A 114,334-nucleotide genomic window follows, 5' to 3' on the forward strand; every position below is an offset into this window, starting at 1 on the left:
CCCTCATCCCCTCCCCACCCCGCCCCAGCCCCCCGGCACCGCCAGTTCCGTCTCCAGTTGGCGGAGATGGGCGCGGACCGCCGGGGTCGGGCGCAGCGCGGCCAGCGCGCGCCAGATCTCCAGGTCGTCCTCGCCCCACGCGGCGTGGGCCCAGCCCGCGAGCAGGTCCGGGTCGCGCCGGGCCAGCAGCGCCGTGCGCAGCCCGTCGGCGAGCCGGCGCCGCAGCCGGACCACCGCCGGTGCCTGCGAGGCGGGCAGCAACGGGCCGACGTAGGCCGGCACCGCACCGGCCACCGCCCCCGTCTCCAGCCGACGCTCCACGACGGTGACGTCGGACTCGACTGCCGCCGTCAGCCGGTACGGGCGCGAGGCCAGCAGCCCCGGCCCCAGGATCCGGCGCAGCCGGGCCAGTTCGGCGCGCAGTGTCACCGGTGTCACCGACTCGTCCTCGTACAGCGCGCACAGCAGCTCGTCACCGCTCAGCCCCTCCGGATGCCGGGCCAGCAGCACCACGATCTCGCTGTGCCGCCGGCTGAGCCGCAGCGTCCGCCCGCGTACCCGCAACCGCGCCTCGTCCCGGCCCAGCGCCGACAACTCGGCCGTCCCGGCGGCCGGCCCCGGCGGCTGGAGCAGGGACAACTGGGACTCCGCCGCCCGGGCCACCGCCTGCACGAAGCCCAGACTGTGCGGATGCGCCAGGCCGTCCCCGCCGGTGATGTCGACCGCGCCGAGCACCCGCCCCGTCCGCGGATCGTGCACCGGTGCCGCCGCGCACGTCCACGGCTGCACCCGCCGGCTGAAGTGCTCGGCGGCGAACACCTGCACCGGCCGGTCGACGGCCACCGCCGTCCCCGGTGCGTTGGTGCCGACCGCGCTCTCCGCCCAGCGCGCGCCCGGGACGAAGTTCATCCGGTCCGCCCGCCGCCGCGTCACCGGGTGCCCCTCGACCCACAGCAGTCTGCCCTGCGCGTCGCACACCGCCAGCAGGTGTTCGCCGTCCGCCGCGAACGACCCCAGCAGTTCCCGGAACAGTGGCATCACCGCCGCCAGCGGATGCTCCGCGCGGTACGCACCGAGGTCCGTCCCGGACAGTTCCACGTCCGCCGTGCCGTCCGGCCCCACCCCGGCCCGCGCCGATCGCCGCCACGAGTCGGCCACCACGGACCGCACCGGCCGCGGCACCGTGCCGGCCTGCGTGAACGTCTCATGGGCCCGGCGCAGCGCCCGTACCCGCTCGACGGGGTCGGCACCCGGTTCCAGGGCCACCCAGGGATCGGTCAACTCGGCCTCCCGGAAGGCGATGCGCGGCGGTACGGCGTGGTGCGGGGAGACAACGGGACGGTGCGGCTGGGCACATCGTCACTCCCCGACCGGACGCCGACAACCGTTTCGACGCGCATCCCTTCGAACGGGCGGGATCCGGCCCCGCCGGGTGGACGCCGGGTGTCAGGCGTTGTTGACGAGTCTTATGTAGCGCCTCCAGTCCCAGTCGGGTCCGGGATCGGTGTGGTCGGTGCCGGGCACCTCGTAGTGCCCGATGATGTGCGAGCGGTCCTTCGGGATGCCGTACGCGTCGCACAGCGCGGCCGTGAGGCGGGCCGACTCCTCGTACAGCGCGTCGGTGAAGTACGCCGGCTGGTCCACCCAGCCCTCGTGCTCGATGCCGATGCTGCGTGTGTTGTAGTCCCAGTTCCCCGCGTGCCAGGCGATGTCGTGCTCCCGTACGCACTGCGCCACATGTCCGTCGGCGGACCGCACGACATAGTGCGCGGACACCTGCTTCTTCGGGTTCTGGAAGATCTTCAGTGTGTCGGCGTAGGTCTCCTGGGTCACATGGATGACGACGTGGTCGACCGGGTAACTCGTCGGGCGGCCGGACGCGGTGTAGTTGGAGGTGCTCGCGGGGGCCCATTCGGCGCCCGGGTAGTCGACCGCCCGGACGCGTGCGCCCGCCGGCGGCGCGGGGAGCAGCGGTTGGGCGACGGCGGCGAGCGCGGCGCTCTTCAGTAAGAGCCGCCTGCCCACGAGCGGAAGGCCTCGTTCCATGGTCGGGTCCCTTTCCGTGAGGGGCGAAGGATGCGGGAGCGAGACCCGCCCGACGGTTCCCTGCCGGGCCCGGGCGCCTCGCGTGGAATCACGGTACGGCGCTTCCCGGGAGGACGGAGGAACGGCACGGGAATCGGTGGACAACCCGCGAGTTGTGGATAACTCCGCCACTCACACGAGTGAACGAGACACCCGGCCGGCGCCTTTGGCGCGTGCCTACGCGCGTTCCGCCACCGCCGCGGGGTCGTCGAGGACCGCCCGGGCCACCGAGTGCGCCGCCCCCAGCAGGGGGCCTTGCGGGCCGAGCCGCGAGACGGTCACCGGGCACGCGGATCCCGCCGTGCGGCGGTTCAGTTCCCGCTCCAGCGAGGGCAGCAGCCAGGGCGCGAGATGGGACAGCGCACCGCCGAGCACGACCGTCCGCGGGTCGAGCAGATTGACCGCGCCGGTCAGCGCGATGCCGAGCGCGGTGCCCGCCCCGCGCAGCGCCCGCCGTACGGCGGCGTCCCCCGCGGCCGCACGCTCGCCCAGCAGCCCGACCCGGTCCTCCCGCGGCTCCAGTCCGGCCGCCCGCAGCACCGCCTCCTCACCCGCGTACTGCTCCAGACAGCCGCGCCCGCCGCACACACAGGCGGGGCCCTCCGGACGCACCGGCACATGCCCCAGCTCCCCGGCGAACCCGCGCGTCCCCCGCAGCAGCCGCCCGTCCACGACCACCGCGCCACCGATACCGATCTCGGCGGACACGTGCAGGAAGTCGCGGGGCGTGCCGTCCCCGAGCCAGAGTTCCGCGAGGCTGCCGAAGTTGGCCTCGTTGTCCACGGTCAGCGGCAGCCCGGCGGGCAGCAGCGGGCCGAGGTCGAGTTCCCGCCAGCCCAGGTTGGGGGCCCGCACGACGGTACGGGCATCGGGGGCGACCAGGCCCGGCACGGCGACCGCGAGTCCCGCCGCCCACAGCCCCTCCGTCTCGGCCTGCGCCACGACCTGCCGCACCAGCGCGGTCAGTTCGCCGAGCACCGGCTCCGCGGGACGGCCGCGGTTGGTGCCGTGACGTATCGCCCGGGCCCGTACCTCGCCGCGCAGGTCCACCGCGCACACCGCGAGGTGGTCGACACCTATCTCCGCGCCGATGCCGGCCGGACCGCGTCCGCTGACCGCCAGGGCGGAGCCCGGACGGCCCACCCGGCCGGGGCGTTCGGGCCCCAGCTCCTCCAGGAGCCCGGTCCTGATGAGCTCGTCGACGAGCGTGGACACGGCCGCGCGGGTCAGACCGATGCGCGAGGCGACGGCGGCGCGCGACAGCGGCCCCTCCGCGCCCACGGTGTGCATCACGCGCGCCAGATTGCGCCGGCGCATGCCCGCCTGCGTGTCCGGCAGCCGACGGCCGGGACTGCTCGGGTGGGCCTCGTGCAGCGGTGCGGTCATGCCTCCCTCGTCACTTCGTCGGTCTGCCGGTCACGCCCGGCCCCTCCTGCGCGCACCGCCGGTCCGACGGCGGGCGCCGCACGGCACGGCTGCCCGCCCGGACCGTACGGCGCCGGACGGGTCCGCGCCCCGGTCGCTCAGCGCGACTCCGTCTCCAGCAGCGGAGCCGCGTCGGAGAGTACCCCGGTGATCCGTTCCATCGTCGCCTCGTCCCGCTCCACGGACTCCAGCACGGGCCCCCGGGCGGTGTCCCAGCGCCGGGCTACGGCCGCCGGGTCCTCGCCGGTCAGCAGCCCGGCCGCCTGGGCGGCGGCACCGAGCGCCACCAGCTCCCTGGCCTCGGGCACCTGCACCGGACGGCCCGACAGCCGGCGTACCGTCTGCTGCCAGGCCGCGCCCCGGGCGCCGCCGCCGATGAGGAGCAGCGGTGCGTCGCGGTCCGCGTCGTCGTCCAGGACCAGGTCCAGCGCGCCGAGCAGCGCGTGGACGGCGCCGTCGTAGGCCGCCTGGAGCAGCTGCCCGGGTGTCGTGTCGTGCCGCAGCCCGTGCAGCAGCCCGGAGGCGTGGGGGAGCGCGGGGGTGCGCTCGCCGTCCAGGTAGGGCAGCAGGGTGACGCCGGTGCCGGGTTCGACGGCTTCGCGGTCCAGGCCGAGCAGGGCCGCGATCCGGTCCACGGCGAGGGTGCAGTTCAGCGTGCAGGCCAGCGGCAGCCAGTCGCCGCGGGCGTCGGCGAACCCCGCCACCGTGCCGGTGGGGTCGGCCGGGCGGCGCGTCGAGACGGCGTACACGGTCCCGGAGGTGCCCAGGCTCAGCACCGGGGTGCCGGGCCGCAGGCCGAGGCCCAGTGCGGCCGCCGCGTTGTCGCCGGTGCCGCAGGCCACCAGGGTGCCCTTGGCGAACGGCAGGTCATGGCCGTCGCGCACGGTGCCGGCCACCTCTCCGGGACGCACCACGCGGGGCAGCAGCGCCGGATCGAGCCCCACGCGCGCGAGGATCTCCTCGTCGTAGCCCTCCGTCGCCGACGCCCACCAGCCCGTTCCCGAGGCGTCACCGCGGTCGGTGGTGCCCTCGCCCGTGAGGCGCTCGGTGAGGTAGTCGTGCGGCAGCCGCACGGCCGCGGTGGCGGCGGCCGCCTCCGGCTCGTGTTCCGCGAGCCAGGCCCACTTGGTGACGGTGAACGAGGCGCCGGGCACGCTGCCCGTGCGCTCGGCCCAGGCCTTGGGGCCGCCGAGCTCCTCCACCAGGCGGCGTGCCTGGGCCGCCGAGCGCACGTCGTTCCACAGCAGCGCCGGACGCACCGGCTCGCCCTGGGCGTCCAGCGTCACCAGGCCGTGCTGCTGCCCGCCGATCGACACGGCGGCGGCCTCGCGGGCCGCGTCCCCGCACTGGCGCAGCGCCTCGCCCAGCGCCTCCCACCACTGGCGCGGGTCGCTCTCACGGCCCGCACCGGAGGAGACGGTGTGCGGCGCCTGGCCGCTCGCCACCACCCGTCCGGTCGACGCGTCGACGACCAGCGCCTTGGTGGACTGGGTGGATGTGTCCACACCGACGACGAGCGGTCCCTCGGCTGCTGACATCGGGCTCTCCCTCTTCCCGCGGCTCGCGGGATCCGACCTGACCTGACCTGGCTGTCAAGGTGCCCCGGACCGGTGTCGGCCCGGGGGATGTCCGGCGTCTCCGGACCCCTGTACCGGAGACGGCACCCCCGGGTGTCTTCCCAGAGCTGCGATCGCATACTAATTTGTAAAGCGCCATGACGAATAGTCCCAGCAAGCAAGGAGCCGTGGCATGAACTACCAGCCCACCCCCGAGGACAGGTTCACCTTCGGCCTGTGGACCGTCGGCTGGCAGGGACGGGACCCCTTCGGGGACGCGACCCGCCGCGCCCTGGACCCGGTCGAGTCCGTGCAGCGCCTCGCCGAGCTCGGGGCCCACGGAGTCACCTTCCACGACGACGACCTCATCCCCTTCGGATCGAGCGACACCGAGCGCGAGTCCCACATCAAGCGCTTCCGGCAGGCTCTGGACGCCACCGGCATGAAGGTGCCGATGGCCACCACCAACCTCTTCACGCACCCCGTCTTCAAGGACGGCGCGTTCACCGCCAACGACCGGGACGTGCGCCGCTACGCCCTGCGCAAGACGATCCGCAACATCGACCTGGCGGCCGAACTGGGCGCGAAGACCTACGTGGCCTGGGGCGGCCGCGAGGGCGCCGAGTCGGGCGCCGCCAAGGACGTGCGCGCCGCACTCGACCGCATGAAGGAGGCGTTCGACCTCCTCGGTGAGTACGTCGTCTCCCAGGGCTACGACCTCCGCTTCGCCATCGAGCCCAAGCCGAACGAGCCCCGCGGCGACATCCTGCTGCCCACGGTCGGCCACGCCCTGGCGTTCATCGAGCGCCTGGAGCGCCCGGAGATGTACGGCGTCAACCCCGAGGTCGGCCACGAGCAGATGGCCGGCCTGAACTTCCCGCACGGCATTGCCCAGGCCCTGTGGGCGGGCAAGCTCTTCCACATCGACCTCAACGGCCAGTCCGGCATCAAGTACGACCAGGACCTGCGTTTCGGCGCCGGTGACCTGCGTGCCGCCTTCTGGCTCGTCGACCTCCTGGAGAGCGCCGGTTACGACGGCCCGCGGCACTTCGACTTCAAGCCGCCGCGGACCGAGGACCTCGACGGGGTGTGGGCGTCCGCCGCCGGCTGCATGCGCAACTACCTGATCCTCAAGGACCGCGCGGCCGCCTTCCGCGCCGACCCGGAGGTCCAGGAGGCCCTGCGCGCCTCGCGTCTCGACGAGCTGACGCAGCAGACCGCGGCCGACGGCCTCCAGGCGCTGCTCGCCGACCGGACCGCCTTCGAGGAGTTCGACGTGGAGGCGGCCGCCGCACGCGGCATGGCCTTCGAGCGTCTCGACCAGCTGGCCATGGACCACCTGCTGGGTGCGCGCGGCTGACCGCGCACGCCCGGGGAGCGGGGCGGGCCGACGCACGGGGTGCGTCGGACCGCCCCGGCCCGTGTCCGGACCGGCGCACGACGGGGTGAGCGGCGTGCGTATCAGGGGAGACTGAGGGATGCGGCTCAGGGATGTCTCAGGGGTGCGATCAGGGACGTGTCAGGGTCGCGGAAGGAACCGGACGAGGCCCGCGCCCGTTCTTCGGACAGAGAGCTGGAGCAGACATCCGAAGGCAGCTCCGGACAGGAAGTCCGGACGCGGTCCTCAAGGACAGGAAGCGGCGGCTGCCGTGCAGGAGGCGACACATGTCGAGAAACGCGAAGATCGCCGTGGGCGGGGTGCTCGTCGGCCTCATCCTGTGGATCTGGCTGCCCTGGTGGGCCGCCCTGCTGATCGTCCTGGGCATACCGGCGGCCGCGTACCTGGCCCTGGACCCCTCGCAGCGCCGCCGGCTGCGCCGCGTGACGCGCAAGGAACTCGGACGCTGACGGACATCCGGTGACGGCCGGCACGGGACCCGTGCCGGCGCCCGGCGTCCCGGGGCGGTTGTGGGCCGGGGCCCCGGTGTGGGGACCGTGACCGCGCGCCCGGCGTTCAGACCGGGCGGACAGCCATCTTGTCCAAAGCCTCCAGCAGGTGCGGCAGTTCGGGGCCGCGTCCCACGGGGAGCACCTCTCCGGGCTCGTCGTCCAGCAGCAGGAACGCCATGTCGTCCGTGCGGGCGACCAGGGACCATCCCGGACCGTCGGCGCGCAGGGTACGCGCGTCGTCGGACGCGAAGGAGGACCGGACCCGGCCCAGCGGCGGGGGAGTGTCCACATAGGCACGCGCCTCGGCGAGGACACGGCGGATCTCACGGGACCTGCTCCCCGGGGCCGCCCGCTCCTCGCTCCCGGCGGAGGCTTCGGCGCCGGCGTCACCGTGCACGCTCTCGGCCTCGGTCACGGCTGTACCGGGAGGCGTGGCCTCTTCGGCGCCGGGTGTTTCCCCGGTCGTCCCGGAGTCGTCCGCCGCGGCGTGCGCGTCCGGCTGTGCGGAGAAGGTCTCGTCGATCTGCGCGCGCCAGGCCGCCCACTGCAACGCGATCTCGTCGGCCCCGAGCCGGCGCTGCGCGGGACCCCAGGTGGTGGTGTCCGGCGGGACCAGCGGTGCCCGGTCCGTGAGCTCGGGCGGCGGATCGTGCGGCGCTGGCACGCCCGGTGCGGCCACGGCGACCGCGAGGGGCCAGCCGGGCAGCGCGGTGACGACCGACCGCTCGTCGGGCGACAGGTCGTACTCCATCCCGCAGTCCCAGGAGGAGATGGCGACAGCGACCAGCGACACGTCGTCGACGACGACCGTCCACCGTGCGCCCTCACTGTCCTGACCGAGCACGAGACCGTACCCGTCGACGAGGGGCGCCAGTTCCAGCGCCGCGCAGGCCGCCGGATAGTCGTCGCCCAGCACACTGGGAAAGTTCGCAGGCGTCAACAGGATCGCTGTGAGCACATACAGCGCATCGTCCTCGACAGTCACGACGTCCTCTTCCGTCCCGGCCATTGCCCTCCTCCTCTCCGCTCGCCCCTCGGCGCACCGCGCACCCTAATGCGCCCCTGACCCGGTTGTCACGACTGCGAAGCGCGCCCGGACTCGCGCGGGCACCGCCGTCCCGGTCCTGGTCAGTCCTCGCGCACGGCCAGCGCCAGGAATCGCGCGTCCTCGTCGACGTACGACGTCATGCGCCAGCCGGAACCCCGGAGAAGGGGCCCCAGATTGGCCTCGGCACGCAGATCCCCGGGCGTGATCCGGCGGCCCTGCCGCGCGGCGAGGGCCGCCCGGCCGATCGGATGGAAGAGCGCGAGGACGCCACCGGACCGCACCACACGCGCCAACTCCCGAAGGTTTCCAGCCGGATCCGGCAGATGTGCGACAAGGCCCGCGGCGAACACGGCGTCGAACGAGGCGTCACGCAACGGCAGCCGTGCCACGTCGGCGAGCAACAGCCTCCCCGCCCGGTCCCGCCCCGCCCGTACGGCGGCCTCGAGCATGGCCGGGGTCAGGTCGGCGCCCACCACCGTCCCCGTCTCACCCACCGCCGCCCTCAGCGGTGGCAGGGCCCGCCCCGTGCCGCATCCGGCGTCCAGCACCCGGTCACCGGCCCGCAGACCCAGGCCGGCCACGGCGGCGGCGTACGCGGGACCGTCGTCCGGGAACCGGAGGTCCCAGTCGGCGGCCCGAGCGGTGAAGAACTCCCTTACACGTGTGTGGTCGTCACTCATGCACGGCATGATTCCGCACGGAGGAGCGGCCCGCCGCTCGTGCCCGCCCCGCCCGCGGCCCCGCCGCCCTCCACGGCCCGGCCACCCGCCGCCGTCGGTCCTCGGTCATCTTCCGCGCCGTGCCCCGCATCCGCTTGCCCGCGCGCCACCCGTGGGGAAGGCTGACCGAACGGACCCCGGAGAGGGGGAGCCCGACGGGGGGAGCGTTCCATGGCGTACGACAAGAGGCTCGGCTGGCTGCTCGACGACCTGACCCAACGCGTCGAACACGTGCGCCACGCACTGGTGCTGTCCAACGACGGGCTGGTGACCAGCACGAGCACGGGGTTACGACGGGAGGACGCCGAGCACTTGGCGGCGGTCTCCTCGGGGTTGCACAGTCTGGCCAAGGGATCCGGCCGGCACTTCGGTGCGGGCGGTGTCCGGCAGACCGTGATCGAGTTCGACGACGCCGTCCTGTTCGTGACCTCGGCCGGCGAAAGCAGCTGCCTGTGCGTCCTGAGCGCCGCCGAGGCCGACGTCGGCCGCCTCGCCTACGAGGTGGCGCTGCTCGTCAACCGCGTCGGCGAACACCTCGGCGTCGACACCCGAGGGCCCGAGCGCCCGCCCGGCACCGGCTACTGAGCGCGCCCCGACGTCGTCTGACGGCCGCCACCGCTACGCCTCTGACCTGCGGAAACAATGCGCATGGCCGAGTTATCCACAGGCTCGCTCGGCGATCCGCGAACCCGGATACGGTTTTTCCCGAAGCGAGCGCACACCGGCGCGAGCAACGGCTCCACGGGGGAGAACCACCATGTCCGGCAAGACCATGACGCTCAACGACCCGCCCGCGTCCGTCTCACACGTGCACCCGGAACAGGCACATCCCGCACCACTGGGCAGCACCGTGACGTTCGCCCGGGCCGCGCGGGAACTGCAGCTGCGGCGCGGCGAGTTCGACCTGGCCGTACAGCTCGGACGCATCCGCACCGCGCCCGACGAGGGCAACGGGGGCGAGGACCGCCGGGTGCCCCGGGAGGAGATCGAGAGGCTGCGCGTCGAACCGGGCTTTCCCGAGGCGCTGCGGGAACGCGTACGCACCGTCGGCACCCGTGAGGGCGCCGAAATGATGGGAGTGACGGCGACGCGGTTCACCCGGTTCGCCCGGCTGGGCCTGTTCGTCCCGGTGACGTTCTACCTCAACCGCTACCGGGCCGTGGTCTGGCTGTACCTGGCCGAGGAGATCCGGCGGTTCGCCGCGGACGAGGCCCACGCCCGGCTGCTGACCGGCCGCACCCCGGAAGGACTGCGCGACCAGCTGGCGGCCGGCCTGGACCTGCGGCCCCGCAACTGGCGCGGCAGGCACCTCGGATTCCTGCTGCGCCGGACCGGGAACCCGTGGACGCGGGCGGGCGCGATGGCCTCCCTGCTCGATCCCCTTCTCGTGGCGGAGCTGGTGCCGGACCCCTACGAACGGGCGCACCTCAATCGCCACCGGCCCGACCGGTCCGCCCCCGTCGTCGCGGAGTCGCCGGCGGCCCGCATCACCGCGGACGTCATGACCGCCGGAGACCCCGACGAGATCGACTGGCTCCGGGCCTGCCTGGAACAGGAGCTCGCCGCGGCGCGGCGCCACCGGCCCGCCCCGCGTCCCACACCGCCACTGCCGCCCGGCGCGCCACCGGGAGCCCGGCACGGGCGGCGTCCGGACGACCCGGAGCGGGCGCGACGGCGGCTGCTGCGCTGGCCGGGGCGCGGCCGCGCCCGTCCCGGCGGGACGGTGCCCCGGGGGAGGGAACAGAGCGGCACACCGGCTACAACGCCCTGAAGAGACCCTCCTGGACCACCGACACCAGCATCCGCCCCTGACGGTCGTAGATGCGCCCGCGGGCCAGTCCCCGACCGCCCACCGCGATCGGCGACTCCTGGTCGTAGAGGAACCACTCGTCCGCGCGGAAGGGACGGTGGAACCACATGGCGTGGTCCAGCGACGCCATGTCGAAGCCGCGTGGCCCCCACAGCGGTTCGACGGGCAGGCGGACGGCGTCCAGCAGCGTCATGTCGCTCGCGTACGTCAGCGCGCAGGTGTGCACGAGGGGGTCCTCACCCAGCGGTCCGACGGCCCGCATCCACACCGCGCTACGCGGTTCGGCGTCCTTGACCTCCTCGGACGTCCAGCGCAGCCGGTCCACGTAGCGGATGTCGAACGGCTGCCGCCGGGCCATGCGCTCCAGCGTCTCGGGCACCGCGCCGAGGTGCTCCCTGACCTCCTGCGACACCGTCGGCAGCGACTCGGGGTCCGGGACCTCGCGCGCCGGAGGCAGCTGGTGCTCGAAACTCCCCTGTTCCGGCTTGTGGAAGGAGGCGGTCAGCGTGAAGATCGTGCGGCCCTGCTGCACGGCCGTGACCCGGCGGGTCGTGAAGGACCGCCCGTCACGGGAACGTTCGACCTGGTACACGATCGGCACCCCGGGAATCCCAGGGCGCAGGAAGTACGCATGCAGCGAATGCACCGGGCGCTCGCCGTCGGTGGTGCGGCCCGCCGCGACCAGCGCCTGGCCGGCCACCTGGCCGCCGAACACCCGCTGCAAGGACTCCTGGGGGCTGCGACCGCGGAAGATGTTGACCTCGATCTGCTCCAGATCGAGCAGGTCGACGAGTCGTTCCGCCGGGTTCGTGGTCATGGAACGCGCCTTTCCGTGCTCACAGCTGGCCGACGTCGGTGACCCGGATGACGGCGCGGCCCTCGGCGTCCGAGGCCGTCAGGTCGACCTCCGCGCTGATGCCCCAGTCGTGGTCGCCGTTGGGGTCGGCGAAGGCCTGGCGGACCCGCCAGATCCCGGCACCCGGGTCCTCCTCGATCATCAGCAGACGGGGGCCGCGGGCATCGGGACCGGTGCCCAGCTCCTCGTACTCGTCCCAGTACTTGTCCATCGCCTCGCCCCAGGCGTCCGCGTCCCAGCCGGCCTCGGCGTCCATCTCGCCCAGTTCCTCGACCTGGTCCAGCGCGGCCAGTTCGACCCGGCGGAACATGGCGTTGCGGACGAGCACCCGGAAGGCGCGGGCGTTGGCGGTGACCGGCTTGACCTGGTCCGCCTTCTCCTGGGCCTGCTCGGCGGTCATCTCCTCGGGGTTGGCGAGCTGCTCCCACTCGTCCAGCAGACTGGAGTCGACCTGACGCACCATCTCGCCCAGCCAGGCGATCAGATCCTCGAGGTCGTCGGACTTCAGATCGTCGGGGACGGTGTGGTCGAGGGCCTTGAAGGCGCTGGCCAGATAGCGCAGCACGATGCCCTCGGTGCGGGCGAGTTCGTACAACGACACGAACTCCGTGAAGGAGAGGGCCCGCTCGAACATGTCCCGGACGACGGACTTCGGCGACAGCGGATGGTCGCCCACCCACGGGTGGCTCTTGCGGTACGTGTGGTAGGCGTGGAAGAGCAGCTCCTCCAACGGCTTGGGGTACGTCACGTCCTGGAGCCGCTCCATCCGCTCCTCGTACTCGACGCCGTCCGCCTTCATCGCCGCCACGGCCTCGCCGCGCGCCTTGTTCTGCTGGGCGGCGAGGATCTGCCGCGGGTCGTCCAGGGTGGACTCCACGACGGAGACCATGTCGAGCGCGTAGGACGGCGACTCGGGGTCCAGCAGTTCGAAGGCGGCGAGCGCGAACGTCGACAGCGGCTGGTTGAGCGCGAAATCCTGCTGGAGGTCGACCGTCAGCCGCACGATCCGTCCGGTGGGGTCCGGCTCGTCGAGCTTCTCGACGATGCCGCCGTCCAGCAGCGACCGGTAGATGGCGATGGCCCGCCGGATGTGCCGCAACTGCTGCTTGCGCGGCTCGTGGTTGTCCTCCAGCAGATGACGCATCGCCTCGAACGCGTTACCGGGACGGGCGATCACCGACAGCAGCATCGTGTGCGTCACCCGGAAGCGGGAGGTGAGCGGCTCCGGCTGCGAGTCGATGAGCTTCTCGAAGGTCTGCTCGGTCCAGCTGACAAACCCCTCGGGCGCCTTCTTGCGCACCACCTTGCGGCGCTTCTTCGGATCGTCACCGGCCTTGGCGAGCGCCTTCTCGTTCTCGATGACGTGCTCGGGCGCCTGCGCGACGACGAAGCCGGCCGTGTCGTACCCCGCCCGCCCCGCGCGGCCCGCGATCTGGTGGAACTCACGTGCGCGCAGGGTCCGCACCCGGCTGCCGTCGTACTTCGTCAGCGCCGTGAACAGCACGGTACGGATGGGCACGTTGACGCCCACGCCCAGGGTGTCGGTGCCGCAGATGACCTTCAGCAGACCGGCCTGGGCGAGCTTCTCCACGAGCCGCCGGTACTTGGGCAGCATGCCGGCGTGGTGCACACCGATGCCGTGGCGTACATAGCGGGAGAGGTTGCGGCCGAACTTGGTGGTGAAGCGGAAGCTGCCGATCAGCTCGGCGATCTGCTCCTTCTCCTCCCGGGTGCACATGTTGATGCTCATCAGCGCCTGCGCCCGCTCCACGGCCTGCGCCTGGGTGAAGTGGACGATGTACACCGGCGCCTGGCGGCCGGCCAGCAGATCGGTGAGCGTCTCGGTCAGCGGGGTGTAGCGGTACTCGTACGACAGCGGCACCGGGCGGGTCGCCGAACGGACCACTGCGGTGGGGCGGCCGGTGCGGCGGGTGAGGTCCTTCTCGAAGAAGGAGACGTCGCCGAGCGTCGCCGACATCAGGACGAACTGGGCCTGCGGCAGCTCCAGGATCGGGATCTGCCAGGCCCAGCCGCGGTCGCCCTCCGCGTAGAAGTGGAACTCGTCCATCACCACCTGACCGACGTCCGCCTGCCGGCCGTCGCGCAGCGCGATGGACGCCAGCACCTCGGCCGTGCAGCAGATGACGGGGGCGTCGGCGTTGACGGAGGCGTCGCCGGTGAGCATGCCGACGTTCTCGGTGCCGAACAGCTTGCACAGCTCGAAGAACTTCTCCGACACCAGCGCCTTGATCGGCGCGGTGTAGAACGTGACCTGGTCCTTGGCGAGCGCCGCGAAGTGCGCCCCCGCTGCGATCATGCTCTTGCCCGAGCCCGTCGGGGTGGAGACGATCACGTTCGCACCCGAGACCACCTCGATCAGCGCCTCCTCCTGGTGCGGGTAGAGGGTCAGACCCCGTTCCCCGACCCACGACTCGAAGGCTTCGTAGAGGGCATCGGGGTCGGCGGTCCGCGGGAGCTGATCGATAAGGGTCACGCCCTCCATCTTGCCTGCCGACGGCGCCGTAGGGGGAATCGGCTGCGGGCTCGAAGATCGCAAACGCTACGCTGTGGCGCCGGCAGGTGTCGGCGCACACGCACAACTGGGCAACGGCGAACGAGAAATGGGGCGGGACGCGGCCATGATGGGACCAGCGCACTCACTGTCGGGGGCGGCGGCCTGGCTCGGCGTCGGCGCGGCGACGGCCGCCACCGGGCATCCGATGCCCTGGCCGGTGTTGCTGGTCGGTGCCCTGATCTGCGCGGGTGCCGCACTGGCCCCCGATCTGGACCACAAGGCGGCCACCATCTCGAGGGCCTTCGGCCCTCTGTCCCGCTGGCTGTGCGAAATCGTCGACACGCTGTCCCACACCGTCTACCAGGGCACGAGGAAGAAGGGCGACCCGAGGCGCTCGGGCGGTCACCGCACGTTGACGCACACCTGGCTCTGGGCCGTGCTGATCGGCGGCGGCACCTCCGTCCTCGCCATCACGGGCGGCCGCTGGGCCGTGCTGGGCATCCTCTTTGTGCACATGGTGCTGGCCATCGAGGGCCTGCTGTGGCGGGCGGCGCGCGGGTCCAGCAGCGATGTCCTGGTGTGGCTGCTGGCCGCGACGAGCGCGTGGATCCTCGCGGGGATCCTCGACGAGCCGGGCAAGGGCTCGGACTGGCTGTTCACGGCGCCGGGCCAGGAGTACCTGTGGCTGGGACTGCCGATCGTGCTCGGCGCGCTGGTCCATGACATCGGGGACGCCCTGACGGTCTCCGGCTGCCCGATCCTGTGGCCGATACCGGTGGGCCGCAAGCGCTGGTACCCGGTGGGTCCGCCGAAGGCGATGCGGTTCCGTGCGGGCAGCTGGGTGGAGCTGAAGGTGCTCATGCCGGCGTTCATGGTGCTCGGCGGGGTCGGCGGCGCGGCGGCACTCAACTACATCTGACCCCTGGCCCGCATCTGCCCCCGGCCACGGGCCACCGTCAGGCATACGGGGCGGAGTCCTCGTCGACGACGTGCACCGCCGCCTCCTCCGCGGACGCCGCGGCACCGTCGATGCCGACGTCCGTGGCGATCAGCCCGCTCTCCCCGTCCTCGTGCGCGCCTTCGTCGGGCGCCACCAGGCGGCCGGAACGGGATGTGCCCACCTCGTGGTCGACGGGCTCGCCGTCGCTGTCCGGTGCGTCACCGATACCGTCGCCGTCCACCGGCACCGGGTCGGGCAGCTCCTCGGCCAGCCGCTGCTCCAGCGTCTCGCCCCGTCGGCGCTCCGCCGCTGTCACTCCTGGGTGCTCCACCGCCCAGGGACGCTCCGGGGGCGACCAGCCCCGGTCCAGCGGATCGTCCACTCCGTCGGTCTCCAGGGTGTCCTCGACGTCGAGGAGTCCCGAGTCCTCCTGGATCTCGGATCCGTCGGGCTGGTAGACGTCGTCCCCCCATCCGTCGGCGCTGGACACGGGTACCTCCAAGGGGAGGGCAGCACGCCCGGGCCGCCCGGTGCGGCCGGAGGAGCGCACGTGCCCGGCACGGGCCAGGACGCCGGTGACCGTACGGCTGCGGCGCCCCCGCGACCCGTGACACCTTCCAGCGTTCCACCCCGGCTCGACCCGGCGCAAACGGCCGGTTCGGCGGAGCTGCCGCGAGCCCCGGCGGCGTCACGTGGCGCCGAGTGACACCACATGGCGCCATCTGGCACCGCATGATGCCATCCGGTGCCAGATGGTGCCATGTCGTGGTGTCGCCGGTGCGCGGCGGTCGATGGTGTCAGCCTGGCTCAGGCTGAATTTTTCCATGTATCCGCAGGTCGGGGCCGTCGATGGGGAGGGTGTGGCGCATCGGGTGCCACTCGGGCTTGCGTATGGCGCCAAAGTGGTGCCATCATGGCGTCATGGACCTCACTCCCTACGTCGACACTCTCCGCCGTGAACTCGCGGTGGCCGCCGAGGCCGGCGGCGAAGACGCCCGCGAGCTGGCCGAGCGGCTCACCGCTCCTCTGGAGTCGGCGACCCGTCTGACCATGCTCAACGTACTCTCGGCCGCGATGGACGAGATCACGCGGGAGCTCGCCCCCGGCTCGGTCGACGTACGGCTGCGCGGACTGGACCCCGACTTCGTGGTCACGCCACCGCCCGTCGACATCATCGCCGCGGAGTCGGCCGTCACCCACGCCGAACCGCTCAAGGCGCCGACGCCCGTGGAAGGGGACGAGGGCGGCACCGCCCGCGTCAACCTGCGCCTGCCGGCCCACCTCAAGGCGCGTGCCGAGGAGGCCGCGACCCGCGAGGGGCTGTCGGTCAACGCCTGGCTGGTCCGGGCCGTGTCGGCGGCGGTCGACGGTGGCGCGCGGCCGCGTACGACGGAGGGGACCCACATCGTCGGACAGAGCTTCACGGGCTGGGTGCGCTAGCCGCAGCCGCTCGCACCACAGGAAAAGCGCGACACCCACATCACGTCCCACCAGCGGGACGACCCGAGGAACCAAGAGGACGGAACAGCCATGCCTTCTTTCGACACCCCCGAGCCCGTCGCCGTCACCGCCCACGTGGGCGCCGGATCCATCCGGTTCGCCGCGGGCGACCGTTCCGAGACGGTCGTCGAGGTACTGCCCCGCGACCCGAAGCGGGAGAAGGACGCGAAGGCCGCCGAGCAGACCGAGGTCACCTACACGAACGGCACGCTGACCGTCAGGACGAAGGAGCGCCGCGTGATCGGGCCTTCCGGCCTCGTGGACGTGACGGTCGAACTGCCCGCGGGCTCCCGCGTCGACGCCACCGGCTCCTGGACCCAGGTGATCGGCGAGGGCCGGCTCGGCGAGGTTCGGGTGAAGACCTCGGGCGGCGACGTACGGCTCGACACGACGGGGCCCCTGCGGCTGACCGTTGCCCACGGATCGATCACCGTGGAACGGGCCGTGGGTGCGGTCGAGATCACCGCCAGCCACGGCAGCGTACGCGTCGGCACCCTCGAGGGTTCCGCCGTCCTGAAGAACTCGCACGGCAGCACCGCCGTCGGTGCGGCCCTCGGTGACCTGCGGGTGAGTGGCGCCAACGGCGACATCGACATCGCGCGGGCCGAGGGCTCGGTCATCGCGACCACCGCGCACGGCACCCTGCGCGTCGCCGATGTCGCCCGCGGCACCGTCCAGATGGAGACCTCCTACGGTGCCATAGAGGTCGGCATCCGTGAGGGCACGGCCGCCTGGATCGACGCGAGCTCCGGTTCCGGCCAGGTGCGCAACACGCTCACCGCCTCCGACGCTCCGGCGGAGACCGAGGACACCGTCAAGGTCCGCGCCCGGACCCGGCACGGCAACATCAACGTGCTGCGTGCCCGGGCCTGAGCGCCTGTTCCGCAGCCCCGCCTCGCACCTCCACCTGGCGCACGCGACCGCTCACCGCCCGACCGTTACCGCTCGCCCGCCACCCCGCCCGCCAGTTGCCCCAGCCTTCGAAAGGGAGGACTCCATGGCTTCTTCTGTCATGCCCACGTCCAATCGACCGGACGGTCCCCAGCCGGCCGCCGCCGTCTCCACCGTCGGTCTGCGGAAGTCGTACGGCGACAAGACCGTGCTCGACGGAATCGATCTGCGCATCCCGGCCGGGTCCGTCTTCGCTCTGCTCGGCCCCAACGGCGCCGGCAAGACGACCACCGTGCAGATCCTCTCCACGCTGATCGCCGCGGATGGAGGACAGGCCCAGGTCGCGGGGCACGACGTCGCCACGTCACCGGACGGGGTGCGCGCCGCGATAGGTGTCACGGGGCAGTTCGCCGCGCTCGACGACCTGCTCACCGCCGAGGAGAACCTGCTCCTGATGGCCGACCTGCTGCGCCTCGGCAGGCGTGAAGGGCGCACCCGCGTGGGGGAGTTGCTCCAGCGGTTCGGCATCGCGGACGTCGCGCACAAGCGGGCCGCGACCTTCTCCGGCGGTATGCGGCGCCGCCTCGACCTGGCGATGACGCTGGTCGGGGACCCGCAGGTGATCTTCCTGGACGAGCCGACGACCGGGCTCGATCCGCGCAGCCGGCGCACCATGTGGGACACGGTGCGCTCGCTGGTCGCGGGCGGTACCACGGTCTTCCTCACCACTCAGTACCTGGAAGAGGCCGACCAGTTGGCCGACCGGATCGCCGTGCTGGACGGCGGCCGGATCGTCGCCGAGGGCACCGCCGACGAACTCAAGGCACAGATCCCCGGCAGCCATGTACGGCTGCGGTTCAACGACCTCGCTGAGTACGAGCGCGCCACCGCCGTCTTCCCCGGCGCGGCCCGCGACGACGAGAACCTCGCCCTGCGCGTGGCCGGCGACAGCGGGCTCGACGCGCTGCGCGCCCTCCTCGACCGGCTCGACGCCGCCGGAGTACGCGCCGCCGACTTCTCCGTGCACACCCCCGACCTCGACGACGTGTTCCTCGCCCTCACCGGTGACGGCACCACCGGGACGGGCACCGATGCCACCACTCCGACTTCCGCGAAGGAGACCTCGCGATGAGCACCCTCGGCCACGCCGCGCACGACTCGATGACGATGCTGCGGCGCAACCTGAAGCACGCGATCCGCTACCCGGCCGTCGGATTCGGCAGCGCCATGACACCCATCCTGATGCTGCTGCTGTTCGTGTACGCCTTCGGCGACTCCCTCGGCGCGGGAATGGGCGGCGGCAGGGGCGCGTATCTCGACTATCTGACGCCCGGCATCATCGTGATGGGCGTGGCCGCCGGCTCGATGTCGACCTCGATCGCGGTCTGCTCCGACATGACCGAGGGCATCATCAACCGCTTCCGCACCATGAACATCACACGCTCGTCGTTCATGACAGGACACGTCCTCGGCAGTGTGCTGCAGACGATGATGTGCCTCGTCCTGGTCGTGGGCGTCGCACTCGCCGTCGGCTTCCGGTCCGACGCGAGCCTGCTCGAGTGGCTGGCCGCCGCCGGCCTCCTCGCGGCCATCGCGTTCGCGGTGACGTGGCTGTCGGCGGCGCTCGGCCTGATCTCCAAGACCGTCGAGTCGGCGAGCAACAAGCCGCTGCTGGTCCAGTTCCTCCCGTTCCTCGGCTCAGCGTTCGTGCCGGCCGACTCGATGTCGCCGGGGCTGCGCTGGTTCGCCGAGAACCAGCCCTTCACGCCGATGACCGAGACGCTGCGCGGGCTGCTCTCCGGCACGGCGATCGGCGACAACGGCTGGATATCCCTCGCCTGGTGCGCCGGCATCGCCCTGGTCGGCTACGTGTGGTGCCGCTCCCTGTTCAACAGCACCACCACGCGTTGAGAGGTCCGTGCCGTCGCTCCGGACCGCCGCGCACCGCCCCGGACCTCCCCTCCGATCCCGTCCCACCGGCGAAAGGCGGCCCTCCGTGTCATCCGTGCCAGGAACGCCACAGGGCCGCGTACGCCCCGTCGGCGGCCACCAGCTCCTCATGGCTGCCGAGCTCACTGATCCGGCCGTCCTCGACCACGGCGATGACATCCGCGTCGTGCGCCGTGTGCAGCCGGTGGGCGATGGCGACGACGGTGCGGCCGTCCAGCACCCGGGCGAGCGAACGCTCCAGATGGCGGGCGGCGCGTGGATCGAGCAGCGAGGTCGCCTCGTCCAGGACCAGGGTGTGCGGATCGGCGAGGACCAGCCGGGCAAGGGCGATCTGCTGGGCCTGGGCGGGCGTGAGGGCGAAACCGCCGGAGCCCACCTCGGTGTCCAGTTCGTCGGCGAGCGCCCGCGCCCAGCGGTCCGCGTCGACGGCTGCCAGTGCCGCCCACAGTTCCGCGTCCTGGGCGTCGGTGCGGGCGAGCAGCAGGTTGTCGCGCAGGGAGCCGACGAAGACGTGGTGCTCCTGGTTGACGAGGGCGACATGGGAACGGATCCGCTCGGCGGGCATCCGGGACAGTTCGGCGCCGCCGAGGGTGATCGCTCCCTCGCGGGGGGCGTAGATCCCGGCGAGCAGCCGGCCCAGCGTGGACTTGCCCGCGCCGGACGGTCCGACCAGGGCCAGCCGGGTTCCGGGTGCGACCGCCAGCGAGACCTGGTGCAGCACGTCGACGCCCTCCCGGTAGCCGAAGCGCACCCGGTCGGCCTGGATGTCCCGGCCCTCGGGCGACAGCGAACCGTCGCCCGCAGCCGGCTCGATGTCGCGGACACCGACCAGACGGGCCAGGGAGACCTGGGCCACCTGCAACTCGTCGTACCAGCGCAGGATCAGCCCCACCGGTTCGACCAGCATCTGCGCGATGAGTGCTCCGGTGGTCAGCTGCCCGACGTCGATCCAGCCTTTGAGTGCGAAGACGCCGCCGACCATCAGCACCGAGCAGAGGACCGTCGTATGGGTGACGTTGACGACCGGGAAGAGCACCGACCGCAGCCAGAGCGTGTACCGCTCCCACGCGGTCCACTGCCTGACACGCAGCTCCGACAGCGCGATCCGGCGTCCGCCCAGGCGGTGTGCCTCGACGGTCCGCCCGGAGTCCACGGTCTCGGCGAGCGCGGCGGCGACGGCGGCGTAACCGGCGGCCTCGGAGCGGTAGGCGGACGGCGCCCGCCGGAAGTACCAGCGGCAGCCGACCACCAGCAGCGGCACGGCGAGCAGCACGGCCGGCGCGAGCGGCGGTGCCGTCACGGCGAGGCCGCCGATCAGCAGCGCCGCCCACACCACGCCGATCGCGAGCTGGGGGACGGCCTCGCGCATCGCGTTGGCCAGCCGGTCGATGTCGGTGGTGATCCGGGAGAGCAGGTCACCGGTCCCGGCCCGCTCCAGGACCCCGGGCGGCAACCCGACGGAGCGCACGAGGAAGTCCTCGCGCAGATCCGCCAGCATCCGCTCGCCGAGCACCGCGCCGCGCAGACGCAGCTCCCGCACGAACACGGCCTGGACGGCCAGCGCCACCACGAACAGCGCGACGGTACGCGTCAGATGGATGTCACCGGCGTGCCCCGAGACCCGTTCGACCAGCCCGCCCAGCAGGTACGGGCCCACCATCGAGGCGACCACGGCGACCGTGTTCACCGTGATGAGCAGGAAGAAGGCCCGGCGGTGCCGCCGGAACAGTTCCAAGACGTACGCGCGCACGGTGGCCGGGGCGCCGACGGGCAGGGTGTGCGCCGTGGTCGGGGCCGCCGGGTCGTACGCCGGGGGCGCCACGCCGATCATGCGTTCTCCTCGATCTCTTCGCGTACGCCGTCCGCCCGCAGGGAGGCGTCTCCCGTGTCCGGCCCGGTTCCGTCCGGGGCACCGGCGTCCGCCTGGGCGGCGGCTTCCTCATCGGTCTCGCGGGTCACGACCGCCCGGTACCGGGGGTCGGTGGACACCAGCTCACGGTGCACACCGACCGCCGCGACCTCGCCCCGGTGCACCAGGACCACCCGGTCAGCCCGGTCCAGGAGCAGGGGGGAGGAGGTGAACACGACGGTGGTACGGCCGGCCCGCAGGGAGCGCAGACCCTCGGCGACCCGCGCCTCGGTGTGCGCGTCGACGGCGGAGGTCGGCTCGTCCAGTACCAGTACCTCCGGGTCGGTGAGCAGTGACCGGGCCAGGGCGAGGCGCTGGCGCTGCCCGCCCGACAGGGAGCGCCCGCGCTCGGTGATCCGCGTCTCCATCGGTTCCCGCGCGGACGGCGAGGCCTGCGCCAGGGCGTCCAGCACATCACCGCACTGGGCGGCGGCGAGCGCCTCCTCGCTGCCCACGAGACCGGAGGCGGGCACGTCGAGCAGTTCGCGCAGCGTGCCGGAGAGCAGCACCGGGTCCTTGTCCTGCACCAGGACGGCGGTGCGCGCGACGTCGAGCGGCAGTTCGTCCAGCGCCACGCCGCCGAGCAGCACCGACGTGCTCTTCTCGGCGGGGTGCCCGCCCAGCCGTTCGGCCAGCAGGCCCGCCGCGTCCGGATCCCCGCACACCACGGCGGTCAGCCGGCCGGAGGGGGCGAGCAGTCCGGTCGCGGGGTCGTACAGATCGCCGGAGGGCACGACGGCCCCGCCCTTTCCCTCGGCGTCGGTGGCCCGTTCCAGGGCCAGCACCCGGGCGGCCCGTTGCGCGGAGGGCCGGGAGAAGGAGTACGCCATCGCGAACTCCTCGAAGTGTTGCAGCGGATACGTCAGCAGCAGCACCGAGCTGTACACGGTGACCAGCTCGCCGACCTCGATCCGGCCCTCCCGCGCCAGGGCCACGCCCCGCCAGACCACCGCGATCAGCAGCAGTCCGGGCAGCAGTACCTGGATGGCGGAGATCAGCGACCACATACGAGCGTTGTGCACCGCCGCCCTGCGCACTTCCTGGGAGGCCCGGCGGTAGCGGTCCAGGAAGAGCTCCTCGCCGCCGATGCCGCGCAGCACCCGCAGCCCGGCGACGGTGTCGGAGGCCAGTTCGGTGGCGCGGCCGGCCTTCTCGCGCTGGACGTCGGCGCGCCGGGTGGCGCGCGGCAGCAGCGGCAGCACCGCGAGCGCCAGTACGGGTACGCCGAGGGCGACGATCAGGCCGAGCGCCGGCTGGTAGACGACGAGGGCCACGCACACCGCGGCCACGGTGACCGCCGCGGCGGTGAACCGGGAGACGGACTCGACCAGCCAGCCGATCTTCTCGACGTCGCCGGTGGAGACCGCGACGACCTCGCCGGCGGCCACCCGCCGGGTGAGCGCCGAGCCGATCAGGGCGGCCTTGCGGGCCAGTAGCTGCTGGACGCGGGCGGCCGCGGTGATCCAGTTGGTCACCGCGGTGCGGTGCAGCATCGTGTCGCCCAGGGCGATGGCCGCGCCGCACAGCGCCAGCAGACCGCCCGTCCAGGCCAGCCGGGTCCCCGAACGGTCGACGACGGCCTGCACGGCCAGGCCGACACAGAAGGACAGCCCGGAGACGGAGAGGAAATGCAGCAGGCCCCACAGCAGGCTCCGCACCTGCCCGCCGAGCTGGTTCCGGAAGAGCCACCACAGGAAGCGGGGACCCGAACGTGCGTCCGGCACGCCCGGATCGGAATACGGAAGGTCTTGGATCTGCATGACGTCCCAGCGGTTCGGGTGCGGCTCGGGCGGGGCGGGTGGTGCTCGGGATGCGGTTGCGGCTCCGGTCCGCCGCGGTGGACGGGCCGGGGCGGGCCGGTGGCCGGGTCCGCAGCAAACCGTGTCAGGTTCGCCGCGCGGAGTGCCGGAAAGCAAGGGGTTTTTCCGCGTCCCCGGCCCCGCTGTTTCCCGAAGCTGTCACAAGGCATCCCCAATCGGCCGACAAACGAGGGGCCGTGCGCAATCGTCCGGAAGACGGTGGGACGATGGACGGCATGCGAATAGGCGGTGTGAAGGATGCGGTACGGGCCGGGGTCGCGGCCGCGGCCTGTGGTGTCCTGCTGATGTCCCTGTCGGCGTGCGGCGGTTCGGACGGCGGGGGCAAGGCGAAGGCCGACGGTGCGGCGGCCGCCCGCACCGATCGGGCCAAGGCGCGTACGACTGACCTGAAGGCCATTCCGGACGTCGGCGACCGGCTGCAAAGCCGGATCCCGGCCACCTCCCGTCAGGTCGTGGCGGTCTACGGCGACGGCCGGAACGCGATCGGCTCCACGATCGTTCTGTACACCAAGCACGGCTCGACGTGGGACCAGACCCGCACCTGGCAGGGACACAACGGCAAGAAGGGCTGGACCACCGACCACCACGAGGGCGACAACCGCAGCCCCGTGGGGGTGTTCACGCTCAGCGACGCGGGCGGCGTCCTCGCGGACCCCGGCGCCAAGCTGCCGTACACCCAGTCCGGGTCCTTCCAGGCGCCGCACTATTGGTCGAAGTCGCACTGGCACGACTTCGACTACGTCATCGCCATCGACTACAACCGCGTCAAGGGCACCTCGCCGAACGATCCGACGCGCCCCGAGGGACAGTCCAAGGGCGGCAGCATCTGGCTGCACATGGACCACGGCAGCGGCACCTCCGCGTGCGTCAGCCTGTCCAAGTCCGGCATGGAGTACCTGCTGCGCACGCTCGACCCGGCCCAGCACCCGGTGGTGGTCATGGGCGACAAGGCCGATCTGAAGGCCGCCTAGCCGGCGTGCCCCGGCGGCGGCGCGGCATGGGCGCCGTCGCCGTGCCGGCCCTCAACCAGCGCGTCCAGCAGGTCCTCCAGCGCCGTGCGCTGATCGCCCGTCAGGGGGGCGAGGATCTCCTCCACCGCCGACCGCCGTGCCGCGCGCAGTTCGCGCAGCGACGCGAGCCCGTCGTCCGTGAGTTCGATCCGGGTGACCCGGCGGTTCGTGGGATCGGGCACCCGGCGCACCTTGCCGCTCGCCTCCAGCCCGTCGACCAGCGTCGTCACGGCCCGCGGCACGACCTCGAGCCGGGCGGCGAGGTCCGCCATGCGCGGCGGCTCACCGTAGTGCGCGAGAGTGCGCAGCAGCCGGGACTGGGCGGGGGTGATGCCCAGATTGCGCTGCTGGAGATGATGCTTCTGAATGCGGTGCACCCGACGGGTGAGCCGCATCAACTGCTCGGCGAGCAGCCCTTCGGCTTCGGAACGGTCGGACGGGCCCTCGTGGTGGTGGGACGGGCCGTCGTGGTCGGCGGGGCCGGACGTGGTCATGACGGAAACAATATCAGGACCAAGTTCATTGTGAGTATAGGTAACAGTGAGCTATGCTCCGTCTGTCATCGACGTCTCACCACCCGTAGGAGCCATGCCCCACGACGACATCACCTGGACCCCGTCCCCCGGCACCTCGACCGACCAGCCCCGGCAGGTGCGCCGCATCCTGAGACTCTTCAAGCCCTACCGCGGCCGGCTCGCGGTCGTCGGCCTCCTGGTCGGCGCCTCCTCGCTGGTCACCGTCGCGACACCCTTCCTGCTCAGGGAGATCCTCGACGTCGCGATCCCGCAGGGCCGCACCGGCCTGTTGAGCCTGCTGGCCCTCGGCATGATCCTCAGCGCCGTCGTCACCAGCGTCTTCGGCGTCCTCCAGACCCTGGTCTCCACGACCGTCGGCCAGCGCGTCATGCACGACCTGCGCACCGAGGTCTACGGCCGGCTGCAACGCATGTCGCTCGCGTTCTTCACCCGCACCCGCACCGGCGAGGTGCAGTCCCGCATCGCCAACGACATCGGAGGCATGCAGGCGACGGTCACCTCCACCGCGACCTCCCTGGTCTCCAACGTCACCAGCGTCGTCGCCACCGTCATCGCCATGGTCGCGCTCGACTGGCGGCTCACGGTCGCCTCGCTGGTCCTGCTGCCGGTCTTCGTCTGGATCAGCCGCCGGGTGGGCAGGGAACGCAAGAGAATCGCCACCCAGCGCCAGAAGCAGATGGCCGCCATGGCCGCCACGGTCACCGAGTCGCTCTCCGTCAGCGGCATCCTGCTCGGGCGCACCATGGGCCGCGCCGACTCCCTCACCCACTCGTTCGCCAAGGAGTCCGAGAGCCTCGTCGACCTCGAAGTGCGGTCGAACATGGCCGGACGCTGGCGCATGGCCGTCATCAGCGTCGTCATGGCCGCCATGCCCGCCTTCATCTACTGGGTCGCCGGCATCGCCCTCCAGATCGGCGGACCGTCGATCTCCCTGGGCACCCTGGTCGCCTTCGTCTCGCTCCAGCAGGGCCTGTTCCGGCCGACCGTCAGCCTGCTCGCCACCGGTGTGCAGATCCAGACCTCGCTGGCGTTGTTCCAGCGCATCTTCGAGTACCTCGACCTGCCCATCGACATCACCGAGCGGGAGAACCCCGTCCACCTGGACGAGGTCAACGGCGAGATCCGCTTCGAGGACGTCACCTTCGCCTACGACGACAAGGGCGGACCCGTCCTGCGGGACATCGACGTCCGCGTTCCGGCGGGCGGCAGCCTCGCCGTCGTCGGACCCACCGGCTCCGGCAAGTCCACGCTCAGCTACCTGGTGCCCAGGCTGTACGACGTCACCGGCGGCCGGGTCACCCTCGACGGCATCGACGTGCGCGACCTCGACTTCGACACGCTCGCCCGCGCGGTCGGCGTCGTCTCCCAGGAGACGTACCTCTTCCACGCCTCGGTCGCCGACAACCTCAGATTCGCCAAGCCCGACGCCACCGACGAGGAGTTGTACGCGGCGGCCAGGGCGGCACAGATCCACGACCACATCGCGTCCCTGCCCGACGGGTACGACACGGTCGTCGGTGAGCGCGGCCACCGGTTCTCCGGCGGGGAGAAACAGCGCCTCGCCATCGCCCGCACCATCCTGCGCGACCCGCCCGTGCTCATCCTCGACGAGGCGACCAGCGCCCTGGACACCCGCACCGAGCACGCCGTGCAGGAGGCCATCGACGCGCTGTCGGCCAACCGCACCACGCTGACCATCGCCCACCGGCTCTCCACCGTCCGCGGCGCCGACCAGATCGTGGTCCTCGACTCCGGCCGCACGGTCGAACGCGGGACGCACGAGGAGCTGCTGGCCCGGGGCGGCCGGTACGCGGCACTCGTCCACCGGGACGCCCAACTGGAGCCGACAGGATGACGATATGCCAGGTTTGTGGCGATGACCGGGTTACGGTGCCCGTATGCCGACGCACATCCCGCCATGGAATACGAGGAGCACGGTCCGTCTGACCCGCCGCGGCCGTGCCGCCCTCGTCGCGACCGGAGCCGTCCTCGCGGCCGCCGCCGTGGCGGTACCGCTGCTGACCCTGGGCGGCGGGGACCGGGAGCAGCGGCCCCGGACACTCGTGATCCCGGAAGGACGGCGGGCGAGCCAGGTCTACGCGGCCGTGGACAAGGCACTCGGACTGCCCGCGGGCAGCACCGCGAAGTCCGTGCCCAAGGTGGACCTGCAGCTGCCGGCGGAGGCGCACGGCAACCCAGAGGGCTACCTCTTCCCGGCGACGTATCCGATCGACGGGAAGACGACGCCGAGGTCCCTGCTGCGGTTCATGGTCGACACCGCCCACGACAAGTTCGACAGCGGCCGGAACACCGCCGGGGCACGGCCCACCGCGAGCACCGCCTACCGGACGGTCACCGTCGCGAGCATCGTGCAGGCGGAGGCCGACCGGAAGGCGGACATGGGCAAGGTGGCCCGGGTCGTCCTCAACCGGCTCCAGCGGGGCATGCCCCTACAAATGGACTCGACCCTCAACTACGCGCTGCACCGCTTCGCACCGGTCGTCTCCACGGCCGACACGAAGATCGACAGCCCCTACAACTCGTACCGGCGGATGGGCCTGCCGCCGACCCCGATCTCCAACCCGGGCGAGGACGCGCTGCGGGCCGCGCGGAACCCGACGCCCGGGGACTGGCTGTACTTCGTCACCGTCAAGCCGGGCGACACCCGCTTCACCGGGAGCTACGAGGAACACCGGCGGAACGTGGCCGAGTTCAACCGGCTGCGGGCGAGCGGCACGCCGTCGCCCACCGCGCCGCGCTGACGCGACCGCCGCATGCCGGCCCGAGTCCGGCCCACGCACGGCCAGCGCACGCCCACGCCCGGCTTGTGCCCGGCCCGGGCCGGTCCCGGGCGGGCGGCTCAGGCGGCTGCCGCTGGCTCCGCCGCCAGCAGTCGGCGGATGTCCCGGACCGCCGCCCGGCCGGCCCGGTTGGCCCCGATCGTGCTGGCCGAGGGGCCGTAGCCGACGAGATGGACGCGGGGGTCGGCCGCCGCGCGGGTGTCCTCGACGCGGATGCCGCCGCCCGGCTCGCGCAGCCGGAGCGGGGCGAGGTGCCCGACGGCGGCCCGGAACCCGGTCGCCCACAGGATGACGTCGGCGGCCACGCGCCGCCCGTCGTCCCACTCCACGCCGCTCTCCGTGATCCGGTCGAACATCGGCCGGCGGTCCAGGACGCCGTCGGCGATCGCCTGCCGGACCGCGTCGTTCAGCGGCAGCCCGGTCACCGAGACGACACTTCTCGGCGGCAGCCCCTGGCGCACCCGTTCGTCGACCAGCGCCACGGCCGCCCGCCCCAGGTCCTCGGTGAACGGAACGTCGCGGAAGACCGGCGGACGCCGGGTGACCCAGGTGGTCGCGGCGGCGTACGGGGCGATCTCCATCAGGTGCTGGGTCCCGGAAGCGCCCCCGCCCACCACGATCACCTGCTGCCCGGCGAACTCCTCGGGGCCCGGGTACTGGGCGGTGTGCAACTGCCGTCCGCGGAAGGTCTCCTGGCCCGGGTAGCGCGGCCAGAAGGGCCGGTCCCAGGTGCCGGTCGCGTTGATCAGCGCCCGCGTCGACCAGACACCGGCGGAGGACTCCACGCGCAGCCGGCCGCTCTCGCCCTCGCGTACGGCGCGGACGTCGACCGGGCGCCGCACCCGCAGATCGAAGGTGCGTTCGTATGCGGCGAAGTAGTCGGCGATCACCTCGGAGGAGGGGCGTTCCGGGTCCGCGTCCGTCAGCTCCATGCCCGGCAGCGAGTGCATCCCGTGCACCTTGCCGTACGTCAGCGAGGGCCAGCGGAACTGCCAGGCGCCGCCCGGGCGCGGGGCGTGGTCCAGGACCACGAAACCGGTCTCCGGCTCGAAGCCGGTGCGCCGCAGGTGGTAGGCGGCGGAGAGTCCCGCCTGCCCGGCACCGACGACCACGACCTCGACCTCGCGCACCCCACTGTCGTTCATGTTTCTACTAACCTCGTTCGGGGTGCCGCTCTTCCCGGCCCGTCCCGGCGGGCGAGCCGAGGGGTGTGAAAGCGTGCGCGCGGGTGAGGATGGGAGCATGCCCGATGCCTTCGCCACCCATGTTCTGCACGTGTCCTCCGGCAGCTCGGAGAGGGTCGTCGACCTCACCCGCGACTGCGAGGCCTTCCTGCGCGAGACCGCGGCGGGCCGCGACGGCCTGCTGAACGTCTTCGTCCCGCACGCCACCGCGGGCATCGCGATCATCGAGACCGGCGCCGGCAGCGACGACGACCTGCTCGCCGCCCTGCACACGCTGCTGCCCGCCGACGACCGCTGGCAGCACCGCCACGGCAGCCCCGGCCACGGCCGCGACCACGTCCTCCCGGCCCTCGTACCGCCCCACGCCACCCTCCCGGTCATCGACGGCACCCTCCAGCTCGGCACCTGGCAGTCCGTCTGCCTGGTCGACACCAACGAGGACAATCCCGACCGTCAGGTCCGGCTCAGTTTCCTGGGGTGACCGTCTGTGTGTGGGGGCGGGCGGCCTGGTGAGCGCTCCCTGCTGGGCGCGGCTGGTGCCCGGCCGTGCGTGGGGGCGGCCGGGGATGATTGGCTGGCCCCGGTAATCCGACGCCTATCCGGCCTGGCCGGCAGGAGGACCGCGCAACCATGAGCAGCTCTTACGCGTACGAGTACAAGGTCGTCACCTTCCGGGAGTCGTTGGTCGGGGACGCGTTGGACAGCGACAAGCTGGAGAAGGTGCTGAACAAGCACGCCGAGGACGGTTGGCAGCTCAAGGCCATCACCGCCGCCGACGTCAAGGGGCGCATAGGCCCCGGCGCCGTCGAGGGGCTGCTGCTGACCTTGGAGCGCCCGCGCGGCTGACCGGGGCGCTCCGTACGGTGCGGAACCGGCACAGTGCGGAACCGGCACGATGCGGTGCGCCGGTTCCCGGTTCCCGGTTCCGCGCCGAGCCGGCCGCCGCACCGCACCCGCACCGTGCCGGTTCCGCGGTGGTTCAGGTCGTGCGTCCGTGGAGGCGGTGACCGGCAGCGGCCCGGTCGTCCGCGTGTGCGGAGGCCATCCAGAGGTATGCCGACGCGGTCCACGTCATGCTGCGGTCGCGGAGGCCCGCGCCCGTCAGCGCGTCGAAGTTCTCGGCCATGCCCGAGGCCGCGCAGACCGCCATGAACCGGGACTCGATGTCGTCGGCCAGGCCGGGGTGCCCGCTGTGCCGGAGCCCGTCGGCCAGCAGCATCGTCGAGGGCGCCCAGACGGGCCCACGCCAGTAGCCGTCCGCCTCGTAGTGGGCGCTGCCCGGCGGCTCGGTGGCCGGGCCGTGCGGCGTGAGGTAGCCGCCGTCGAGCAGCCTGCGCACGGTGGTGTCGCGCACCTGCGGCGGGAGCAGGTCGCCGAGGACGAGGGGCATGAAGGTGAGCAGGCTGTCCGAGTCGATGGGCCGGCCGGTCAGGGTGGACCGGGCGATGAAGCGCTCACCCGTCCAGAACCGGTCGAGCAGGGTCCGCACGGTACGGCCGGCCCGTTCCGTCCACGCCGCCGCCTCGCCGTCGCGGCCGAGGCGCCCGGCGATCCGCGCCAGCGTCCGCATCTGCACCGCGAGGTAGGCGAGCAGGTCCGGGCTCTGCACGGGCACGCCGACGCCGAACGTGGTCGCGTTGTCCCACCCGGAGTCGTTGCCGTGGTTGTACGAGGGGATGCCGTCCTCGCCGTACACGCGCTGGGCGAACCACCACTCGGTCCACCGGCGCAACGGCTCGTAGAGCGCGGCGACGGTGTCCTCGTCCAGTCCGCCCCGGTCCATGAGGCGGGCCACCGACCAGCCGTGGACCGGGGGTTTGACGAAGTTCCGCTCGACGCCCGCGTCGTTGACGTAGTCGGGGAGGCAGCCGTGCTCGTCCTGGTGGTCGAAGACGGCGAGGAGCTGGCCGGCGGCGGCGCGCGGGTCCCGCCACAGCGCCATCGCGTTGAAGCAGTGGTCCCAGCTCCAGACGTTGGTCATGCCGATCTTGGACATCAGCATCGACTCGCGCCGCAGGACGCCGCCCGCCGGTACGAGCGCCGCCCAGGTGACGAACGCGGCGAGCCGGACGGTGGCATCGAGCGCCGGGTCGTCGCACGCGTCGCCGCCGTGGGTGCGGCACCACGCGTCGAAGTCGGACTGCGCGGCCGCGGCGACGGTGGCGGGGTCCGCGACCGGGCGGGTCGGCACGGCGCTGCCGTACTCGTCGATGACGATCGTCGCCGTGCCCTGCCGTGCGTCGGCCGTCAGCCGGGCCTGCGAGTTGCGGGTGCGCTCCCAGCGGGCACCGAAGCGGACGGTGCCGCCGAACACCCGGATTCTGTAGTTCCGGTTGGCGCCGCTGTCGATGAACCGCCAGGTGCGCTCGCTCTCCTGGAGGACGGAGTCGTACGGGGAGGGCGTGCGGAAGTCGAGCGTGAGCGAGCCGCCCGTGACGAGGAGCTGGGCGCGGTCCGGTCCGTCCAGGACGATGTCGGCGCGGGTGCCGCCCCGGTGGAGCGTCAGCCGGCCCGCTGCGGTGTGGGAGGCCGCCTCCGTGTCGTCGTCCAGGAGCAGGCGGACGATCTCGCGGTGGCGGGCGTCGCCGCGGACGGTGCGCAGATGGATGCCGGGGGCCGGCCGGCCGGTGACGCGGGAGAGGGCGAAGTAGGACCCGCGGCGGCTGAAGGGTGTCGTGGCGAGGTCGATGGCGAGTGTGGTGGCGTCGCTGCTCATGCGCGGGCCTCCGCTCCGGTACGCACGGCCGGCCCACCCGGTGCCGGCAAAGCCATCCGGCACGACTCACCCGGCCCGAGCCGGACCGTGCGCGGCGCGCCCAAGCCCGAGCCGAAGTCCAGACCCGGGCCCACGTCCAGAGCTGAACCCCTGTCCAGACCCGGGCCCACGTCCAGAGCTGAACCCCTGTCCAGACCCGGGCCCATGTCCAGAGCCGAGCCCAAGTCCAAAGCCGGGCCCAAATCCAGACCCGAGCCCATCCCCAGACCCGAGCCCAAGCCCGCGCCCGGCCGCATGCTCCCCGGCGCCACCGGCCCACTCCCCGGCGCCACCGGCGCACCCCCAGCCGCCACCCCCGAAGAGCCGGTCCCGCCGACCCCCGACAGGTCCACCTCGAACGTCCGCGCGTGCCCCGCCGTGTTCACGAGTTCGAAGCCGTCCTCGTCGATCCGGTACGTCAGCTGGTACGCCCGCTGACCCAGCGTCACCGTCCCGCGTCCGACGACCCGGGGCGCCAGGCGCAGGTCCGCCGTGAGGGACGCGCGCACCCCCAGGTACTCGGCGAAGAGCACCCAGGCGAAGACGCACGGGTACTCGTAGTAGTGCGCGGCCCCGTGCCAGTCCGACCCGTCCACGTAGTGGACGTGGTCCATGTCGTAGCGCTCGCCCATGACATAGCCGTCCCTGGCGCCCTGCGCGGCGACGGTGTCGAGTTGCCGCCGCAGCATCGCGCCGTCGCGCCGCCACGACCAGAAGGCGGCGTCCCAGCACCAGTAGCGGCCCGCGGCGCACAGGTCGTAGGGGCCGCCGTCGCCGATCTCGTCGTCGGTGTAGTCCGCCACGCGGGCCGCGAGGAAGGTCGGGAAGCGCTGGAACTCCTCGAGTTCGCCGTCGACGAGTGCGAGGACGTGCGCGGTCTGTACGGCGTCCGCCTGGCCGAACATGGCCGGGAGCACGTTGGCGAGCAGGTGCACATGGTCGTGCACCCGTCCGGAGCGGTCGACCCAGTCGACGAAGCGGCGGGAGCCGCCGTCCCAGTACCCGGCGGGCAGCGGCGCGCGCACGGCCTCGCCGAGGCGCCCGGCCAACTCCCGGTAGAGGCGTGCCTGTTCCGCACGCCCGAGCACGTCCTCCAGGTCGGCGAGGAGCAGGAAGGAGTGCGCCGCGAGTGACGCGGCCATGGTCTCCCGGCCGTCCTTGATGACCTGGTCCTCGTAGTACACGTCGGACCACAGGCGACCGAGCGGGTCCACGCAGCCGACGACGCAGGAGGCCGCGCCCTCGAGGTCCTCGACGCGGTCGCGCAGCCAGTCGGCGTCCTTGGTGCGGGCGTAGTACAGCCAGGCCGACTCCAGCACCTCGACATTGCCGGTGACCAGGAACATGACGGCGTTCCGCGAGCCGTCGGCGCTGGCGCGGCGCACGTGGTACTCGCGGTCGCCGTCCGGCTGGACGGCGCAGGGGTCCCGCCACAGCTGCTGGGGGTCCTCCCGCATCAGCCGGAGTTGCAGGTCGATCATCCGCCGTACGACGTCCTGGTCGGTGCGGCTTCCCCAGGCCAGCCGGGCCTTGATCTGGAACTCGTGGTCGACGTCCGGGTACGTGCCGACATAGGTGTCGGCGAGTGTGCTGATCACATAGCCGTCCGGGTCCGGGTAGCCGGCCGCGGTGGTGCGTTCCACGACGCAGGGCAGCACGGTGCCCCAGTAGAAGCCCGCGAGGGCGTCGGCGAGTGCCTGGGCGCCGGGGAGGTCCAGGGTGAACTCCGCGCCGTCGACGTCGGCGTGCGGCCGGGCCCGGTGCGCGACGAGTGTGGCCGAGGGGGCGTGGACGGTGACCGTGCGGCCGTCGCCGTCCACGCGCAGCCCGATCGGGCCGTCGGCGAGGAGGTGCCACGCGGGTTCCGCCGCGTCCGGGTCCGCCGGGAGCAGCCAGCAGGCGCCGGAGCCCAGGAGCTCGACGGGCGAGGAACCGTCGGCCGGCAGCAGATACCGGTCGTCCCCCGCGGCGTCCAGCAGCACGGCGGGGCCGCCGGGGAGCGTGAAGCGGATCCCGGCCTCCGTGCCCTGCGCCGCCGTCACCGACCAGGTGCGTGCGTCGAGGCGTGCCGTGGTCCCGTCGGTGGCCGGTGGCGGCTCTGGGGCGAGGAATGACATCGGTGTCCCGGCTTCTTTCACGCGGAGGCATGGGGGCGGCGTGCGGTGAATGCCCGGCCCGGAGCGGCAGTTGCCGCGGGCCGACGGCCAGTATGCAAATCCGTTGAGTAAATTTGCAAGGGAATCTTGCAAGGGCTTGGCAAGCGCGTCATGATGACGCCCACCACACCTCGATCGAGGAGGATCGAAGCCCATGACCGCATCTCCACAGCGCCGCCGGTACACCCGGGTGAGAGCAGTCGCCGTGTGCACGGCCCTCGCGGCAGGTCCGCTGGCCGGCTGTTCCATGGCGGACTCGGACGACGCCGGGCAGGACACCCTCACCGCCTGGGCCTGGGGAGCGCCCGCGACCGGCATGAAGGCCACCGCCAAGGCGTTCGAGAAGGACCACCCCGGTGTCACGATCAAGGTGCAGGACGTCGGCAACCCGGCGATCTGGGACAAGATCACCTCGGGCATGGCTGCCGGCGGCACCGGTCTCCCGGACGTCATGGACATCGGCGGCGACTACATGGACAACTACCTGGAGACGTTCCCCGACGGCTTCGCCGACCTCAGCGCGAGGGGTGCGGACGCGCTGGCGAAGGACTTCCCCAGCGGCCTGTGGAAGGGCGGCCGGAACGCGAAGGGGGAGCAGCGCGGCATCCCCTTCGAGTCCAACACGAACCTCCTCTACTACCGCAAGGATCTGTTCGACAAGGCCGGGGTCGACATCGACTCGATCCGCACCTGGGACCAGATGCTCGCCGCCGGCGTGAAGATCAAGAAGAAGACCGGCGCCAACCTCTTCGCCGTCGACAAGGCCGCCTCGCAGGCGGATTCCGCGAACTTCTTCGAGATGCTCGCCCGCCTGGAAGGAACGTTCTTCTTCAACGGCAAGGGCGAGATCACGCTCTCCGACAAGGGCAGCCTGGCCGCGCTCACCTTCCTCAAGGAGGCGAACGACAAGGGGCTCGTCACCGACATCCCGCAGAGCCAGGGCACCACCTCACAGATGAAGGGGCAGTCGCCCGTCGCACTCATGCCGGGCGCCTCGTGGATGATCGGCAGCTTCCCGGTCACGGCACCCGAGATGAAGGGCAAGTGGGGCGTGCGGACGTCCCCGGCGATGCACGAGGGCGGCTACACCGCCTCCTTCGCGGGCGGCACCTACCTCACCGTCGCCAAGTCGAGCAAGAAGCAGAAGCTCGCCTACGACTACGTCAAGTACAGCCTGGCCACCGCCGCGGGACAGAAGGTGATGGCCAAGGGCAGCGGGCTCTTCCCCAGCTACGAGCCGATGTGGAAGACGGCCGGCTTCAAGGAGACGAACCCCTACTTCGGCCTCGACACCAACCACCTCATCACCACCGCCCTCGCCCAGAAGACGCCCCCGGACCACTACACCAAGGACTTCCCCAAGGCGCTGAAGGTCTACGACGACGCGCAGACGCAGGTCCTCGTCAAGGGCGCGGACCCCGCGACGGCGCTCGACAAGGCGGCGAAACTGCTCGCGCGGCAGACCGGCCGGAAGATCGCGGCGAACTGATCGGCGGAGACCATGTCGAACCTGATGAAGGCCGGCCACCGGCCCTCCGCACGCGGGGCCGCCCCCACCGGCCGGCCCGGCCACGCACCGCACCGTCGCAGGCCCTTCGCCCCGACGCTGCGCGCCCGGGCGACCCCCTTCGTGTTCCTCGCGCCCGTGCTCGTGCTGTTCCTCGGCTTCAAGATCTACCCGGTCTGCTACGCCCTCTGGCTCAGCTTCACGAAGAACGTCGGGGGCGTCACCACCTGGGCGGGCGGCGCCAACTACACGCGGCTGCTCCACGATCCGCTCTTCTGGACGGCCCTGCGCAACACCCTGGAGATCCTGGTCGTCCAGGTGCCGGTGATGCTCACCCTGTCGATCCTGCTCGCCGTCGCCTTCAACTCCAAGCTGCTGAAGTGGCGTTCCTTCTTCCGGGTCGCCTACTTCATCCCGATCGTCATGGGCCTCGTCGCCTACGGAATCCTGTTCTCCGCACTCCTCAACTACCAGAACGGCTTCATCAACTACGCCCTCACCTCAGTCGGACTGCCCCGCATCCCGTGGCTCACCGACCCGTTCTGGGCCAAGGTCTCGATCGTGCTGTCCATGACCTGGCACTACACGGGCCAGAACACCGTCATGTATCTCGCCCAACTCCAGTCCATCCCGGGGGAGTTGTACGAGGCGGCCCAGATGGACGGTGCGAGCCGGCGCCGCCAGTTCTGGCACGTCACCCTGCCGGGGCTGCGGCCCGCGATCCTGCTCACCGTCGTGCTGTCGACCATCGGGACCCTGCAACTCTTCGACGAGCCGTACGTCCTCACCGGCGGCGGCCCGGACAACGCCACGCTCACCATCGGCATGTACCTCTACAACAGCGCCTTCAAGAACTTCGACTTCGGGTACGCCTCCGCGATCGGGTACGTCCTCGCCCTGATCGTGACCGCCGTCTCCGTCATCCAGATGCTCGTCCTGAGGAGGCGTGTCCAGTGACGCCCACCCCGCTCCCGGCACCGCGCCGGACCCGGCCGGGGCGATCCGGTTCGGCCAGGTCGCTCAGCGCCGTGCTCACCACCGTCGTCGCCGTGGGCGCCGTCTTCATGCTCGCCCCGTTCGCCTGGCTCGTGGTGGCGACGACGCACTCCACCGAGGACATCTTCTCCTCGCCCCCGGCGCTCCTGCCCGGCGGCCGCTTCTGGACCAACCTGACCGGACTGTTCCAGACGCTGCGGTTCGGCGACGCGCTGCGCAACTCCCTCGTCGTGTCGCTCGTCTACACCGGGCTCGGCATGGTGGTGTGCAGTACCGCCGGGTACGCCTTCGCGAAGTTCCGCTTCCGGGGCCGCAACGCCCTGTTCACGCTGATCATCGCCTCCCTCGCGCTGCCGGGGCAGGTCACGCTCGTCCCGCTGTTCAAGATGATGGTCGCGCTCGGCTGGCTCAACTCCTACCAGGGCCTCATCCTGCCGAACCTCGCTCTGCCGTTCGGTATCTTCCTCATGCGGCAGGCGATGCAGTCCGTGCCCGACGAACTCCTCCAGGCCGCCCGTGTCGACGGCGCCGGAGAGTTCCGCATCTTCTTCCGGATCGTCGTCCCCACCATGCGGCCGGCGCTGGCCGCGCTCGCCATCTTCCTGTTCCTCGGGCAGTGGAACGACTTCGTGTACCCGCTCATCGTGCAGCGCGCCCCGGAGGCGTACACCCTGCCGGTCTCGCTGGCCACCCTGCACGGCGTGCAGTCCACCGACTACGGCCAACTGCTCACCGGCACCCTCATCTCCGTCGTGCCCGTCCTCGTCCTCTTCGCCTTCCTACAGCGCTACTTCGTGGCGGGGCTGCTGGCCGGCTCCGTGAAACAGTGAGCACCGGCAGGGGACGCCGGGGGACACCGCGCCCGGGCACGACACACGCACACGCACTGGCTTGGACCGGAGGTTTGACATGACGGCAGCGAAGGACGCGAAACTGCCGAAGCGGCGGCCGCGGTCCCGCACACCCGTCGGCACGACCACACTCGCCGAGGTGGCCCGCGCCGCCGACGTGAGCGAAGCCACCGTCAGCCGTGTCATCAACCGGAAGTACGGCGTCTCACCGGCCACCCGGCAGGCGGTCGAGGAGGCGCTGAGACAGGTCGGCTACGAACGGCCCCTGGACAACCGGCTCGTCCTGATGCTCACGCCCAACCTGAAGAACCCGATCTTCGCGCAGCAGGCCGAACGCGTGGAGAACGAACTCAACCCGTACGGGCTGACGTCGATCATCTGCCCCGTGTACCCCGGCACCCCCAGGGAACGGGACTACGTCGAGTCGCTCGTCGACGCCGGTGTCGCGGCGATCGTCTTCCTCTCCTCCAGCAACACCCTCCGCGACGAGGACCACCCCGTGGTCCAGTTCGTCGAGTCCCGGGGCATCCCCTACGTGAGCATCAACGGCGGCTTCCCCGAGTCCGCCGCGCCCGTCGTCTCCACGGACGACCGGCGCGCCGCCGAACTGGCCGTCGGGCACCTCTACGACCTCGGGCACCGCCGCATCGGCCTCCTCGCCGGGCCCACCGGCAACCTCCCCGCCGACCGGCGCGTCGAAGGGTTCCGCCAGGCCCTGGAGCGGCGCGGCCTCGACCCCGAGACAGCCGTCGCCCGCGCGCAGTTCAACGTCGAGGGCGGCCAGCAGGCCGCCGCGGCCCTCCTCGCCCGGGACACCACGGGCATCGTGGCGTCCAGCGACGAGATGGCCTTCGGCGCCTACCGCGCCGCCGAACGCGTCGGACTGCGCGTCCCTGCGGACGTCTCCGTCGTCGGCTACGACGACTCCCCGGTCCTCGACTTCATCGGCCCGCCCCTCACCACCGTCCGCCAGCCCATCGAACGCATCGCGGAGAACATCGGCCGCCTCGTCACCGCCCTGATCGCCAACCGTCCGGTCAGCAACGACGAGATCCTCGTCGAACCGGAGCTGCGCGTACGCGCCTCCACGGCGCCGGCACCCGGACGCGGCTGACCCGCGGCCGGACCTCTCACCGCACGATCCCGGCGCCCCGGGCGGCGGCCAGCCAGTCAGGGAACTCCCGCAGCAACTGGTCGAAGAGCCGCTGGTCCGCCAGGGCCCGCGGCGTCCGTCCGGCATGGAAGAAACCCGCGTTGTCGACGACACGGCGGGCCGGAACGGCGAGGGTGTCCAGCTTGCGCAGAAAGGCGAACTCGTTGTCGTCGGGGTCGCCGAAGCCGATGAACTGCCAGAACAGCGGCAGACGGGCGGCCTTGCACAGATAGCGCTCGGCGGCCTGTCTGCTGGTGGGACCGCCGTCGGTCTGGAAGACGACCAGGGCGGGGCAGTCGCTGCCGGACTCCAGATAGTGGTCGATGACCTCGTCCATGGCCCAGTGGTAGTTGGTGCGCCCCATGTGGCCGAGGTTCTCGTGCAGCTTGTCGATACGGCCGCGGTGTCCGCCGAGGGTCAGGTCCGTGGAACCGTCGACGTCGGTGGAGAAGAACACCACCGGTACGGTCCCGTCGTCGTCGAGGTGGGCGGACAGGGACAGCACCTGTTCGGCCAGGTGCTGCATGGTGCCGTCCCGGTAGTAGGGCCGCATGGACCCGGAGCGGTCCAGCACGAGGTACACCGCGGCCCGCACGTCCTCCAGGCCGTGCCTGCGGACGCTGGAGCCCGCCGCCTTGTACAGATCGACCAGGTCGGGCGCCTTCTCCCGCATCTTGGTGAGGCTGACACCCGCCGTGCGCTCACTGCCGTTCGTCGAAACCATCGCCCCATGATGGTGCCTGCCCGCCGGCGTTCGTGGCGGGCGGTGCCAGGATCTCCAATCGGACCCCCTGCGTCCGGTCCGACGCCGGGCCCGTTTCCAGGAGTACTTCCCCGGGTTCCACCGTGAGGCGCAGGGTGCGGTCGACGGAGGCCAGGGTGTCGCCGTCGACCGTGAAGACCGCCTCGGCCTCCGTGCCGGGGGCGAGGGTCAGGCGGGTGAAGCCGCGCAGTTCGCGGACGCGGGGCCAGGACGTGGCGCCGGTGAGACGGTGCAGGTAGAGCTGGACCGTCTCGTGGGCCGGGCGGGGGCCGGTGTTGCGGACGGTGACCCGGCAGGTCAGGGCCGGGACGTCGGCGGTGACCTGGCGCGTCGACAGCCGGGGCGGGCCGTACTCGACGGTCGTGTACGACAGGCCGTGGCCGAACGCGTGCCGAGGCAGGGCGGGTTGGTCGACGTAGCCCCGGTAGCGGTGGTCCTTGGCGTTGTAGAAGACCGGCAGCTGGGCGGCCGAGCGGGGGACGGACACCGGGAGGCGGCCGCGTGGCTCGCAGGCGCCGAAGAGGACGTCGGCCACCGCGCGTCCGCCCAGGGGCCCCGGGTACCAGGCGCTCAGTACGGCCGACGCGGTGGCGGAGACGTCCGGCACGGCGTGCGGGCGGCCCTGGACCAGGACCACGACGACCGGGGTACCGGTCGCCGACACCGCCTCCAGCAGCGCCCGTTGACCGGCGGGCAGCGCGAGGTCCGCCAGGTCGACGCCCTCCCCGCACGTCATGCCGGACGGTGACCCGGAGCCGGTCACCGCCGCCCCGTTCGCGTCGAAGACCGTGTCGGCGGAGCGGGCGCTCGAGCCGCCGAGCACCAGCACCGCCACGTCGCAGCCGGCCGCGAGCGAGACGGCCGCCGGGACGCCCGAGACGTCGTCGCCCACCAGCTCGCAGCCCCGCGCGTGCACCACCTCCGTGCCGGGCGCCGCCGCCGCGCGGATGCCCTCCAGGACGGTGATCCCGGCGCCGGGCCGCTGCGGTGCCGTGTAGTCGCCGAGCTGCCGCGCCAGGGCGTCGGCGTTCGGACCGAGGACCGCGAGCCGCCGTACGGCGGGGGACAGGGGGAGGACCCCGCCCTCGTGGGACAGCAGCGTCACCGAGGCACGGGCGAGGCGTTCACTCAGAGCCGGCAGCGTCACGGTTTCCTGAGCATCCCCAGGCACCGACGGCGCCTCGAACAGGCCCAGGCGGAACTTCAGCGTGAGGACACGGGCCACCGCCGCGTCCAGCGCCGCCTCGGACACCAGCCCGCGCTCCACCGCCTCGCCCAGCCGCGTGAAGCAGTCGTCCCAGAGGCTCAGATCGCAGCCGGCGTCCAGGGCCAGGGCGCCCGCCGACACCGGGTCGCCGGTCAGCCGGACCAGGCGGTCCACGGCGGTGCCGTCCGCCATGACGACGCCGTCGAAGCCCCAGCGTTCCCGGAGCAGCTCCGTCAGCAGATACCTGTTCGCCACGCACGGCAGGCCGTCGAACTCGTTGTACGCCGCCATCACCCCGGCCGCGCCCGCCGCGACGCCCGCCCGTGCCGCCGTGAGGTGGATCTCGTGCAGTTCCCGCACGCCCAGCTCCGTCGCCGCGCTGTTGCGGCCGCCGACGGTGGCGCCCTGGCCGGCGAAGTGCTTGAGCACGACGCCCGCCCCGGCCCGCCGCGCCCCCTCGACCAGCGCCTCGGTCAGCCGGGCCGCGAGGTACGGGTCCTCCCCGAAGCACTCCTCGGCCCGCCCCCAGCGCGGGTCGCGCACCAGGTCGAGCGCGGACACCAGCGCCAGGTGCGCGCCCCGGGCGCGGAGTTCGGCGCCGGCGGCCTCGGCCGCCTCGGCGTACAGCTCCGGGTCCCAGGTGGCGCCGACCGCCAGGTTCACCGGCAGCACGGTGCCGTCCAGGGCCTGGTGGCCGTGCGGCATCTCCTCCACCAGCAGGACCGGGATGCCGAGCCGGGTGTGCGCGCGGACGTAACCCTGCACCTCGGCCGCCATCCGGGCGCCGTCCCGCGCGTCCAGCCCGTCCGCGAAGCCGACCCCCGACCAGGCGTCCGCCCGCTGGAGCCCGTACAGCGCGCCCATGCCGTCGAAGGCGGCGACCTCCGCGCGGAAGGCGGCGGTGAGGCGATGGCCGTCCCCGGCGCGCTCGTAGGCGTGCCAGCCGTACATGCGCTGGTTGACCTGGCCGACCTTCTCGGTGAGTGTCATCCGGCCCAGCAGGTCACGGACCCGGTCCGCCACCGGGGCGGCGGCGTCCAGATAGCGGGGCAGCGTCATCGCAGTTCCAGCACGGCGACCCCGTACCCGTCGAGCGCCACGTCCGTGACGGGGGCGCCGCCCTCCAGCGCGTGCAGTGTGCCCTCGGCGGCCGGGGTGACGGTCAGCGGCGCGGCGCTCTGGCTGACCAGCCACACGAAACGCCGTCCGTCGGCGTGGACCAGCACATCCGCCGAGACATGCGGGTCGGTGACCGTGACCGGCCGCCGTATGCCCGCGACCTCCGCCAGCGCCTGGTACAGGCGGTGCGTGGCGTCCGGGTTGGCGTGCGGGGTGCGGGCCGCCATGTGCTCCAGGGGGTACGTGGCCAGCACCGTGCGTCCCGCCCCCGTCTCGTGCACGAGCAGCGCCGGCCGGCCGTGGGCGTCCACGGCCACGACACGGGCCGCCCGGGGCACCACCGGCAGATAGGCCCGGCTGTCCTCGTTCCCGGCGACCGGCACATGCAGCACCTCGCCCGCCCGCAGCCCGCCGAAGTCCTCGGTGAACGTCATCTCCAGCACGTCGTCCTCGATCGGCTCGGCCACGCCGTAGGACAGCCCGAGCTCCACGCCGAACAGCCCGTCCAGGTCGTCGAACCAGGGGCCGCGCGTGGCCGGGTGCTCGCCGGAGCAGAAGGACAGGTACACGGTGGCGCCCGCCTCGGCCCGGCGGGCCAGCTCGCGGCGGGTGCGGGTGGTGAGCTGCCGGGTGGCCGGCAGCAGATAGAGCGACGCCTCGCCGGGCAGACCGTCGGCCTCGCGGGTGAGGGCCACGGGCAGGTCGGCGGCGCGCGCGGTGACGTAACCCTGGTGCAGGGAGGTGAAGATGAGCGGCCGGTCGGCGGGGCGGCTGTAGGGGTAACCGCGTTCGAGGAAGGCGGGCACCACCAGGGCGGCGTCGGCGTCGGCGCGAGTGCAGCGGGCGAAGTCGACGGACCTCAACACCCCGGCGAAGGCCGCGAGTTCACGCAGCGGCTCCTTCGGGGCGCCGGTGGAGTCGGTGATGCCGAAGTGCATCTCGAAGGGGTGGTGGTCATAGGGGGACTGGTCCCACAGGTCGTCGTAGTCGGTGTTGTTCCAGGCGATCCACCCGGTGGCCCCGCCGAGCAGCGAGTTGTGCAGGGTCTGGCGGTAGAAGACGCCCGCGTTGGCCGCCGAGACGGTGTCGGTGGACAGGCCGAACTCCTCCAGCACGACCGGCTGCCCGGTCACCGAGGCCAGTTCGCACTCGAAGGCGGCCCGGTAGTGCTGACGCGGCCGGTCGGTGTCCGAGCGGTACACGTGCGGGCCCACGAAGTCGACGTACTCGGCGGTCTCCCGCAGTGAGAAGCCGTTGTCGCGGCCGGTCACCTCGATGCCCCAGGCGCCGTCGCCCAGCGACACCGGCTGGGTGGCCCCGGCCGCGCGCACCGCGTGGCACATGGCCTGCGCCCACGCCGTCACCACGTCGGAGGAGGGCGGGTCGACCTGGTAGATCCGGCCGTAGCCGGGCATCTCGTTGGTGATCAGCCAGCCGGTGACCGCCGGGTGGTCCTTGAACCGGCGGGCCATGCGGTGCACGAACCACGCCTGCCGGCCCACCATCCACACGTCCTCGTACAGGTCCCGGCCGCCGCGCCAGGCCGGGTCCCAGTTCTCCCCGGACATGTGCCCGACGATGAACGTGGGCACCGTCCCCATGCCCGCCTCCCGGTGCGCGTCGAGGAAGTCCTCGAACCGCGCGCACAGTTCCTCGTCGATCCGGTGCGGCTCCGGGTGGAAGTCGGGCCAGTAGAAGAAGGACCGGGTCATGGTCAGGCCGTGCTCGGCCAGCACCCGCAGCTCCTCGCGGACGGTCTTCGGGTCGTAGTTCCGCCACATCAGCGGACCCCCGGTGCGGGACCAGAAGTTGGCGCCGAGCCAGGGCAGGACGTCGGACTGGTGGGTGAGCTGGGCGCTGTGGCGTCGCATGGTCCTTCTCGGGGGGAGGAGATCGGGTACGGGTGGTGCCGGGTGGTCGTGGGGGTCAGCCGGGTGCCGGTCCGGTGGATTCGCGGACGACGAGCCGCGGCCGTCCGGTGAGGGCGGGCCCCTCGACGTCCTCGCCGCACAGGGCGAGCAGCATGCGCGCGGCGGCCGCGCCGACCCGCTGCACCTGCTGGTCGACGGTGGTGAGCCGGGGGTGCAGCCAACTGCCCAGCGGCAGATTGTCGTAGCCGACGACGGACACGTCACGGGGGACGGCGAGCCCGGCGCGCTGCGCGGTGCCGATGCCGCAGACGGCCATGGAGTCGTTGGCGTACACGAGCGCGGTGGGCCGGTCGGCGGCGTCGAGGAGTGCCTCGGTGGCGCTGACCGCCCGCCGTTCGCTGAAGTCGGTGTGCAGCACGGCGAACGGGCGCAGCCCGGCCTCGCGCAGGGCGTCCTCGAAGGCGGCGCGGCGCACCCGCGTGTGCTGGAGCTCCGGCGGTCCGGCGACGTAGGCGATGCGCCGGTGGCCGAGGCCCAGCAGGTGCCGTACGGCCTCCGTGACCCCGGCGCCCTGCTCGCCGAGGCCGATCCGGGGCACGACGGCCGTGCCGTCGGGGGAGCCGAGCAGTACCGCGGGCAGGCCGAGGCGGGCCAGCAGGGCGGGCCGGGGGTCGTCGTCGCGGGCGTCGGTGAGGACGGCGCCGTCCACCCGGCCCTCGGCGGCGAGCCGCTCGTACAGCGCGTGCTCCTCGGGCGGGCCGGTGACCAGGTGCAGGAGCAGGCCGTAGCCGCGCGGCGCGAGTTCGCCCTCTATGCCGGTGATCAGCTCGCTGAAGTGCGGGTCGGAGCCCAGTACGTCGGTGGGGCGCCGCACCACCAGGGCGAGGCTGCGGGTACGGGCGTTGCGCAGGGCGGCGGCGGGGGCGCTGGGGGACCAGCCGAGCTCCAGTGCCGCGTCCAGGATGCGGCGGCGGGTCGCCTCGGAGAGCCGGCCCTTGTGGTTGAAGGCCTGCGAGACGGCGGCGGTGGAGACGCCGGCCGCCGCCGCGACCGCCTTGATCGTGGGGCGGCGGGCCGCCCGTCCGGTGGGCGCGCTCACATCTTCACCGCGCCGCTGACCAGGGCCTGCTGCATACGCTTCTGGAGCACCGTGTAGACCACCCAGACCGGGATCAGGGTCAGCACGGTGCCCGCCGTGAGCACCCCGTAGTCCGTGCCGGTGATCGACTTCAGCGTGGGCAGCGCCACCTGGACCGTGCGCTGCGAGGGGTCGGGGCCGATGATGACCAGGGAGTACAGGTACTCGTTCCAGAAGGTCAGGAAGTTCAGCAGCACGACCGTGGCGATCCCCGGCAGACACATCGGGGTGTACACGTGCCGCAGCACCGCGAACGTGGACGCCCCGTCGAGCCGGGCGGCCTCCTCCATCTCGGCGGGGATGGTCCGCATGAACTGCACGAGGATCACCACCGACAGCGGCAGCGCCGTGGCCGGCAGGAACAGCACCATGAACGTGCGGGTGTGGAACAGCCCGGTGGCCGCCGCGAGCAGGAAGGTGGGGAACAGGGCGGCGAAGGTCGGGATCAGGAAGCCCAGCGAGAACACCTTCTCGATGAGCCCGGACAGGCGCCCCGTCGAGCGCGCCAGGGCGAACGAGGCGGGGATCGCCAGCAGCAGGGTGAGCACCAGCGAGAACACCGTCACCAGCGCCGAGTTGACGACCGCGAGCCCGAGGTCGCCGTTGTCGAAGGCGGTGCGGAAGTTGCCGAGGCCGAGCGAGGCGGGCGGGGCGAAGGGGTGGGCGAAGATGTCGTCGTTCGACTTGAACGCCGAGGCGAGGAAGTAGTAGAGCGGGACCACGAGCAGCACCGCGTACGTCCACACCAGGATGTGGGCCGGCAGCCAGCGTTTGCCGAGCTTCATCGTTGCTGCTCCGATCAGTAGGTCTGGCGGAAGACGCGGCGGATCGCCAGGAGCCCGGCGAGCCCGACGAGGAAGAGGAAGACGCCCACGGTCTGGCTGTAGCCGAGGTCCGCGGCGATGAACGCCTTCTGGTAGACGAGGAACGACAGCGTCGTGGACGACGTGCCGGGGCCGCCCTGGGTGAGCAGCAGGACGTGCTGCGCGGAGCCGAACAGCGTCCACAGGAACTGGAGCATCGTCACCACGCCGACGTAGTCGCGGATCACCGGGAAGTGCACCGTCCACATCGTCCGCCAGTGCCCCGCCCCGTCGAGCTGGGCCGCCTCGCCGAGTTCGTCCGGCACGCTGCTCAGCCGGGCGGCGAACAGCACGGCCGTGAAGCCGATGCCGCTCCAGACGTCCAGGGCGATCAGACAGGCCAGCGCGGTGGAGGGCGAGGCCAGCCAGGCGTCGGTGAGCGAGCCCAGACCGACGCCCTCCAGCGCCCCGTTGACCAGCCCGTCCGGGGACAGCGCCGCGTAGAAGACCATCGCCTTCGCCGGGGTCGAGATCAGTCCCGGGATGAACAGCAGATAGCGGATGACGCGGTGGCCGGGCGGGCGCTGCGCCACGTAGTAGCCGAGCATGTACGCGCACACGATCATCACCGGCAGCGCGACGGCCAGTTGGATCGCGGTGTTCTCGACCGAGTCCCAGAACACCGGGTCGTCCAGGACCGTACGGACGTTGTCCAGGCCGGCGTAGGACACCGGTTGCAGCATGCCCGGCCAGTGCAGGGCCGCGATCACGAAGATGGCGAGCAGCGGCCCGACCATGAAGAGCAGGTACCACACCAGGGCGGGCACGGCGAGGACGGTGCCGCCCTGCCGGAGCGTGCGCGGGGCCGAGGAGCGGGCGGAGGGCGGGACGGGGCGGCGGGCGGAGGTGCCGTCCGGTGTCGTCGTCAGCGTCGTCATGCGGTGACTCCCGGAGGTCGGGTCGGCGAGGAGGGGCGTGTCCGGCGGGTCATGCGGACCGGTACGCGGACTCGAGGGCGGCGCGGACCTTCGCCGGGCTGGTGCCCCTGGTGAACGAGGTGCTGGTCGCCGTGATCAGCGGCTGCGTGGCGGCGGGCGGCACGTACACGTCGGGCAGCAGCACCTCGCTCACGTCCGAGCCGAGCCGCTGGGCCGCCGCCACCAGCGGGAAGTCCTTGCTGACGGTGTCCGAGCGCACGGCCATGTCGCGGCCGCTCTCGGTGATGAACCGCGAGACGGTGTCGGGCCGGTACATGAACCGCAGGAACTTCTCGACGTGCCCGATCTTGCGGACGCCGTTGGGACTGATCCAGAACCCGATGAGGGTGAAAGCCCGGATGATGGTGGGGTGCTCGTGCGCCGCCCCGTCGGCGAGCGGCCAGCCGCCCACCTCGGTGTGCCGCGCCGCCTCGTCGGGCACCTTCGCCAGCGCGGAGGACATCGCCGACTCGATCGCCGCGGACCGCGTGTTGTACTGCGTGGTCATCGTGTCGGAGGTCAGCCCCTGGGCCTTGTCCGCGAAGACGCCCGCGTCGCGCAGGGTGGTGAAGTACTCGATGCCCTCACGGGCGCCCCGGACGCCGAAGTCGCCGGTGGAGTAGACGTGCCGGGCCTCGTCCTGGGACAGGAACGTCTGGATGATCTGCGCCAGCAGCTTCTGGCCCGTCCAGTCGTTGCCGCCGACGGTGACGGGGGCGATGCCCTTGGCGCGGAGCTTGCGGGCGGCGGCGATCAGGGCGTCGCCGGTGGTGGGGATCTCGTCGACGCCCGCGCGGTCGAGCAGGGCGCGGTTGAAGGCGACCGGCCAGTTCGTGGCGAAGTAGGGGAAGGCGCGCAGCCTGCCCTTGTCGTCGGTCCACGCGGACAGCGCGGCGGGCAGCACCCGTTCGCGCAGCCCCCAGTCGTCCAGGTAGGGCATGACGTCGACGGTGGCGTTGACGTCCGTCCAGGCCAGGGTCTTGTCGTAGAGGTTGACCATGACGACGTCGGCCTCCTTGCGGGCCAGCCGGGAGGTCTCGTAGACCTGGCCGAGGTCGTCGCCGTTGATGAGGTTCTTGACCTTCAGACCGGGGTTCTCGTCCTGGAAGCGGTCGACGGCCCTCAGGTAGGTGGGGGAGCCCGGCGCGGTGGTGCCGAGCTGGGTGTGGACGACGAGGGTGTCGGGATCGGAGTCCGCCGCGGCCAGTGCCGAGCAGCCGGACAGGGCGGGCAGGGCGGCGGCCGCGGCCAGACCGGTACCGGCGGCGAGCAGGTCGCGCCGGGTCAGCGAGGAGCGCACAGCGGGGTCTCCAACCAAGCGGTTAACGATTGGTTAATCGATGTACCTCGGGAGGTGGGAGGACCCTAGGGAGTGCGGCGGCCGGGGTCAAGGGGTGGGGCCGGGTCCGTCGGCGGGCAGGGACGCTTCAGCGGCGGTCCGCGCGCGGGGCACGCCAGGGCCGATCGGCCCGCGCGGGGCATGCCAGGGCCGATCGGCCCTGGCCCCGGAGCCCGGTGGCCGGGAAGGATGGCCCGTGCAGCCGTACCCAGCGCGACAAGGAGCGACCGATGACGGACCGCGAGCAGGCCGGGGCCGAGCGCCCGATCCGGGTCTTCCTCCTCGACGACCACGAGGTGGTGCGGCGCGGAGTGCACGACCTGCTGAACGACGAGGCGGACATCGAGGTGGTCGGCGAGGCCGCCACCGCCGAGCAGGCGTTGGTACGGGTGCCCGCGCTGCGTCCGGACGTGGCGGTCCTCGACGTCCGCCTGCCCGACGGCGACGGGGTGACCGTCTGCCGCGAGCTGCGCTCCCGGCTGCCGGAGCTGGCCTGTCTGATGCTCACCTCGTTCGACGACGAGGAGGCGCTGCTCGACTCGATCATGGCGGGCGCCTCCGGCTATGTGCTGAAGCAGATCCGGGGTTCCGACCTGGTCTCGGCCGTGCGCACCGTGGCCCGCGGCCAGTCGCTGCTCGACCCCAGCGCCACCACCAGGCTGATGGCGCGGCTGCGCGGCGGACAGGAGAAGCCGGAGGAGCCCGACGCGCTGCCCGGGCTGACCGACCGCGAGCGCGAGATCCTCGCCCTGATCGGCGAGGGGCTGACCAACCGGCAGATCGGGCAGCGCCTCTACCTCGCCGAGAAGACCGTGAAGAACCACATCTCCCGGCTGCTCGCCAAGCTCGGCGTGGAGCGCCGCATCCAGGCGGCCGTCATCGCCACGGAGGCCCGCGACCGGCTACGCGGCGACAGTCGCTGACTGCGCCGGCCTGCGCGGGCTTTCCGGCCTGGGTCGGCTTTCCGGCCTGCGCTGGCTTGTCGGCGTGGGGCGGCCTGTCGGCGTGGCGGCCTGTCGGCGTGCGTTGGCCGCTGGCCCGGTCGGCGTCTCCGTGGCCCTGTAGGGCGGGGGCCTGCGCCGGGCTGTTGTCGGGTCGGCTTTCCGGCCTGCGCTGGCTTTTCGGCCTGCGTTGGCCTGTCGGCCCGCGCTGGCGGCTGTGCCCCGTCGGCGTCTCCGTGGCCCTGTAGGGCGGGGGCCCGGGCTGGGCTGTTGTCGGGTCGGCTTTCCGGCCTGCGTTGGCCTGTCGGCCTGCGTTGGCCTGTCGGCCCGCGCTGGCGGCTGTGCCCCGTCGGCGCCCCCGTGCCCCTGTAGGGCGAGGGCCCGGGGCGGGCTGTTGTCGGGTCGGCTTTCCCGCCTACCTCGGCCTTCCGGCCCGTGCCCGGCCGCTGGCCCCGTCGGCCTCCCCGCATCCCTAGAGCGGGGAGCCCACGCCGGGCCGTTGCCGGGTCGGTTTTCCGGCCCCCGTCGGCCTCCCGCTTCTGTCGGCCTCCCAGCCTCCTAGGGAGGGGGAGCCCGCGCCGGGCCGACGCCGCGTCGGCCTCGCGGCCCCGTCGGCCTCCCGGTTCCGTCGGCCTCCCGGCCCCGGTGGCCTCCGCCCCGGCGGTCCCGGTGGTCCCGTCGGCCTCCCGATCCCGGGGACCTCCCGGTCCCGTCGGCCTCGCGGCCTCGCGGCCTCGCGGCCCCGGCGGCCCCGGCGGCCTCCCGGCCCCCTAGGGCGGGGGAGCCCGTGCCCCGTCGTCGGTGGGTCGCTACTGTTGCGGGCGAGTGCTGTGCCGGGCGTGGGTGTGGTGCGCGCATGGCGGGACGGGTTCGGCATGTCGTAGGGGCTTGGAGGGTCGGGCGTGGAGAGCTCCGGGGTGTCGAGGGACGCGGCGGAGGCCGCCGTCGTGCGGCTGCCGCAGTTGCGGCTGGACGAGCTGCTCGAGGAGCTCCAGGCCCGGCTGGACGCGGCCCGCGGTACCCGCGACCGGGTGCACAGCCTCCTGGAGGCGGTGCTCTCCGTCGGCCGTGAACTCGATCTGGAGCACGTGCTGCACAGCATCGTCGACGCCGCCGCCACCCTCGTCGACGCCGAGTACGCGGCCCTCGGCGTCATCGGCCCCGACGGCAGACGCCTCTCGGCCTTCCACACCGTCGGCGTCGGCGAGGAGCAGATCGCCCGCATCGGCCCCTACCCGGAGGGCCACGGCATCCTCGGCGAGCTGATCCGGCACCCGGAGCCGCTGCGCCTGGCCAAGCTCTCCGAGCACCCGGCGTCGTACGGCTTCCCGGCCCACCACCCGCCGATGAACAGCTTCCTCGGCGTCCCGATCCGGGTCCGCGAGCAGGTCTTCGGCAATCTGTACCTCACCGAGAAGCGCGGCGGACTGGAGTTCGACGAGGAGGACGAGTCGGTCCTGTCCACGCTGGCCGTGGCGGCGGGCGTCGCGATCGACAACGCCCGGTTGTACGAGGAGTCCCGGCTGCGCGAGCGCTGGCTGCGGGCGAGCGCGGAGATCACCCACGGCCTGATGTCCGGCGCCGCGCAGGCGGAGGTGCTCGGCCTGATCGCCGAACGCGCGCGCGAGATCACCGACTCGGCCCTCGCCGTGATGTCCACGCCCGTCAGGAACACCGACACCCTCACCGTCGAACTGGCGATCGGCCGGCAGGCGGAGGCGCACCGCGGTCTCGTGCTGCCCGTGGAGGGCACCCTCACGGGCCGCGCGTTCGAGGGCGGTGCGCCCGTGACCAGCGACGACGTCGGGACCGATGACCGGGTCACGGCCGGACCGCCCCGGTTCGCGGGCCTCGGCCCGGCGATGGCGGTGCCGATCGGCGCGGGCGAGAGCGTGCGCGGAGTGCTCCTGCTGGCCCGGGAGACCGGCGCCCCCGGCTTCTCCGGCAAGGAGGTGGAGCCCCTGAAGAGCTTCGCCGCGCAGGCCGCCCTCGCCATGGAGCTCGCCGAGCGCCGCAAGGACGCCGAGCAGATCGCCGTCCTGGAGGATCGCGACCGGATCGCCCGTGACCTGCACGACCTCGCCATCCAGCGGCTGTTCGCCACCGGCATGACCTTGCAGAGCGCGGGCCGCCTCGTCGACCACGCGGGCGCCAAGGAACGCGTCCTGCGGGCGGTGGACGACCTGGACGAGACCATCAAGATCATCCGGTCCACGATCTTCGGCCTGCGCACGCACGACGACGAGGCGGCGCCCGGACTGCGGGCCCGTGCGGTACGGGCGGTCGGGGAGGCCACGCGGGTCATGGGGTTCGCGCCCAGCGTGCGGATGGAGGGGCTGCTCGACACGCATGTGCCCCGGGACACCGCCGACCACGTGGTGGCGGTGCTGTCCGAGTCCCTCACCAACATCGCGCGGCACGCGCACGCCGACCGCGCCGAGGTCACGCTGGAGACCGACGGCAGGACCGTACGCCTCACCGTGCGCGACAACGGCGTGGGCATCCCGGCCGAGGGGCGCCGCAGCGGCCTCGCCAACATGGCGGCCCGGGCCCGGGAACTCGGCGGCGACCTGGAGTGGGGCACGCCCGAGGACGGCGGGACCCGGTTGGTGTGGCAGGCGCCGGTGAGCGGGGCGGGACGCTGACGACGGCATACGCGACGGCCCCCGGCGGTCTGCCGGGGGCCTGTGTCGTGCGCTTTCGCCGTGCGCTCCGGTCGTGCCTTCGTCGTGCGCCTTGGCCGGGCGACGGGTGACGGTGCCGGTTCAGACGTCCGCGCCCGCCTCCCGGCCGATACGGATCCGCCACCGCTCGGGGCCGGACTCGACGTACTCCCAGGTGAAGGCGTCGGGATGGGCGGCCTGGAACTCCCGCCGCAGCGGCTTGGGGTCGTGGTTGTTGACCAGGGTGAAGGACTCGCCGGGAGCCAGCCGCGCGAACCGGGCGAAGATCCGCGGGTGACGCCGGCCGTGCGGGATCTCCCGGACGTCGACGACCGCCGGGTCCTCCAGGGTGCCGCCGGCCAGGAGGGTGTCCAGATCCCCGACCAGCGCGGGCAGATCGGCACCGGGCAGGCCGACGAGGGCCGGCAGCAGTACGTCCCGCTCCACCGCCAGATGTGCCCGCAGCACCGCCTCGATCGCCCGGCCGAGCGTGGCGGCCGAGGCGGCGTCCCCGGCCGCCGGCAGCCGGTCGACGTAACTGTCGAGCACGTCGGCGGTGGTGCGCAGCCCGCGGACCAGCAGCCGGGTCTCGGCGGCGCCGGACGCCGTCGCGTACAGGGTCCGGTCGGCGGCGCTCAGGTAACGCCGCAGCTCGCCCGTGCAGAACTCGGTCAGGGCGGCCCGGACCGACTCACCGGCCTCCGCGGCCCCGGGCTCGACCTCGGTCAGCGTGGCGAGCCGGCCCTGGAGCCGCTGTTGCGTTTGCTGGAGGGCGCTCTGCGCCCGGACGGCCGGATCGGTGTCGGTCGACTCGATGTAGATCTCGGAGGACGGCGCCATGGTGCCTGCCTTTCTCGCTGCGGCCCCTGCGGTTCGGCGCCAATTATTACATGCGCCTCTTGGAGAAATTACCTGTGCCGGTGCGACGGCCGCCCGGCGGGGCGGTTCCTACCGGCTTCCGCTGCCGTACGGGGCGTAGAGGTCCAGAAGCCGGACACGGGTCGCGTGCAGCCGGTGGGCGACCACCTGGCCGACCCAGCACGCGACCGCCCGGCCGAGCTCCGGGTCGTCCGCGCACAGCGCCCGTACCGCCTCGGCGTCGAACTCCCGGGCCCGCACCGGGCTCATCGCCTCGGCGCCCAGCTGCCAGACGTGCGGCCCGAAGTGCCAGGAGCAGCCGACCAGTTCGCCGTGGCCCAGGGACTCGATGACGGCGGCCCGGCGGCCGGGGACGTGCAGGTCGAGGGTGACGGTGCCGGTCCGGATGATCCAGAACCGGTCGGCCCGCCGCCCTTCCTCGAACAGCCGGGTGCCGACGTCGAAGGAGACCTCACGGGCGAGGGCCGACAGCCGTTCGCGGTGTTCGACCGGCAGGGCCGCGGCCAGGGTGGTGGTGGAGGTCATCGCACCGGCTCCTTTCGATCACGGGAAGCACGGGAGGGGGTCGGGGGGTCGGGGCCTTTCCGGCGGTGGGCTTTCCAGTGACGGGCTTCTCCACCGGTGGGGCCCTCTCTTCAGCGTCCGCCCGGACGGGCCGTGGCGCCAGGGCCGACCGGCCCTTCCCGGGCGGTCCGGGGCAGGGCGGTCGGCCCCGCGTCAGAGCGGACTGCTCCAGTACGGCCAGAACCTGGTCAGCGCCAGGACGGCGATCAACCCGTACCAGGAGGCCAGCAGCAGTCCGTGCGTGTCCAGCACCAGGATCAGCAGCCCCCGCCCGGCGGCCGGGACGGGGATCGCCCCGGACCGCAGGTTGCGCAGGGTGATGTACCAGAACAGCGCGATCGTCACGATCCACACCACGGCGCAGTACGGGCAGATCCGGCCCAGCACGTACAGCGACTCGTAGATCAGCCAGTGCGCGAACACCACGCCGGCCAGCGCCCCCGCGTTCAGCCCGAGCCAGACCCGGCGGTGCAGCAGGGCCCCGCCCAGTACGGCCACGCCCAGCGCGGTGACGGCGGCGAACGCGCCGAGGCCCAGCAGCATGTTGGGGAAGCCGAACACATTGCCCTGCGCGCTCGCCATCGTGCTGCCGCAGCCCACCACCGGGCTGATGTCGCACGACACCTGGTAGTCCGGGTTCTCCAGCACCCGCCAGTCCTCGACCGCGAGCCGGAACGCCGCGAGCCACCCGACGGCGCCGGTGAGGGTCAGCAGCAGACCCATCCGCCGCCCCCGGAACCGGTGGTGTGCCGCGTACGCCGTCCTCATGCGGCGCGCCCGGTGCCCGCCCCGTGCGCGCCCGAAGGTGTCCTGCCCGGCGGCACGGTCGTGGCCCGGCGCCGGTAGACCAGGTAGGGGCGGACGAGGTAGCCGACCGGGGCGCTCCAGACGTGGACGAGCCGGGTGAAGGGCCAGACGGCGAAGAGCAGGCAGGCGCTCAGCGCGTGCAGCTGGAACAGCAGCGGTGCCCCGGACATCGCCTCGGGCTGCGGCCGGAGGGCGAAGACGCCCCGGAACCACACCGAGACGGTCTCCCGGTAGTCGTAGCCCCCGCCGAACACGTTGTGCGTGGCCGTGGCGGAGATGCCGAGCAGCACGGTGGCCGACAGCAGCGGGAAGAGGACCTTGTCGCTGCGGTCGGTGCCGAGCCGGATCCGCCGGGTCAGCAGCCGGCGGGCGCACAGCATGCCGAGCCCGGCGACCATGGCGACGCCCGCGACGGAGCCCGCCCATACGGCGCCCGTGTGGTACATGTGCTCGCTGATCCCGGCCGCCCGGGTCCAGGAGGCGGGCACCGCGAGTCCGACCACATGCCCGCCGATCACCATGAACGCCCCGACGTGGAACAGCGGGCTGCCCCAGCGCAGCCAGCGGTGTTCGAGGAGCTGGCTGGTGCGCGAGGTCCAGCCGAACTGGTCCTGCCGGTACCGCCAGACGTGCCCGACCACGCACACGGCCAGACAGATGTAGGGCAGGGCGACCCACAGCAGCAGGTCGGTTCCTGAAGCGTTCATCGGGGACCATCCACGGACGACGGGAAGGGGGACGCGAGGGTGGGCGGGGCCGGCTCGGGCGGGACGAAGGTCCCCGGCGGGGCGAAGGCGCTCGGCGGGACGAACGTGCCGCCCGCGTACGGGTCCAGGCCGACGTCCTCGTTCGGCGGCCCCTGCGCGGCCAGTTCCGCCACCGCCGCGAGGTCCGCGTCGGTGGCCGGCGGCAGCAGCGCCAGCAGCGCGGCCAGCACGTGCCGGTAGGGCGAGTCCGCGTCGGCCAGCGCCCGGTGGATCAGTTCGAGCCCGCGCCGGTGCTGACGCAGCGGTGCCTCGCCCGCGCCCGGCCCGGCGAGCGCCGCGAACTCCAGCACCACCGGCAGATGGTCGGGCAGTTCACCGCCGTCGACCTGCCAGCCGGCGGCCCGGTAGCGCTGCGCCAGGGTGAGCAGGGCCATGCCCCGGCGGCGGGTGTCGCCGTGCAGGTAGTAGGTGAGGTAGAGACTGCTGCGGCGGCGCAGGTCGAAGGTCTCGACGTAGGTCCGCTCCAGCAGCTCGGGCGCGGCGGGCGCGAACCAGTCGGTGAACGCGGCCAGTCCGGCCGCGGACTCCGACGGCGGCAGCCCCGCGACACAGGTCGCCACGTCCTCGCGGGCGGCGGCGAGCTCCGCGTCCGGGTACTGGAGCAGCAGCGACACCAGCCGCAGCAGCAGCGACCGCTCCCGGGCCTGCGCGGGCGTGAGCCGGGACGGCCGCCGCACGGCCGCCCGCAGCCGGGTGCGGACCGGGGCGGGCCCCGGACGGCCGGCACCGGGGAAGGTCAGGGGGCTCATGTGTGTCCTCCGGGTGAGGTGCGGCGCAGGGTGGGGATGCCGAGCATGACCTTGCGTTCGCCGGCCGGTTCGCCCGAGGACTCCACCGGGCAGCGGTTCTCCATCGCGGTCAGCGCGGCCGCGTCCTCCTTGTGCGCGGCCGGGACGACGTACCGGTCCTGGTACTTGGCCACCGCCAGCAGCCGGTGCAGGTCCCGGGCCTCCCCGGCGGTCAGACCGACGGCCTTCAGCACCGCCTCGGCCTCGGCCTCGTCGTCCCCGCCGAGCGTCCGCTCCCGCATGTACGAGCGCAGCGCCGTCAGCTTCATCAGCACCCCGCCCACCACGTCCGTGTCCCCGGCGGTGAACAGCTCCGCCAGGTACTCCAGCGGGATGCGCAGCCGGGTGACGGCGGCGAACACGTGGTCCGGGTCGTCCTGGTTGCCGCCCGCGGAGGTGACCGCGTCGAGGACGGGGGAGAGCGGCGGCACGTACCAGACCATCGGCAGGGTCCGGTACTCCGGGTGCAGCGGCAGCGCCACCCGGTACTTCGACACCAGCGCGTACACCGGGGAGCGGCGGGCCGCGTCCAGCCAGTCCTCCGGGATGCCGGAGGCGCGCGCGGCGGCGATCACCTCCGGGTCGGACGGGTCGAGGAACACGTTCCGCTGGGCATCCAGCAGATCCTTCTCGTCCGGGGTCGCCGCGGCCTCGCCCACCTTGTCGGCGTCGTACAGCAGCAGCCCCAGGTAGCGCAGCCGGCCCACACATGTCTCCGAACACACCGTGGGCTGGCCCTGCTCGATGCGCGGGAAGCAGAAGGTGCACTTCTCGGCCTTGCCGGTGGCGTGGTTGACGTACACCTTCTTGTACGGGCACGCCGTCACGCACATCCGCCAGCCCCGGCACCTGTCCTGGTCGACCAGGACGATGCCGTCCTCCACCCGCTTGTACATCGCGCCGGACGGACAGGCCGAGACGCAGGCCGGGTTGAGGCAGTGCTCGCACAGCCGGGGCAGATGGAACAGGAAGGTCTGCTCGAACTCGAACTTCACCTTCTCGGCCCACTCGCCGCTCAGGTTCGGGTCGCCGCCCGCGTGTTCGGGGGCGCCGCCGAGGCCGTCCTCCCAGTTGGCACCCCAGGTGATCGAGGTGGGCCGGCCGGTGAGGACCGAGCGGGGGCGGGCGACCGGCATGTCCGGACCGGCGGGGGCGCTGATCAGGTTGTCGTAGTCGTACGTCACCGGCTCGTAGTAGTCCTCCAGGGCCGGCAGGTCCGGGTTGGAGAACAGCGACAGCAGCCGCTTGACCCGGCCGCCGGAGCGCAGCACCAGCCGCCCCTTGCGGTCCAGCCTCCAGCCGCCCTTCCACTGCTCCTGGTCCTCGTAGCGGCGCGGGTAGCCGACGCCCGGCTTGGTCTCCACGTTGTTGAACCAGGCGTACTCGACGCCGGTCCGGTTGGTCCACGTCTGCTTGCAGGTGACTGAACAGGTGTGACACCCGATGCACTTGTCGAGGTTCATCACCATGGCGATCTGGGCCATGACCCGTCCGATGGTGGCTTTGCCGCGGGACATCAGTAGTCGACCTCCTGGCTGCGGCGGCGGATGACGGTGACCTCGTCCCGCTGGTTGCCGGTGGGCCCGTAGTAGTTGAAGGCGTAGGTGAACTGGGCGTAGCCGCCCGCGAGATGGGTCGGCTTGACCAGCAGCCGGGTCAGCGAGTTGTGCATGCCGCCGCGTTTGCCGCTGAGCTCGGTCTTCGGCACGTTCACATTGCGGTCCTGGGCGTGGTACATGTACACGGTGCCCTCGGGCATCCGGTGGGTGACCACCGCGCGGGCGGCCACGACGCCGTTGCGGTTGTACGCCTCGATCCACTCGTTGTCCCGGACGCCGATCCGCCCGGCGTCCTGGACGGACATCCAGATCACCGGCCCGCCCCGGGACAGATCGAGCATGTACTTGTTGTCCTGGTAGTTGGAGTGGATGGACCACTTCGAGTGCGGGGTGAGGTAGCGGACCGTGACCTCGGCCCGGCCGTCCTCGCCCAGGTGCTCGTTCCCGTAGTGCCGGATCGCGTTCAACGGCGGGCGGTAGACAGGGAGTTGCTCGCCGATCTCGGCCATCCAGTCGTGCTGCACGAAGAAGTGCTGGCGGCCGGTGAGGGTGTGCCAGGGTTTTTTGTGCTCCACGTTGATGACGAACGGGGAGTAGCGGCGGCCGCCGGTCTCCGAACCCGACCACTCGTACGACGTCATCACCGCGCGCGGCTGGGTGCGCGTGTCGGTGAACGTGATCCGCTCCGCCTCCCGTTCGGCCGACAGCTCCACCAGGCCCTCGCTGCCGGTCTGCCGCTCCAGCTCCCGGAAACCCTCGGTCGCCAGGCGCCCGTTGGTGGTGCCGGACAGCGCCAGGATCGCCTCGCACATGTCGCTCGCGGTGGCCAGCGAGGGCCGGCCGGCGCCCACTCCGTCGCGGACGGTGCCGCAGCGGTGCCGCAGCTCCTCGATCTCGCGGTCCGGGTGGACGGTGACACCCTTGGTGGTGGTGCCGAGCGTGTCGAGCAGCGGGCCGACGGCGCGCATCTTCCGCGCCACGGCCGCGTAGTCCCGTTCGACCACCACCAGCTTCGGCATGGTGCGCCCTGGCACCGGCTCGCACTCACCCGTCTTCCAGTCCCGCACCACCCCGCCCGGCTGGGCGAGTTCGTCCGGGGTGTCGTGGGTGAGGGGGACGGCGAGGACGTCGGTACGGGTACCCAGGTGCGTGGCGGCCAGCTCGCTGAACCGGTCGGCGAGCGTGAGGAACGTGTCGTAGTCGGTGCGGGACTGCCAGGGCGGGGCGATGGCCGGGGTGAAGGCGTGCACGAAGGGGTGCATGTCGGTCGACGACAGGTCGTCCTTCTCGTACCAGGTCGCGGCCGGCAGCACCACGTCGGAGAGCAGACCGGTGGAGGTCATCCGGAAGTCCATGGTGACCAGCAGGTCGAGCTTGCCCTCCGGCGCCTCCTTGTGCCACACCACCTCCTCGGGGCGCTCGCCCGGCGGGGTCTCGGCGGAGCGGACCGCCGCGTCGGCGCCCAGCAGATGGCGCAGGAAGTACTCGTTGCCCTTGCCGGAGGAACCCAGCAGATTGGCCCGCCACACGGTGAGCACCCGGGGGAAGTTGGCCGGGTCGTCCGGGTCCTCGGCGGCGAACCGCAGCCGCCCCGCCCTGAGTTCGTCCACGATGTGCTCGGCGACCGGCCGGCCCGCTGCCGCCGCCTCGTCGGCCAGGTCGAGCGGGTTGCGGCCGAAGCCGGGGTGGCCCGGCGTCCAGCCGAGCCGCACCGCCTGCGCGAGACAGTCCGCGAACGCCTTGCCTTTGAACCGGCCCTCACCGAGCGGCGAGGCCAGTTCCTCGGGCCCGAAGGCCTCGTAGCGCCACTGGTCGGTGTTGAGGTACCAGTACGAGGTGCCCGCCATGTGCCGGGTGGGCCGCTGCCAGTCGAAGGCGAACGCCAGGTGCTGGAAGCCGGTCAGCGGGCGGACCTTCTCCTGGCCCACGTAGTGCGCCCAGCCGCCGCCGTTGACACCCTGGCAGCCGGTCATCGTGGTGAGCGCCAGGAAGGCGCGGTAGATGGTGTCGGAGTGGAACCAGTGGTTGGTGCCCGCACCCATCGCGATCATCGAACGGCCGCCTGTGCGCTCGGCGTTGCGGGCGAACTCCCTGCCGATCCGGGCCGCCTGCTCGGCCGGCACCGAGGTGATCGTCTCCTGCCAGGCCGGGGTGTACGGCCGGCTCGCGTCCTCGTACGACGTCGGCCAGTCACCCGGCAGACCGGGCCTGCCCACCCCGTACTGGGCGAGCATCAGATCGAACACGGTGGTGACGAGGCGCCCGCCGAGCCGCCGGGCGGGCACCCCGCGCACCATCACCGAGCCGCCCTCGGTGGCTCCCTCGTCGAACCGGGGCAGCGCCACCTCGACGCGCTCCCCGGCCCGGTCGAGCAGACTCAACTCCGGTACGACACCGCCCAGATCGAGGTTCCAGCGGCCCTTGTCCGCCGTCGCCCAGCGGTGGCCGAGGGAGCCGTTCGGGACGACGGGCTCTCCGGTGGCGGAGTCCAGCAGCACCGTCCTGGAGTGCGCGTTCTCCTCCTCCGCGGCCTCGCCGCCCAGGTCGGCGGCGGTCAGGAACCCGTCCGGGACGAGGCCGTGGGCGCCCTCGCGCAGGGTGACCAGGAACGGGGCGTCGGTGAACGTCCGCAGATAGTTCCGGAAGTACGGCACCTCGCGGTCGACCAGGAACTCGCGCAGGATCACATGCCCCATCGCCATCGCCAGCGCCCCGTCGGTGCCCGGGTGCGGGGAGAGCCACTCGTCGGCGAACTTCACGTTGTCCGCGTAGTCGGGGGAGACCGCGACGACCTTGGTGCCGTTGTAGCGGGTCTCGGTGAGGAAGTGCGCGTCGGGCGTGCGGGTGACCGGGATGTTGGAACCCCACATCACCAGATAGCCCGCGTTCCACCAGTCCGCCGACTCCGGCACGTCCGTCTGGTCCCCGAACACCTGCGGCGAGGCCACGGGCAGGTCGGCGTACCAGTCGTAGAACGACAGCAGCGTGCCGCCGATCAGCGACATGAAACGGGAACCGGCCGCGAACGAGGCCATCGACATCGCCGGGATCGGCGAGAACCCGGCGACGCGGTCCGGGCCGTACGCCTTGATGGTGTGCACATGGGCGGCGGCCACCAGCTCGGCCACCTCGTCCCAGCTCGCGCGCACCAGGCCGCCCTTGCCCCGGGCCCGCTTGTACGCCCGCGCCTTCGCAGGGTCGGAGGTGATCTCCGCCCACGCGGCCACCGGGTCACCGAGCCGCCCGCGCGCCTCGCGCCACAGCTTCAGCAGCGTGCCGCGCACATACGGGTAGCGGACCCGGCTGGGCGAGTAGGTGTACCAGGAGAACGAGGCCCCGCGCGGGCAGCCGCGCGGCTCGTACTCGGGGCAGTCCGCGCCGATCGAGGGGTAGTCCGTGGCCTGGTGCTCCCAGGTGATGAGGCCGTCCTTGACGTACACCATCCAGGAACAGGAACCGGTGCAGTTCACGCCGTGCGTGGAGCGCACCACCTTGTCGTGGGCCCAGCGGTCCCGGTAGAAACCCTCCCACTTGCCGTCGTTCTCGCCGAACACGGCGCGTCCGTCGGCGGAGACCTCGTCGCGGGTGAGCAGCCGGCGGCCGGCCAGCGGCCAGTCCCGGACGGTGTGCGGTGGCCGCCGCCGTGCCTTCTCGTCGTTCTCCATGGCCGGAAACGTATGCCGGGGCGGGAGGCCGGGACCTTGGGCCGAACGCCCCCGGCCGGACGCCCAAGGGTCCTGCCCGGCCCGCCGCCCCAGGGACCAACGGCCCTGGAAGCCGGGACCCTCGGCGGGCCGGGCGCGGACCCCGCGAGGTGCAGGCTGACCCCGACCGAACCGGAGGCAGCGCAATGTACGACCGCACCCACAGGTGGCCCGGCCCCATCCCCCGTCCCTGGCCGAGGCCCGCCCGGCGGCCGTCCCGCCGCCCCCTCCACCTCGGTCACCGTCCGGCCGCCGGCCACGTCCGCCCTGACACCCGGGCGGCCGGACACACCCACGGCATCCGGCTCGGACGGGCGCACGGGGGGCGGCGGTGAGCGCGGCCGTTCCGGCGGCCGGCGGCGGACCCGCCGTGCGCCGGCCGCGGCAGGACGTGGGCGAGCGGCCGTTCCTCGTGATCTGGGAGTCCACCCGGGCCTGTCCGCTGGCCTGCGTGCACTGCCGTGCCGAGGCCGTCCCGGACCGGGATCCGCGCGAGCTGGACACCGGGGCCGCCAAGGAACTGATGCGGGAGATCGCCGACTTCGGCCGCCCGGCACCGTTGTTCGTGATCACCGGTGGTGATCCCTTCCAGCGGCCCGATCTGCTCGAACTCATCGCGTACGGCGCGGAGGTGGGCGTCCGTGTCGCCGTCTCGCCCTCCGGCACGCCGACGCTGACCGCCGAGCGGCTGCGGGCCGTGCACGAGGCCGGCGCGGTCGGCCTCTCGCTCAGCCTGGACGGCTCCACCCCGGAACTGCACGACGGCTTCCGGGGCGTGCCCGGCGTCTACCGCTGGACCCTCGACGCCTGGGACGCCGCCCGCGCGCTCGGCATGAAGGTGCAGATCAACACCACCGTCACCCGGCACAACCTGCACGACCTGCCGGACGTCGTCCGTCTCGTGCGCACCCACGGCGCGATGCTGTGGAGCGCCTTCTTCCTCGTACCGACCGGACGCGGCGCGGCACTCGGCGCGCTGACGCCCGCCGAGACCGAGGACGTCCTGAACTTCGTGTACGACGTCGGCCTGACCGTGCCCGCCAAGACCACCGAGGCCCACCACTTCCGCCGCGTCGCCCTCCAGCGCCGCGTCCTCGCCGGTCTGGGCGAGGACCACGAGCAGGTGCTCGGACTCGGGCCCCTGTACCGGCAGTTGCGGGCGCGGACGGCCGAACTGGGCCTCGCCGACGGGGGCCGCCGCGCCCGGCGGCCGCCGCTGGACGTCAACGCCGGCCGCGGCTTCGTCTTCGTCTCGCACACCGGGACGGTGCACCCCAGCGGGTTCCTGCCGCTCGGCGCGGGCAATGTGCGGCGACGGCCGCTCACCGAGATCTACCGCACCTCCGCGCTGTTCACCGGGCTGCGCGACCCCGACCGGCTCGGCGGCCGGTGCGGCGCCTGCGAGTTCCGCCGGGTCTGCGGCGGCTCCCGCTCCCGCGCGTACGGCGTGACCGGCGACCCGTACGCGGAGGAGCCGTGGTGCGGGTACGTGCCGGGCTCGTTCCCTCACCAGGGGGAACTGGCCGTGCTGTTGTCCGGGACGGAGGCGCGGACGGCGCCGGGGGGAGAGGAGACGTCGTGAGCGAGGGCGAGGGCGAGGGCGAGGGCGAGGGCGAGGGCGAGGGCGGGCCGCGGCCGGACGGCCGCAGGGTGCTGCCGCTGCTGGGGGAGTGGGGAGGGATCGGTGGCCCCGACGGCTCCGGTGGTCCGGAAGGTTCGAGTGGTGCCGGTGGTGCCGGTGGGCCGGGCGAGCCGGGTGCCTCCGGTGGCGGCTCCGCCGGTTCCGGAGGGTCGGGCGGCGGTGGGTCGGGCGGCTCCACCCGGCCGGGCGATTCCGGGGGGCCGGGGGGTCATGGCGGCTCCGGAGGCCCCGGCGGTCCTCACAGCCCCGGCGGTCCTCACGGCGGTCCTGGCAGCCCCGGTGGCCGGGCCGGCCGGGTCGGTCGGGCCGGCTGGCCCGGGCGGCAGGACATGCGGGCGCGGCAGCTGCGGGCGCATCTGCTCGTCGCCGGGTGGGCCGGACTCGCGTTGCTCGCGGCCACCGAGCGGGACACCCTGCCGGTGGCTCGCTGGCTGGCGGTCCATCTCTTCCTGCTCGGCGCCGCCACCACCGCACTCGTGGTGTGGAGCGAGCACTTCGCCGTCGCGATGCTGCACGCCCGCTTCCCCGACCGGCGGTGGAGCACCGTACGCCTCGCCGGGGTGAACGTGTCCGTCGCCGGGGTGCTCCTCGGCGTGTGGGCCGACCTGCCCGCGCTGATCACGGCGGCCTGCGCGGGACTGGTCGCCGCCGCCACCGCGCACCTCGTGGTGCTGGTCCGCCTCGGCCGGGGCGCGCTGGGCGGCCGGCTCGCGCCCGTCGCCGCCTACTACCGGGCCGCCACGGCCGCCCTCGTCGTCGGGACGGTCCTCGGCGGGCTGCTGGCCACCGGGACCGTGGGCGCGGACGGGCACACCGGGCTGCGGCTCGCGCACATTCACGTCACCCTGCTCGGCTGGATCGGACTGCCCGTCCTCGGCACCCTCTTCATGCTCTGGCCCACCACCCTCGGCGTCCGGATGCACGAGGACACCACCCGGACGGCCCGCCGGGTGCTGGCCCTCACCGGGGGCGGACTCGCGCTCGCCGTGGCCGGGCTCGCGGGCCCGGCGGCCTTGCCGGACGCGGGTCCTGTCCCGGCGGGCGCATGGCGCGCGGTGACCGTCGCCGGGCTCGCCGCCTACGCCACCGGTGTCGCCCTCGCCGTGCGGGTGTGGGCGGGCGCCGTCCGGCGGGGGCGCACACCCGTCTCGGCCGCCGCCGCCTGGTCGCTGGCGGCGTCGGCGGTGTGGCTGGCGGCCGGGATCGTCCGCGACCTGGTGCTCTTCGCCACCCACGCGGCGGCCGACGCCCAGACGGGTGTCGAGTCCCTGATTCCGCTGTTGCTGCTCGGTTTCGTCGCCCAGGTGCTGATCGGCGCGCTGACGTATCTGCTGCCGGTCGTGCTGTCGAACGGCCCCAGGGAGCGGGCGGGTTCGCGGGCGGTTCTGGAACGGGGCCGGAGGGTGCGACTGGCCGCGCTGAACGTGGCCGTCGCCCTGCTCGTCCTGCCGCTGCCCGGGCCCGCCGCCACGGTGGGCACCGTACTCGCCGCGGGCGCCGCGCTGGCCTTCCTCGGACTCGTGCTGGCGGTGCTCGGCCGGCGGGTGGCCGCCGCCGCGGGGCCGCCCCGGGCGCCCGTGCTGATCGGCACGGCGGTGGCCGCCGTCGTCACGGCCCTGGCCGTGTTCGTGGCGGGGAGCGGCGGTACGACGACGACGGCGTCCGGCACCGGCGCGGGCGGCGGCGCGGCCGGGACCCGCACGGTGGCGGTGTCCCTGCACGACATGCGGGTCACCCCGAGCCGCATCGAGGTTCCCCGGGGCACCGCGCTGCGTCTGGAGGTCACCAACCGCGACGCGCAGCGGCACGATCTGAGGATCGAGGACGGCCCCGCCACCTCGCTGCTCGCCGACGGACAGTCGCGCACCCTCGACCTCGGCACGATCACCGGCGACCGCGCGGGATGGTGCACGGTGCCGGGGCACCGGGCCGCCGGGATGACGCTGGACATCGTGGCCACCGGCGGCACGCGGGCCTCCGCCGGAAGCGCCGGCGGCCACGACGGCCACTCCGCGAGCGCCTCGCGGGGCTCGGGGCCCGACCTCTCCGCCGACTTCTCCGCCGGGTGGCACGCCCGGGACGCCGCCCTGGCCCCGGCGGCCGGCGCGACCACGCACAAGGTCGAACTGCATGTCCGGCAGCGGACGGTGGAGGTCGCGCCCGGGGTGCGGCAGCGGATGTGGACCTTCGGCGGGACCGCGCCCGGGCCCACCCTGCGCGGGAAGGTCGGCGACGTCTTCGAGGTCACCCTCGTCAACGACGACACCACGATGGGCCACGGCGTCGACTTCCACGCCGGCGCGCTCTCGCCCGACGTGCCCATGCGCACGCTCGACCCGGGGGAGCGGCTCGTGTACCGGTTCCGGGCCGAGCGGGCCGGGGCATGGCTGTACCACTGCGGCACCGCGCCGATGCTCCAGCACATGGGCAACGGCATGTACGGCGCCGTGATCGTCGATCCGCCGGGGCTGGACGCCGTCGACCGGGAGTACGTACTGGTCTCCTCCGAGCTGTACCTGGGCACGCCGGGGAGTGCGGCGCAGGTGGCGAAGATGCGGGCGGACGCGCCGGACGCGTGGGTGTTCAACGGGGTCGCCGCGCAGTACGCGAAGGCGCCGTTGCGGGTGCGGGCGGGGGAGCGGGTGCGGTTCTGGGTGGTGGCGGCGGGGCCGAGCGACGGGGTCGCCTTCCATGTGGTGGGGGCCGTGTTCGACACCGTCTACAAGGAGGGGGCGTATGCGTTGCGGGCGGGTGGCGAGGACGGCTCCGGTGGATCTCAGGTGCTTGATCTGGCCGCCGCCCAGGGTGGGTTCGTGGAGACGGAGTTCGCGGCGGCCGGGCACTACGCCCTCGTCGATCACGACATGCGGCATGCGGAGGCGGGGGCGCACGGTGTGGTGGAGGTGCGGTGATGGGCGGGGACGCGGTCGGGCCGTGGCAGGTGGTGCGGTTTCTGCACGTGGCCGGGGCGGTGATGTGGGTGGGCGGGCAACTGGCGCTGTCGCTCGTGGTGCTGCCGTTGGCCCGGCGGATGCTGGGGGAGGAGGAGCGGGGGCGGTTCGCGGCGCGGGTGGGGCGGCGGTTCGGGATGCTGACGGGGGCGGTGTTCCTGCCGGTGCAGTTGGGGTCGGGGTGGGCGATGGCCTGGCACAAGGGGGTGACGTGGGCGTCGCTCGGGGAGCCGGGGTACGGGCGGGTACTGGCGGTGAAGCTGGGGCTGTTCGGGCTGGTGATGTTGGCGGCGGCGGTGCACGGGTGGGCGCACGCGAGGGGGCGCCCGGAGCTGGCGCGGGCGCTGGCGGTGGGGTCGCTGGTGGGATCGCTGGGGGTGGTCCTGCTGGCGACGGCCCTGCCGGCGACGTGACAGCGCGTTTTCCCGCGCCCCTTGGAGTGCGGGCGCGTTCTCCTGAGAGGAACCGTCATGCGGATGCCCGAGGTTGACGCGGCCGTGGTGGAGCGGTTGCTGTACTCCGCCATTGCCGCGCCGTCGATTCACAACACGCAGCCGTGGCGCTTCGGCATGGATGCCGGTACCCGGACGATCCAGGTCAGGGTGGACCGTGCGCGCGCCCTGCCGCACACCGACCCCCGGCTGCGCGCGCAGCACCTCTCCGTCGGCGCCGCCGTCTTCAACCTCCGCGTCGCCGCCGCCCGCTTCGGCTGGGAACCCCTCGTCCACCTGCTGCCCGACCCGGCCGACCCCGATCTGCTCGCCACCGTCCGGCTGGGCGCGACCGCGCCGGACGCGCGGCCGGCGTACCGGCAGTTGTACGACGCCGTCGCCCGCCGGCACACCAGCAGGCTGCCGTTCACCGGCCGGCCCGTGCCGGAGCACATCGTCGCGGAGATGACCGCCGCGGCCCGCGCCGAGGGCGCGCACCTGGACATGCCCGACTTCGCCGGCACCCGGCGGCTGCTCGGCCTGACCGCCGTCGCCGAGGACCGCAACGCCGCCGACCCCGCTCGTACCGCCGAGACCCGGGCCTGGGTCAGCGCGCCGGACGCGGGCGCCCCGTACGGCATCCCGCTCACCTCCCTCGGCCCCCGGGACGCCTCCGAACGGATGCCGATGCGGGACTTCACCGGCCCGCTGCCCGCCCTGCGGCTGCCCGCCCTGCGCTTCGAACGGCACGCCCAGGTCGCCCTGTTGTGGACCCCGCACGACCGGCGGGAGGACTGGCTGCGCGCCGGGCAGGCACTGGAACGCGCGCTGCTGGTGGCCACCTTGCACGGGGTGCGCACCTCGATGCTGCACCAGGCCATGGAGTGGCCCGACCTGCGGGCGGCGATGACGGGCGACCGGCAGCGCTGCGCCCCGCAGCTGCTGATCCGCTTCGGCTACGGCCCGGAGGGCGGCCGCACCCCCCGCGCCACCGTCCGCACGGCCGGGGAGCAGCAGCAGGAGAAGGCGCAGGAGCAGGAGAAGGCGCAGGAGCAGGAGCAGGGCCGCTGTGCTCCCGGACACGACAACACCCCGGTCCCGTAGGAACGGGAGCGGGGCGTGGAGGAGGGGCGGGCCGGCCGCGGCGTTCGGGGACGGCCTCCGCGCCGCTCGGACCGCGCCGCTCGGACCGCGCCGCTCGGACCGCGCCGCTCAGACCGTGCCGCGCAGGTCTGTCAGCTCACGCCCGGTGACCATCGCGGACTCGATGCGGATGAAGACGTCCTCCCGGATCGGCATCCAGGACTGCGGCCCGCTGCGCAGCAGCCGCTCGTGTTCCGCCGGGTCGGTCACCACCGAGGCGGGCCCGGTGACGACGACGCTCCAGCCGGAGCGGCTCGCCGCGTCGAACTCGTCCGCCTCGAAGGCCACCACGACTCCGTCGACCGCCCGGACCAGGTCGGACCCCGCCGAGGTGCGCAGCAGCACCGAGGAGTCCGCGTCCAGGACGAAGTTCACCGGGAGCACCGCGGGGAGCGCCTGCCGGGTGTACACGACCCGGCCGAGCGGCACCGTGGCGAGCAGCCGCAGGCACTCCTGGCGGTCCATCGCGCGGAAGACGTCGTATCGCAACATCCCTCCATGCTCGCCGCCCCCCGCCCCGGGCGTTAGGGCCGGTCGGCCCCCATTCGTCCGCCGGGGGCACCGGCCCGCGGGACGGGCCACCCGGTCCCGTCGAGGGGGACGGTCCGCCCGCCGGGAGGGGCCCTTCGGCCCACCCCGGGCGGGCGGCCCGTCGCCGACAGTGGGACCGGGTCACCGGGCTGCCGCACCGGCGGCCCTGCGGCCCGGGCGCCCTCCGGTGCCGTACACCCGCGTGAGCGAAGGGACGGACGGCATGCCTCAGCCGTCGAGGACGCAGAACGACAGCCCGGAGCAGGACACCTCCCCGGAGCCGGGTACCTCCCCGGAGCCGGACGCCGTGCCCGCGTCCGTGCCCGGGCGGGCCTGGCTGATGCTGGCGCTGGCCACCGCCGGCTTCGCCGTGAACTTCTGGGCCTGGGCGCTGCTCAGCCCCCTCGGCCCGCGCCTCAAGGACAGCCTGGAGCTGTCCTCCTTCCAGCAGTCGCTGCTGGTGGCCGTGCCGGTCGTGGTCGGCTCGCTGGGCCGCGTCCCGGTCGGCGCGCTCACCGACCGCTACGGCGGCCGGGTGATGTTCCCGCTGGTCTCGGCGGTGACCATCGTGCCGGTCCTCTATCTGGGCCTGGCCGGCCACTCCTCGCTCGCCGCCCTGCTGACCGGCGGCTTCTTCCTCGGCATCGGCGGTACCGCGTTCGCCGTCGGCGTGCCCTTCGTCAACGCCTGGTTCCCGCCCGAGCGGCGCGGTCTGGCCATCGGCGTCTTCGGCATGGGCATGGGCGGCACCGCGATCAGCGCGCTCACCACGGTCAAGCTGGTCGACGCGCACGGCATGGCCGACCCCTTCCTGCTCACCGCCGCCGTCCTCGCCGCGTACGCCGTACTGGCCGCGCTGCTGCTGCGGGACGCGCCCGGACGGACCGTCCCGACCGAGCCGCTGGGCCGCCGGCTCGCCGCCGCCTGCGCACTGCCCCTGACCTGGCAGGCCTCGGCCCTGTACGCGGTGGCGTTCGGCGGCTACGTCGCCTTCTCGGTCTATCTGCCCACCTATCTGAAGACCGGCTACGGGCTCGCCCAGGCCGACGCGGCCAACCGGATGGCCGGCTTCGTGCTGCTGGCGGTGGCGATGCGCCCGGTGGGCGGCTGGCTGTCGGACCGGCTCGGCCCGGTGCGGGTGCTGACCGTGTCGCTCGGCGCGGTGCTCGCCGGCGCGCTCGTCCAGTCCCTCACCCCCGCGCTGTCCCCGACCGGCACGCTCGCCTTCCTCGCCCTGGCCGCCGCGCTCGGCGCGGGCAGCGGCGCGGTCTTCGCGCTGGTCGCCCTGCTGGCCCCGGCCGAGCGGGTCGGCTCGGTCACCGGGATCGTCGGCGCCGCGGGCGGCCTGGGCGGCTTCCTGCCGCCGCTGGTGATGGGCTCGCTGTACGGCGCCTACGGGTCGTACGCGCTCGGCCTGCTCCTGCTGGGCGTCGTCGCCGCGGCGGCGCTCGTCTTCACCGGCACCGGAGTGCGCACCGCCGTCACCCATCGCACCACCCGGGCCCCGCGACCCCGGCCCCGGCCCCAGCCGCGCTGAGCGGCCCGCGGCGGACGAGAAGAACCACACGCGACGCATCTGAGACACCCGACGCACGCGACGGACGAGGAGGGCACGAGCCATGTGCGAGTACTGCGGCTGCCAGGCGGTGGAGTCGATCGGCCGGCTCACCCGCGAGCACGACACGGTGGTGGACATGATCGGCCTGGTGCGGGACGCCCACCGCGACGGCGACCTCACCCGCACGGCCGAACTGGCCCGCGACATCGCCGCCGTGCTCGCCCCGCACACCCAGGTGGAGGAAAACGGACTGTTCCCCGCCCTGGCCGACGACTTCCCCGAGAAGATCGCCGCGCTGGAGGAGGAACACCGCGTGATCGAGGCGGTGCTGGCCGAGGCCGCGTCCGGCGTCCCGGCGGACCCCGCCTGGCCGGACCGTCTCCTCGACGCCCTGGCCGTGCTGCGCGCGCACATCCTCAAGGAACAGGACGGCGTCTTCCCCGCCGCCCTCGCCTTCCTGAGCACCGAACAGTGGGAGGCCGTCGAAGCGGTACGCGCCCGGGTGGGCGCACGGCTGCCCGAGCCGTCGCCCTGACCGGCCCGTAGCTCCGTCCGTGCCGCCCGGTGCGCCCGCGCCGGACGGCACGGAGGTGCGTCCGATGAAATTCTGACGTCGCATGTGTCGATCGCCCGATACGCGGTAGGCCAGGGGTGGCGCGACGGGGGATCAGCACCGGGACGAGCACGACGAGCGAGCGACCACGGGATGACCCGGGAGGGAGCGGCGCGGTGGCCACGGAGACCGATCCGGCATCGGAACGCGGAAGCGGAACGGCACGACCAGGACTGGACGGCGAACTGACGGACGCGCTGGTGCGCTCCCGCCGGTACTTCACCCGGGCGGAGGTCTCCCCGGACCTGCGCACCCTGCGCAAGAAGGGCGGCCGGCAGGCGGACGACTTCTACCGGGAGCGCTGGTCGCACGACAAGGTGGTGCGCTCCACGCACGGCGTGAACTGCACCGGCTCCTGCTCGTGGAAGGTGTACGTCAAGGACGGCATCATCACCTGGGAGGCCCAGCAGACCGACTACCCCTCGGTCGGCCCCGACCGCCCGGAGTACGAGCCGCGCGGCTGCCCCCGCGGCGCCGCCTTCTCCTGGTACACCTACTCGCCCACCCGGGTCCGCTATCCGTACGTACGAGGCGTGCTGCTGCGGATGTACCGGGAGGCGAAGGCCCGGCTCGGCGACCCGGTCGCGGCCTGGGCGGAGATCACCGGCGACCCGGAGAAGGCGCGCACGTACAAGAGCGCGCGCGGCAAGGGCGGCCTGGTGCGGGCGAGTTGGGACGAGGCGGTGGAGATGGTGGCCGCCGCGCATGTGCACACCATCAAGGAGTACGGGCCCGACCGGCTGGCCGGCTTCTCGCCGATCCCCGCGATGTCGATGGTGTCGCACGCGGCGGGCGCCCGCTTCTACTCGCTGCTCGGCGGCGTGATGCTCTCCTTCTACGACTGGTACGCCGATCTGCCGGTGGCCTCGCCGCAGGTCTTCGGCGACCAGACGGACGTGCCCGAGTCGGGGGACTGGTGGGACGCCGGCTACCTGATCATGTGGGGCTCCAACCTCCCGGTGACCCGCACCCCCGACGCCCACTGGATGGCCGAGGCCCGCTACCGGGGCCAGAAGGTCGTCGCCGTCTCCCCGGACTACGCCGACAACGTGAAGTTCGCCGACGAGTGGCTGCCCGCCCAGCCCGGTACCGACGGGGCGCTCGCCATGGCCATGGGGCATGTGGTGCTCAAGGAGTTCTTCGTCGACCGCCGCACCCCGTACTTCGAGCATTACGTCAAGCGCTTCACCGACCTGCCGTTCCTCGTCGCCCTCGACGAGGTGGCCGGCGAGCCCGGCACGTACGCGCCGGGGAAGTTCCTCACCGCCGCCGACCTCGGCGGCACCCACGCCCGGGCCGAACACCCCGCGTTCCGCACGGTGCTGCTCGACGCCGACGGCAACCCGGTGGTGCCCAACGGCACCCTCGGCGACCGGTTCGGCGAGGGCGGCGCCGGCAAGTGGAACCTCGACCTGGGCGACACCGACCCGCTGCTGTCGGCCGACGGCGGCGGCGAGGCACCGGTCACCGTCCTGCTGCCCCGCTTCGACGCCCCCGACGGCGGCGCGGGCCTGCTGCGGCGCGGGGTCCCGGTACGGCGGATCGCCGGGCGCCCGGTGACCACGGTGTACGACCTGCTGCTCGCCCAGTACGGGGTGGGCCGCCCGGGACTGCCCGGCCGCTGGCCCACGTCGTACGAGGACGCCGAGGAGCCGTACACCCCCGCCTGGCAGTCGGCGATCACCGGCGTGGACGCGGAGCGGGCGGCCCGCATCGCCCGCGAGTTCGCCGCCAACGCCGAGGAGTCCGGCGGCCGTTCGATGATCGTCATGGGCGCCGGGACCAACCACTGGTTCCACTCCGACACCATCTACCGCGCCTTCCTCACCCTGACCACCCTCACCGGCTGCCAGGGCGTCAACGGCGGCGGCTGGGCGCACTACGTCGGCCAGGAGAAGGTCCGCCCGCTCACCGGGTACTCCGCGCTCGCCACCGCCTCCGACTGGAACCGCCCGGCCCGGCAGATGATCCAGACGGCCTACTGGTACCTGCACGGCGACCAGTTCCGCTACGACCCGTTCTCCGCCGACGCGCTCTCCGCGGCGGGGACGGGGGGACAGGACTGCACCACACTCGGCGGTCCCTTCGCCGGGCGGAGCACCGCCGACGTCATCGCCGCCTCCGCCCGGATGGGCTGGATGCCCTCCTACCCCACCTTCGACCGCAACCCGCTCGACCTCGCCGACGAGGCGGAGGCCGCCGGCCGCCCCGTCGCCGAGCACGTCGTGGACGAACTCACCTCCGGGCGGCTGGGGTTCGCGGGCGAGGACCCGGACGCCCCCGAGAACTTCCCCCGCGTACTGACCGTCTGGCGGGCCAATCTCCTCGGCTCCTCCGCCAAGGGCAACGAGTACTTCCTGAAACACCTCCTCGGCACCGACCACTCCGTCCGCGCCGCCGAGGCACCGCCCGGCGCCCGGCCCCGGGACGTGGTGTGGCGGGAGGAGGCGCCGACGGGCAAGCTCGACCTGCTGCTCACCCTGGACTTCCGGATGACCAGCACCACCGTCTTCTCCGACGTGGTGCTCCCCGCCGCCACCTGGTACGAGAAGCACGACCTCTCCAGCACCGACATGCACCCCTACGTACACGCCTTCAACCCGGCGATCGCCCCGCCCTGGCAGACCCGCACCGACTGGGACGCCTTCGTCACGCTCGCCCGCGCGTTCAGCCGGCTGGCCGCCACCCACCTCGGCGTCCGCCAGGACGTCGTCGCCGCCCCGCTGCTGCACGACACCCCCGACGAACTGGCCACCCCGCACGGCCGGGTACGGGACTGGAAGGCCGGGGAGTGCGCCCCCGAGCCCGGCCGGACCATGCCGAGACTGATCACCGTCGAGCGCGACTACGCCGCCGTCGGCGAGAAGATGACCGCCCTCGGCCCGCTGCTCGACACCCTCGGCGCCACCACCAAGGGCGTCACCTTCGAGCTGGACAGCGAACTGGAGTACCTGCGGCACAAGAACGGCACCGTGCGCGGGGGAGCGGCGAACGGCCGGCCCTCGCTCGCCCGCGACGTACACGCCTGCGAGACGATCCTCGCCCTGTCCGGCACCACCAACGGACACCTCGCCACCCAGGGGTTCCACACCCTGGAGGCACGCACCGGCACCCGGCTCGCCGACCTGGCCGCCGAGCACGAGGGCAAACGGATCACCTTCGCCGACACCCAGGCGGCCCCCGTCCCGGTCATCACCAGCCCCGAGTGGTCGGGTTCGGAGGCCGGCGGACGCCGCTACTCCCCGTTCACCGTCAACGTCGAACGCGGCAAGCCCTGGCACACTCTCACCGGCCGCCAGCACTTCTACCTCGACCACGACTGGATGGCCGCACTCGGCGAACAACTCCCCGTCTACCGGCCCCCGTTGAACATGCACGCGCTGTTCGGCGAACCACGGCTGGGGAAGACGGGCGAATTCGGTGTGACCGTGCGCTACCTCACCCCGCACAACAAGTGGTCCATCCACTCCGAGTACCAGGACAACCTGTTCATGCTGTCGCTGTCCCGGGGCGGGCCCACCATTTGGATGAGCGTCCAGGACGCGGCCAGGGCCGGCGTGCGCGACAACGACTGGATCGAGGCGGTCAACCGCAACGGGGTCGTCGCCGCCCGCGCGATCGTCTCGCACCGGATGCCCGAGGGCACGGTGTACATGTACCACGCACAGGACCGGCTGATCGACGTGCCCCGCACCGAGACCACCGGCCGCCGCGGCGGCATCCACAACTCCCTCACCCGGCTGCTGGTCAAGCCCAGCCACCTCATCGGCGGCTACGCCCAGCTCACCTACGCCTTCAACTACCTCGGCCCGACCGGCAACCAGCGCGACGAGGTCACCGTCATCCGCCGCCGCGCGAACCAGGAGGTGACGTACTGATGGCCCGTGGCGAAGCCGCCGTCGGACGCGTGATGGCCCAGATGGCGATGGTGATGAACCTCGACAAGTGCATCGGCTGCCACACCTGCTCGGTCACCTGCAAACAGGCGTGGACCAACCGCACCGGCGTCGAGTACGTGTGGTTCAACAACGTGGAGACCCGCCCCGGCCAGGGCTACCCGCGCCGCTACGAGGACCAGGAGCGCTGGCGCGGCGGCTGGGAGCTCAACAAGCGGGGCCGACTTGCGCTGAAGGCCGGCGGCCGGTTCAAGAAGCTGATCACCATCTTCTCCAACCCCGTCCTGCCCACCCTGGACGACTACTACCAGCCCTGGACCTACGACTACGAGACGCTCACCAACGCCCCGCTTCAGGAACACACCCCCGTCGCCCGCCCCAAGTCGCTCATCACCGGCAAGGACATGAGCATCAAGTGGTCCGCCAACTGGGACGACGACCTGGGCGGTTCGGCACAGCACGGCGAGCAGGACGTCGTCCTCGGCCGGATCTCCGAGAAGATCAGGCTGGAGTTCGAAGAGACGTTCATGTTCTATCTGCCGCGCATCTGCGAGCACTGCCTCAACCCCTCCTGCGCGGCCTCCTGCCCCTCCGGCGCGATCTACAAGCGCGAGGAGGACGGCATCGTCCTCGTCGACCAGGACCGCTGCCGGGGCTGGCGGATGTGCGTCACCGGGTGCCCGTACAAGAAGGTCTACTTCAACCACCGCACCGGCAAGGCCGAGAAGTGCACCTTCTGCTTCCCCCGCGTCGAGGTCGGCCTGCCCACCGTCTGCTCCGAGACCTGTGTCGGCCGGCTGCGCTACATCGGCCTCGTCCTCTACGACGCCGACCGCGTCCTGGAGGCCGCCACCACCCCCGAGGACACCGACCTCTACGAGGCCCAGCGCTCCGTCCTCCTCGACCCGGACGACCCCGACGTGATCGCCGCCGCCGAGCGGGACGGCATCCCGCGCGACTGGATCGAGGCCGCCCGGCGCTCCCCGGTGCACGCCCTGATCAACACCTACAAGGTGGCGCTGCCCCTGCACCCGGAGTACCGCACCATGCCGATGGTCTGGTACGTGCCCCCGCTCTCCCCGGTCGTCGACGCCGTGCGCGAGACCGGACAGGACGCCGAGGACCACCGCAACCTCTTCGCCGCCGTCGACGCCCTGCGCATCCCCGTCGACTACCTCGCCCAGCTGTTCACCGCCGGGGACCCCGCCCCGGTCGACGCCGTGCTGCGCCGGCTGGCCGCCATGCGCGCCTACATGCGCGACATCAACCTCGGCCGCGAGCCCGACCCCGCCATCCCCGAGCGGGTCGGCATGGGCGAGGAGCAGATGTACGACATGTACCGGCTGCTGGCACTCGCCAAGTACGACGAGCGGTACGTCATCCCGCCCGCCCACGCCGAACAGGCCCACTCCCTGGAGGAGCTGGCCACCGAATGCAGCCTCGACTACGAGGGAGGCCCCGGCACGGGAGGCTCCGGGCCCTTCGGCGAGACCTCCGGGGGCGCGGCACCCATCGCCGTGGAGAACTACCGGGCCCTGCGCGACCGCCAGACCTCCGACACCCCGGCAGCGCCCGCCGGCAGGGGCACCCGCGTCAACCTCCTGAACTGGGACGGCAAGGGCTCACCACCGGGTCTGTTCCCGCCACCGGAATCCGGCGGCGACCCGGGCGGGGACGACGGCGGGGAGGTCGAGCCGAAGCCATGAGGACCACGAAGCGCGGGCTGCGGCCCACCACCCGCACCGAGCCCTGGCACCCCTGGGCCTGGCAGGCGCAGTCGCTGCTGCTCGGCTATCCCGACGGGGACTTCGCCGGGCACCTGGACCTCGCCCGCCGCGCCGCCCCCGCCCTGCCGGGCCCCGTCCGCGACCCCCTGCTCGCCTTCACCGCGCACGCCGGGCGCACCCCGGCCGAGGACCTGGCCGTCGCCTACGTCGCCACCTTCGACCACCGCAAACGCTGCTGCCCCTACCTCACCTACTACGCCCACGGCGACACCCGCAAGCGCGGCATCGCCCTGCTCCGGCTCAAACAGGCCTACGCCGCCGCCGGACTGCGGCCCGTCGAGGACGAACTCCCCGACCACCTCGCCGTCGTCCTGGAGTTCGCGGGCGTCGACCCGCCCGCCGGGCACCGGCTGCTCACCGCACACCGCGCCGGACTCGAACTCCTGCGCCTCGCCCTGCGCGCCGAGGACTCGCCCTGGGCCCCACTGCTCCAGTCCGTCTCCGCCACGCTGCCGCCGCTCAAGGGCGACGAGGAGGAGGCCGTCGCCCGGCTCGCCGCCGAAGGGCCGCCCGGGGAAGAGGTCGGGCTCGCCCCGTACACGCCCCCGCAGTTCATGCCCGACCCCGCAGGAGGCCCGCGATGACCGCACCCCCGCACGCCCTCGCCACGGCGCACCCGGCCACCGCCGCCGAGGCCGGACCGGGCGGCGTCTTCCTGTGGGTGATCCTGCCCTACCTCAGCCTGGCCTTCTTCGTCCTGGGCCACATCTGGCGCTACCGCTACGACAAGTTCGGCTGGACCACCCGCTCCTCCCAGCTCTACGAGAGCAGGCTGCTGCGCATCGGCAGCCCCCTGTTCCACTTCGGCATCCTGGTCGTCCTGCTCGGCCACATCGGCGGACTGCTCATCCCCGAGAGCTGGACCGAAGCGGCCGGGATCAGTGAGCACACCTACCACGTGGCCGCCGTCGTCCTCGGCACGATCGCCGGGGGGTGCACCCTGGGCGGGCTCGCCCTGCTGCTCTACCGGCGGCGCACCGTCGGGCCGGTGTTCTCCGCCACCACCCGCAACGACAAGGCGATGTACGTCTCGCTCACGCTGACCATCGCGCTCGGCCTGTCCGCGACCGTCGTCGCCAATATCGTCGGCAGCGGCTACAACTACCGGAACACCATCTCCCCCTGGTTCCGCGCGCTCTCCTACGGCGAGCCGGACCCGGATCTGATGACCGGCGTGCCGCTGCTGTTCCAACTGCACGCGATCAGCGCCCTGTTCCTCTTCGCCTTCTGGCCCTTCACCCGCCTCGTCCACATGCTCACCGCCCCCCTCGGCTACCTCACCCGCCCCTACATCGTCTACCGCAGCCGCGACGACCGCCTCGGCAACCGGCCACCCCGCCGGGGCTGGGAACGCGTCGGCTGAACGCGCCGAGGGGGTGGTGGCGGTGTGTGGGTGCGTGCGGGTGCGTCGTGGCTGGTCGCGCAGTTCCGCGCGCCCCTTGAAAGCCAGGGGGCGCCCTCTGCTTTTAGGGGCGCGGGGAACTGCGCGAGAAGCCCCACCGGCGGTCGGCCGACAACGCACTCCCGGGGTCCAAGGGGCGGAGCCCCTTGAAGGGATGGGAAGGGTAGGGGCGGCGGGGGCGAGGAAAACTCACCCGATCTCCACCACGCGGGCCCACGCCGGCGGCAGGTCCGGCACGTAGTCCGGGTCGTCCTCGTCGTAGGAGTACCCGGTCCGCGGGAAGAGGCCGACCACCGTCCGGCAGGGCGGCCGCGTGCTCGGCCAGGGGGTCTGGCCGTCGGTGAGGGCCACCACCACGTCCGGCCGGGGCCGCGCCCGCAACGCCCTGGCGAAGCCCGCCCGCAGATCCGTGCCCCCGCCGCCCACCAGCGCGATGCCCTCCGCCCGGCACAGCGAGTGCACGGCCCGCGCCGCCGCGTCGCACGACACCACGCTCACCAGGTCCCGGCGGCCGCCCACGGCCCGGGAGATCGCCGCCACCTCGAGGAGCGCACTGCCCAGTTCGGTGTCGCTGACCGACCCGGAGGTGTCGATCACCACCGACACATGCGGCGGCCTGCGCCGCAGACTCGGCAGTACGGCGCCCGGCACCGCGGCCGAGCGCCGCGAGGGCCGGCCGTAGCTGTAGTCCTCGGCGGCACCGGGCGCGGAGACCGCCGAGCGCACCGCCGCACCCAGCAACTCCCGCCACGGCTGCGGCGGATGGAACGCCTCCTCCGCCCACCGCCGCCACCCCCCGGGGACGTCCCCGGGGCGGCCGTCGATGCCCCGCGCCACCCGGAACCGCACCGCGTCCCGCTCCTGGGCGTTCAGGCCGTGCGCGCCGTCCGGCCCCAGATCCCACTCCCGGTCCAGCCCGTCGGCGCCGCTGCCGCAGTCCAGCCAGGCCCAGTCCTGGGTCCGCGGCCCCAGCCGGAACCAGTGCAGATACTCCTCCATCAGCTTGCCCGCGGGCAGATCGAGGGTCGCGGGCAGCACGGCTCCGGCCGGCCGGAGCAGCCCCTCGCCGAACACGTCGTCGTTGATCTCGCAGTCCGCCGCGATGTTCATGCGCAGCCGCTCCGCCGGCCCGGTCAGCCCGCGCTCACGGGCGACGCGGTCGCTGCGGCCGTGGTGGTCGCGCAGCAGGTGCGTCACCTCGTGCACCCACACCCCGGCCAGCTCCTCCACCGGCATCGCGTCCACGAACGCGGGAGCGACGTAGACACGCCAGTGCCGGTCGACGGCCATCGTCGGCACCCGGCGGGACGCCACGGGATGCAGCGCGAACAGCGCCGCCGCGAGATAGGGCCGGACCCGGGCGGCGTGCAGCCGGGCGGCGAACAGCTTGTCGAGGTCCAGTTCCCCGGGAGCGTCGGGCCCGCTCATCGGGCGGCCTTCGCGGCCTTCGCCGCCGTCCGGGCCGCCGCCCGGTCCGCGCGCCGGGCGAGGGCCACCGTTCCGGTGAGCCGTTCGACGGAGGTGGGCACGTCCCAGTCCTCGCGGCGGAGCGAGGCGAGCGTCGTCGCCGGGACCACCACCACGTCCGGCGCCCCGGTCTCCGCCGCCCGCGCCAGCACCGCCCAGGCCGCGTCCCAGCGGGCCCGCTCCGGTCGGGCCCGGACGGCGGCCACCACCGCGTCCAGCGCGGCCTGCCGCAGATCGCCCCGCTCGGGCAGGCCGGCGGCGGCCGGGTCGGCGAGCAGGGTCTCGGGATCGGGCAGGTCCATCCGGTCCAGCCAGGCCAGGAGTTCCAGCCCGGGACCGTCGCCCACCGTGCCGCGCACCAGCAGCGACAGCACCTCGCGGGACGAACCGGCCGCGGTGGCGAAGGCGAGCAGGGACAGCGCCGTCTCCCAGCTGCGGGGTGAGGGCCAGGCACCGCCCCGGCGACTCTCGCCGGAGGGCAGCCGGTGCACCAGCGTGGGGCGGGCGTCGAGGAACCCGCACACCACACGCCGCGCGAAGGCCACGGCGTCGGGCAGCGCCGCCGGGTCGAGCCGGGGCAGGGTCGCCCGGGGCCAGATGCCGCCGAGTCCCCGGACCACCACCTCGTGGTCGTGGACCCATTGCAGATGCACGAACCGGTTGGCCAGCGGCGGGCTCAGCTCCCAGCCGTCGGCCGCCGAGGAGCGCGGGTTGGCGGCGGCCACGATCCGCACCCCGGGCGGCAGCCGCAGCGCGCCGACCCGCCGCTCCAGCACCAGCCGGAGCAGCGCGGCCTGGACGGCGGGCGGCGCGGTGGACAGCTCGTCCAGGAACAGCAGCCCCCGCCCGGCCCGCACCAGGCGCACCGCCCAGTCCGGCGGGGCCATCGGCACGCCCTGCGTGGCGGGGTCGTCGCCGACGACGGGCAGCCCGGAGAAGTCGGACGGCTCGTGCACGCTGGCGATGACCGTGGTGAGCGGCAGATCGAGGGCGGCGGCGAGCTGGGTCAGGGCGGCCGTCTTGCCGATCCCGGGCTCGCCCCACAGCAGGACGGGCAGATCGGCGGCGACGGCCAGGGTCAGGGCCTCCAGCTGGACGTCGGGGCGCGGTTCGGTGGTGGTGTCGCGCAGCAGGGCCGACAGGTCGGCGGCGACGTCGAGTCGGGACACGGGGGCATGCGTGGTCATATGGGCATCACCTGGGGGTTCGTGGCGGGTGGAGGCAGGGTGGGGCACGGCTCGTGGCCGGCCCGGGCTCAGTAGAAGGTCTTCGTGACAGGCGCGTCCGTACGTGGGCGCCAGCGCCGGCCGCGTCCGGAGCCGGCGACCGCGCGGAAGCGGCCGGGTCCGGGGTCCGCCAGGCCCGCCCGGTACAACCCGTGCGCGATCCGGCGCCGTGCGGCGTTCTCCAGCGCGTCCCGCAACGGCCCGTCGCGCAGCACCGCCCCGGGCCCCAGCAGGCCCTCCACGACGGCGAGCGCACCAGTGATGTCACCGTGGTTCAGGCGTTCGAGGACGCCGGGGAAGCAGTCCGGACGGCGGTGGAACGCGTCGACGACCCGCAGACAGGGCAGCGGTTCGCCGGTCAGGGCGGCCAGCAGCTCCTCCCGGCGGATCTCCTCCGGGGTGTGGTCCAGCGGTGCCAGGACGCCGTCGACCGGACCGATCCGGTGCCGGGCGCCCCGGCACGGCACGATGTGGATCGCGCTCGCGGGCGCCCGCCGCTCGTGCCCGGCGTCCGGAGCACGGTCCGGTGCGAGGGCCGCGGCGACCAGTGGATGCAGCCGGCCGGCGGTGAGTTCACCGGCCCGCAGCAGCTCCAGATCGGGCGGCACCCAGGTCGCCGCGTCGGGCAGCACGGGCAGCACGGAGGAGCCGCCGCCGTCCGCCGGGACCGTCACCGCCGCGAGGCGCGGGGCGGACGGGCCGTCGGTGACGACGTCCAGGAGCAGCCGCCGCCGGCCCCCGAGCCGTACGAGGACGGCGCCGGAGCCGCGGCCCTCGGCGGCGAGCAGGAGCCCCGCCTCGGCCGCCCACCGGCCGACGGCACAGCGGCGGCCGTCCGGCACCGGCCGCGGCGGCCCGGGCACCTCCTCGTCCGGCGGCCGGCCGGCCCCGGACCGCTCCCGCAGCTCCCCGGCCCTGCGGGCGTCCCACAGATGACGGTGCAGGTCCAGCCGGAACCGCCGGCTGGGCCGGGGGTGCGGATGGTGCGGGGCGTCCACCGGGGCGGGGGTCCCGTCCCACAGCGCGAGGCCGATCCGCTGGCCGCCGTCCGCCCACGCGGGCGGGGTCCGCACCACGAGGTGCGGTGGGGCCGGGCCGGCGGGGCCCGGGGTGTCGTAGCGGGCCAGTGCGAGGGTGAGCCCGGGACGCAGGAGCCCGTCGGGGGCGATCCTCGGCAGGTGCCAGCGCAGCAGGTCGGGGGCGAGGTGGCGCAGATCGTCCCGGACGCGGGCCGCGAGGTCACGGCCGTGGGCGCGGGCCACGGCGCGCAGGTCGAGATCGACGTCGACGCCCGCGGCGGCACACGCTCCGGCCCAGTCACCGGCACGGCGGCGCGCGGTCGCGGTCTCGATCATGGAGGGCGGTACGGCGTACTCGCGTACGCGCCGCCAGAGGGAGAGGCGGGGATTCCCGGGCGCGGGGTGAGTGGCCATCAGCTCTCACCTTGCGCGGACGGGACCCCCAATCTGTGCAGGGAGTTCGTGGTCATCGCCGGGAGCATAACGCCGCCGGATGCGAGGTGTCATCGGGGTTTTCCCGCCGCGTACCTCGCGGGAAACAGCCGTGCGGGCCGGCCGGCGCAACACGCCGGCCGGCCCGCACGCCGGGATCAGGCCAGGTCGAACCGGTCGAGGTTCATGACCTTGTCCCAGGCCGCGACGAAGTCGCGCACGAACTTCTCCTTCGCGTCGTCGCTCGCGTAGACCTCCGCGAGCGCGCGCAGCTCGGAGTTGGACCCGAAGACCAGGTCGGCACGGCTGCCGGCCCACTTGATCTCGCCGGTGGCCGCGTCACGGCCCTCGAACGTGGTCTGGTCCGCGGAGGTCGACTTCCACACCGTGCCCATGTCGAGCAGGTTGACGAAGAAGTCGTTGGTCAGCGCGCCGGGCGTGGTGGTGAGCACGCCGAGCTGCGACTGCTGGTGGTTGGCGCCGAGGACACGCAGACCACCGACGAGGACGGTCATCTCCGGGGCGCTCAGGGTCAGCAGGTTGGCCCGGTCGACGAGGAGGAACTCGGCGGGGAGCCGGTTGCCCTTGCCGTAGTAGTTGCGGAAGCCGTCGGCGGCCGGCTCGAGCGCCGCGAACGACTCCGCGTCCGTCTGCTCCTGCGTGGCGTCCACCCGGCCCGGCGTGAACGGCACCTCGATCTCGAAGCCGGCCTCCTTGGCCGCCCGCTCGACGGCCGCGGCGCCGCCCAGCACGATCAGGTCGGCCAGCGAGACCTGCTTGCCGCCGGTCTGCGCCGAGTTGAAGGACTCCTGGACGCCCTCCAGGACGCGCAGGACCGTCGCCAGGCGCTCCGGGTCGTTGACCTCCCAGCCGCGCTGCGGCTCCAGACGGATGCGCGCGCCGTCGGCGCCGCCGCGCTTGTCGGTGCCGCGGAAGGTGGACGCCGAGGCCCACGCGGTGGACACCAGCTCGGCCACCGACAGCTCCGAGGCGAGGATGCGCTCCTTGAGGGCGGCTACGTCGGCGGCGTCGATCAGCTCGTGGGTCCGCTCCGGCAGCGGGTCCTGCCAGATCAGCGTCTCCTCGGGGACCTCCGGGCCGAGGTAGAGCGACTTCGGGCCCATGTCACGGTGGGTCAGCTTGAACCAGGCGCGCGCGAAGGCGTCCGCGAACTCGTCCGGGTTGTCCTTGAACCGGCGCGAGATCGGGCCGTAGACCGGGTCGAACCGCAGCGCGAGGTCGGTCGTCAGCATCGTCGGCTGGTGGCTCTTGGACGGGTCGTGCGCGTCGGGGACGGTGCCGGCCCCGGCGTTGTCCTTCGGGCGCCACTGGTTGGCGCCCGCGGGGCTCTTGAACAGCTCCCACTCGTAGCCGAAGAGGATCTCGAAGAAGCTGTTGTCCCAGGTCGTCGGGGTGTTGGTCCAGGTCACCTCGAGACCGCTGGTGATGGTGTCGCCGCCCTTGCCGGAGCCGAAGGAGTTCTTCCAGCCCAGGCCCATCTCCTCGAAGCCGGCGGCCTCGGGGTCGGCGCCCACGTTGTCGGCGGGGCCGGCGCCGTGGGTCTTGCCGAAGGTGTGGCCGCCCGCGATCAGGGCGACGGTCTCCTCGTCGTTCATCGCCATCCGGCGGAACGTCTCGCGGATGTCGCAGGCCGAGGCGATCGGGTCCGGGTTGCCGTTGGGGCCCTCGGGGTTGACGTAGATGAGGCCCATCTGGACGGCGCCGAGCGGGCTCTCCAGGTCGCGGTCACCGGTGTAACGCTCGTCGCCGAGCCAGGTGGTCTCGGGACCCCAGTACACGTCCTCCTCGGCCTCCCACACGTCCGCGCGGCCGCCGGCGAAGCCGAACGTGGTGAAGCCCATGGACTCCAGGGCCACGTTGCCGGAGAGGATCAGCAGGTCGGCCCAGGACAGGTTCTTGCCGTACTTCTTCTTCACCGGCCACAGCAGCCGGCGGGCCTTGTCCAGGTTGGCGTTGTCCGGCCAGCTGTTGAGCGGGGCGAAGCGCTGCTGGCCGGAGCCGGCGCCGCCGCGGCCGTCGCTGATCCGGTAGGTGCCGGCGCTGTGCCAGGCCATGCGGATGATGAGCGGACCGTAGTTGCCGAAGTCGGCGGGCCACCAGTCCTGCGAGGTGGTCAGCACCTCGGCGATGTCCCGCTTCACGGCGGGCAGGTCGAGGCTCTTGAACGCCTCGGCGTAGTCGAAGTCCTCGCCCATCGGGTTGCCCACGGCGGGGTTCTTGGCGAGCACCTTCAGGTTGAGGCGCTCGGGCCACCACTGGCGGTTGCCACCGCCCTGGGTGGGGTGCGGGGCGCGTGTGTGCGCGACCGGGCAGCCGCCGCTCTCGCCCTCCGTCTTCGGGTCCGTGACGATCGCGTCGTGGTTCTCAGACATGCAAATCCTTCCGAGCTGGGCGAATCACTGTGCTGAACTGCGAGCGGTGGAACAGCGGGGGCACAGGCCCCAGTAGATGACCTCGGCCTCGTCGACCGCGAAGCCGTGGTCGTCCGAGGCGGTCAGACAGGGTGCGTGGCCGACCGCGCAGTCGACGTCGGCCACGACACCGCAGGTCCGGCACACGAGATGGTGGTGGTTGTCCCCGACCCGCCCCTCGTACAGCGCGGGGCTGCCGGGCGGTTCGAGCCGGCGCACGAGTCCCGCCGCGGTGAGCGCGTGCAGGGCCTCGTACACCGCCTGGAGCGAGATGTGGCCCACGCGTGCGCGCACCCCGGAGGCCAGGGCCTCGACACCGAGGTGGTCGCCCTCGCGCACGGCGTCCAGCAGCGCGACGCGGGCGGCCGTCACACGCAGGCCCGCACCGCGCAGTTCCTCCGCGGTCGTCTCTGGCCGGGATGCGGTCATGCGGGCGAACCTACAGCCGTAAACACGATCGGTTCAAGAAAACGAGGAGTCAAAGTTTGATGAGTCTTCCGGGCGGCCCGGTGAACGGCGGGTGTCGCCCGTTCCGGACCGGTGTCAGCACCCCGTCAAGCGCACGTCAGAGGGCTGTCAAGGGCGCCCCCGTCGCCGTCAGGGAGCCGTCAACGGCGGCCGCACCGGGCCGGACAGCGGCTTTGCTCGCACTGTCCGATTCCTTCTCCTCACCGTTCAGGAGCCCGCGATGGCCGATGCGGCCTTCGTCCTCACCACTCTCACGCTCTTCGCGCTGGTCGCTCTCGTCGCCAAGGCGGTGACGAAGCTGTGACCGCCTCCGCCCTCGAGCAGGGCATCGGCCTGGCCGTGGCCGTCGCCCTGCTGGGCTACCTCGTCCTCGCCCTGCTCTTCCCGGAGAGGTTCTGAGCTGCCCCATGGGTCCCGTACTCTCCGGCGTGCTCCAGGCGCTCGCCCTCGTCGGCGCACTGGCGCTCGTCCACATCCCCCTCGGCACCTACATGGCCGGGGTCTACTCCTCCGGCCGGCACCTGCGCGTGGAGCGGTGGCTCTACCGGGGCGTCGGCGCCGACCCGGACGCTCCGATGCGCTGGCCCGCGTATCTGCGCGCCGTCCTCGCCTTCTCGGCGGCCGGGGTGCTCTTCCTGTACCTGCTGCAACGGGTGCAGGGGCTGCTGCCGCTCTCGCTCGGCTTCCGGGCCGTCGACCCGGACCAGGCGTTCAACACCGCCGTCTCCTTCGTGACCAACACCAACTGGCAGTCGTACTACGGCGAACAGACCATGGGCCACGTGGTGCAGACCGCCGGGCTGGCGGTGCAGAACTTCGTCTCCGCGGCCGTCGGCATCGCCGTCGCGATGGCCCTCGTCCGGGGCTTCGCCCGCAGCCGCACGGGCGAACTCGGCAACTTCTGGGCCGACCTGGTCCGGGGGGTCGTGCGCGTCCTGCTGCCGGGAGCGGCGCTCGCCGCCGTGGTGCTGGTGGCGTGCGGCGTGCTTCAGAACTTCTCCGGCATCCACGACGTGGGGCAGTTCACCGGCGGCTCGCAGCAGTGGAACGGCGGCGCGGTCGCCTCCCAGGAGGCCATCAAGGAACTGGGCACCAACGGCGGCGGCTACTTCAACGCCAACAGCGCCCATCCCTTCGAGAACCCGGGCCCGTTCACCAACCTCTTCGAGATCTTCCTCATCCTGGTCATCCCGTTCTCGCTGCCCCGCGCCTTCGGCATCATGGTCGGCTCGCCGCGGCAGGGCTACGCGATCCTCGCCGCCATGGCCACGCTCTGGGCGGGCTTCACCGCGCTGATGATGTGGGCCGAGTCCGGTGCCCACGAGGGCGCGCTCGGGATCGCGGGCGGGGCGATGGAGGGCAAGGAGGTCCGTTTCGGAGTCGGCGGCTCCGCACTGTTCGCCGCCTCGACGACACTCACCTCGACCGGCGCGGTGGACTCCTTCCACTCCTCGTTCACCGGACTGGGCGGCGGCGTCGCGCTGCTCGGCATGATGCTGGGCGAGATCGCGCCCGGCGGCACCGGCTCGGGCCTGTACGGCATGCTCGTCATGGCGGTGCTCGCGGTGTTCGTCGCCGGGCTGCTGGTCGGCCGCACCCCGGAGTACCTGGGCAAACGCATCGGCGTCCGCGAGATCCGGCCGGCCGCCTGCTATCTGCTGATCACCCCGGCGCTGGTCCTCGTCTCCACCGCCGCCGCCCTGGCGCTGCCCACCCCGCGCCACTCCCTGCTCAACCCGGGAGCGCACGGCTTCACCGAGGTCCTCTACGCCTACACCTCCGCCGCCAACAACAACGGCTCGGCCTTCGCCGGGCTGAACGCCGACACGCAGTGGTTCAACACCACCCTCGGCATCGTCATGCTGCTGGGCCGGTTCCTGCCCATGGTGTTCGTCCTCGCACTCGCCGGCGCGCTCGCCGAGCAGCGCCCGGTGCCGGTGACGGCGGGCACCCTGCACACCGGGAAACCGCTGTTCACCGGCGTCCTGGTCGGCACGGTCCTGATCATGACGGGGCTGACCTACTTCCCGGCGCTGGCGCTGGGACCGCTCGCGGAGGGACTGGCATGACCATCGACAGGACGGCACGTCCGAACCCCGCGGCCCTGCCGGGGCAGCTGGCCGCCGCGCTGCCCGGCGCCCTCCGCAAGCTCGACCCGCGCGCGCTGGTCCGCTCGCCGGTCATCTTCGTGGTGTGGACCGGCTCCGTGCTCACCACCGCCTACTCCTGCACGGACCCCGGTGACGCGTTCGGCTGGACGATCAGCGTCTGGCTGTGGCTCACCGTGCTCTTCGCCAACTGGGCGGAGGCGGTGGCCGAGGGCCGCGGCAAGGCGCAGGCCGACAGCCTGCGCCGGGCCAGGACCACCGCCGTGGCCCGCCGGCTGGCCGGCGGCACCGAGGAACGGGTGCCGGGCACCGCGCTCACCGTCGGCGACCTGGTCGTCTGCGAGGCGGGCGACGTGATCCCGGGCGACGGCGACGTCGTCGAGGGCGTCGCGAGCGTCGACGAGTCCGCGATCACCGGCGAGTCCGCGCCGGTCGTCCGGGAGTCCGGCGGCGACCGCAGCGCCGTCACCGGCGGCACCCGCGTCCTCTCCGACCGCGTCGTCGTCCGGATCACCGCGCGGCCGGGGGAGACCTTCCTGGACCGGATGATCGGCCTGGTCGAGGGCGCGGCCCGGCAGCGGACACCGAACGAGATCGCGCTCAACATCCTGCTCGCCTCGCTGACGATCGTCTTCCTCCTCGCCTGCGCCACACTGCCGCCGTTCGCCGACCACGCGGGCGCCCGGCCGGCCATGGTGGTGCTGATCGCGCTGCTGGTCTGCCTCATCCCCACCACCATCGGCGCCCTGCTGTCGGCCATCGGCATCGCCGGCATGGACCGCCTGGTGCGGCGCAATGTGCTGGCCATGTCCGGCAGGGCGGTCGAGGCCGCCGGCGACGTCTCCACGCTGCTGCTCGACAAGACCGGCACGATCACCCACGGCAACCGGCGGGCCGCCGCGTTCGTCCCGGTGGGCGGCGCCACGGAGGCCGAGGTCGCCGGAGCCGCCCGGCTGTCGTCCCTCGCGGACGAGACCCCGGAGGGCCGCTCCGTGGTGGAGCTGGCGGAGAAGGTCCTGGCGGAGGCCGCGCCCGGGCCGGGCGGCGGGGCACCGTACGAGGCCGGTGAGCCGGGTCCGGACGCGCGCGCGGATGCCCGGTGGATCCCCTTCACCGCCCGGACCCGCATGTCCGGCGTGGACGTGGCCGGATGCCGGATCCGCAAGGGTGCCACCGCCTCCGTCCTCGCCTGGGTACGGGAGGGCGGCGGCCTCGTGCCGCCGGACGCGGAGGAGAGCGCGGAGCGCGTCTCCCGGGCGGGCGGCACCCCGCTGCTCGTCGCCGTCGAGGACGCCGGGGAGACCGGCGGGGCCCGGGTGCTCGGGGTCGTCCACCTCAAGGACGTCGTCAAGGACGGCATCCGGGAACGCTTCGACGAGCTGCGCCGCATGGGCATCAGAACGGTCATGATCACGGGCGACAACCCGCTGACCGCGCGGGCCATCGCCGAGGAGGCCGGCGTGGACGACTTCCTCGCGGAGGCCACCCCCGAGGACAAGATGGCGCTGATCCGGCGCGAACAGTCCGGCGGCCGGCTCGTCGCGATGACCGGCGACGGCACCAACGACGCGCCCGCGCTGGCCCAGGCGGACGTCGGGGTGGCGATGAACACGGGCACGTCGGCCGCCAAGGAGGCCGGCAACATGGTCGACCTCGACTCCGACCCGACGAAACTGATCGAGATCGTCGAGATCGGGAAGCAACTCCTCATCACCCGGGGCGCGTTGACGACGTTCTCGCTCGCCAACGACGTCGCCAAGTACTTCGCGATCATCCCCGCGCTGTTCGCGTCGGTGTACCCGGGACTGGACCGGCTCAACATCATGGGACTGTCCAGCCCGGACTCCGCGGTCCTGTCCGCGGTCGTCTTCAACGCGCTGGTCATCGTCGCGCTGATCCCGCTGGCGCTGCGCGGTGTGCGGTACCGGGCGATGAGCGCGGACCGGATGCTCCGCCGCAACCTCGCCCGTTACGGGCTGGGCGGACTGCTGGCGCCGTTCCTCGGCATCAAGCTGATCGACCTGCTCGTCTCCCTCCTCCCCGGGTTCTGAACCCGGCCTCGCATGGTGGTGTACGTCATGAACAATTCCCTTGTGAACACCGCCCGGCTGGCGGGCGCGGGACTGCGCGCGCTGCTGGTCCTCACCCTGGTGACGGGCGTCCTCTACCCGCTCCTCGTCACCGGGGTCGCCCAGGGGCTGTTCCGCGACCGCGCGAACGGCTCGGAGGTCCGGGCGGACGGACGGGTGGTGGGCTCCTCCCTGATCGGGCAGTCCTACGACGTGGCGCGAGAGCACGGGCACAGCACGCCCGACCTGCGGTGGTTCCAGGGCCGCCCGGCGGACGGGCTCGGCACCAACTCCGTCAACACGCGGTACCGGCTGCCGCTGTCCGGGGCGACCAACCTGGCCGCCGACAATCCGGTCCTCGTCGACCGGGTGAGGGCGGCCCGCGCGGCGGTGGTCCGGGACAACTCGGTGCCCGGGTACACCGTCCGGCCCTCGCAGGTGCCCGCCGACGCGGTCACCTCCTCGGGCTCCGGGCTCGATCCGGACATCTCCCCGCGGTACGCGGCCGTCCAGGTCCACCGGGTCGCCGCCCGCAACGGGCTGTCCGTGGCGGACGTGCGGAAACTGGTCGCGGACCACACCGAGGGCCGCACGCTCGGCTTCCTGGGGGAGCCCCGCGTCAACGTGCTCGCGCTCAACGTGGCGCTCAGGGACCTGGTGACGCGAGACGGACGGGGGTGACGGCGGGCGGGGCTGTCCCGGCCGGCGGCTGAGGGGGCCCGGCGAGGCGCGCCCGGCCGGGAGCCGTCCCGGACCCGCGCCGCCCAGCGGGCTTCACCGCCGCCCCGGCGCCCCCACCCGCAGCCCGTCCATCACCAGGTCGAACAGCCGGGTGGCCCGCTCCTGCCAGCCGTCCTCGGGGGCCAGCGTCCACAGGCCGGAGATGGCGAGCACGAAGTCCTCGCCGGTGACCCCGGGGCGGATCGTCCCGGCCTCGCCGCAGGCGCGGACCAGGAGATCGGCCGCGTCCGTCAGGGGTGTGGGCGCCGGCCGCCCGGGGCTGCCGGGACCGCTGGTGGCCTGGCGGATCGCCTCGGCCAGACCGGCCTTGGTCATCGCGAACTGGGCGAGCCGGTCCATCCACTCGCGCAGCGCCACGTCCGGTTCCCGATGCTCCAGCAGGCAGGCCGCGTGCTCGGCGACCTGCTGCATCCCGTGGCGGTAGATCTCCAGCACGAGGGCCTGACGATTGGGGAAGTTGCGGTAGAACGTACCCTGCCCGACGCCCGCCTTCCGGGCGATCAGGCTGAGCGGCGCGTCCGCGCAGCGGGTCAGTTCGACCACCGCCACCTCCAGGATGCGCTCGCGGTTGCGCTGCGCGTCCGAGCGCAGGGGAGCGGTCTTCTCGTGTCCCATTCGTCCTCCCCTCGGGCCTGTCGTGGGGTCAGCCCTTGCTAAGCGGACAGCTGTCCGGTAGCTTTCCAAGTACCGGACAACTGTCCGGTTGGCCCCCATAGTACCGGTGGGCAGCGCTTTTACGCCATGTGCGGGGTCCTGCGCCCGGCGCTCCGTGCGCTTCCCCCGCGACGCGTCCAGACCCGATGCCGTCCTCCCTGAATCCTCTCCCCTCCGTGTGCTCCCCGTGCTCCTTACCGACGTGTTCCGGATACACGAAAGAAGCTGATCATGGCCCCCTCGACGTCCAGCGCCATCACCTTGAAGATCAATGGCGAGAAGTACCCGCTGACCGTCGACCACCGCACCACCCTGCTCGACGCCCTGCGCGAGCGGCTCGATCTCACCGGCAGCAAGAAGGGCTGCGACCACGGACAGTGCGGCGCCTGCACGGTCCTGGTCGACGGACGCCGTGAGGTGTCCTGTCTCCAACTCGCCGTCGCGGCCGAAGGACGCGAGATCACCACCGTCGAAGGACTCGCGCGCGGCGAGGAGTTGCACCCGGTGCAGCAGGCGTTCCTCGACCTCGACGGCTACCAGTGCGGCTACTGCACCCCCGGACAGATCTGCTCGGCGGTCGCGGTGATCGAGGAGCACGCGGCCGGCTGGCCCAGCGCCGTCACCGACGACGTACGCCCCGAGGCCGGACCACCCCCGCTGACCCCCGAGGAGATCCGCGAGCGGATGAGCGGCAACCTGTGCCGCTGCGCCGCCTACGTGTCGATCGTCCAGGCGGTCTCCCGCGCGGCCGACACCACCGCCGAGCAGCGGCGGACCGACCCCGCGGGCTCCGGGCACACCGGCCGTACGGCGGACGCGGAGGCGGCGGCATGAAGGAGTTCGGATACCAGCGCGCCGGTGACGTCTCCGGCGCCGTCGCCCTGCTCACCGCCGACCCGGACGCCCGCTTCCTCGGCGGCGGCACCAACCTCGTCGACCTGATGAAGTCCGGCGTGGAGCGCCCCGGACTCCTCGTGGACGTGCGCCAACTGCCCCTGGACCGGATCGAGTCGACGCCCGACGGCGGACTGCGCATCGGCGCCACCGTCACCAACAGCGACCTCGCCGTCCACCCCGAGGTCCGCCGCCGCTACCCGGTGCTCACCCAGGCCGTACTGGCCGGCGCCTCCGGACAGCTGCGCAACATGGCCACCGTCGGCGGCAACCTGCTCCAGCGCACCCGCTGCGGCTACTTCACCGACGTGACCAAGCCCTGCAACAAGCGGGAACCCGGCAGCGGCTGCCCCGCCATCGAGGGCGAGCACCACAACCACGCCATCCTGGGCGCCTCCGACCACTGCGTCGCCACGCACCCCTCGGACATGGGTGTGGCGCTGACCGCGCTCGACGCCGTCGTCACCTACGAAACCGCCGACGGCCCCGGCGAGTTGCCGCTCGCCGACTCCTACCTCCCCGTCGGCGACACCCCGCACCGGGAGACCGCCCTGCCGGCGGGCGCCCTGATCACCGGCGTCACCGTGCCGCCCGCCCCGGTCGCCGCACGCTCCCGCTACCGCAAGGTGCGCGAGCGCGCCTCGTACGCCTTCGCCATCGGCTCCGTCGCCGCCGCGCTCGACGTCTCCGACGGCGTCGTACGCGACGTGCGGCTCGCCTTCGGCGCGGTCGCCTCCCGCCCCTGGCGGGCCCGCGCCGCCGAACGCGCGCTGACCGGGGCACCGGCCGACGCCGAGACGTTCGCCGCCGCCGCGGACGCCGAACTGGCCGCCGCCCGGCCGCTGCGCGACAACGCGTACAAGGTGACGCTGATGCGCAACCTCGTGGTGGCCGTGCTCACCGAACTCGCCGAGGAGGCAGCCCGATGACCACCGCCACCACCGGCCGTACGACACCGATCGGTGTCGTCGGCACCGCGCACACCCGGGTGGAGGGCCGCGACAAGGTCACCGGCGCGGCCCGCTACGCCGGGGAGATCCCGTTCGCCGACCTCGCCCACGGCTGGCTGGTGCTCTCCACCGTCGCCCGCGGCCGGATCACGTCCGTCGAGACCGAACCCGTCCTCGCCATGCCCGGCGTGCGCGCCGTGCTGCACCACGGCAACGCCCCGCGCGTGGAGACCCAGTACGTGGGCATGACGGGCCTGCCGGACCCGACCACGACCGTCTTCCAGACCGACCGCGTGCCCTATCTCGGCTGGCCGGTGGCGCTCGTCGTCGCCGACACCTCCGAACAGGCCCGCGAGGCCGCCGAGTCGCTCGTCGTCCACTACGAACAAGAGCCCCACCACATCGATTTCACCGGGGACGACCCGGACGCGCGCCCGGTCGACGGCGTCATGCCCGGGGTGACGGAGAAGGGCGACCTGGACGCCGAACTCGCCGCCTCCGCGCACGTCGTGGACGCCGAGTACACCACGGCCGAAGAGCACCACAGCATGATGGAGCCGCACGCGGCGACCGCCCGCTGGGACGGCGGCCGGCTCGAGCTCGTCGACTCCAACCAGGGCGCCACCTGGGTGCGGAACGAACTCGCCCAGATGTTCTCCCTCGACCCGAGCGCGGTCCGGGTGCGCTCCGAGCACATCGGCGGCGGCTTCGGCAGCAAGGGCGTGCGCGCCCACCAGGTCGCCGCCGTGATGGCCGCCACCGTCCTGCACCGGCCGGTGCGCGTCGTCATGACCCGCCGCCAGATGTTCTCGCTCACCGGCTACCGCAGCCCCACCGTGCAGCGCATGCGGCTGGGCGCCGACGCCGACGGGCGGCTGCGCGCGCTGGAGCACCGCTCCGTCAGCCAGACCTCCACCGTCCACACGTTCGTCGAGCCGAGCGCCGGTGTGCCCCGGGTGATGTACGACGCCGCCGCGCACCACACGGCCAACCTCGTCGTCCCCCTCGACGTGCCGACCCCGACCTTCATGCGGGCCCCCGGCGAGGCGCCCGGGTCCTTCGCCCTCGAATCGGCGCTCGACGAACTCGCCGAGAAGACCGGCCTGGACCCGATCGAGCTGCGGGTGCGCAACGAACCCGACCGGGGACCGGTCTCCGGGCTGCCGTTCAGCACCCGCAACCTGCTCGGCTGCTTCCACGAGGGCGCCCGCCGCTTCGGCTGGGCCGACCGCGACCCGCGCCCCGGTGTGCGCCGCGACGGCCGCTGGCTGCTCGGCACCGGTGTGGCCGGCGCCTCCTTCCACTCGGGGGCCGGCCCCTCCACGGCGCTGGCGACGGCGGAGCCGGACGGCACGTTCACCGTGCGGATCGCCGCGGCCGACATCGGCACCGGCGCCCGCACCGCGCTCACCCTGCTCGCCGCCGACGCGCTCGAAGTGCCGGTGGACCGCGTACGGGTGCGCATCGGCGACAGCGACTTCGGGCCCGCGATGATCGCCGGCGGCTCGATGGGCACCCGCTCCTGGGCGTGGGCCGTCAACGCCGCCGGGCGGGAGCTGCGCGAACGGCTCGCTCTCGGCACCGGCATCCCGCCCGAGGGCATCACCGTGCGCGCGGACACCACCGCGGCCCTCCGCACCCTCGCGCAGAAGGAACGGCACTCCTTCGGCGCGCAGTTCGCCGAGGTGGCCGTGGACCCCGCCACCGGCGAGGTCCGGGTGCGCCGGATGCTCGGTATCTTCGCGGCCGGCCGCATCGTCAACCCGCTCACCGCACGCAACCAGCTCGTCGGCGGCATGATCTGGGGCATCTCCATGGCCCTGCACGAGGAGGCGGTACGGGACCGGGCCACCGGCGGCCTCTACGCGGCCGACCTCGCGGGCTACCACGTCGCCACCCACGCCGACGTGCCGCACGTCGAGGCCGACTGGATCGAGGACGACGACCCCGACGACCCGGTCGGCATCAAGGGCGTCGGCGAGGTCGGCATCGTGGGCGCCGCCGCGGCCATCGCCAACGCGGTCTGGCACGCCACCGGCGTACGCCACCGCCACCTGCCCATCCGCCCCGACCGGGTGCTGGGGGCCCAGGGCTCGGGAGCACCGGATGCTTGACCTCGCCGGGCAACTGCACGACTGGCTGGCCGAGGGCCGGGAGTTCGCGGTGGCCACGGTGGTCGCCGTCGGCGGCAGCGCGCCCCGCGGCCCCGGCGCCGCCCTCGCCGTCGACAGCGAGGGCACGGTGATCGGCTCGGTCTCCGGCGGCTGCGTCGAGGGCGCGGTCTACGAGCTGTGCCAGGAGGCGCTGGCGGACGGCGCCACCGTCGTCCAGCGGTTCGGCTACAGCGACGAGGACGCCTTCGCCGTGGGCCTGACCTGCGGCGGGGTCCTCGACATCATGGTCACCCCGGTCGGCGGCGACGCCCCCGCGCGGGAGGCACTCCGTACGGCACTGGCGGCCGCCGCCTCCGGTGAACCGGCCGCCGTCGCCCGCGTCGTACGGGGCCCGGCCGAACTCCTCGGCCACGTCCTGGCCGTGGGCTCCGACGGAGCGTACGAGGGCGGGCTCGGCGGCCACCCGGAACTGGACCGCACGGCGGCGGTCCAGGCCCGGGCGCTGCTCGACGTGGGCCGCACCGGCACCGTCGAGGTCGCCGAGGACGGCAGCCACTGCCCGGGCGGGCTCACCCTGCTCGTCGAGTCCAGCGTGCCGCCGCCCCGCATGATCGTCTTCGGGGCGATCGACTTCGCGGCGGCCCTGGTGCGGGCGGGCAAGTTCCTCGGCTACCACGTCACCGTGTGCGACGCCCGCCCGGTCTTCGCCACCCGGGCCCGCTTCCCGGAGGCCGACGAGGTCGTCGTCGACTGGCCGCACCGCTATCTGCGCGGCACGGGGACCGACGCCCGCACGGTGTTGTGCGTCCTGACCCACGACGCCAAGTTCGACGTGCCGCTGCTTCAGGAGGCGCTGCGACGACCGGCCGCGTTCGTCGGGGCCATGGGGTCCCGGCGCACGCACGCCGACCGCGAGCGGCGGCTGCGCGAGGTCGGCGTGAGCGAGGCCGAGCTGGCGCGGCTGCGGTCGCCGATCGGGCTCGACCTCGGCGCCCGTACGCCGGAGGAGACGGCGCTGTCCATCGCCGCGGAGATCGTCGCGGTCCGGCGGGGCGGCACGGGCGTACCGCTCACCGGCTCGGGCACGCCGATCCACCGGGACGGCGGGGAGCGGGGGGTGGCGGCGGAGGCGGCGTGAGGGGCGGGGTCGGTGGAACTGTGTCTCCTTGTGGGGCGTCCATGAAGATGATCACGAACGTGGACGGCCGTGTGAACAGTCATGCGGCCGGCCACGTGGACAGCCACACCATGCGCAGGAACAGGAGAGCACCGTTTTGGGACCCCTGGGACACACCGACCTCCGCCCCGGCCGTCGTACCGCGCTGACCCTCGGCGCGGGGGCGGCCCTCGCCGTCGCCCTGCCCGCCGCGCAGGCCTCCGCGTCCGTCTCCGCCTCCGCCTCCGCCTCCGCCTCCGCGGGAACCGCCGGGCTCGCCCGGCGGTTCCGCGCGCTGGAGGAGGAGTACGCCGCGCGCCTCGGCGTCTACGCGTACGACACGGCCACCGGGCGGAGCGTGCGGTACCGCGCCGACGAGACGTTCGCCCTCTGCTCGGTGTTCAAGACACTCGCCGCCGGGGCGGTCCTGCGCGACCTGGACCGGAACGGCGAATTCCTCGCCAAGCGGATCCGGTACACCGAGCAGCAGGTGACGGACTCCGGTTACGCGCCCGTCACCGGCCGGCCCGAGAACCTCGCCGACGGCATGACGGTCGAGGCGCTGTGCGCCGCCGCGGTCTCCGAGAGCGACAACTGCGCGGGCAACCTGCTGCTGAGCGAGCTGGGCGGGCCGACCGGGATCACCCGGTTCTGCCGCTCGCTCGGCGACCGCACGACCCGGCTCGACCGGTGGGAGCCGGACCTCAACTCGGCGGAGCCGTGGCGGACGACGGACATCACCACGCCGCACGCCATCGGCCGCACCTACGCGCGCCTCCTCCTCGGCCGCGCGCTGCCGGACGCCGACCGGGAGCGGCTGACGGGGTGGCTGATCGCCAACACCACGAACGGCGAGCGCTTCGGCACCGGGCTGCCGGACGACTGGACCCTCGCCGACAAGACCGGCGGCGGCGCGAGCTACGGCGTCGCCAACGACGTCGGCGTCGCCTGGCCCCCCGGCCGTCCCCCGCTGCTCCTCGCGGTCCTCTCGACGAAGAAGGACCCCGCGGGGCCCACGGAGAACGCCCTGGTCGCCAGGGCAGCGGCCCAGGTGGCCGCGGCCCTGACCTGACGGGGGGCGGCGTGGGGTGCGTTGTCGGCTGTCGGCCGGTGGGGGTACTTCGCGCGGTTCCCCGCGCCCCTCGAAGCAGAGGGCGCCGCCTGCTTTCAAGGGGCGCGGGGAACTGCGCGACCAGCCACAGCGCACCCGCACCGGACCTGTCCACCCGAGCCCGTACGGCGCCCCTGGCCGGGAGGCCGCCGCGCGCCGTCAGCCCGGTGGCGGGCTCGCGCCCGAGCCGGCGGCTGCGGTGGCCGCCGCGCGGCCCACCGCCGCCACCAGCGGCAGCAACCGGTACCGCACCCGCTCCCGCAACGCCACCTCCGTCCGCGTGCGGACAACCCCCGGCACGCTGATCACCGCCTGCACCACGTCCTCCAGATGCGCGTGGTCCCGCGCGACCACCCGTGCGAGCAGATCTCCACCCCCCGTCGTGGAGAACGCCTCGACGATCTCGGGGACGGCGGCGAGCGCGTCACCCACCTCGTCCAGCCGCCCCTGCTCCACCTCCACGTGCACGAACGCCAGCACCGGATGTCCCAGCGCGGCGGGGGAGAGGGACGGCGCCGTACCGGTGATCACCCCGACCCGCTCCAGCCGGTCGAGCCGCGCCTGCACGGTGCCGCGCGCGACCCCCAGGATGCGCGCGTACTCCCGCACGCTGGTGCGCGGCTGCTCCAGCAGCAGTCGCAGGATGCGGGTGTCGAGCTGATCCACGGCCATGGTCCGTTGGCCCTCCGGTCGGCGGCGTCTAGCGTCGCCGACTGTACCAATGGCCCAGCGCGACGAGCCGCTGTTGAGCCACGCCCGCGCCCCCGCTTATCTTCGCCACATCAATGGCGCCGCGCAGCGCAGGACGGCAACGAAGCCGGATCCGTGCCCGCGGCGCCTTTCCATGTCCATGGGGGGCGGAGAAGCGACGGTGGAGACGGTCAAGAGGATGTTGACGGCAGCGGACCCGGGCCGGACCCGGCTACGGGTCTCGCTGCGCGCGGTGCTCGGCATCGGCCTCGCCGTGACCGTCTGCGCGGCGGCGGGACTGCCGCTGCCCGCGTCGATCACGGGCGGACTTGCCGCCCTGCTCGCGCTGTTCACCGTCGCCGACCCGACCGTACGCGGCCAGGCGGTCACCACCGCACTGCTTCCGGCCGCCGGGCTGCCGGTGCTCGCGCTCGCCTCGGCGCTGCACGGGCTCCCGCTGCTCCGCGACGCCGCCTGGCTCGCGATCGTGCTCGCGGGGGTGTACGCCCGTCGCTGGGGCCCGCGCGGCCACGCGCTCGGCATCTTCGCGTTCATGATGTTCTTCACCGCCCAGTTCCTGCACGCCGTCCCCGACGCGCTCCCGCGCCTGACCGCCGCGGTGCTGCTGTCGCTCGGCACCGCCGCCGGGGTCCGGTTCGGGCTGTGGTGCGTGGAGCGCGGTACGGCCCCGCCCGCCGCACCGGCCCCGCCGGCCGGGCGCGGACTGGCCCGGCACACCACCCGGCAGGCCTTCCAGGCCACCGTCGCCTGCGCCTTCGCGACGGCCGCCGGCGAGCTGCTGTCGTACGAGCGCTGGTACTGGGCCGTCGGCGCCGCCTGGTGGATCTTCGTCAACACCGCCTCGCGCGGCGAGACACTGGTCCGCGGCTTCCGGCGGCTGCTCGGCACGGTCACCGGGCTGGTCGCCGGCCTGCTGGTGGCCGTGCCGCTGCACGGGGCCCCGGTGCCGACGGCGGCCCTCGTCGCGGTGTGCGTCTTCGGGATCTTCTACTCGGCGCCCCTGTCGTACAGCTGGATGATGTTCTTCGTGACGGTCATGGCGGGCCTGCTCTACGGGCTGCTGGGCGTGCTGCACCCCGGGCTGCTCGGCCTGCGGCTGGCCGAGACGGGCGTGGGCGCGCTCGGCGCGGCGCTCGCCGTCGCGCTGGTGCTGCCGGTCACGACGCACGCCGTCACCGACCACTGGGTGCGGCGGGCACTGCACGCCGTGCACGCCTGCGCCACCGCCGCGTCCCGCCGCCTCGCGGGCGACGAGGGGGCCGACCCCGCGCCGCGCGTGGCGGAGCTCGAAGCGATCCTGGGACGCGTACGGATGGCGCTCGCGCCGCTGGTGCACCCGCTCAACCCACTGCGGGCGCGCGGAGCGCGCGCACGAACGGTCCTCGCCCTGCTCGACGAATGCGTCCGCGAAACCCGCGGCCTCGCGACGGTCGCCGCCCACCCCGACGCCTCCCACGACACCCGCCTGACCGCGGCCTGCGCCCGCGTGGAGACGGCGGTGCACACACTCCTGGGCGCGGTTCCCACCCGCACGACCACACCCCCGCCGGCGCCCCACCCCCCGCACCCGGCCGTGGAACGGGCCCTCACCCACCTCCACACCCTGGAACACACCCTGACAGCCCTCGCCACCCCCCTGAAAGGCTGATGAGGCTGAGCCCGACAGCGCGCCGCGGCCCACACCGGCCCCCGGGCCGCCCGGGCTCCGGGGCGGAGCCCGAAACCGCCCCCGCGCGCGGGAGCCCGTCACGTCCCCGGGGGCGCCGCCCCGGCCTGGTCTAGACCCCCTGCTACCGTCGCCTGCGACGGATCGAGCGCGGCGAGAGGGGACGGACGTGGGCGTGACCGACGGCGGCGAACGGCGGGCGTACATCGGGTCCTACACGGCGGAGGGCGGCCGCGGTGTCCTGACCGCGACCGTCGACGAGGACACCGGCGCCCTCACCCCCCTCGGCGCCGCCGACGACGTACCCGACCCCTCCTTCCTCGCCCTGGCCCCCACGGCCGGACTGCTCTACGCCGTCAGCGAGACGTCCGACGGCGCCGTCGCGGCCTTCCGCGTCACCGGCGACACCCCGGAGCGCGTCGGCACCCCGGTCCCCGTCGACGGCGGCGGCCCCACCCACCTCAGCGTGCACGCCGGGCACGTCGTGACCGCCAACTACGTCTCCGGCAGCGTCACGGCCGTCCCGCTGCGCCCCAACGGCACCCTCGCGGACGCGGCGTCCGGCGTGCTCCGGCACACCGGCTCGGGCCCCGACCCCAAGCGCCAGCAGAGCCCGCACGCCCACCAGGTGCAGCCCGACCCCAGCGGCCGCTGGCTGGTGAGCGTCGACCTCGGCACCGACTCCGTCCGCGTGTGCACCCTGGAGGCCGGGGTGCCCGTCCTGCGCCACGAGTACGCGCTGCGCCCCGGCTCCGGCCCCCGCCACCTCGCGTTCCACCCCGACGGGGAACACGCGTACGTCGTCAACGAACTGTCGCCCACGGTCACCGTCTGCCGCTGGGACGCCGACGCCGGCGCGCTCAAGCCGCTCGGCGAGACCTCCGTGCTGCCGAGCGCCCCCGACGGCGACGCGTACCCCTCCGGCATCGTGGTCTCGCCCGACGGCCGCTTCGTGTGGACCTCGACGCGCGGCCAGGACGTGGTGTCCGTCCTCGCCGTCGAGCCGGGCGGCGAGGGCCTGCGGCTGATGGCGACCGTGCCCTGCGGCGGCGCCTGGCCGCGCGACCTCGCCCTGTCGGGCCGCTTCCTGTACGTGGCCAACGAGCACTCCGGGAACGTCGCCTGGTTCGCGCTCGACCCGTCCTCCGGGCTGCCGCGCGCGGGCGGCTCACTGGAGGCCCCGGCGGCCTCCTGCGTGGTGTTCGCCTGAGCCGGGCCGGACACCGGGCACACCGGGTCACACCGGGACATGCCGAAGGGCCCGCCTCCCCGGGGGGAGCGGGCCCTTTTCGCGTTCTCGTACCGGCTTCCGCCGACGTCCGGCGGCTCAGCGCACCGGCGTGCCCTGCGGCTGCGGCTGGGCGATGCCGAGCGCCGTCGTGTACTTGGCGAGCACCAGCTTGCCGATCGCCGGGTACGCCCCCAGCGGCTCGGCCGTCGCGCAGTCCGCCTCCTTCGCGGCGGCCTCCAGCAGGCCCTCCTCGATCTCGGGGCCGACCAGGTACGGCGCGAGCGCGAGCTGCTGCGAACCGGCCGCCCGCAGCTCCTCGGCCACGGCCGAGATCGCGCCCTCCTCGTCCAGGGCCGCCGCCATCACCGGCACGGCGAGCCGCGCCGCGAGCAGCATGCCGGTGATCCCGGCCGCCTGCACCGCCTCGTCGCCGCCCACCGAGGCCAGGACGATGCCGTCGGCCGCGGTCGCCACGGTGAACAGACGGGCGCGGTCGGCGCGGGCCAGACCGGCCTCGGAGAGCCGTACGTGCAGCGCTTCGGCGAGCAGCGGGTGCGGGCCGAGGACGTCCGTCAGCTCGGCCGCGATCCGGCTCTCCATGACGGCCTGGCGGATCCGGCGCAGCAGCGCGTTGTCCGGCCCGGCGAGCAGCGGCACGACGACGCCCACGGGGCCGTCGGGCTCCTTGGCGTCGCTGCCGGCGGCGCGCGCCTGCTCGTAGCGGGCGGTGCGCTCCTCGGCCGCGCGGGCCAGGACGTGCCCCAGCGCGGGGAACTCGGCCTCGTCCCCGTCCACGTACGCGATGCGGGCATCGAGACCGGGCAGCTCGGACCGCGCGATGCTCACCACCTCTTCGGCGAGGCTGCGCATCGCGGCGCTGGGCGTGCCCGGCACCGCGAGGACGAGCGCGGGCGAACCCTCGGGAACGGCGAGGGGTTCCGGACGGCGGTGCCGCCCGGGCTGACGCGGACGCGGCATTCGTACAGGCAGGCCATTCGCGGGCCCAGTGGGGGAGCTCATGGCGCCGCATGCTACTGGCTTCCTGGGCTCCCCTGTTCGGGGAGGGTGCAGGTGAGCGGTATCCGTCCGGATTTGTCTGATGAGGTACGTACGAATTCGAGACGATCGGCATGGTTCGGCCATGTCGGCGGACGATTGTCAGGGCTGTCGGGGGAGGCGGCGGTCCGTCCCGCCCCGGGGGGAACCGGCATCGGGCGGAGTCCCACGTTCGGGTGGCTGAAAAGTCATGTCGTCGGTGCGGTGGCCGGCCCGGGGTCACTGCCCGGCGGCGGCGGGCGGCGGCGTCCTCCCGTCGACGGTCACGTGCAGCATCCGCGCGTCCTGGGGGAGCGCGAGCGATCCCGCCGCAAGGTCGCACGCGATGCGCACCGCGCCGTGCAGCGGGTCGCCCTCGGCGGGCACCCGCCGCGCATGCGGCAGACAGCGCGACAGCTCCTCCGCCAGCGGGACGGTCAGCGCCTCGCCCAGCTTCAACAGGCCGCCGGTGACGGCCAGCCGGGGCTGCCCGGAGGGCGGACAGACGGCCGCCGCGGACTCCGCGAGATGCCGGGCGGCATCCCGCAGCACACCCGCCGCGACCGGGTCGTCCCCGGCGCGGGCGGCCACCTCGGGCGCGAACGAGGCGAGTACGGCGGCCCGGTCCGTCCGTGGATACAGCCGCCCCGGCAGCCCGGCGACCGGCCCGAACACCTCCTCGGCCCGCCGCAGCAGCACCGCCGAACCCCCCGGCCGCCCGTCGTGCGCCCGCAGCGCGGCCTCCAGCCCGGCCCGGCCGATCCACGCGCCGCCCCCGCAGTCGCCGAGCAGATGTCCCCAGCCGTCCGCCCGGCGCCAGCCGGACAGGTCCGTGCCGACGGCGATCAGCCCGGTGCCGGCCGCGACGACCGCGCCCGGCCGGGCGCCGAGCGCACCGGTGTAGGCGGTGACGGCGTCGGCGGCCAGCGCGAGCCGCGACACGCCCAGCTCCCGCTCCAGGGCGGCGGGCAGCTCGGCCCGCAGCCCGTCACCGAGCGTCGCCATCCCGGCCGCCCCGACGGCCACGGCGGCCGGCGCGTCCGCCCCCGCCTCCGCCAGCAGCCGCCGCACGGCCGGCACGAGTTGCGCCAGCAGATGCCCGGCGTCGATCCCCCGCTCCCCGGTCCGCACCGGCTCGCCGGAGGCGAACGGCCCGGCGGCCACCGAACCGTCGGCCCGCGCCAAGACCGCGCGCAACCCGGACCCACCCGAGTCCACCCCGAGCACGGCCCACGGCCGCTCCCGCCCCGGCGACACCGGTGTCACGGAAGGCGCCAGTCCACCGGGGTCGCGCCCTGGCGGGCCAGCAGGTCGTTGGCGCGGCTGAACGGGCGGGAGCCGAAGAAGCCGCGGTCGGCCGACATCGGGGACGGGTGCGAGGACTCCACGGACGGCAGGTCGCCGAGGAGCGGGCGCAGATTGCGGGCGTCGCGGCCCCACAGGATCGACACCAGCGGACGGCCCCGGCCGGCCAGCGCCCGTATCGCCTGCTCCGTGACCTCCTCCCAGCCCTTCCCGCGGTGCGCGCCCGGCTTGCGGGGGGCCGTCGTCAGCGCCCTGTTGAGCAGCAGCACGCCCTGCCGCGTCCACGGCGTCAGATCACCGCTGGACGGCTGCGGCACCCCCAGGTCGGTGTGGAGCTCGCGGAAGATGTTGAGCAGGCTGCCCGGCAGCGGCCGCACCTCCGGCGCGACGGAGAACGACAGCCCCACCGCGTGCCCCGGGGTCGGATACGGGTCCTGCCCGACGATCAGGACCCTGACCTCGTCGAAGGGCTGTTGGAAGGCCCGCAGGACGTGTTGTCCCGCCGGCAGGTACGTCCGCCCGGCGGCGATCTCCGCGCGCAGGAAGTCGCCCATCTCGGCGATCCGTCCGGCCACGGGGTCCAGGGCCTTCGCCCAGCCCGGTTCGACGATCTCATGCAAGGGTCGTGGTGCCACGGCCGTCACCCTACTGCCGGACGCGCCGTGACGATCAACCGATGGCCGGGCGGTGGCCGGAATCGACCGTCTCGCTCGCGAACCCGGCGCCGCCCGCGCCTCGTTGACCGCCGTCGGCGCGGTGCCGCTCACCCGGTCACCGCCGCCCGTACGCAGAGCACGTCCGGCAGGTGCGAGGCCAGCTGCCGCCAGCTGTCCCCGTCGTCCGCCGAGGCGTACACCTCGCCGTTGCGGTTGCCGAAGTACACGCCCGCCGGGTCCGCGTCGTCCGTGCACATCGCGTCGCGCAGCACCGTTCCGTAGTGGTCCTCCCGCGGCAGCCCCGCCGTCAGCGGCTCCCAGGTGCGGCCCGCGTCCGCCGTACGGAAGACCCGGCACCGGTGGTCCGCCGGGACCCGGTCGGCGTCGGCGTTGATCGGGAAGACGTACGCCGTGTCCCCGCGGTGCGGATGCGCGGCCACCGCGAAGCCGAACGTCGACGGCAGCCCCTCGCCGATGTGCGTCCAGTGCGCCCCCGTGTCGTCGCTGCGGTACACACCCCAGTGGTTCTGAAGATAGAGCCGGTCGGGGTCGGCCGCGTCCCGGGCGACCTTGTGCACGCACTGGCCGAACTCGGGGTCGGGATCCGGCAGGAAGACCGCCGAGACACCGGAGTTGGACGGCGCCCAGCTCGCGCCGCCGTCCCGCGTGCGGAACACCCCGGCGGTGGAGACGGCGACCGTCACCGCGTCCGCGTCGCGCCGGTCGGTGAGTACCGTGTGCAGCCCCTCACCGCCGCCGCCCGGCACCCATTTGTTCCGCGTCGGGTGCTCCCACAGGGGGCGGACGAGGGAGAAACTCTCCCCTCTGTCCTCCGAGCGGTACAGCGCCGCCGGTTCCGTGCCCGCGTACACCACGTCGGGCTCCGCCGCGGCCGGGTGGAGCTGCCACACCCGCTCCAGCGACGCCCCGGTGTCCTGCGGGAACTTCACGGCCGGCCGCGCCGGCTCCGTCCACGTGCGCCCGAGGTCGTCGGAGTGGAAGACCGACGGGCCCCAGTGCGCGCTGTCCCCTCCCACCAGCAGCCGCGGCGTCGGCCCGCGGGTGTCGATCGCGACCGAGTAGACCGCCTGCGCGTTGAAGTACGGCCGCTCGTCGAACTCCCAGACGCCACCCCGCCGGCGCCCGATGAACAGCCCCTTGCGGGTGCCCACGGTAAGCAGAACGTCGGACATGCCGACCACCTCCGAAACCTCGTTGTTCCAGACATGGGCCAGTCTGCACCCCACCACTGACAGTGGCCCCGGAACGACTCCGCGACGGCTCCCGGACGGCCGCGGACCGACTCCGCGGCGGACCGCACGGTGCCGGTGCGGGCGCCCCGGATCCGGGTACCTGGACGGTCGGCGCGCCGCACGGGCGACGCACCTCACATGAGCAGGACGGCGGCCGCCCGCGTAGGAGAGGGCGGGCGGCGGACGTCCGGCGTGTCGACGGTTCCGGGGCGGTGAGGAGGATGCCGGTGAAGATGGCATTCCGACGACGCGGGGTCTGGCTCTGGCGGTGGCGGCGCAATCCGCTGCGCCGTCGCAGCGACAGGGCCGAGGCCTGGGTGGTGCTGGTCACCTGGATCGTCACCGTGACCGGCGGCGTGCTCGCCGGTGTGGCGGCGACGCACACGGTCGAGCGGACCCTCGCCCGGGAGCGGGCCGACTGGCGGCCCGTGGTCGCCCGGCTCCTGGAGAACGCGCCCGCCTCCGCCTCCGGCGGCGCCCGGGTGTGGGCCGAGGCCCGCTGGACCGCCCCCGACGGCGCCGCCCGCTCCGGTCAGGCCAGGGTCCCGGCCGGCAGTACGCGCGGCACCACGGTCACGGTCTGGACGGACCCGGCGGGCCTGCTGGTCAACAAGCCCCCGTCCGCCGCCACGGCCGCCACGCGTGCCGCCCTGATCGGTGCCCTGACGGGGGTCGGCGCCGGAACGGTTCCGCTGGTGTGCGGCCGGCTCCTGCGCGGCCGGCTGGAACGCCGCCGGATGGACCAGTGGGACGAGGACTGGGCACGCTTCGGACCGACCTGGGGCCGCACGACGGGCTGAGCCACCCGCCCGTGCGGGCCGGGGGCCAGCTGTGCGCGCCGCCCGCTCCCGCGCGCCGCCCGCCCCCGCGCTGCCCGGCGGGCTAATCGTCCGCTGGCTGCCCGGCGCGCTCCCCGGCGCGTCCCTCGTCCCGGCTCTCGGTGGCGAAGAAGCGCGAGAGGTCCGTCGCGTGCGCCCCCTGCGCCCCCGTCGACCCGCCGCTCTCCGGCGGAGCACCCTGCTCCCACGCGAGGCCGTACCGGCGGAACAGCTCCGCCCGCAGCACCGGCAGCGACATCGGCGCCCCCGGCACCAGGGCCGCGTAGACCGCCCCCATCAGCAGGGCGCGCAGCATGGGGTAGTCCTGCTCGGGACGGTCCGAACCGTTGCGGACGACCGTCTCGCGCAGCAGTTCGGCCAGCCGCTGCTGCTCGGGACACTGCACGAAGCCCTCGGCCTGGAGGATTCCGGCCATGTGGTGCCGCATCAGCACGGGGTGGTCCCGGGTCAGGCCCAGGATCGCGTCGATCGCCCGGGCCATGCGCTCGCGGCCGTCCTCGGTGCGCGGCGCGCGCTCGAGCCCTTCCTCCAGCGTGCGGTGCATCAGCCGGTGCACGGCCGACTGGAGCAGCTGCCGCTTGCCGGGGAAGTAGTACGACACCAGCCCCCGGGCCGAACCGGCGCGGTCCGCGATGTCGGTCAGCGTCGTGGCGTCGTAGCCCCGCTCGCCGACGAGCTCCACGGCGGCCTGGAGAAGCCGTTCCCGGGAACGCCGCCGCAATTCTTCATTGACCGAGGCGCTGCGCGGCGACATCCTGTAACTCCTGCGTTGACTGGCTGCCAGCCAACTATAGTCAACGCATCCCCGGACCCGGTCGGCGCGGGTCCGTCGGGGCTGCCGTCCGCCTCGGGCGACGCGGGGGATCGTCCGAGGCGGACGGCGGGGAAGCGGGGGGAACGGGGGGGCGGGGCCGCGCCCGGTCCGGGAGCGGCCCCGGGCGCGGTTCCCGTACCGGTGGGGCGGCGCGGGCAGGTCGGGCGGGCGCGGGTCCTCGCACAGGTGTCGCAGTGCGCGGAATGCCTCCCTAGAGTGGGGCGGGAGCCCCCAGGAGGCGTACGACATGGACGAGCAGCAGATTCTCGGCAGGATCACGGCCATGGTCGACGAGGAGCGTGCGCTGCGCGACGCCCTCGCGTCCGGGCGGATCGACAGCGACACCGAACACCGGCGGCTCGGCGACATCGAGCGGGAACTGGACCAGTGCTGGGACCTGCTGCGCCGGCGCCGCGCCAAGACGGAGTTCGGCGAGAACCCGGACGAGGCCACGGCGCGCCCGGTCTCGCAGGTCGAGAACTACCAGGGCTGACCGGGCAGCCGACACAACGCGGCACCCCCGGCACCCCGGCACCCCCGGGCATCCCGGCACCCCCGGGCATCCCGGCGGCGGAGCGCCCCCTTTCCCCGCCCGCCGTCAGCCCGCCAGGCCGAGCACGGGCCGCAGGCCGTCCGGCCGGTCCGCCACCGCCAGAGGTTCGACGAAGCGCACCGCACACCCCAGGGCGGCCGCGCCCCCGTCCGCGACCCGGTTGTCACCGACCATGAGCGTGTCCTCGGGCGCCACCCCCAGCGCGTCGCACGCCAGAGCGAACAGCCGCGGATCCGGCTTCTGGACCCCGTGCTCGTACGACAGCACATACGCCCCCACGTGTGCGTCGAGCCCGTGCGCCCGGAACACCGGCCGCAGGTCCCAGCCGATGTTGCTGACGACACCCACCGCGATCCCGCGCTCGCGCAGCCCGGCGAGGGTCTCGGCGGCATCGGGGTACGGGCTCCACGCGGCCGGGGTCATGTGGCGGTCGTACAGGGCGTCGTACAGGTCGGGGCGGGAGGCGACGCCATGGGACGGGTCCGGGGTGCCCGGCAGGTCCGGCGCTTCGATGGCCGGTGGTTCCAGTGACGGCAGCGGCACCAGCCGGGAGGCGCCCGTGTACGCCGCCCGGTGCAGTTCCGCGCTCCGGTCACGTACCGGCCAGAGGCCGGCGAGGTCCTTGGGCAGCGGCCGGAGCGGAGGGGCGCCGCCGGGGAGCGCGCCCACCGCCTCCAGTTCCCCGGCCGCCCGCAGCAGCTCGGGCTCCGGCAGGGCGAGGCCCTTCTCCGCGAGGGTGGCGCGCAGCCAGGCCTCGGCGGACTCGATGCGGAAGAGGGTCCCGGAGAAGTCGAAGAGCACGCCTTTGAGAGCCATGGACGTGATCCTTGAGGGCGGCCCCGTACCGGTCAAGGACGCCCGTCCGGCCGGTGGGCGGGCACGTCGCCGCACCACCGCGCGCAGGACGTGACCGCCAGGGCGACCAGCAGGGCGCCGAGCAGCCAGCCGCCGACGACGTCCGAGGGCCAGTGCACCCCGAGCCAGATCCGGGTCAGCCCGACGCCCACGACCGACACGACGGCCGCCGTCACCGCCGTACGCCACAGCGCGCGCCCGGCTCCGTACCGGCGCAGCAGCCACAGCAGCAGTCCGCACACCACCGTCGCCGTCAGCGCGTGCCCCGAGGGGAAGGCCGCGTAGTGGGCGGAGTCGACGGGGTCGGGCCACACCGGACGCGGCCGGTCGACCAGGGCCTTGAGGGACTGCTGGAGCAGGGTGCCCAGCGCGCAGGTGGCCGCCACCCACAGCGCGAGCGGCCAGGCGGAGCGCCGCCACACCAGCCACACGACGGCGGCCGCGCACAGCAGCCGCATCGTCACGGGGTCCCACACCCAGTCCGTCAGGATCCGGCACGCGTGCGTGAGGTCCGGGTGCCCGACGGCCCAGCGGTGGGTCGTGCGCGCGAGGTCGCCGTCGGCCGAGACGAGCGGATGCCAGGAGAAGGCGACCAGCAGGGTCAGCAGGACGGCCGGGACGGCGAGCGCGGCGCAGACGACCGCACCGCGGCGTGCGACGGCGCGCGGGGAGGCCGGAGCGTCCGGTGGTGTGTCGACGTGCGGCGGGTGCATGGTCCGATCCTCTCCGGCCGGTGAGGCCGAGAACCACACCCGGAGTGCGGTGGCGTCCGAACGGCCCCGGTCATCCCAGTGCCCTCAGTCCGGGGACGAACGCCACCAGGACCGGGACGACGGGGACCAGGGCGGCCGTCGCCGTCAGACGGAGCCGGTGGAACGCGGGAAGCCGGTCGGGGGGCGTGAGCAGCCGGTGGACCCGCTGCGGGACGTGCGCCCGCGGGGTCGGGCAGGGGCCGAACAGCCCTCGGTCCTCGTTGAGTCCGACCAGGGCCAGGGCGGTGGTGAGGCGGCCGAAGCGGCGGGAGGCCATGTCGTCGGCGGCCAGTTCGACCAGCCGGTGCATCTCGTCCCGGAACGCGGCGAACACCGGCACCTGCGGGAACCCGTTGGCCAGCGCGTCCGAGCAATGCAGCAGCCAGTCGTGCCGGGCCTGCGCATGGCCCTGTTCGTGCGCCAGCACCGCGTCCAGCTGCCGGCCCTCGAGCCGGCGCAGGGCGGCGGTGGTGAGGGCGAGTTGCGGTGCGGCGCCCGGCAGCCACCAGGCGTCGGGGCGCTCGCCCTCGATGATCACCAGCCGGTCGGTCCCCGGCTCCTCGCCGGGCAACAGCGGGGAACGGACGAGGAGTTCGCTCCGGCTGCGCCGGCGGTGGGTGCGGGCCCGGAGGATCTCCCGGACCAGCATGGCCCCGCTCCACAGCCCGCCGCAGGCCAGCGCCACCGCCGTGGCCGCGGCCCAACCGCCGCCGGGACTCAGGGCGTAGGCGTTGACGACCGAGTGCGGGGCCGGGGCGAACACGTGTCCGCGCACCGCGCCCCAGGCGGCGGCCGCGCTCAGCGTCATCGACAGGACGCAGGCGACGAGGACGGCCGCCACGACGCACTGCCACACCCACAGGGCGACCACGGGTTCCCGGTCCGGCCAGTCGGCCCGCGCGAGCAGCCGTGGGGCGACGACGGCGGTCAAGGCGCCGAGCAGCAGCAGTGCCGCGGGAACCATCATGGGCGAAGCCTATGAGCCGGGCGGTGCCCCGGGATACGCGCCGTCCGCGCAAAGTGACGCACGCCACGGAGCGCGGCCTCACATCATCAGCAGCATCGCGAGCATCCCCATCGCCATGGACAGACGGCAGGCGCGCGCCAGTTCGAGCCGGTCCCTCCACAGGACGGCCCCCGCGCCGGCCGCGCCACCGCGTCGGCCGCCCTCGGCCCTGCCGATCCCGCCGACCCCGCCGACCCGGCCGTTTCCGCCGACTACGGTCGGGGCCGGTATCAAGCGGGCGCCCGACCACAGCACGTACCCGGCGAAGTACAGCGCCAGCACCCCCGTCACGGCCGGTGGACCCGCGGCCGAGCCGTGTCCGTGGTGGCCGGACGAGGGGGAGGCGGACATGACGGCCGCCATGTAGGCCATGGCGCCCGAGCCCACGAGGTGGTGCAGATGGTGCCCTCCCGCCCGGGCCGCCCACACCGCGCGCATCGCCGCCGCCCCGAACACCAGCGCGCAGATCCCCCACGCCCAGCGCGGCGGCGCCATGACCGCGGCCGGGACCGCCATGGCCGCCATGCCGAACCCCATCAGCGCCTCGCCGCCCGCCGCCCGGCGCTGCTCCTCGACGGCGCTGCGCGTGCGCAGCAGACAGTAGGCCCCGGTCACCGCGCACAACGCGACGAGCAGCCACCCGGGCGAAGTCGATCCGTGCACGTGCACCCGTCCCCCCGTTCGTTCGGTGCCGCGTCCGCTGGGGGACGGCGGCCGGAACAGTCGGTCACCGCGGCCGGTCACCGCAGCGGTCACCGCGGCCGGTCACCGCAGCGGTCACCGCGGCCGGTCCTCACCGTCGGTCAGGGCATGCCCCGGCGGGAGGACGCGCAAAAGGGCGCAAAGAGGTAGGTGGGGGAGCGCGCGCGGCACACCGCGCTCCCGAAGCCGCCGGACGCGGACGATATGTTTCACGAGTAAAACACATGTTAAGCTTTCCGCATGCCCAGTGCCTCCCCTCGTGCCCACGCCAAGCCCCCACGGATCCGCCGGCTCCCGTTCCTCGCCGTCCTGCGCCTGGTCAGTCCGTCCGACATCTGGTTCAAGCCCGCACTGAGCAGCGTCGCCTCCGTCGCGCCGCCCAACCTCGCCCTGCTCGCCGTCGGCCGTCTCGACCTGGCGATGTACACGATGGCGGGCGGGCTCTGCGCCCTCTACGCGCACAGCCGCCCCTACGCCGCGCGGGCGCGCGTCCTCGCCTGGGTGGTGGCCGGCATGCTCGCCGGCCTCGCCCTCGCCCTGGTGGCGGCCTCGCTCACCACCAACGCCCTCGTCCTGGTGCTCGTCGGCGCGCTGATCGCCGCCGTACAGAAGACGCTGTGCGACGCCACCCGCATCGGCCCGCCCGGCCACGTCATCCTCACCTTCATCGCCTCCGCCGCCCTGTTCGTGCCGCAGTCCCCCGGGCAGGTCCCCGGACATCTCGCGCTGGCCGCCGTCGCCGGTGCCTGGGCGTGGCTCGTCGGGATGGCCCCGGGGCTCCTCCGGCCGCACGGACCCGAGCGCCGTACGACCGCGCAGGCGCTGCGGGCGGCCGCCGCGTACGCCGCGACGGGCGGCACCGGCGAGGGCGCGGGCCGGGCGCACGCCGCGGCCGCGGCCGCCGTGCAGACCGCCTGGCAGTCCCTGCTCCCGCCCACCCGTTCGACCGCCACGCGTCGGGCCCTGCGGCGGCTCCTGGTCCGGGCGGAGGTTGCGCTCGCCGCGCCCGCCGACACCGACCCCGGCCGGCTGCGCGACTGGGCCCGCGCCCTGCGCGGTAACGGACCCGTCCCCGACGCCGGCGGCCTGGGGGAGGCGGCGGAGGAACTCCTCGGCGTCGAGGCCGAGGCGGAAGCCGCGCGCGAGGCCCCCGTGCGGCCGCTGCGCGACGGGTGGGGCCACCTCGCCCCGATCGCGCTGCGCACCGCACTCGGCTGCGCCCTCGCCGGTGCCGCGGCGCTCGCGCTCGGCGTCGGCCGCCCGTACTGGGCGCTCGTCACTGCCGCCTCCCTGTACCAGGCCAACGTCACGCTCACCTGGAGCCGCGCCGTCCAGCGCGTCGTCGGCAACGTCCTCGGCGTCCTGCTCTTCGCCGTGATCGTCCCCCTCGCCCATCTCGCCCCGGTGGCCCTCGTGCTGTGCTGCCTGGCCTTCAACTTCGCCGCCGAGGCGTTCATGGGCCGCAACTACTGGCTCGGCACCGTGTGTGTGACCCCGATGGCGCTCCTCGTCACCGAGTTCGCGCGCTTCCAGCAGCCGGGCGAGCTGATCGCCGACCGGGTCCTGGACACGCTCGTGGGCGCGCTGGTCGGCTTCCTCGCGGCCGTCGCCGTCACCAACCGGCGGGCCGGTGACCGGGTCGAACAGGCGGTCAGGACGGTGGAGCGCGCGCGGGAGCACGCGGCGCGCACGGTGGCCGCCGAGCGCCCGGCGCCCGGCGCACTGGAGTCCGCGCGGCGTGCGCTGGCCGCCGCCGTCGTCGAGTTGCGCGCCGCCGCCGACGCCGCGGCGGGCGAATGGTGGCAGCGCGCGCTGCCCGAGGAGCGGGTGCTGGCGGCCGAACAGTCGGCACACCGTACGCTCGCCGCGACGGTACGACGTCAGGGACTGCACACACCGCACACCTCGGAGGACACACGGGCATGACGGCGGCGAAGGCGACGGGCGCGGCACACCCGGCGGACGGCGGGAGAACCGGGGACGGCCGGGCGGGCACCCCCGGCCCCGCGCGCACCCCCGCTCACACCCCCGCGCACGACCCCGCGCGCACCCCCGCGCACGACACTGTGGCCACCGTCGTCCGGCAGTGGCGGATCGTGCGGCCCGACGTCGACACCCGCCCCATGGAGATCATCGGCCGCATCAACCGCTGCGCCGCCCTCCTCCAGCAGGCGGAGGACGCCCCGCTGCGCCACGCAGGGCTCACCCGGCCCGAGTTCGACGTCCTCGGCACCCTGCGGCGCACCGACCACGAGCTGACCCCGGGCGAACTCGCCCGGGAGACGTTCTCCTCCGGCGCCGCCGTCACCAAGCGGCTCAAACAGCTGAGCGAGCGCGGGCTGGTCGAGCGGCGCAGCGACGACCGCGACCGCCGGGTCGCCCACGTCCGCCTCACCGACGCCGGACGCGAACTGGTCGACTCCGTCCTGCCCGAACAACTCGCCTACGAGACGGCCGCGCTCTCCGGCCTGGACGGCGCACAGCAGGGCGAACTCGCCGGGGCCCTCGGTGAACTCCTCATCCAGCTGGAGGGCCGGCTCGGCGGCCCCCGCGGCTGACCGCGGGCCGCGACCGGGTCAGATGCCCGGCCGGTAGCGCATCGGATGATCGGCCGGGACCTCCACGAGCGCGATCCGGACGCCGTCCGGGTCCTCGATCCACATCTCGACCAGCCCCCACGGCTCCTTCACCGGCGGCCGGACGATCCCCACGCCCTTCGCCACCAGCTCCTCGTGGGCGGCTCCGGCGTCCGCGACCTGGAGCCACAGCCGGACGGAGGGCGGAACGGGGCTCTCGGACCGGCCGGACACCTCCAGGAAGCCCCCGCCGAGGAAGTAGACGGTGCCGCGCTCCGGACCCGTGCCGAACTCGCGGTACACGGGCAGCCCCAGCAACTCGCCGTAGAACGCGCGGGAACGCTCGGGATCCGTCGGCCGCAGCAGAAGACGGCTGCTCAGTACATGCACCATGTTCGCCGAGCCTAACGATGTCGGACCCCGGCGTTAGTCTCTTTCCTGCCGTGCCGCACGACCGATCGGAGCCGTCCCCATGGACACCGCCGCCGCCCCGCTGACCTATCGCGACGCCACCGACGCCGACGTCGACGCGCTCGTCACGCTGATCGAGTCGGCGTACCGCGGGGACTCCAGCCGGACCGGCTGGACCACCGAGGCGGACATACTCGAGGGGCAGCGGACCGACCCCGAGGGCGTGCGCGAGGTCCTCAGGTCGCCCGGCAGCAGGCTCCTGGTCGTGGAGCGCGACGGGGCGCTCGTCGCCTGCTGCCAGCTGGAGCACCGCGGTGAGAGCGCCTACTTCGGCATGTTCGCGGTCCGCCCGGGATTGCAGGGCGGCGGGCTCGGCCGGGCCGTGCTGGCCGAGGCGGAGCGGACGGCACGGGAGAGCTGGGGCGTCACCGAGATGCAGATGACGGTGATCTCCGTACGCGAGGACCTGATCGCCTGGTACGAGCGCCGCGGCTACCGCCGTACGGGCCGGACCAGTGCCTTCCCGTACGGCGACGAGCGGTTCGGCATACCGCTCCGCGACGACCTGCGCTTCGAACTCCTGGTCAAGCCGCTGGGCTGAACCGCGACCGCCACCCGCGTCGAGCCGTGTACGCCACCCGGCCCCGAGCCGCGGCCACCGCACCGGGCGGCGCGGCTGCCGGGCGGCGCCCCGGTGCCGGTCAGGCGGTGAAGCGGCCGGTGCGCTTGATCTCCGGGTAGTCGGTCGTCGCGCCGTCCAGCTCCAGGGCGCGGACGAGACGGAGATGGTCCTGAGTGTTCACCACCCAGCCGATGATCCTCAGGCCCGCCTTGCGCGCGTACTCGACGACCTCCAGGGTCAGCCGGCGGATGTTGAGCACGAGCGTCGTGGCGCCGACGGCCGTGGCGCGGTCCACCACGTCCAGGCCGTAGCGGCTGGCGACCAGCGCGGTGCGCACGCCGGGGACCAGCCGGGCGATCTCGGCTAGTGCCTCGTCGTGGAAGGAGAGCACCTCCACACGCGCGACGAGATCCCGCCGGGTCATCACCTCGGCCAGTGCCCGGGCCGCCGCGACGTCCTTGATCTCGGCCTGGAGCGGCGAGGCCACCGCGTCCAGGACCTCCTCGAAGGTCGGCACGCGCTCGCCCCGGCCGGCGTCGAGCGCCCGCAGCTCGGCGAGGGTCTTCTCGGCGATGGGGCCCGCGCCGTCGGTCGTCCGGTCCACCTCGGCGTCGTGCATGACGACGAGGGCTCCGTCCTTGCTCAGGTGCAGATCCAGTTCGATCAGGTCGAGGCCCGCGCGCTCGGCGGCGACGAAGGACCGGAGGGTGTTCTCGGGCTCGATGCCCATGACTCCGCGGTGACCGATGGTGAGGAAGTTCAAGGTTCATCTCGCTTCCGTCGACGGCGGCTCGGCTGCCGCGCACTGCACCTTTGTACCCACGCGGCAGGGCGCAGCCTAATGGCCCGCACCGGTGGTGAACCCGGTCGGACACGGCGAAACGGAGGCACCCGGCCACGCGGGCCCGCAAAGCCCGCCCGACCGGCGTCATCCCTGCGTGGGCGCGTCCCCGCGCCGTTGACCGACACCGGCCCCACCGGCCGCACTGACCGCCCTCGCCGACCGCCCCCACTGGCCGCACTGACCGCCCTCGCCGACCGCCCCTACCGGCCGCTCCGGCGTCTCCGGTGGCCGGATCCGGTCTGCCGGTCACATCCTGGGGTGACGCCGCCCGGCCGGCCCGCGCATCGCACGCGTCCGGCGGTCGCATGTGTGGAAGTAGTCGTTTGAACGGCAGGAGACGGGAAAAACAACGGTTGGAGTGGGGATCGCACCGCATGATTTGTCGCGGGCGCCCTTGCTGGGGCAAAGCGTGCGGGCATACGGTGTCCTCACGGTTCCCGCGAAAACTTCTCCCGTGAAGGATGGGTCATGACGGAAATTCTTGCGCCGGTGGGTTCGGAGGGACAGGTTCCTCCGCAGGTCAAGGTGGTGGACCACCCTGCCTGGCCCGTGCTCAAGGATGCCGTGGAGCGGATCCGGCCATGGCAGTCCAAGGACGGCTCCATCGATCTCGACGCCGAGGGCGCCCCCTCCGCCGCCGACGCCCGGGCCGCCGTCCGCCGGGTCGTCGAGGCCGTCGAGGAGCTGTCCCCGCTGCTGCCGCACGACGCCGCCTACCACCAGGCGCTCGTCAAGGACCTCGACCACTGGGCCGAGGGCGGCTTCGCCGTCCCCGACTTCCTGGACTCGCTGCTCGCCTTCCGGCCCGCCGCCGACCGCCGGGACGGACTCCAGCACCTGGTCGTCTTCCCGATGTACACGCAGAACGGCAACCCCGACCGCAACCTCGAGGCGGTCGTGCTGCGCATGGTCTGGCCCGACTGGCTGGCCGAGCTGGAGCGCACCCGGTACGACAACCCGCTGTTCTGCGGCATCACCTTCGAGGACTTCACGGCCGGCTACGACACCAACTCCGCCGTGCTCTTCCCCGAGACGATCGCCGTGCGCGAGGCGCCGGAACGATTCTCCTGGGGCGGCATCTTCTGTGACCGCGAAGCCGCCCGCTTCCGCCGCGTCACCGCCGCGGCCGTCGACCTGCTCGGCCTGGAGCTGCCCGAGGACATCGCCGCCATGGTCCACGACCAGAAGCGCTGCGAGGAGGCGTTCGTCCTGTGGGACATGGTCCACGACCGCACCCACAGCCACGGCGACCTGCCCTTCGACCCGTTCATGATCAAGCAGCGCCAGCCGTTCTGGATGTACGGCCTGGAGGAGCTGCGCTGCGACCTCACCGCCTTCCGCGAGGCCGTCAAGTTGCAGGCCGACGGCGTCCCGCAGGCGCGTGACGTCCAGTACGCGGTGCTGTTCGACCGCATGTTCCGCTTCCCCGTCACCGGCGCGCGGGTGCGCAACTACGACGGCCTCGGCGGCCAGCTCCTCTTCGCCTACCTGCACAAGCACGACGTAGTCCGCTGGACCGACAACAAGCTCTTCATCGACTGGCAGCGCGCCCCGCAGGTCACCAACGAACTGTGCGCCGAGATCGAGAAGCTCTACCGGGACGGCATCGACCGCCCCAAGCTCGTGCACTGGTTCGCCGGCTACGAACTGGTCTCCACCTACCTCTCCCCGCACCCGGGTTCGAAGTGGGCGCAGGGCCCCGACGCCCTCGACCTGAGCCTGCCGCCGCGCAAACTCGTCGACGACGTGCTGCCGGACGAGTTTCCGCTGAGCATGTTCTATGAGGCGCTGTCCAAGAAGCTGAAGAACGTGATTGCCTCGACCAAGGGCATCACGGCGGACACCGCCGAGCGGATCGCCGCGTGAGCGACCGCACCACCACTGCTCAGGAGGCGAAGAACATGGGGAACGGGGCCAACGGAGCTCTCAGCGGTGCGGTGATCGCGGTGGCCGGCG

96 protein-coding genes (1 of these 96 cut by a window edge) are annotated in these 114,334 nt (G+C 73.4%); 48 read left to right on the forward strand and 48 right to left on the reverse strand.

Features of this window, described 5'->3' with window-relative positions:
• Positions 1-3: 3 nt before the first annotated feature.
• From IO29_RS06730 to xylB, 4 genes are all read right to left on the reverse strand, one after another.
• Positions 4-1,281 (reverse strand): GAF domain-containing protein, encoded by a 1,278-nt coding sequence (locus IO29_RS06730; RefSeq protein WP_030377772.1) that lies wholly within the window; start codon positions 1,279-1,281, stop codon positions 4-6.
• Positions 1,282-1,446: 165 nt separating this feature from the next.
• Positions 1,447-2,046 (reverse strand): N-acetylmuramoyl-L-alanine amidase, encoded by a 600-nt coding sequence (locus IO29_RS06735; protein WP_030377773.1) that lies wholly within the window; start codon positions 2,044-2,046, stop codon positions 1,447-1,449.
• A 216-nt stretch (positions 2,047-2,262) separates the two neighbouring features.
• Positions 2,263-3,471, reverse strand: coding sequence for an ROK family transcriptional regulator (locus IO29_RS06740; protein WP_030377774.1), 1,209 nt, complete (start codon positions 3,469-3,471; stop codon positions 2,263-2,265).
• Between the two features lie 137 nt (positions 3,472-3,608).
• Complete coding sequence (gene xylB / locus IO29_RS06745; protein WP_030377775.1) at positions 3,609-5,048, reverse strand: xylulokinase; 1,440 nt, start codon at positions 5,046-5,048, stop codon at positions 3,609-3,611.
• Between the two features lie 211 nt (positions 5,049-5,259).
• On the opposite strand from xylB, the gene xylA reads away from it, so the two are divergent.
• Together xylA and IO29_RS06755 are read left to right on the forward strand one after the other, a co-directional pair.
• A complete protein-coding gene (xylA, locus tag IO29_RS06750; RefSeq protein ID WP_030377776.1) occupies positions 5,260-6,426 on the forward strand; it encodes a xylose isomerase in 1,167 nt (388 codons plus the stop codon).
• Between the two features lie 305 nt (positions 6,427-6,731).
• Positions 6,732-6,914 carry a hypothetical protein gene (locus IO29_RS06755; protein WP_030377777.1) on the forward strand — a complete coding sequence of 61 codons (183 nt, stop codon included), beginning with the start codon at positions 6,732-6,734 and terminating at the stop codon, positions 6,912-6,914.
• A 106-nt stretch (positions 6,915-7,020) separates the two neighbouring features.
• Here IO29_RS06755 and IO29_RS06760 read toward each other — a convergent pair whose 3' ends face one another.
• Together IO29_RS06760 and IO29_RS06765 are read right to left on the reverse strand one after the other, a co-directional pair.
• Positions 7,021-7,965: a hypothetical protein gene (locus IO29_RS06760; RefSeq protein ID WP_030377778.1), complete on the reverse strand. Its 945-nt coding sequence runs from the start codon at positions 7,963-7,965 to the stop codon at positions 7,021-7,023.
• Between the two features lie 119 nt (positions 7,966-8,084).
• The gene (locus IO29_RS06765; protein WP_030377779.1) at positions 8,085-8,684 is read right to left on the reverse strand and encodes a class I SAM-dependent methyltransferase; all 600 of its coding nucleotides are present in this window, start codon (positions 8,682-8,684) and stop codon (positions 8,085-8,087) included.
• A gap of 210 nt (positions 8,685-8,894) precedes the next feature.
• On the opposite strand from IO29_RS06765, the gene IO29_RS06770 reads away from it, so the two are divergent.
• Positions 8,895-9,308 (forward strand): roadblock/LC7 domain-containing protein, encoded by a 414-nt coding sequence (locus tag IO29_RS06770; RefSeq protein WP_030377780.1) that lies wholly within the window; start codon positions 8,895-8,897, stop codon positions 9,306-9,308.
• 172 nt (positions 9,309-9,480) lie between these two features.
• The gene (locus IO29_RS06775) at positions 9,481-10,494 is read left to right on the forward strand and encodes a DUF6397 family protein (RefSeq protein ID WP_234307395.1); all 1,014 of its coding nucleotides are present in this window, start codon (positions 9,481-9,483) and stop codon (positions 10,492-10,494) included.
• Here the strand turns inward: IO29_RS06775 and IO29_RS06780 are convergent.
• Positions 10,481-11,350 carry an acyl-CoA thioesterase gene (locus IO29_RS06780; protein ID WP_030377782.1) on the reverse strand — a complete coding sequence of 290 codons (870 nt, stop codon included), beginning with the start codon at positions 11,348-11,350 and terminating at the stop codon, positions 10,481-10,483. The genes IO29_RS06775 and IO29_RS06780 overlap by 14 nt on opposite strands.
• Before the next feature lie 19 nt (positions 11,351-11,369).
• Positions 11,370-13,883: a DEAD/DEAH box helicase gene (locus IO29_RS06785; RefSeq protein ID WP_030377783.1), complete on the reverse strand. Its 2,514-nt coding sequence runs from the start codon at positions 13,881-13,883 to the stop codon at positions 11,370-11,372.
• Between the two features lie 145 nt (positions 13,884-14,028).
• On the opposite strand from IO29_RS06785, the gene IO29_RS06790 reads away from it, so the two are divergent.
• Positions 14,029-14,823, forward strand: coding sequence for a metal-dependent hydrolase (locus tag IO29_RS06790; protein ID WP_030377784.1), 795 nt, complete (start codon positions 14,029-14,031; stop codon positions 14,821-14,823).
• Between the two features lie 37 nt (positions 14,824-14,860).
• Here IO29_RS06790 and IO29_RS06795 read toward each other — a convergent pair whose 3' ends face one another.
• The gene (locus IO29_RS06795) at positions 14,861-15,334 is read right to left on the reverse strand and encodes a DUF5709 domain-containing protein (RefSeq protein WP_030377785.1); all 474 of its coding nucleotides are present in this window, start codon (positions 15,332-15,334) and stop codon (positions 14,861-14,863) included.
• A 431-nt stretch (positions 15,335-15,765) separates the two neighbouring features.
• Between IO29_RS06795 and IO29_RS06800 the strand changes: the two genes are divergently transcribed.
• The 4 genes from IO29_RS06800 (at position 15,766) to IO29_RS06815 (ending at position 19,146) form a co-directional block, all read left to right on the forward strand.
• Complete coding sequence (locus IO29_RS06800) at positions 15,766-16,284, forward strand: toxin-antitoxin system HicB family antitoxin (RefSeq protein WP_030377786.1); 519 nt, start codon at positions 15,766-15,768, stop codon at positions 16,282-16,284.
• Between the two features lie 90 nt (positions 16,285-16,374).
• Positions 16,375-17,217 carry a DUF4097 family beta strand repeat-containing protein gene (locus IO29_RS06805; protein WP_030377787.1) on the forward strand — a complete coding sequence of 281 codons (843 nt, stop codon included), beginning with the start codon at positions 16,375-16,377 and terminating at the stop codon, positions 17,215-17,217.
• A 139-nt stretch (positions 17,218-17,356) separates the two neighbouring features.
• Positions 17,357-18,367: an ATP-binding cassette domain-containing protein gene (locus tag IO29_RS06810; protein ID WP_051707348.1), complete on the forward strand. Its 1,011-nt coding sequence runs from the start codon at positions 17,357-17,359 to the stop codon at positions 18,365-18,367.
• Entirely contained in the window at positions 18,364-19,146 is a 783-nt protein-coding gene (locus IO29_RS06815; protein ID WP_030377789.1) for an ABC transporter permease, read from the forward strand. Before IO29_RS06810 ends, IO29_RS06815 begins: the two co-directional genes overlap by 4 nt.
• An 88-nt stretch (positions 19,147-19,234) precedes the next feature.
• Here IO29_RS06815 and IO29_RS06820 read toward each other — a convergent pair whose 3' ends face one another.
• Entirely contained in the window at positions 19,235-21,016 is a 1,782-nt protein-coding gene (locus tag IO29_RS06820; protein ID WP_030377790.1) for an ABC transporter ATP-binding protein, read from the reverse strand.
• Complete coding sequence (locus IO29_RS06825) at positions 21,013-22,854, reverse strand: ABC transporter transmembrane domain-containing protein (RefSeq protein WP_030377791.1); 1,842 nt, start codon at positions 22,852-22,854, stop codon at positions 21,013-21,015. The genes IO29_RS06820 and IO29_RS06825 overlap by 4 nt, the downstream gene beginning before the upstream one ends.
• Positions 22,855-23,129: 275 nt before the next feature.
• Between IO29_RS06825 and IO29_RS06830 the strand changes: the two genes are divergently transcribed.
• Positions 23,130-23,885: a hypothetical protein gene (locus tag IO29_RS06830; protein WP_051707374.1), complete on the forward strand. Its 756-nt coding sequence runs from the start codon at positions 23,130-23,132 to the stop codon at positions 23,883-23,885.
• On the opposite strand, the gene IO29_RS06835 is transcribed toward IO29_RS06830, so the two are convergent.
• A complete protein-coding gene (locus IO29_RS06835; RefSeq protein WP_051707375.1) occupies positions 23,882-24,319 on the reverse strand; it encodes a MarR family winged helix-turn-helix transcriptional regulator in 438 nt (145 codons plus the stop codon). The genes IO29_RS06830 and IO29_RS06835 overlap by 4 nt on opposite strands.
• A gap of 193 nt (positions 24,320-24,512) precedes the next feature.
• Between IO29_RS06835 and IO29_RS06840 the strand changes: the two genes are divergently transcribed.
• Both IO29_RS06840 and mltG read left to right on the forward strand, forming a co-directional pair.
• Entirely contained in the window at positions 24,513-26,315 is a 1,803-nt protein-coding gene (locus tag IO29_RS06840; RefSeq protein ID WP_030377794.1) for an ABC transporter ATP-binding protein, read from the forward strand.
• 43 nt (positions 26,316-26,358) lie between these two features.
• On the forward strand, positions 26,359-27,222 hold the full coding sequence (mltG, locus tag IO29_RS06845; protein WP_030377795.1) for an endolytic transglycosylase MltG: 864 nt from the start codon (positions 26,359-26,361) through the stop codon (positions 27,220-27,222).
• A 98-nt stretch (positions 27,223-27,320) separates the two neighbouring features.
• On the opposite strand, the gene IO29_RS06850 is transcribed toward mltG, so the two are convergent.
• On the reverse strand, positions 27,321-28,406 hold the full coding sequence (locus IO29_RS06850) for an NAD(P)-binding domain-containing protein (protein ID WP_030377796.1): 1,086 nt from the start codon (positions 28,404-28,406) through the stop codon (positions 27,321-27,323).
• 97 nt (positions 28,407-28,503) lie between these two features.
• On the opposite strand from IO29_RS06850, the gene IO29_RS06855 reads away from it, so the two are divergent.
• A complete protein-coding gene (locus tag IO29_RS06855; RefSeq protein WP_030377797.1) occupies positions 28,504-28,926 on the forward strand; it encodes a secondary thiamine-phosphate synthase enzyme YjbQ in 423 nt (140 codons plus the stop codon).
• A gap of 149 nt (positions 28,927-29,075) precedes the next feature.
• Complete coding sequence (locus IO29_RS06860) at positions 29,076-29,291, forward strand: DUF4177 domain-containing protein (protein WP_030377798.1); 216 nt, start codon at positions 29,076-29,078, stop codon at positions 29,289-29,291.
• A 133-nt stretch (positions 29,292-29,424) separates the two neighbouring features.
• Here the strand turns inward: IO29_RS06860 and IO29_RS06865 are convergent, their stop codons facing one another.
• Together IO29_RS06865 and IO29_RS06875 are read right to left on the reverse strand one after the other, a co-directional pair.
• Complete coding sequence (locus tag IO29_RS06865; protein ID WP_051707350.1) at positions 29,425-31,161, reverse strand: amylo-alpha-1,6-glucosidase; 1,737 nt, start codon at positions 31,159-31,161, stop codon at positions 29,425-29,427.
• Positions 31,158-33,317 carry a hypothetical protein gene (locus IO29_RS06875; protein ID WP_199806845.1) on the reverse strand — a complete coding sequence of 720 codons (2,160 nt, stop codon included), beginning with the start codon at positions 33,315-33,317 and terminating at the stop codon, positions 31,158-31,160. Before IO29_RS06875 ends, IO29_RS06865 begins: the two co-directional genes overlap by 4 nt.
• A 193-nt stretch (positions 33,318-33,510) precedes the next feature.
• On the opposite strand from IO29_RS06875, the gene IO29_RS06880 reads away from it, so the two are divergent.
• The 4 genes from IO29_RS06880 (at position 33,511) to IO29_RS06895 (ending at position 37,824) form a co-directional block, all read left to right on the forward strand.
• Positions 33,511-34,845, forward strand: a complete 1,335-nt coding sequence (locus tag IO29_RS06880; protein ID WP_030377801.1) for an ABC transporter substrate-binding protein — start codon at positions 33,511-33,513, stop codon at positions 34,843-34,845.
• 12 nt (positions 34,846-34,857) lie between these two features.
• Entirely contained in the window at positions 34,858-35,820 is a 963-nt protein-coding gene (locus IO29_RS06885; protein WP_078618095.1) for a carbohydrate ABC transporter permease, read from the forward strand.
• Entirely contained in the window at positions 35,817-36,689 is an 873-nt protein-coding gene (locus IO29_RS06890) for a carbohydrate ABC transporter permease (RefSeq protein WP_234307396.1), read from the forward strand. Before IO29_RS06885 ends, IO29_RS06890 begins: the two co-directional genes overlap by 4 nt.
• A gap of 79 nt (positions 36,690-36,768) precedes the next feature.
• Entirely contained in the window at positions 36,769-37,824 is a 1,056-nt protein-coding gene (locus tag IO29_RS06895) for a LacI family DNA-binding transcriptional regulator (RefSeq protein WP_051707353.1), read from the forward strand.
• 16 nt (positions 37,825-37,840) lie between these two features.
• On the opposite strand, the gene IO29_RS06900 is transcribed toward IO29_RS06895, so the two are convergent.
• From IO29_RS06900 to IO29_RS06930, 7 genes are read right to left on the reverse strand one after another with little or no spacing between them, the layout of a single operon-like run.
• Complete coding sequence (locus IO29_RS06900) at positions 37,841-38,587, reverse strand: vWA domain-containing protein (RefSeq protein WP_030377805.1); 747 nt, start codon at positions 38,585-38,587, stop codon at positions 37,841-37,843.
• Positions 38,565-40,892, reverse strand: coding sequence for a glycoside hydrolase family 3 N-terminal domain-containing protein (locus IO29_RS06905; RefSeq protein ID WP_078618096.1), 2,328 nt, complete (start codon positions 40,890-40,892; stop codon positions 38,565-38,567). Before IO29_RS06905 ends, IO29_RS06900 begins: the two co-directional genes overlap by 23 nt.
• A complete protein-coding gene (locus IO29_RS06910) occupies positions 40,889-42,823 on the reverse strand; it encodes a cellulase family glycosylhydrolase (protein WP_030377807.1) in 1,935 nt (644 codons plus the stop codon). Before IO29_RS06910 ends, IO29_RS06905 begins: the two co-directional genes overlap by 4 nt.
• A 55-nt stretch (positions 42,824-42,878) precedes the next feature.
• The gene (locus IO29_RS06915; RefSeq protein ID WP_030377808.1) at positions 42,879-43,922 is read right to left on the reverse strand and encodes a LacI family DNA-binding transcriptional regulator; all 1,044 of its coding nucleotides are present in this window, start codon (positions 43,920-43,922) and stop codon (positions 42,879-42,881) included.
• The gene (locus IO29_RS06920; RefSeq protein WP_030377809.1) at positions 43,919-44,746 is read right to left on the reverse strand and encodes a carbohydrate ABC transporter permease; all 828 of its coding nucleotides are present in this window, start codon (positions 44,744-44,746) and stop codon (positions 43,919-43,921) included. Before IO29_RS06920 ends, IO29_RS06915 begins: the two co-directional genes overlap by 4 nt.
• Positions 44,747-44,760: 14 nt before the next feature.
• Positions 44,761-45,702, reverse strand: a complete 942-nt coding sequence (locus tag IO29_RS06925; protein WP_030377810.1) for a carbohydrate ABC transporter permease — start codon at positions 45,700-45,702, stop codon at positions 44,761-44,763.
• Positions 45,703-45,751: 49 nt separating this feature from the next.
• Positions 45,752-47,041, reverse strand: a complete 1,290-nt coding sequence (locus tag IO29_RS06930) for an ABC transporter substrate-binding protein (protein WP_030377811.1) — start codon at positions 47,039-47,041, stop codon at positions 45,752-45,754.
• Positions 47,042-47,310: 269 nt separating this feature from the next.
• On the opposite strand from IO29_RS06930, the gene IO29_RS06935 reads away from it, so the two are divergent.
• Both IO29_RS06935 and IO29_RS06940 read left to right on the forward strand, forming a co-directional pair.
• Positions 47,311-48,003, forward strand: coding sequence for a response regulator (locus IO29_RS06935; RefSeq protein WP_030377812.1), 693 nt, complete (start codon positions 47,311-47,313; stop codon positions 48,001-48,003).
• Between the two features lie 920 nt (positions 48,004-48,923).
• Positions 48,924-50,666 carry a sensor histidine kinase gene (locus tag IO29_RS06940; RefSeq protein WP_030377813.1) on the forward strand — a complete coding sequence of 581 codons (1,743 nt, stop codon included), beginning with the start codon at positions 48,924-48,926 and terminating at the stop codon, positions 50,664-50,666.
• Between the two features lie 120 nt (positions 50,667-50,786).
• On the opposite strand, the gene IO29_RS06945 is transcribed toward IO29_RS06940, so the two are convergent.
• The 7 genes from IO29_RS06945 to IO29_RS06975 all read right to left on the reverse strand — a co-directional run bounded on the left by IO29_RS06945 (position 50,787) and on the right by IO29_RS06975 (position 59,713).
• On the reverse strand, positions 50,787-51,524 hold the full coding sequence (locus tag IO29_RS06945; RefSeq protein ID WP_030377814.1) for a DUF2249 domain-containing protein: 738 nt from the start codon (positions 51,522-51,524) through the stop codon (positions 50,787-50,789).
• A 108-nt stretch (positions 51,525-51,632) separates the two neighbouring features.
• Positions 51,633-52,088, reverse strand: coding sequence for a Crp/Fnr family transcriptional regulator (locus IO29_RS06950; protein WP_030377815.1), 456 nt, complete (start codon positions 52,086-52,088; stop codon positions 51,633-51,635).
• A gap of 192 nt (positions 52,089-52,280) precedes the next feature.
• On the reverse strand, positions 52,281-52,895 hold the full coding sequence (locus tag IO29_RS06955) for a vitamin K epoxide reductase family protein (protein WP_051707354.1): 615 nt from the start codon (positions 52,893-52,895) through the stop codon (positions 52,281-52,283).
• A complete protein-coding gene (gene narI / locus IO29_RS06960; RefSeq protein ID WP_030377817.1) occupies positions 52,892-53,641 on the reverse strand; it encodes a respiratory nitrate reductase subunit gamma in 750 nt (249 codons plus the stop codon). The genes IO29_RS06955 and narI (IO29_RS06960) overlap by 4 nt, the downstream gene beginning before the upstream one ends.
• Positions 53,638-54,450, reverse strand: a complete 813-nt coding sequence (gene narJ / locus IO29_RS06965) for a nitrate reductase molybdenum cofactor assembly chaperone (protein ID WP_030377818.1) — start codon at positions 54,448-54,450, stop codon at positions 53,638-53,640. The genes narI (IO29_RS06960) and narJ (IO29_RS06965) overlap by 4 nt, the downstream gene beginning before the upstream one ends.
• Entirely contained in the window at positions 54,447-56,006 is a 1,560-nt protein-coding gene (gene narH, locus IO29_RS06970; protein ID WP_030377819.1) for a nitrate reductase subunit beta, read from the reverse strand. Before narH (IO29_RS06970) ends, narJ (IO29_RS06965) begins: the two co-directional genes overlap by 4 nt.
• Positions 56,006-59,713 (reverse strand): nitrate reductase subunit alpha, encoded by a 3,708-nt coding sequence (locus IO29_RS06975; RefSeq protein WP_030377820.1) that lies wholly within the window; start codon positions 59,711-59,713, stop codon positions 56,006-56,008. The genes narH (IO29_RS06970) and IO29_RS06975 overlap by 1 nt, the downstream gene beginning before the upstream one ends.
• Positions 59,714-60,083: 370 nt before the next feature.
• On the opposite strand from IO29_RS06975, the gene IO29_RS06980 reads away from it, so the two are divergent.
• The 4 genes from IO29_RS06980 to IO29_RS07000 are packed head-to-tail and all read left to right on the forward strand — an operon-like array spanning position 60,084 to position 65,880.
• Complete coding sequence (locus tag IO29_RS06980; protein WP_234307397.1) at positions 60,084-61,334, forward strand: TIGR04053 family radical SAM/SPASM domain-containing protein; 1,251 nt, start codon at positions 60,084-60,086, stop codon at positions 61,332-61,334.
• Complete coding sequence (locus tag IO29_RS06990; RefSeq protein ID WP_158709290.1) at positions 61,331-64,306, forward strand: multicopper oxidase domain-containing protein; 2,976 nt, start codon at positions 61,331-61,333, stop codon at positions 64,304-64,306. Before IO29_RS06980 ends, IO29_RS06990 begins: the two co-directional genes overlap by 4 nt.
• Positions 64,306-64,758, forward strand: coding sequence for a hypothetical protein (locus IO29_RS06995; RefSeq protein WP_030377824.1), 453 nt, complete (start codon positions 64,306-64,308; stop codon positions 64,756-64,758). Before IO29_RS06990 ends, IO29_RS06995 begins: the two co-directional genes overlap by 1 nt.
• Before the next feature lie 57 nt (positions 64,759-64,815).
• Positions 64,816-65,880 (forward strand): Acg family FMN-binding oxidoreductase, encoded by a 1,065-nt coding sequence (locus tag IO29_RS07000; RefSeq protein WP_051707356.1) that lies wholly within the window; start codon positions 64,816-64,818, stop codon positions 65,878-65,880.
• 108 nt (positions 65,881-65,988) lie between these two features.
• Here the strand turns inward: IO29_RS07000 and IO29_RS07005 are convergent, their stop codons facing one another.
• Complete coding sequence (locus IO29_RS07005) at positions 65,989-66,411, reverse strand: pyridoxamine 5'-phosphate oxidase family protein (RefSeq protein WP_030377826.1); 423 nt, start codon at positions 66,409-66,411, stop codon at positions 65,989-65,991.
• A 379-nt stretch (positions 66,412-66,790) separates the two neighbouring features.
• On the opposite strand from IO29_RS07005, the gene IO29_RS07010 reads away from it, so the two are divergent.
• The 6 genes from IO29_RS07010 to narI (IO29_RS07035) all read left to right on the forward strand — a co-directional run bounded on the left by IO29_RS07010 (position 66,791) and on the right by narI (IO29_RS07035) (position 75,667).
• Entirely contained in the window at positions 66,791-67,987 is a 1,197-nt protein-coding gene (locus tag IO29_RS07010) for an MFS transporter (protein ID WP_199806847.1), read from the forward strand.
• 82 nt (positions 67,988-68,069) lie between these two features.
• Positions 68,070-68,543, forward strand: a complete 474-nt coding sequence (locus IO29_RS07015; protein WP_030377828.1) for a hemerythrin domain-containing protein — start codon at positions 68,070-68,072, stop codon at positions 68,541-68,543.
• A 251-nt stretch (positions 68,544-68,794) separates the two neighbouring features.
• Positions 68,795-72,499: a nitrate reductase subunit alpha gene (locus tag IO29_RS07020; RefSeq protein WP_199806848.1), complete on the forward strand. Its 3,705-nt coding sequence runs from the start codon at positions 68,795-68,797 to the stop codon at positions 72,497-72,499.
• Complete coding sequence (narH, locus tag IO29_RS07025) at positions 72,499-74,223, forward strand: nitrate reductase subunit beta (protein ID WP_030377830.1); 1,725 nt, start codon at positions 72,499-72,501, stop codon at positions 74,221-74,223. The genes IO29_RS07020 and narH (IO29_RS07025) overlap by 1 nt, the downstream gene beginning before the upstream one ends.
• Positions 74,220-74,888: a nitrate reductase molybdenum cofactor assembly chaperone gene (narJ, locus tag IO29_RS07030; RefSeq protein ID WP_030377831.1), complete on the forward strand. Its 669-nt coding sequence runs from the start codon at positions 74,220-74,222 to the stop codon at positions 74,886-74,888. The genes narH (IO29_RS07025) and narJ (IO29_RS07030) overlap by 4 nt, the downstream gene beginning before the upstream one ends.
• Positions 74,885-75,667, forward strand: coding sequence for a respiratory nitrate reductase subunit gamma (gene narI, locus IO29_RS07035; RefSeq protein WP_030377832.1), 783 nt, complete (start codon positions 74,885-74,887; stop codon positions 75,665-75,667). Before narJ (IO29_RS07030) ends, narI (IO29_RS07035) begins: the two co-directional genes overlap by 4 nt.
• Positions 75,668-75,895: 228 nt before the next feature.
• On the opposite strand, the gene IO29_RS07040 is transcribed toward narI (IO29_RS07035), so the two are convergent.
• The 5 genes from IO29_RS07040 to IO29_RS07060 all read right to left on the reverse strand — a co-directional run bounded on the left by IO29_RS07040 (position 75,896) and on the right by IO29_RS07060 (position 82,711).
• Positions 75,896-77,134 (reverse strand): vWA domain-containing protein, encoded by a 1,239-nt coding sequence (locus IO29_RS07040; protein WP_030377833.1) that lies wholly within the window; start codon positions 77,132-77,134, stop codon positions 75,896-75,898.
• A complete protein-coding gene (locus IO29_RS07045) occupies positions 77,131-78,360 on the reverse strand; it encodes an AAA family ATPase (RefSeq protein ID WP_030377834.1) in 1,230 nt (409 codons plus the stop codon). The genes IO29_RS07040 and IO29_RS07045 overlap by 4 nt, the downstream gene beginning before the upstream one ends.
• Before the next feature lie 68 nt (positions 78,361-78,428).
• Positions 78,429-79,832: a hypothetical protein gene (locus IO29_RS07050; RefSeq protein WP_030377835.1), complete on the reverse strand. Its 1,404-nt coding sequence runs from the start codon at positions 79,830-79,832 to the stop codon at positions 78,429-78,431.
• A 176-nt stretch (positions 79,833-80,008) separates the two neighbouring features.
• Entirely contained in the window at positions 80,009-82,243 is a 2,235-nt protein-coding gene (katG, locus tag IO29_RS07055) for a catalase/peroxidase HPI (protein ID WP_030377836.1), read from the reverse strand.
• A 24-nt stretch (positions 82,244-82,267) separates the two neighbouring features.
• The gene (locus IO29_RS07060; RefSeq protein WP_030377837.1) at positions 82,268-82,711 is read right to left on the reverse strand and encodes a Fur family transcriptional regulator; all 444 of its coding nucleotides are present in this window, start codon (positions 82,709-82,711) and stop codon (positions 82,268-82,270) included.
• Between the two features lie 339 nt (positions 82,712-83,050).
• Here IO29_RS07060 and kdpF point away from each other — a divergent pair, with 339 nt between their 5' ends.
• Genes kdpF through IO29_RS07080 form a run of 4 tightly spaced genes read left to right on the forward strand, consistent with a single transcriptional unit; the run spans position 83,051 to position 87,608 of the window.
• Positions 83,051-83,149 (forward strand): K(+)-transporting ATPase subunit F, encoded by a 99-nt coding sequence (kdpF, locus tag IO29_RS37655; RefSeq protein WP_030377838.1) that lies wholly within the window; start codon positions 83,051-83,053, stop codon positions 83,147-83,149.
• 8 nt (positions 83,150-83,157) lie between these two features.
• Positions 83,158-84,819, forward strand: a complete 1,662-nt coding sequence (kdpA, locus tag IO29_RS07070; RefSeq protein ID WP_030377839.1) for a potassium-transporting ATPase subunit KdpA — start codon at positions 83,158-83,160, stop codon at positions 84,817-84,819.
• Positions 84,816-86,909, forward strand: coding sequence for a potassium-transporting ATPase subunit KdpB (kdpB, locus tag IO29_RS07075; protein WP_051707357.1), 2,094 nt, complete (start codon positions 84,816-84,818; stop codon positions 86,907-86,909). The genes kdpA and kdpB overlap by 4 nt, the downstream gene beginning before the upstream one ends.
• A 27-nt stretch (positions 86,910-86,936) precedes the next feature.
• Positions 86,937-87,608, forward strand: coding sequence for a potassium-transporting ATPase subunit C (locus IO29_RS07080; RefSeq protein WP_030377841.1), 672 nt, complete (start codon positions 86,937-86,939; stop codon positions 87,606-87,608).
• A gap of 93 nt (positions 87,609-87,701) precedes the next feature.
• Here IO29_RS07080 and IO29_RS07085 read toward each other — a convergent pair whose 3' ends face one another.
• Positions 87,702-88,283: a TetR/AcrR family transcriptional regulator gene (locus IO29_RS07085; RefSeq protein ID WP_030377842.1), complete on the reverse strand. Its 582-nt coding sequence runs from the start codon at positions 88,281-88,283 to the stop codon at positions 87,702-87,704.
• A gap of 270 nt (positions 88,284-88,553) precedes the next feature.
• Between IO29_RS07085 and IO29_RS07090 the strand changes: the two genes are divergently transcribed.
• The 5 genes from IO29_RS07090 (at position 88,554) to bla (ending at position 94,508) form a co-directional block, all read left to right on the forward strand.
• A complete protein-coding gene (locus IO29_RS07090) occupies positions 88,554-89,156 on the forward strand; it encodes a (2Fe-2S)-binding protein (protein WP_030377843.1) in 603 nt (200 codons plus the stop codon).
• Positions 89,153-90,145 (forward strand): FAD binding domain-containing protein, encoded by a 993-nt coding sequence (locus IO29_RS07095; protein WP_030377844.1) that lies wholly within the window; start codon positions 89,153-89,155, stop codon positions 90,143-90,145. Before IO29_RS07090 ends, IO29_RS07095 begins: the two co-directional genes overlap by 4 nt.
• Positions 90,142-92,280: a xanthine dehydrogenase family protein molybdopterin-binding subunit gene (locus tag IO29_RS07100; protein WP_030377845.1), complete on the forward strand. Its 2,139-nt coding sequence runs from the start codon at positions 90,142-90,144 to the stop codon at positions 92,278-92,280. Before IO29_RS07095 ends, IO29_RS07100 begins: the two co-directional genes overlap by 4 nt.
• Entirely contained in the window at positions 92,273-93,418 is a 1,146-nt protein-coding gene (locus IO29_RS07105) for an XdhC family protein (protein WP_030377846.1), read from the forward strand. Before IO29_RS07100 ends, IO29_RS07105 begins: the two co-directional genes overlap by 8 nt.
• A 145-nt stretch (positions 93,419-93,563) precedes the next feature.
• Positions 93,564-94,508: a class A beta-lactamase gene (gene bla / locus IO29_RS07110; protein WP_030377847.1), complete on the forward strand. Its 945-nt coding sequence runs from the start codon at positions 93,564-93,566 to the stop codon at positions 94,506-94,508.
• 198 nt (positions 94,509-94,706) lie between these two features.
• Here bla and IO29_RS07115 read toward each other — a convergent pair whose 3' ends face one another.
• Positions 94,707-95,219, reverse strand: a complete 513-nt coding sequence (locus IO29_RS07115; RefSeq protein WP_030377848.1) for an Lrp/AsnC family transcriptional regulator — start codon at positions 95,217-95,219, stop codon at positions 94,707-94,709.
• Positions 95,220-95,436: 217 nt separating this feature from the next.
• On the opposite strand from IO29_RS07115, the gene IO29_RS07120 reads away from it, so the two are divergent.
• Together IO29_RS07120 and IO29_RS07125 are read left to right on the forward strand one after the other, a co-directional pair.
• On the forward strand, positions 95,437-96,906 hold the full coding sequence (locus tag IO29_RS07120) for an FUSC family protein (protein WP_030377849.1): 1,470 nt from the start codon (positions 95,437-95,439) through the stop codon (positions 96,904-96,906).
• Between the two features lie 193 nt (positions 96,907-97,099).
• Entirely contained in the window at positions 97,100-98,134 is a 1,035-nt protein-coding gene (locus tag IO29_RS07125; protein WP_030377850.1) for a lactonase family protein, read from the forward strand.
• Positions 98,135-98,251: 117 nt separating this feature from the next.
• Here the strand turns inward: IO29_RS07125 and IO29_RS07130 are convergent, their stop codons facing one another.
• The 4 genes from IO29_RS07130 to IO29_RS07145 form a co-directional block, all read right to left on the reverse strand.
• Positions 98,252-99,175: a sirohydrochlorin chelatase gene (locus IO29_RS07130; protein ID WP_106969713.1), complete on the reverse strand. Its 924-nt coding sequence runs from the start codon at positions 99,173-99,175 to the stop codon at positions 98,252-98,254.
• A 255-nt stretch (positions 99,176-99,430) separates the two neighbouring features.
• Complete coding sequence (locus IO29_RS07135; protein ID WP_033224747.1) at positions 99,431-100,447, reverse strand: N-acetylglucosamine kinase; 1,017 nt, start codon at positions 100,445-100,447, stop codon at positions 99,431-99,433.
• A 5-nt stretch (positions 100,448-100,452) separates the two neighbouring features.
• Entirely contained in the window at positions 100,453-101,130 is a 678-nt protein-coding gene (locus tag IO29_RS07140; RefSeq protein ID WP_030377853.1) for a uracil-DNA glycosylase, read from the reverse strand.
• Positions 101,131-101,258: 128 nt separating this feature from the next.
• Positions 101,259-102,344: a WD40/YVTN/BNR-like repeat-containing protein gene (locus IO29_RS07145; protein ID WP_030377854.1), complete on the reverse strand. Its 1,086-nt coding sequence runs from the start codon at positions 102,342-102,344 to the stop codon at positions 101,259-101,261.
• 293 nt (positions 102,345-102,637) lie between these two features.
• On the opposite strand from IO29_RS07145, the gene IO29_RS07150 reads away from it, so the two are divergent.
• Positions 102,638-103,204 carry an Rv1733c family protein gene (locus IO29_RS07150; protein WP_030377855.1) on the forward strand — a complete coding sequence of 189 codons (567 nt, stop codon included), beginning with the start codon at positions 102,638-102,640 and terminating at the stop codon, positions 103,202-103,204.
• 82 nt (positions 103,205-103,286) lie between these two features.
• On the opposite strand, the gene IO29_RS07155 is transcribed toward IO29_RS07150, so the two are convergent.
• Positions 103,287-103,997, reverse strand: coding sequence for a TetR/AcrR family transcriptional regulator (locus tag IO29_RS07155; protein ID WP_030377856.1), 711 nt, complete (start codon positions 103,995-103,997; stop codon positions 103,287-103,289).
• Positions 103,998-104,304: 307 nt separating this feature from the next.
• Here IO29_RS07155 and IO29_RS07160 point away from each other — a divergent pair, with 307 nt between their 5' ends.
• Positions 104,305-104,550, forward strand: a complete 246-nt coding sequence (locus IO29_RS07160; protein WP_030377857.1) for a DUF2630 family protein — start codon at positions 104,305-104,307, stop codon at positions 104,548-104,550.
• Positions 104,551-104,655: 105 nt separating this feature from the next.
• Here IO29_RS07160 and IO29_RS07165 read toward each other — a convergent pair whose 3' ends face one another.
• From IO29_RS07165 to IO29_RS07180, 4 genes are all read right to left on the reverse strand, one after another.
• Positions 104,656-105,426, reverse strand: a complete 771-nt coding sequence (locus tag IO29_RS07165) for an HAD family hydrolase (protein ID WP_030377858.1) — start codon at positions 105,424-105,426, stop codon at positions 104,656-104,658.
• A gap of 32 nt (positions 105,427-105,458) precedes the next feature.
• On the reverse strand, positions 105,459-106,178 hold the full coding sequence (locus tag IO29_RS07170) for a phosphatase PAP2 family protein (protein WP_030377859.1): 720 nt from the start codon (positions 106,176-106,178) through the stop codon (positions 105,459-105,461).
• A 70-nt stretch (positions 106,179-106,248) separates the two neighbouring features.
• Positions 106,249-107,184: a M56 family metallopeptidase gene (locus tag IO29_RS07175; protein ID WP_030377860.1), complete on the reverse strand. Its 936-nt coding sequence runs from the start codon at positions 107,182-107,184 to the stop codon at positions 106,249-106,251.
• A 78-nt stretch (positions 107,185-107,262) separates the two neighbouring features.
• Positions 107,263-107,886 (reverse strand): DUF5134 domain-containing protein, encoded by a 624-nt coding sequence (locus IO29_RS07180; RefSeq protein WP_030377861.1) that lies wholly within the window; start codon positions 107,884-107,886, stop codon positions 107,263-107,265.
• Between the two features lie 279 nt (positions 107,887-108,165).
• Here IO29_RS07180 and IO29_RS07185 point away from each other — a divergent pair, with 279 nt between their 5' ends.
• Both IO29_RS07185 and IO29_RS07190 read left to right on the forward strand, forming a co-directional pair.
• A complete protein-coding gene (locus IO29_RS07185; protein WP_030377862.1) occupies positions 108,166-109,851 on the forward strand; it encodes an FUSC family protein in 1,686 nt (561 codons plus the stop codon).
• A complete protein-coding gene (locus IO29_RS07190) occupies positions 109,848-110,483 on the forward strand; it encodes a MarR family winged helix-turn-helix transcriptional regulator (RefSeq protein WP_030377863.1) in 636 nt (211 codons plus the stop codon). Before IO29_RS07185 ends, IO29_RS07190 begins: the two co-directional genes overlap by 4 nt.
• A gap of 18 nt (positions 110,484-110,501) precedes the next feature.
• Here IO29_RS07190 and IO29_RS07195 read toward each other — a convergent pair whose 3' ends face one another.
• Positions 110,502-110,894 carry a VOC family protein gene (locus tag IO29_RS07195; RefSeq protein WP_030377864.1) on the reverse strand — a complete coding sequence of 131 codons (393 nt, stop codon included), beginning with the start codon at positions 110,892-110,894 and terminating at the stop codon, positions 110,502-110,504.
• Between the two features lie 79 nt (positions 110,895-110,973).
• Here IO29_RS07195 and IO29_RS07200 point away from each other — a divergent pair, with 79 nt between their 5' ends.
• Positions 110,974-111,513, forward strand: coding sequence for a GNAT family N-acetyltransferase (locus IO29_RS07200; protein WP_030377865.1), 540 nt, complete (start codon positions 110,974-110,976; stop codon positions 111,511-111,513).
• Positions 111,514-111,613: 100 nt separating this feature from the next.
• On the opposite strand, the gene IO29_RS07205 is transcribed toward IO29_RS07200, so the two are convergent.
• On the reverse strand, positions 111,614-112,297 hold the full coding sequence (locus IO29_RS07205) for a glycerophosphodiester phosphodiesterase (RefSeq protein ID WP_030377866.1): 684 nt from the start codon (positions 112,295-112,297) through the stop codon (positions 111,614-111,616).
• A 549-nt stretch (positions 112,298-112,846) separates the two neighbouring features.
• On the opposite strand from IO29_RS07205, the gene IO29_RS07210 reads away from it, so the two are divergent.
• Positions 112,847-114,244, forward strand: coding sequence for a DUF6421 family protein (locus IO29_RS07210; RefSeq protein WP_030377867.1), 1,398 nt, complete (start codon positions 112,847-112,849; stop codon positions 114,242-114,244).
• 35 nt (positions 114,245-114,279) lie between these two features.
• Positions 114,280-114,334, forward strand: the 5' portion of a protein-coding gene (locus IO29_RS07215; protein ID WP_030377868.1) for an SDR family NAD(P)-dependent oxidoreductase. 701 nt of this gene lie beyond the right edge of the window; only the first 55 of its 756 coding nucleotides appear in the window; it begins with the start codon at positions 114,280-114,282; its stop codon lies beyond the right edge, outside the window.

This window comes from Streptomyces sp. NRRL F-6676 (assembly GCF_000725625.1).
In the GTDB taxonomy this organism is placed as follows: Bacteria; Actinomycetota; Actinomycetes; order Streptomycetales; family Streptomycetaceae; genus Streptomyces.

Excerpts from the sequence above, each read along its gene's own strand:
- IO29_RS06735 (WP_030377773.1), bottom strand. The coding sequence starts at position 2,046 with ATGGAACGAGGCCTTCCGCTCGTGGGCAGGCGGCTCTTACTGAAGAGC.
- IO29_RS06740 (WP_030377774.1), bottom strand. The coding sequence starts at position 3,471 with ATGACCGCACCGCTGCACGAGGCCCACCCGAGCAGTCCCGGCCGTCGG.
- xylB (WP_030377775.1), bottom strand. The coding sequence starts at position 5,048 with ATGTCAGCAGCCGAGGGACCGCTCGTCGTCGGTGTGGACACATCCACC.
- xylA (WP_030377776.1), top strand. The coding sequence starts at position 5,260 with ATGAACTACCAGCCCACCCCCGAGGACAGGTTCACCTTCGGCCTGTGG.
- IO29_RS06755 (WP_030377777.1), top strand. The coding sequence starts at position 6,732 with ATGTCGAGAAACGCGAAGATCGCCGTGGGCGGGGTGCTCGTCGGCCTC.
- IO29_RS06760 (WP_030377778.1), bottom strand. The coding sequence starts at position 7,965 with ATGGCCGGGACGGAAGAGGACGTCGTGACTGTCGAGGACGATGCGCTG.
- IO29_RS06765 (WP_030377779.1), bottom strand. The coding sequence starts at position 8,684 with ATGAGTGACGACCACACACGTGTAAGGGAGTTCTTCACCGCTCGGGCC.
- IO29_RS06770 (WP_030377780.1), top strand. The coding sequence starts at position 8,895 with ATGGCGTACGACAAGAGGCTCGGCTGGCTGCTCGACGACCTGACCCAA.
- IO29_RS06775 (WP_234307395.1), top strand. The coding sequence starts at position 9,481 with ATGTCCGGCAAGACCATGACGCTCAACGACCCGCCCGCGTCCGTCTCA.
- IO29_RS06780 (WP_030377782.1), bottom strand. The coding sequence starts at position 11,350 with ATGACCACGAACCCGGCGGAACGACTCGTCGACCTGCTCGATCTGGAG.
- IO29_RS06790 (WP_030377784.1), top strand. The coding sequence starts at position 14,029 with ATGATGGGACCAGCGCACTCACTGTCGGGGGCGGCGGCCTGGCTCGGC.
- IO29_RS06800 (WP_030377786.1), top strand. The coding sequence starts at position 15,766 with ATGGACCTCACTCCCTACGTCGACACTCTCCGCCGTGAACTCGCGGTG.
- IO29_RS06805 (WP_030377787.1), top strand. The coding sequence starts at position 16,375 with ATGCCTTCTTTCGACACCCCCGAGCCCGTCGCCGTCACCGCCCACGTG.
- IO29_RS06810 (WP_051707348.1), top strand. The coding sequence starts at position 17,357 with ATGCCCACGTCCAATCGACCGGACGGTCCCCAGCCGGCCGCCGCCGTC.
- IO29_RS06815 (WP_030377789.1), top strand. The coding sequence starts at position 18,364 with ATGAGCACCCTCGGCCACGCCGCGCACGACTCGATGACGATGCTGCGG.
- IO29_RS06820 (WP_030377790.1), bottom strand. The coding sequence starts at position 21,016 with ATGATCGGCGTGGCGCCCCCGGCGTACGACCCGGCGGCCCCGACCACG.
- IO29_RS06825 (WP_030377791.1), bottom strand. The coding sequence starts at position 22,854 with ATGCAGATCCAAGACCTTCCGTATTCCGATCCGGGCGTGCCGGACGCA.
- IO29_RS06830 (WP_051707374.1), top strand. The coding sequence starts at position 23,130 with ATGCGAATAGGCGGTGTGAAGGATGCGGTACGGGCCGGGGTCGCGGCC.
- IO29_RS06835 (WP_051707375.1), bottom strand. The coding sequence starts at position 24,319 with ATGCGGCTCACCCGTCGGGTGCACCGCATTCAGAAGCATCATCTCCAG.
- IO29_RS06840 (WP_030377794.1), top strand. The coding sequence starts at position 24,513 with ATGCCCCACGACGACATCACCTGGACCCCGTCCCCCGGCACCTCGACC.
- mltG (WP_030377795.1), top strand. The coding sequence starts at position 26,359 with ATGCCGACGCACATCCCGCCATGGAATACGAGGAGCACGGTCCGTCTG.
- IO29_RS06850 (WP_030377796.1), bottom strand. The coding sequence starts at position 28,406 with ATGAACGACAGTGGGGTGCGCGAGGTCGAGGTCGTGGTCGTCGGTGCC.
- IO29_RS06855 (WP_030377797.1), top strand. The coding sequence starts at position 28,504 with ATGCCCGATGCCTTCGCCACCCATGTTCTGCACGTGTCCTCCGGCAGC.
- IO29_RS06860 (WP_030377798.1), top strand. The coding sequence starts at position 29,076 with ATGAGCAGCTCTTACGCGTACGAGTACAAGGTCGTCACCTTCCGGGAG.
- IO29_RS06865 (WP_051707350.1), bottom strand. The coding sequence starts at position 31,161 with ATGAGCAGCGACGCCACCACACTCGCCATCGACCTCGCCACGACACCC.
- IO29_RS06875 (WP_199806845.1), bottom strand. The coding sequence starts at position 33,317 with ATGTCATTCCTCGCCCCAGAGCCGCCACCGGCCACCGACGGGACCACG.
- IO29_RS06880 (WP_030377801.1), top strand. The coding sequence starts at position 33,511 with ATGACCGCATCTCCACAGCGCCGCCGGTACACCCGGGTGAGAGCAGTC.
- IO29_RS06885 (WP_078618095.1), top strand. The coding sequence starts at position 34,858 with ATGTCGAACCTGATGAAGGCCGGCCACCGGCCCTCCGCACGCGGGGCC.
- IO29_RS06895 (WP_051707353.1), top strand. The coding sequence starts at position 36,769 with ATGACGGCAGCGAAGGACGCGAAACTGCCGAAGCGGCGGCCGCGGTCC.
- IO29_RS06900 (WP_030377805.1), bottom strand. The coding sequence starts at position 38,587 with ATGGTTTCGACGAACGGCAGTGAGCGCACGGCGGGTGTCAGCCTCACC.
- IO29_RS06905 (WP_078618096.1), bottom strand. The coding sequence starts at position 40,892 with ATGACGCTGCCCCGCTATCTGGACGCCGCCGCCCCGGTGGCGGACCGG.
- IO29_RS06910 (WP_030377807.1), bottom strand. The coding sequence starts at position 42,823 with ATGCGACGCCACAGCGCCCAGCTCACCCACCAGTCCGACGTCCTGCCC.
- IO29_RS06920 (WP_030377809.1), bottom strand. The coding sequence starts at position 44,746 with ATGAAGCTCGGCAAACGCTGGCTGCCGGCCCACATCCTGGTGTGGACG.
- IO29_RS06925 (WP_030377810.1), bottom strand. The coding sequence starts at position 45,702 with ATGACGACGCTGACGACGACACCGGACGGCACCTCCGCCCGCCGCCCC.
- IO29_RS06935 (WP_030377812.1), top strand. The coding sequence starts at position 47,311 with ATGACGGACCGCGAGCAGGCCGGGGCCGAGCGCCCGATCCGGGTCTTC.
- IO29_RS06945 (WP_030377814.1), bottom strand. The coding sequence starts at position 51,524 with ATGGCGCCGTCCTCCGAGATCTACATCGAGTCGACCGACACCGATCCG.
- IO29_RS06950 (WP_030377815.1), bottom strand. The coding sequence starts at position 52,088 with ATGACCTCCACCACCACCCTGGCCGCGGCCCTGCCGGTCGAACACCGC.
- IO29_RS06955 (WP_051707354.1), bottom strand. The coding sequence starts at position 52,895 with ATGAGGACGGCGTACGCGGCACACCACCGGTTCCGGGGGCGGCGGATG.
- narI (WP_030377817.1), bottom strand. The coding sequence starts at position 53,641 with ATGAACGCTTCAGGAACCGACCTGCTGCTGTGGGTCGCCCTGCCCTAC.
- narJ (WP_030377818.1), bottom strand. The coding sequence starts at position 54,450 with ATGAGCCCCCTGACCTTCCCCGGTGCCGGCCGTCCGGGGCCCGCCCCG.
- narH (WP_030377819.1), bottom strand. The coding sequence starts at position 56,006 with ATGTCCCGCGGCAAAGCCACCATCGGACGGGTCATGGCCCAGATCGCC.
- IO29_RS06975 (WP_030377820.1), bottom strand. The coding sequence starts at position 59,713 with ATGGAGAACGACGAGAAGGCACGGCGGCGGCCACCGCACACCGTCCGG.
- IO29_RS06995 (WP_030377824.1), top strand. The coding sequence starts at position 64,306 with ATGGGCGGGGACGCGGTCGGGCCGTGGCAGGTGGTGCGGTTTCTGCAC.
- IO29_RS07000 (WP_051707356.1), top strand. The coding sequence starts at position 64,816 with ATGCGGATGCCCGAGGTTGACGCGGCCGTGGTGGAGCGGTTGCTGTAC.
- IO29_RS07005 (WP_030377826.1), bottom strand. The coding sequence starts at position 66,411 with ATGTTGCGATACGACGTCTTCCGCGCGATGGACCGCCAGGAGTGCCTG.
- IO29_RS07010 (WP_199806847.1), top strand. The coding sequence starts at position 66,791 with ATGCTGGCGCTGGCCACCGCCGGCTTCGCCGTGAACTTCTGGGCCTGG.
- IO29_RS07015 (WP_030377828.1), top strand. The coding sequence starts at position 68,070 with ATGTGCGAGTACTGCGGCTGCCAGGCGGTGGAGTCGATCGGCCGGCTC.
- narH (WP_030377830.1), top strand. The coding sequence starts at position 72,499 with ATGGCCCGTGGCGAAGCCGCCGTCGGACGCGTGATGGCCCAGATGGCG.
- narJ (WP_030377831.1), top strand. The coding sequence starts at position 74,220 with ATGAGGACCACGAAGCGCGGGCTGCGGCCCACCACCCGCACCGAGCCC.
- narI (WP_030377832.1), top strand. The coding sequence starts at position 74,885 with ATGACCGCACCCCCGCACGCCCTCGCCACGGCGCACCCGGCCACCGCC.
- IO29_RS07040 (WP_030377833.1), bottom strand. The coding sequence starts at position 77,134 with ATGAGCGGGCCCGACGCTCCCGGGGAACTGGACCTCGACAAGCTGTTC.
- IO29_RS07045 (WP_030377834.1), bottom strand. The coding sequence starts at position 78,360 with ATGACCACGCATGCCCCCGTGTCCCGACTCGACGTCGCCGCCGACCTG.
- IO29_RS07050 (WP_030377835.1), bottom strand. The coding sequence starts at position 79,832 with ATGGCCACTCACCCCGCGCCCGGGAATCCCCGCCTCTCCCTCTGGCGG.
- katG (WP_030377836.1), bottom strand. The coding sequence starts at position 82,243 with ATGTCTGAGAACCACGACGCGATCGTCACGGACCCGAAGACGGAGGGC.
- IO29_RS07060 (WP_030377837.1), bottom strand. The coding sequence starts at position 82,711 with ATGACCGCATCCCGGCCAGAGACGACCGCGGAGGAACTGCGCGGTGCG.
- kdpA (WP_030377839.1), top strand. The coding sequence starts at position 83,158 with ATGGGTCCCGTACTCTCCGGCGTGCTCCAGGCGCTCGCCCTCGTCGGC.
- kdpB (WP_051707357.1), top strand. The coding sequence starts at position 84,816 with ATGACCATCGACAGGACGGCACGTCCGAACCCCGCGGCCCTGCCGGGG.
- IO29_RS07080 (WP_030377841.1), top strand. The coding sequence starts at position 86,937 with ATGAACAATTCCCTTGTGAACACCGCCCGGCTGGCGGGCGCGGGACTG.
- IO29_RS07085 (WP_030377842.1), bottom strand. The coding sequence starts at position 88,283 with ATGGGACACGAGAAGACCGCTCCCCTGCGCTCGGACGCGCAGCGCAAC.
- IO29_RS07090 (WP_030377843.1), top strand. The coding sequence starts at position 88,554 with ATGGCCCCCTCGACGTCCAGCGCCATCACCTTGAAGATCAATGGCGAG.
- IO29_RS07095 (WP_030377844.1), top strand. The coding sequence starts at position 89,153 with ATGAAGGAGTTCGGATACCAGCGCGCCGGTGACGTCTCCGGCGCCGTC.
- IO29_RS07100 (WP_030377845.1), top strand. The coding sequence starts at position 90,142 with ATGACCACCGCCACCACCGGCCGTACGACACCGATCGGTGTCGTCGGC.
- IO29_RS07105 (WP_030377846.1), top strand. The coding sequence starts at position 92,273 with ATGCTTGACCTCGCCGGGCAACTGCACGACTGGCTGGCCGAGGGCCGG.
- IO29_RS07115 (WP_030377848.1), bottom strand. The coding sequence starts at position 95,219 with ATGGCCGTGGATCAGCTCGACACCCGCATCCTGCGACTGCTGCTGGAG.
- IO29_RS07120 (WP_030377849.1), top strand. The coding sequence starts at position 95,437 with ATGTTGACGGCAGCGGACCCGGGCCGGACCCGGCTACGGGTCTCGCTG.
- IO29_RS07130 (WP_106969713.1), bottom strand. The coding sequence starts at position 99,175 with ATGAGCTCCCCCACTGGGCCCGCGAATGGCCTGCCTGTACGAATGCCG.
- IO29_RS07145 (WP_030377854.1), bottom strand. The coding sequence starts at position 102,344 with ATGTCCGACGTTCTGCTTACCGTGGGCACCCGCAAGGGGCTGTTCATC.
- IO29_RS07150 (WP_030377855.1), top strand. The coding sequence starts at position 102,638 with ATGGCATTCCGACGACGCGGGGTCTGGCTCTGGCGGTGGCGGCGCAAT.
- IO29_RS07155 (WP_030377856.1), bottom strand. The coding sequence starts at position 103,997 with ATGTCGCCGCGCAGCGCCTCGGTCAATGAAGAATTGCGGCGGCGTTCC.
- IO29_RS07160 (WP_030377857.1), top strand. The coding sequence starts at position 104,305 with ATGGACGAGCAGCAGATTCTCGGCAGGATCACGGCCATGGTCGACGAG.
- IO29_RS07165 (WP_030377858.1), bottom strand. The coding sequence starts at position 105,426 with ATGGCTCTCAAAGGCGTGCTCTTCGACTTCTCCGGGACCCTCTTCCGC.
- IO29_RS07170 (WP_030377859.1), bottom strand. The coding sequence starts at position 106,178 with ATGCACCCGCCGCACGTCGACACACCACCGGACGCTCCGGCCTCCCCG.
- IO29_RS07175 (WP_030377860.1), bottom strand. The coding sequence starts at position 107,184 with ATGATGGTTCCCGCGGCACTGCTGCTGCTCGGCGCCTTGACCGCCGTC.
- IO29_RS07185 (WP_030377862.1), top strand. The coding sequence starts at position 108,166 with ATGCCCAGTGCCTCCCCTCGTGCCCACGCCAAGCCCCCACGGATCCGC.
- IO29_RS07190 (WP_030377863.1), top strand. The coding sequence starts at position 109,848 with ATGACGGCGGCGAAGGCGACGGGCGCGGCACACCCGGCGGACGGCGGG.
- IO29_RS07195 (WP_030377864.1), bottom strand. The coding sequence starts at position 110,894 with ATGGTGCATGTACTGAGCAGCCGTCTTCTGCTGCGGCCGACGGATCCC.
- IO29_RS07200 (WP_030377865.1), top strand. The coding sequence starts at position 110,974 with ATGGACACCGCCGCCGCCCCGCTGACCTATCGCGACGCCACCGACGCC.
- IO29_RS07210 (WP_030377867.1), top strand. The coding sequence starts at position 112,847 with ATGACGGAAATTCTTGCGCCGGTGGGTTCGGAGGGACAGGTTCCTCCG.